Here is a 113,312-nt window from a genome sequence, read left to right as displayed (position 1 = left end):
GTCTATTTCTTCATCCAGACCGCTTTGCTTGAGCCAACGACCCGCAAAAAATTGGTGTCGATCATCCAAAGGAAACTAGGCGCGCTTGCGCCGGTTTTCCACGACGAGATGGCCGGCCACATTTTTGAAGCCGCGGCTCACGTGTCTTCTACTGACTTCTACAAAGCGATGCGCACATTGCGCCCCCTGATCGAATATGAAGAAAAACTGTTCAAAATGATCCGGGAAAAGAACACAGCAACGGCAGCGGAATAGGGTAAACCTATGATCAGCATTTCAGGTTTAGGCAGTTCCACCGCGCTCAAGCTGATTGACGCAACGCGGGACAAACAGCTTGATCTGATGCGTGATTCTGCCGCCAACAAACGCGCGGAAGAAGCGTTTCGCGACAGAATTGGCGACATCTCCAGCCCGGAAGAGCTGATCGCGGATTTCGAAGTCTACAGTTTTGTGATGCGGGCCTTTGACCTGGAAGACCAGATTTTCGGCAAAGGGCTGATCCGCAAAATGCTGGAATCCGATCCGGTCGAACCTTCATCCCTGCTGAACCGACTGACCGACAGCCGCTTCCGCGAAATGCATCTGGCCCTTGGCTTCACGACAGAGGCAGGTCCACAGACCCCTGATTTGACGGACCCTGATTTCCTGAATGATGTGACGACGCGCTTCTATAATCGGCAGTACATCAACGAAAATGACGCCCAGAACGAGACCGTGGGCACGGTATTAGAATTTCGTGACAAGTTTAGCGGTATTAATAACTGGTTCGAGGTGCTTGCCAGCGAGAAGTTGACTAATTTCTTCCAGGTCGCCTTGTCGCTACCCGAACAGATGTCTGCCCTTGATCTCGACAAACAAAAGGCGCTTCTCGCTGATAAATTCGACCTCGAAAAACTGGCGGATCCGGCGGAGCGTGAGAAGTTGATCGCGCGCTATGTTGCCATTTCAGATGCAGTTAACCCACAGGGATTTCGGGCAAATTCAATAGCGCTTGATTTGCTGCAATCCTACAATCTGGGCGGCCAGTTCGTGCCAATCACAATCGATGTGACGGCTGTCACTTTCTCTGCATCGCGCCTGTATCGCTGATCAGCTCGGCATATCCGACATCATATCGTCGTCATTTTCGGGCAAGGATACCTCTCCTTCCGACATCAAACGCAATGCGGCTTCGACCAACTGAGCCTGCGCGCCTTTAACATCTTTGGACCGGACAGGGCCCATTGAAGACATTTCATCCTGCAGCATTCCACGTGATCGCGACGGCAGGGACGCTAGGAAATGTTCACGCACTTCTTTCTTGGCACCCCGCAGCGCCATCGGCAGGGTATTCCCGCTCACTTCGCGCATGATTTTCCCCAACATCATTTCGTTGAATTTAACCAAATCATCGAAAACAAACATTTTTTGCTTGATCGACAGGAGCTTATCAGGCTGGCGCTCTTCCAGGTTGCGGGTGAGATTAACCAACATATCTTCATCGAGTTTGTTGAAAATCGACACCAATTGGCTCTCGATCCGGGCTTCAGCGCTGTTTCCGGCCTTGGCGAGCACATCTTCACGCAATGTGTTTTCGATATTCTGAATCGTATCGATCGGCAGCTTGTCCATGCCCATGATGCGCTCAATCAGATCGGCGGCTCGTTCGGCCCCCAAAAGCGGCAATACCTTCGCTGCGACGTCAGGCCGGATTCGTGTCAGGATAACCGCGATCGTCTGGTTGTGTTCCTTCTGGAGAAAGGCGACCAACTCCTTCTCGTCCAGATCCGACAGGTCTTTCCAAACGTTATCGATCTTTTTGCCGTCAATTTCCTGCAAAATTTCAGCAACACGATCTTCGGGGAGAAATTCTTTCAGCAACCCGCGCGCAGCATCAATCGAGCCGACCACACTGCCGCTGTGATTCACTTTTTCATCAAATTCCGCGATGATTTCTTCGACGATACCAGCGTCGACTTCGCCCATCGTCGAGATAGCCGTGGTGATCTGGCGGATCTCATCAACATCAAGCTGCTGCATGATCGCGCCGCCCCTCTCCTCGCCCAAACACAGGAAAAGGATCGCCGATTTCTGCGCGCCGGACATGTGGCGATGTTTGCGAAGGGGTACAAACTGGTTCATGAGATCGTCGATTCCCGCAGGCTGGATATTATCGCACAAGGATAGCCGAAACTATTCTTGTTTGACATGGCTATTTATGACCGCGGCGGTTTATCCGGAAACGTAGGATTGAATCAGCGATCCAGCCAGCATGTACCACCCATCGATCAGTACGAAAAAGATGACCTTGAAGGGCAGCGAAACCAACACGGGCGGCAGCATCATCATGCCTGCGCTCATCAAAACCGATGCCACAATCAGGTCGATCGCGATAAATGGAAGGTAAATCAGGAAGCCGATGGTAAACGCGCGACGCAGCTCTGAAATCATGAAGGAGGGCACCAGCACCCGCCAGCTTGGCAGCGCAGCAGGCCCGTCCGAGGGCGGTGACGCTTCATCCGCAATATCAGTGAAAAGCTGGAGATCCTTGTCGCGCGTATTCACCAACATGAAGTTGTAAAACGGCTCGGATATATTGCGTACGGCTTGCTCTTCGATGATGGCGTTTTCCATCAAGGGGACCAGCCCGCCCTCCCACGCATCCTCGAACACCGGCTGCATCACAAAGAAGGTCATGAATAGCGCCATAGCGTTCAACACGATGTTCGGCGGCGTTTGATTCAGCCCAAGCGCAAGCCGTAACATCGAGAAAACAATGACAAATCTGGTGAAGCTCGTGACCATCACCAAAAGCCCCGGTGCCACGCTCAGGACCGTAATGATCGCGAACAGCTGGATCAGACGGCCCGACAGGCTGGCCCCCTCGTCCGTGCCCGGCGTTACGTCACCGAAAGCCGAAGAGAGGTCCCGCACCATGCTGCCAAGGTCTGCCTCTTGCGCCCATCCAGTCGATGCGGACGCGACGACACCGGCCAAAACCAAGGCCAGACCACACATCACGCGCGGTGCAAACAGGGGCAGCAAACGGGGGGACATCAGATTTCTGAGACGAAGTCTTTGACGATCTCACGCAGCGCAACTCCAAGGGAATCCCCCTGCACGCGCACCAGATCACCGCGCGCGACCATGCGATCGTTAATCATGATGTCGACGGGTTCACCCACGCGGCGGTCAAGCTCGATCACCGACCCTTTGGTCAGGTTCAGCAACTCCGAGATCGGCATACGGCTGCGCCCCAGAACGACACGGACGTCCAGTTTGACACCAAAGATCGCATCGAGGCTTTTGCCATCCAGACCCGCCGGCGCTTTGGTTTCTGCATCCTGAGCGTTGCTATCGGTCAGGTCTGCTTGGGTTTTATCCTGGTCATTATGTAGCATTATTCAGCAATCCTTGTGGTTGCGGTCAGTTCAACGGCGGCGGTTTGCAAGGCGCTGCGCACGGCCGTGGTTGCCTCTTCGAGATCGTATTCCAGCTTCCCACCCTGCCAGACGACCCGCGCCGCACCACGGGGAAGATCGCTATCCGCGACAATCTTGATCGACGCGGCGTCTGTTGATGCAGGTAGCCAAACCGGCGGCGCGGCCTGCAGCCGTGCGGCGACTTCGGGGCAGGCGGTGATGGACAGAACCGGTGTACTGCGGCTTAGGGCGACGCTTTCACGGATGCGGCCAATGGCCAGATCGACGCCGTAGTTTTGCAGCAACTCTGGTACAAGCCGGTCGCCGATGCCGAGGAAGAGTTCCACGATATCCGTCTCTGTTGCACGGCATTGTCTCGTATCTTGCGCGATCAGCGCGTCAAGCTGCGCACGGATTTCAGCGCTCTCCGCCTCTAGTCGTGCATCCTCTTGCGCGTCAAACTCCGACTTTGCATCTTGCTGCCCGACGGCGCGCCCGGCATCAAAGCCCTGCTTGCGCGCTTCGGCAAGACGCAGGTTCAGCTCTTCCTCGTCGATTGTAGTGACGGGCGCCGCGGGCGCATTGTCGCTGTCAAAATTTCGGGCGAAAAGATCGATCATGCGCCTGCCTCGGCAGGAAGCCATGACCGGATCACGCGCAGAACCTCTTGGGGTTTCTCATCTGCAAGCTGTTGGATCGTCTCGATCTTTTTCTTGTGCAGATTCCCGCGAATGCCTTCCTTGCGCACGTATTCAGCCACTTCAGCAGCTTCGATATCCTCATCCGTGACAGTCAGCGGGTCGTCATCCTCGGCAATATCCGCGACGGCTGGCGTGGTGCCAGGCAGCTTGGGGCGCTGGCCTTCCGCTGTCAGTGCGGCGGGTTCGGCGGCCTTTTCTGCGGTCAGGGCGGGATCTTCGTAACTGTTGAGCTGATCGCCTTCGCTGAACTTGCGCAGCATGGGCCGCACGCCAAAGACGAGGATCAGGCCGACAACCAGCAGGGCCAGAACACCGCGCACAATAGACACGACATTCTCGGTCAACTCATCCCCGATAGATTTGTCGATCGGATCGCCCAGATCCATCGAATAATCCATGAACCGCATACTATCGACAGAGACACTATCCCCGCGGGTAGTGTCGAATCCCACGGCAGTTTTGACCAGTTCCCCAAGCCGCGCGAGCTCTTCCGGCGTGCGTTCGGCGTAGATCACATCGGACCCGTCAACGTTGTAGATCCCATTCACCAGAACCGCGACCGACATGCGCCGCACGTCGCCGGCTTCGCGCACGATCTCGCGGCGGGTGTTGCCGATCTCGTACTGCACGATCTCGTCAGCTTCGGAGCGGCGGGTCGATGTCCCTGCCCCGTTGCCATCAGCCAAAGCCGCAGGGATGTTGTTTTCCACACCAACGTTGCCTGCCTCTTTCGTGCCGGTCTGGTCTTCGGACTTCGTCTCGGTCGACCGCACGACCTGCTGGTCGGGGTCGTATGTCTGCTCGACAATGACTTCGCGCTGCGTGGTCAATTCGACGTTCACATGAACGCGCGCATTCCCCGCGCCGACCCGCGCTGTCAGGATGTTCTGGATCTCTTGCGACAGGCGGTCTTCAATGCCTGCTTTGGCGGATTGGACGCCGCCTTGGCTGCTGCCGTCCGGCCCTTCCGCCAGGATCGTCTCGCCACTGGCCGACAGAACGGTGACGCGCGAAATATCCAGATCAGCAACGGCAGAGGCGACCAGATTGCTGACCGCCACGGCCTGCTTGCGGGTCACCGCACGGCCAGATTCCGGGCGCAGGATGATAGAGGCGCGCGGCGCAGGCGCATCGCGGGAGAAAGGCTCGCGGTCGGGCAGCACCAGATGAACCCGCGCAGACGAGATCCCGTCAAGCGTCTGGATGGAGCGGGCGAGCTCCCCCTCCATCGCGCGCATCTTATTGATCTTCTGCAGGAAGGAGTTCATCGCCAGCCCGCTGCTTTCGTCGAACAGCTCCCATCCCGGATCCCCATCAATGGGCATGCCGGTCTCCGCCAAAACCATACGCGCCCGCACCGCGTCCCCGCGGGGAACCGAGATGCTGGTGCCGTCTTCAGAGACCATCGCGTTGAAGCCGGCGTTTGCCAGCGTCGCCTCGATCGAATTGGCGGAGGTGATCGACAGATTCGAATAGAGCGGCGCGTAGTCCGGACGGGTCACGGCACCAATGCCGAGAATCATCAACAGCACCACACCAATGCCCGCCCCACCAAGCATCATGAGCTTGTTTTTACCGAGCGACTTGAGATTGTCGATTAATCCTTGCATGGGGCCCCTCAGCATCGATTTGTTGTGAATATATTGATCAATTCATGCCTCAAGGCAAGTATTAAACAATTTTTAACCTTGTGTTTTTGCCCTTAAAAGGGGAATGTGGCATTAACACCAAGTTAAGGTTTCCACATGGCCGACAAAGCGAAAAAAAAGCCAGCTGCGGCAAAGCAGGCAGCCTCTGCTGACGCAGCGGACCGGCCACGCGGGTCGCGTAAAATGCTGATCGCGGCCGCGCTCATGTGCGTGGTATCCTTGGGTGGCGGCTTTTTCCTTGCCCGTGCGGCCTACGTCAAAGACACCGAAGCCTTCGAACCCGAGTATAAAAGCGAAGAAGCCGATCAGACGGACACCAAGGATGATCACGCCGACACGGAAGATCATGGTAAAGACGATCATGCCAAGGACGAGGGTGATGCCGAAGACCACGCCGATAACACCAAGGCCGCAAGCACAGGGCTGATTGATCTGGGCGAGATGCTGACAAACATCCAAGGTTTCGATCAGAACGGCACCCCGACATCGGCGTTTCTTAAGGTGAACCTGATGGTCGCCTACCGGCCCGATGCGGGCGCGGACAAGCTAATGGTCGAACGCCAGCCCTTCATGCGCGATCTTTTCAACGGCTACCTGCGGGGGCTGACCGAAAACGACGTGCGCGGCATGGCGGGCATTCTTTATGTCAAGGCCGAACTGCTGAAACGGGCGCGCGCCGCCGTGGGCAGCGATCTGCCGCAGGAAATACTGATCAAAGACCTGATCGTGCAGTAGGAGGCGGCGATGAGCGAGAGCGACACAACAGCACGGCGACCCGACGAAGCAGGCAGCACCCTGATCGACGAAATCATCCGCATGTCGGATTTCACCTTTGATCGCCTGCCCATGCTCGACATCATTGGCGATCGCATGGTCGAAAACCTGTCGGTTGCCCTGCCCGACCTGATGCGCGCCATGTGTGAAGCCTCACTGGCCTCGCTTGACTATATCCCCATGGGCAAAGTGATCGAAGGGCTGCCCAAGCCCACGTTTCTGGCCGTTGGCACAGGTCATCCCTTTGTCGGTGAAATCCTTGTGGTGATGGATCAAGCGGTGCTTATGACCGCGGTTGAACTGATGCTGGGCGGGAACGCCACGAACGTCGATCTCGACAACACCGATCCCTTTACCGCGATCGAGCTTGGCTTTGGCGAACGGCTCGCCTCTGCCGTCTTTGCCGAGCTTGAGCGGTCTTTGTCGGTTGTGGGGGCGGCGAACCTCGAACTCGATCGCATCGAAACCGAGGCCGAAGGTGCCGCGATTGCCAAAAACACGAGCCTTTGCGCGCGGTTACGGCTGTCGTTGACCCTGGCAGGGAATACCGGAAACCTTGATCTTGTTATCCCCTATGACGCACTTGAACAGATCTTGCCCGACTTGGGCAAAGTCTACTTCGGCGACCGTATGGTGTCGCAAGACCAGTGGCGCGGGTTGATCGGGGCGCAGATCGAACGGGCGAACGTCGATCTGGATGTCGTCCTGTCCGAAAACGTCTTCCCGCTCCAAAAAATCATGTCATGGCGGCCCGGCGACACCATTGATTTCGGCATCGAGGAAGGCCGCGATGCCACTGTGACCTGTGCCGACACCCCGATGTTCAACGTGTCGTTGGGCAAACGCAACAACGGCTATGTGGCTGTGCAAATTACCGAAAAGCTGGAAATTCTGGAGGACCACGAAGATGATGGCAACGATAATTGACAGCCTGATCGTCGTATTGCTGATCGGCAGCATCGGCTATGGCTACGTAGTTTCGATGAAATTGCGCAAGTTGACGGCGACGTTGAAACAGCTTGAACCGCTGGTCGAACAATTCTCCTCTGCGGTCGATAAATCCGAACAATCTGTGCACCACATGCGCGAAAGCATCGAAACCGCGCAACGTGCGCCGACCCCCGTCGAAGCGCCTACCCCGCCCGAAGAAACAGCCGCCTCTTTCGCCAGCCGCCGCGCGAGCAAGCAAGCGCCGGCAGAACGCAATGGCGTGCGCGTGGTACGGGATAAAAAAGAGATGGTGCGCGCGTTTTTTGAAAATTCTTCTGCGGCAAAGGGCTGATAGATGTTTGGACCAGGTATGTTGAACGGGAAAATTATCCTTGGGGGGCTGGCCCTGACGCTCTGCGCCAAAGCCGCGCTATCCTTTCCTGAATTGCCCTTGTTCAAGGATAGTGCGCTGCCGCAGCAGCCGATGGTCGTTCTTGCCGCTGAAACCAAAGAGGAAACGGGCCTGCAACCGGTTCAGGATGCCCCGCCGCTGGTGGGCAACCTGCCCGAACTTTCAAACGGTTGCGAAGCGCCCGAAGACGTTTTGATCTCGCTCACAAAAGAGCGCGAATTGGTGCGGTTGCAGCAGGAAGAGCTGGAAAACCAACGTGCTGAATTTGCGCTGGCCCGCGAACGGCTTAACATCGAGAAAGCATCTCTGACCGAGCTCAAGACCTCTATCGAGGATCTGCTGGGCCGCGTTGATGCAGCGCAGACCGAAGACCTTGATCGTCTGATCCAGCTTTACACGAATATGAAGCCGACCGATGCGGCGCGTATCATGGATGATCTGGACATCGAGACTACGATTATGATTCTTGGTACCATGAAGCCAAGAACAGCCGCGCCTATCCTTGCAAAGATCCCGCCTGTACGAGCGCGCGCCGTCTCCAAAATCATTCTGGAACGTTCGCAGCTTCCGGCGGACCAAGATCTTACAGGTATCAAGCTTCGTTAATATGGATCGGTCCGCAGGGTAGACCCCTGCGGTGCCGCCCGCTTTTTATTGTTGCGCAGGTCAAAGACGAAGCTGATGATCTCGGCGACAATTTCCCAGTGGGCGACGGGAATGACCTGATCGACGTCGATCTCGTCATACAGCATTCGCGTTAACGGTTTATTCTCGATCATCGGAATATCGTGCTCCGCAGCCACTTCGCGGATGCGCCGCGCCAGATGATCCGCGCCTTTGGCGATACAGACCGGGGCCATATCCTGCGCCGGGTCGTATTTCAGCGCGATTGAATAATGGGTCGGGTTGGTCAGAATGACATCCGCCAAAGGCACAGCAGTGATTGTACGCTGTTGTGACAGCTCGCGCCGGCGACGCGCCCGTTTCTGCCGGATTTCGGGGGAGCCTTCGGATTCCTTATGTTCGTCCTTGATGTCTTTCTGGCTCATCCTTTGCTTGCGCCGCCAATCAAAACGACGCCACAGGATGTCGGCAATCGCGATTGGCACAAGCAGAATTGCAGCCGCAATCAACAGCTTAACAGCAGCGGCGGTCAGATAGCCGGGCAGATGCTCGGGGATAAAGCCCGACGAGGTCCAGATGCGCCGCACCGCTTCATTCGTGAACCACACGGCAAGCCCACCGATTGCCAAGACTTTTACGATACTTTTCGCGAATTCGACCAGCGCATTGGCCGAAAAAAGACGCTTCAACCCCTCCAGCGGTGACAATTTGGAAAGCTTTGGTTTGATACGCTCTGCCGCGACCACGGTTTCACCCTGAATCACAGCGCCAATCGCGCCGCCCAAAAACAAAACGCCAAAAATAGGAAGGACTGCCCCCACGATCATATAGAAGAATTCGCTCATGATTTGTCCCAGCCGGATCACCCCCGGCTCCCCCGTGGCGACCATTAGATTTGGGGCATGGTCCAGCAGAACCGACAGCGCGACGACGATTTGCGGGGCCTGATAGGGCAAGACCAAGGCGGCGATCCCCAACATCGCCACGACAACGACCATGTTCCCCGTCTCTTTTGAAGACGGGACATCCCCTTTCTTGCGCGCGTCCTTAAGCTTCTTTTCGGTCGGCTCTAGGGTCTTTTCCGTGCTGTCGCTATTCTCGGCCATGATTAGATCCTAAAGCCCATGATCCACTCCTGGAATCGCACTAGAAAGTAATCAAGCATGGCCGGCAGGGCGATAGCAAGGATCAGCAGCCCTGCCCCGATCAACAGCGATGCCGCCACGAAAAACACGGGCAGTTGTGGCATCATCCGGTTTGCCAGCCCCATGCCAAGGTTCAAAATCACACCCATCACAAAGAAAGGGGCCGCAATTGCCGTCCCGATATAAAGGCTCGCACTCGCGACACGGAGTATTTGATCAGCAAGATCGGCGAGCACGAACTGTCCGGGCGGGAACACCTGATAACTGGCAAGCAATGCGCGGATGATCAGATGATGGGTGTCTGTGACAAAGATCATGGTCACCGCGCTCATCAGCAGCAAGGTCGCCACCATCGTCGCGCCTTCAAACGACCCGAACGACGGACCAAAAGCGTTTGCCAAACCAGACACCTGCCCGACCTGGAACCCCGCGAACTGCAATGCTGACAACAGGATACGCGCACAAAGACCAATCCATAGCCCGATCAGCACCTCAGCGCCCAGCAGGAACACCGCGGTCACCGCGCTGTCGGGCAGCGCGCTTGCAATGGGCGTCAGTGGAAGCAGGGAAAGACTGATCAGCACTGCCAGGGACAGCCGCGGGCGCACCGGAATCTGCACCTCCCCAAACCCGGGCATGAACATCAGCGCCGTGCCAATGCGGGCAAACACCACGAAAAAAGAGAAAAATAGCGTCGAAATGAAGGGTTCGATTGCCACGATCGGTTAACCGACGGTGCCAACAGTACGTAGCGACGCTTTGCGGTGGACTTCGTTGTGCGAAATCACTTGGGTCATCGGGCTCACCCGTTCGAGGATCGACCGGACGTAGGGCCGCGCTTGCGGGCTGACCAAAATGGCCGGCCATTCATCTGCGCTCGAAAACTTTTGGATTTCCTTGCGTACTGCAAGAACAAATTCCTGCACCCGCGACGGCGACATCAGGAAGGTTTCTTCCCCGTTCGCTTTAGAGATCGAACTCGCAAGCTCGCGCTCCCAATCTCCACCCAGATTTATGACGGGCACATATCCTTGAGAATCCTTCAAGGATTGGCAAATTTGCTTGGCCAGTTTGCTACGGGCGTGCTCGATCACTGTGCGGATATTCTTGGACGTGGCGCTTGCCTCTGCGACCGCTTCGATGATCATCGACAGATTTCGGATCGACACCCGCTCTGCAAGCAGCGCCTGCAAGACGTGCTGCAACATAACAGCCGAACTGCTGTCAGAGCCGCTTGAAAGCAGTTTCTGATATTCCTTGCCCTGCCCCTCGATCAATTCCTGCGTTGCTGCATATGTCAGGATCTCGGGCATATGCTCTTTGATCACCTCGGTCAGATGCGTGGTGATCACGCTTTCCGGATCAACGACAGTCATCCCCTTGAGCTCTGCTTCGGATGCGCGCGTTTCGTCAACCCAGATCGCTTCCAACCCGAAGGTCGGTTCGCGCGTGCGTTTGCCGGGAAGGCTAATTTCTTGCCCCGACGGGTTGATCACCATCATCATCATCGGGTCCACTTCCCCACGCGCGGCCTCCACCCCTTGCAGGGAAATGGCGTAGGTATAGGCGGGAAGCTCCGCATCGTCCTTGATCCGAACCAACGGCAAGACAAACCCGAAGTCCTTTATAAACAACGACCTCAGGCTTTTTACCTTACCCGGCAGCGCCGCATTGACCGAGGTAATCATCGGCACGAGACCAGAGCCGAGATCCAGCCGGACATCATCAACGCGCAGCATATCCGACAGCTTGTCTTCAGCACTCTCAACAGGTGCCGCGTCGCGCGCGGCGGCGAGTTTCTCGGCCTTGTCCCGCTCTACAAAGGACTTCTGCATGATATAGCCAAAGCCCGCCATCCCGGCAGAGAGCGCGAGAAAGATCATCAATGGAAAGCCGGGCAGCCAACCGATACAGAATGTCAGCCCCGCCGCGACATACAAAGCCTTGGGAAAATTGCTGAGCTGCCCCAAGACGGCTTCATTCGCCGCACCCAGTGTTCCGCCCTTGGTCACCAGCAAACCAGCGGCAAGAGACACGACCAACGCAGGGATTTGCGTGACCAAACCGTCACCGATCGTTAGCACTGTATAGCGGCTCATCGCGTCGCCCACGCTCAGTCCGTGGCTGATCATACCGATCATAATGCCGCCAAAAACGTTGATCAGCGTGATGATCAACCCAGCAACAGCATCCCCGCGGACGAACTTGGACGCACCGTCCATCGCCCCGAAGAACGAGCTTTCTTCCTCGACCGTTTTACGCCGTAGTTTCGCCTCCTCCTCCGTAATGGCACCGGCGCCGAGATCGGCATCGATCGCCATTTGTTTGCCCGGCATCGCATCCAGCGAGAATCGCGCCGCAACCTCCGCGATTCGAGTAGAGCCCTTAGTGATGACGATAAAGTTAATGATCACCAGAATTGTGAAAACAATAATGCCGATGATGAAGTCGCCGCCCAGAATGAACTGCGAGAATCCCTCGATGACATTCCCCGCAGCGCCCGGTCCGTTATGACCTTCACTCAAAATTAATCTGGTGGAGGATACGTTGAGTGCCAGACGCAGCATCGTGACAACCAGCAAAAGCGTCGGAAAAGAGTTAAATTCCAAGGGTGTACCGATCCACAGGGCCACCATGAGAATCAGAACGGACAACGCGAGGGAAATCGCCAAACCCAGATCCAGAAAGAAGGGAGGCAAAGGAATAAACAACATCGCCAGGATGAGAACCATCCCCACGGCGAACCCGATGTCACGATTGGCACCGCTAAGCTTGGCAAAGCTGAAGGGCTGCGGATTTGTGTCTGGTGTCGCCACGCTCAGTTGACCTCTGCGTAATGGGGCAGGATGGGGGCCAACGCCTGCGTAGAATAGATAGACAGCGCGCCGCCCGCTTTGCCGGAGTTTGCACCGCTCAGATCGGCGCTCCAGTTGAAATCGGGCATCTCGCGGGTGACTGCAACCTGCTGCGGGATGCTATTGCCCGAACTAACATCGCTTGCAAAGCGGGTCAGAAATTCCTGAGCGATGCGCTGATTCTGCTGCAACTTCTGCAGATAAACAGCTTTGTAGCTGGGGTTAGACGAATGGTACCGGCCGGCAGCCTGCCACCAATCGCCTGTCTCGTGATATAGCGCGGTCAGAAAACGTGCGGCATAATCGACGTTATGCGCTGGCGTCGTCGCCTCTTCTAGCGAGGAGAACTGGTCGCCATGCCACCGTTGGTTAATCTGCATGCATCCCACATCCGTGGACCGGATGCCGCGGCCCTTCTGTCTCGCGCACATGCGCTTCTAATGCGAGTTTGCTGCCAAAGAACGTGCCGGTACCGTTTGTGTTTGCGGTCCACGGCCATACCACCAGCTTGTTGTTCACTTGACGGCCAGCTTCCTGAATCCCGATCGCCAACAACAGGTTACCGGGAATGTTATAGCGCTGTTCAGCCGAAAGGATCTCGTCCACGCAGACGCGCATCGGGTTTGACGTGGCGTTTTGCCGACCCAACTTCACGGCAGGAGCGGATGACGTGTAAAACCCCGTCCAACCGCCTTTGTCCGCCAAGGCAGAGACGGGCAGCGAGAGAACCATGAACAAGACGGTGAGCCGCACCCTAGAGCCCCCCGTTAGAAACAAGATCGAACACCCGGTCCGAGAGCCCGACAAGTGTCGAAAAAATAAAAGGAATGCTGATGGCGAGCGTCACAAAAATCGCGGCGATCTTGGGCACGAACGTTAGCGTCATTTCCTGAATCTGTGTCAAAGCCTGGAAAAACGCGATGGCAAGCCCGACGCCAAGCGCCACAACAAGCACAGGTGCCGATCCGATCAATGTCACGGTTAACGTCTGCCGGATGATTTCGTAGATAGTGACAGAATCCACAGCGGACCTCCGAAAAACATGGCGCGTGTTAACCTGACGTTAAACCGGCATACGCATAACTTCTTGGTACGCTTCCACCAGTTTGTCACGCAGCGCGACCGAAACCTGAACTGTCTGCTCCATCGCCATGGTGGCCTGAACAACCTCTTGCAGGCTGGCTTGCCCTGTCAGCCCCTTGATCGCCATCTGGTCGCCTTCGCGCACCGAATCCACGGCCTGCGACGCGGCATCGCCGACCATCTGGGCAAAATCTTTTGGGGCGGGGCCAGCGGGCTTTGCACCCCGCGTTTCGCCCTGCACCGTCTTTGCATAGGCGGCTTCAACGTAGGAAGAACGGATGGCGGAAAAATCTGTCATTCTGGCACCTTACTTCAACAGCTCGACCAACTGACGGCGCATGTCACGCGCCTTGTCCAGCATCGAAAGGTTTGCTTCATAGCTGCGCGCGGCTTCACGCATATTGCTCATTTCGATCAGCGGGTTCACGTTCGGCATCTTGATATAGCCGTTCTGATCCGCCGCGGGGTGCGATGGCTCATACCGCAGTGTGAAATCGGCATCATCCCGCAGCACGCCTGCAGATTGCACAATCGCTGCCCCCGTTGACGGATCCGTAGCGCTTTCAAAAGAAATCGTCTTGCGCTGATACGGGTCGCCCCCCGCCGTTTGCGCGGTCGAACTGGCATTGGCAAGGTTTTCCGAGACGATGCGCAACCGGTCACCCTGCGCCCGCATCCCGCTGGCTGCTGTTGCCGAAATTCTGGAAAGGGAATCCATCGCGCGTCTCTCCGTTATTTCCGGCCAGCGACGGCGTAGACCATCTCGTGCGCTTTGCGGTACAGGCTCGCGGCCATTTGGAACTGACCCGAGGCGCTGTTCGCCTCGACCAACTGCTCTTCCAGGTTCACGTTATTCCCGGTTGCCGTAGTGCCACCCAGAACCCGCGCCTCAACCACCTCGGCCTCCTGCAAACGTTGCGACCGACCTGCGTCTTCCAAATAGCTGGCAAAGCTTTGCACATCCTGCGCGCGGTATCCCGCAACGTCAGAATTCGCGATATTCTCTGACACGACATTTTGCCGCGTGGCAAGCCACTGCAAACGCTTGGGTGCAAGACTGAACAAGGATGTGGGATCTGTATTCATACTAGACTCATTATTTATCCTTGTTATATAGCAAGGATAGAATATTTTCGAAAGAGTATATTTTGACTTCTGCCTTCGCAAACCTGCAAAAGTCCATCTATTCATGCGCCAGCGCAAAGATCTCGGGCACCGTCAGGTCCATCACTGGCATGACCCTCACCGTCAGCGGGCTAGAGGCGATGGCAGCGATCGGCAGCCAATGCCGGGTGCACACCCCCGCAGGAGACATCGATGGCGAAGTCGTCAGCGCACAGGGCAGTGATCTATGCGTTCTGCCGTTCGGCACATGGGAGGGCGTGTCCGTCGGGAATACCGTCGAATTGATCGAGCATGACGATATGGTGTCCCCCGACGACAGCTGGATCGGCACGGTGGTTGATGCGCTTGGCCGCCCGCTCACGCAATATACCCGCGCGCGCCGCCCGCGCCGCAAAACCCGCTTTCGCGCCAACCCACCCGGTGCATTCGACCGCAAGAAAGTGGGCGAGAAGCTGGAAACACAGATCAAATGCATCGATATTTTCACACCGATTTGCCGTGGCCAGAGGATGGGTGTTTTCGCGGGTTCCGGTGTCGGCAAATCGACCATGATGGCCATGCTGGCCCGCAATACGGATGCCGATGTGATTGTCATCGGGCTGATCGGCGAACGCGGCCGCGAGGTACAACAGTTCATCCAGGAGGATCTGGGCGAGGAAGGCATGGCGCGCGCCGTCGTCGTCGTCTCTACCGGGGACGAGGCACCGCTGCTGCGCAAACAGGCCGCATTAACCACAACCGCGATTGCCGAATACTTCAAATCGACGGGTAAGCAGGTGCTGCTGCTGCTGGATAGCGTCACCCGTTTTGCGATGGCGCAGCGTGAAATCGGCCTCGCCCGCGGCGAGCCGCCAACCCTTCGGGGCTATCCGCCGTCGGTGTTCAGCGAACTGCCCCATCTGTTGGAACGCGCGGGGCCCGGCATGGCGGCAGAAGGTGATATTACCGGTCTTTATACGGTGCTGGTGGATGGGGACGATATGAACGAACCCATCGCGGATGCTGTGCGCGGGATCGTGGACGGGCATCTGGTGCTCGACCGGCGCATCGCCGAACAGGGGCGTTTCCCCGCGATCGATCTACAAAAATCGCTGTCACGGATGCTGCCGGGCTGCCACTCTCCCGAAGAATACGAGATCACCAAAGTCGCGCGCAAGGCCTTGGGCCGCTACGCCGATATGGAAGATCTGATCCGATTGGGGGCGTATAAAGCCGGGTCCGACCCGGAAACGGACCAAGCCATCACATTTTTCCGCGCGGCCAGCCCATTTCTGTCACAAAGCCGCGGCGACAAGACCCCAGCCGCCGAAGGCTTTGCCGACACCTACCGGATGATCCTTGAATCCGGCATCGATGACCCGCTGAGTAGTTTTTTCGAGGAACGCGCCCGCGCCGAAGCGACGCCAGCGCAATAAAAAACCGGCGGGACGTATGTCCAAGCCGGTGGCCACTTCGTCAGGGCCCCTCCCCACCAGTGGCGGAGAGGGGTTTTTTCATATAACGTTTAAACCGAATTAACGGAACAAGCTCAGGATGTTCTGAGGCGCCTGGTTTGCAATCGACAAGGACTGCGTCGCCAGCTGCTGCTGAACCTGATAGGCCTGCAAACGCGCCGCTTCTTCTTCCATATCCGCATCAACCATCGAGCTCACGCCGGAATCCAGCGTGTCTGTCAAAGCGTCAAGAAACTGCATTTGTCCATCAAGCGTGTTTTCAGTGATACCCAAAGACGTCGCGGCGGTGATTGACTTTGCAAGCTCCACTTCAGCAAACTGAAGTTTCGTAGCTAGAGTCTCGCCATCTGCTGCACCTGTTGTCGTATTGGTGACATCAATCTTAGCAAATTCGTCTTTGATCGCCCCCAAGTTCACTTCTGAAAACTCAAAGGTCGTTGCTGTAATGCCGCCGGATGCACCACGAGTGATGCCGTTTACCACGGTTACCGATGTCTTTGCTGTCGTTCCATCGGCTTCGAAACCGTAGTCTCCATCGACGAGGTTGTCGCCATTGAAGGTAGATTGGTTGATTGCTGATGTCATATTTTCGACAAGCGCATCGATTTCAAGCTGAACGTCCGCACGATTTACGCCTTCAGTTTGAGCAAACGCTACACGCTCAACGATCTGCTGGGCAATATCTGCTACTGTTTCAGCGCCCAGACGAGCTGTTGCGACGGAGTTTTTTGTAGCGGTCATGCCTTCGTTAATGGCTTTGAACATGCCGCTATCACCCTTCATCGTCTCAGAGACGGCAAAATAGGCGGCGTTGTCCTTGCCGGACGCGACTTTCAAACCTGTGGACACTCGGTCTTGCGTTTCGTTCAATCCACGGTTCACGTCACGAAGAGTGGAAAGAGCGTTCATTGCGGAGCTATTGGTGAGAATGGACGACATTTAATGTTCTCCTTGCTTCTCGTATTGATCCAGTCTTCTGACTGAGGTCAGCCGTAAAAGGCTAACCTGAACTACATAGCAGTTCAGGTTAAAGCAGGGTTAACAAATTGAGTGAAATCGGCGGAACGCGCTTTAGAATTTCTGATCGACGTGCATGTTCTTATCCGCAACGCCGCTCACACGTTGGCCCATCTTGCCATAATTTCCGTCTAGCGCGTTACGATTACTGATTTTTTTGACCTCGCGCAGAATGGTGCGGGCGGCGACGGCCATGCGGGATAAAATTGCGCTATCCTCTTCAATCGCCCCCTTTAACTGCTTGAGCTGCGCCTTCACCTCCAGCTCAACCATAATCGGGTGCTCCATAAAGGGTTCGACCAACGGGGTTTGCAGCTCCAGCCACTTCAACGCGCGGGATTTTTCTTCGAAGATCGCGCTAACGACATCCAGATTGCCGGCTTTGATCGCCTGGACCTCGCGGTTCAGCACGTCGATTGTGTCGTGGATCTTCGCGACATAGGCGTGAATGTTTTCCTCGTCCTGCGGGGTCAGCACCAGCTGGTCAGGGGCCTCGCCCTCGGGCGCGGTGCCGCGTTGACCGAAACGGAAGGTGCGCGGGGTCATTCGCCCTGCTCCGCAAATTTGGCCTTGCCCTGCCCGTAGGCGTCCAGCATTTGCGACACGCTACCGGAAAAACCCAAGCCGCCCTGCTCTACCAACTGGCCGGCGACGGCTTCGGACATGAAGGACCGCCACATATCCGCCTGCTGTTCCCCGCCGAAAGCAGAGGCACCGGCGGTTTTCATCATCTCGTCGACGAACTGGGTTAAGAACACCTTTTCGAATTCTTTACCTGTTTGCACCGCGCGGTCGGGTTTGGCGATGTCGAAACTAGGCAGTGACGGGGGGATTGAACCGGTCATCAGATAATCTCCAGATCGGCGTGAAGCGCCCCCGCGGCCTTGATGGCCTGCAAAATCGCAATGGTTTGCCGTGCGCCAACGCCGATGGCGTTCAGCCCGTCAACAAGCTCTTGCAGGCTCACGTCACCGTTCAGAATGGTAAAGCTGCCGTCAGTTTCTTCGATATCAATCTCGGTCTCCGGCACGATCACGGTCGTCCCCCCGATAGAGATAGGTTCCTCGCTGATCACGGCCGTATTCCCGCCAAGGCTGATCGGACCGGGCTGGCTGACGCCGAAATTCTCGCGCACGCGCACGGTCAGGCCACCCTGGCTGATCGCGACCTGCGCGATCCGCACGTCAGAGCCCATGACGATGGTGCCCGATTTTTCGTCAATCACGACCCGCGCCACGGCGTCCGGCGTGACCAGCAGGTTTTCCACCGCCATGATCGTCTCGGGCGCGTTGCGCTTGTCACCGACCCAGACCTCGATCGTGCCGGAATCCAGCACCTCGACCTGACTGGACCCAAGGTGTTTCGCGATGGCTTCGCGCACGCGATCCGCCGTGGTGAAATCGGGGTTGTTCAGCGCAATCCGGATACTGTCGAGCTGAAACAGGCTGAATTCGATCTCGCGTTCGACGATGGCTCCGTTTTCGATCCGCGCGATGGTCGGCACGCCATCCACAACGCTCGCGGCGTTGCCATCCACCCGGTAGCCCGAGGCCGCAACCGCGCCCTGCCCCACGGCATAGACCTCACCATCCGCGCCCGTCAGCGGGGTGATCAACAAGGTGCCGCCCCGCAGACTTGTCGCATCTCCAAGCGAAGAGACCGTGATATCGATGGGCGAGCCGCGCCGCGCAAAAGGGGGTAGCTTGGCCGTCACCATCACGGCGGCGGTGTTCTTGGTTTTCAGCGCCTCGCCATCAAGGTTCGCAACGCCAAGCCGCTCAAGCATCCCACGAATGGATTCACGGGTGAACGGGCTGGAGTTCAGCTTGTCCCCCGTCCCCAGAAGCCCGACAACGAGGCCATATCCGATCAGATGGTTTTCCCGCACACCTTCAAAATGCGCAATATCCTTGATCCGGACCTCGGCCCAGGACGGCATCGCGGGCACAACCAAAAGTGTTGCGGCGGCAAGGGCCTGCAGGCAGCGCAACAGGCGGGTCATGGGGCGTCGCTGGCTGTGCGCCATTGCGAAATCTCCGGTACAAGAACAGTTCAACTATCCTTGGCATAATCACGTAATAACCGGATTTATACAAGTTAAATCATCTATTAATTGTTGCTACCGCAGAATATACTTGCTACCGATAGGAATAGTCAGGGTTTAGGGCACACAAACATGCGCATGTATATTTTCGAACAGCGGAAAGAACGATGCGCCGGCCTTACGGCAGAGCTGCGCAGCGCAGGTATCGAGCTTCAGTTCGTCACCGCCGAGTTTTTCACGACGGGCCTTGGCCCTTTGCTGCAACCGGGCCATCAGACCAATGCCGTTCTGATCGGTGAATGTGACGATACGCGTGAATATATCCGCGCGATGCGTACCGCAGGCTGCGTCAACCCAGTGATCGTGCTCAAGGATTTCCGCAACGCCAAGGATACGTCGGACCTGCTGAACCTTGGCGCGGATGATGTGATCGTCAGCCCGATCCGTGGGGCCGAAGTGCTGTCGCGGACCAATTCGATCATCCGGCGCCACTATGGCCATGCTTCTGAAAGCGTGATCGTCGGAGAACTGACCGCCTATTTCGACGGGCGCGATCCGATTGTATCGGGCAGCCGCATCAAACTGTCGAAACGCGAATATTCGGTGTTCCAGCATCTTGCGCTGAACTCGAACAAAGTCATCTCTAAAGACGCGATTTATGACGCAATCTACGGCAGCAGCATCGATCAGCCCTTCGATAAGGTCATTGACGTCTACATCTGCAAGCTGCGCAAAAAGCTCGCTTCCGCGTCGAAGTCAGGCTGGCAGTATATCGAAACCGTGCATGGCCGCGGCTACAAGCTAAGCTCGCCTGAAGTGACGTCGAAAGCCGGTTGATCAGCGCAGGTAATTCAGGATCGACAGGCTCGAAAGCCGCGAGGAAACCTGATAGCTCGCCTGCAACTGTGTCTCAAGACTATTCATGCGCGTGATCGCCTCGTAGGGATCAACACTTTCGTAGTTCGAGATTTGCGTCCGCTGCACCAGCGATAGATCGGTCAGCTGCGTTTGGGTCTTCTCGACGATCTGCTGGTTGAACCCGATCCGCGCCGAGATATCCAACATACCCTCTTGCGACGCCGACAGGCTGTCGACCACCTTCTGACATCCAAGTGCTATAGGCCGCTTCGTCCATCTGACTCACGTCGGTCACGGCCAGCATCGCCAACCCTTTGTAGGCATCGCGGAAAGACTGGTCATTGGCGCGCACACCGTAGACGACCTCTTGGCCGGTATTCACCCAGGCGCTGATCTGCTTTGTCTCGGCCCCACTGGCATCACGCTCGGGCGAGCCTTGATAGAAGGTGCCCTGAAAATTCCGGCTGGCGTCGGCGTCTTGCGAGTTGAACACGGTCTCTAGCTGATCCGCGATGGCTTGGGCGCTGGCTGGGTCGGTTGGACCGGTGCCAAAAATCTCTTCAACCACCGACTGCGGTGAACGGCCTGTGTCGGCACTGGTTTCAGGCCAGCGGGTCAGCGAGGTCTTGTTGGATTCCAGCCCCGAAAACAGGTTCTCGCCATTATACGACGTGTTCATCGTCGACACGAGGCTTTCCAGCGCGGCGCGGGCTTGCATCTGCAACACCTCGGCCCCGTTGCCATTGCGTGTGGCATTGACTAGCGCGCTTTCCAGCACCGATTGTACCTGCGTGCGTGCCGCATCGACGGACGCAAGCATCGCGTCAAGCTTGCTCGCCAGCACCTCGTTCGATGTCATGAAGGTCTGGGTATTCGCCTCGCGCCCGTGCAGCTTCATCACCGAGGCCGCGCGCGGGCCCAGATCGGCATAGATGTCGGCCTTTTTTCCGGTAGAGACTTCTTCGCTCACCCGTTGCAATTCCAGCGTCGTGCGCTGCACGTTCTGCCGGTTGAAAAGGTTAAACTGGAACGACGAAAAACTGCTGATACCTAGAACCATTGTCCCTGCCTCATACCGCTGCGATCAGCGTGTCGATCATCTCTGACACTGCTGTAAGCACTCTGGAGTTTGCCGCATAGCTTTGTTCGATCAACAGCAGTTGCTGCATCTCGTCGTCAATATTCACACCTTCAGAGTTGCGCCGCGCCGACATCACGACCTCGGCCGCAGAGGCCGCAGCGTTAAAGTCATTCTCTGCCCGCGCGCGCGTGGCCGCTTGGCTGGTGATCATCTCTGCCGAAAAATCACGCAAGGTGACCTCGGCCGGAATACCCGTGCCCGTCGCCGCATTCATCGCCGTGTCGAGCCCTGCCAGAAATGCGTTGATCTGCACCGTTTCAGACCCTGCACCAGGGGACGTGGCCCCCAGACCATCGCGGATACGCCAAACCTCCGCCTCGCCAGTAGAGGAAATCTTGCTGTTTATTTGCAAACGGCTCGCCAGACCTGTGATATTTGCCGGATCAAACGCGATCCCATTATCTGTGAACAGCCCCGCCTCGCCCGGCGCAAGGCTGGCATCGGCCTCTTCAAAGGTCTGGATCAGCCCCCGCGCGTATTCGTCCAACTGTTGACTAAACTGCGGAATAGTCTCTCTCTTCAGCTCGGAAAGCCCCGCAAGACTGCCGTGCTGAATACCACGCACACCGTCTTTGAACGGGGTGATATCCTGATTGCCCGCCATCAATGTGCCGTCACTGGGGTTAAAGGTCACATCCTGTACGACGCGCCCCTCCAGCAATGCGGCCCCGCTGACCGTATAAAGGCTGATCGACCCGTTCGAAGACCGATGTATCCGCGTGTCAACGATCCCGGAAATCTGGTCAAGGATCGTGTCGACCTTTTCATCAAACTGCGCGGCCTCCAGCGAACCGGGGGTAAAGCCGCTGCCCGAGGCATTCAGATCGCGCAACTGGTATAGGGCCGTGTTCAGGTCCGCGACTTCATAGCGGATTTCCATATTCACGTCGTTCAACGTCGTGGACAGCGTTGTCGCCGCCCCTTTGACCGACCGCACCAAATCCTCTGCCGCCAGCGCAACGGATGTCTGCGCCCCGTTCGACGACGGCATATTGACCAGCGTTGTCAGGCTGTTCTGGAAATCGTTAAACCGGTCTGCGGGCGATGTGCCGTCCCCGGGTTGCCCCAGATAGGCGGTATAGGTGGTCAGCCCTTCCTGAATAGACTGATACTGCGTCATCCGACTGTTTTCGAGCCGCGACATCCGTTGCAGCGTCGCATCGACTTCGCGGCGGACCTCGCTAATGACGGCACCGCCCTGCCCGCCGCTGGCGGTGACCAGCACCGCCTCGCGCCGGACATAACCGGGGGTCATCGCATTCGACACGTTATCCGCCGCGATCCGCGACTGACCCTGTGTCGTATGCAAACCGGCTGTGGCCGAATTCAGCGCGCCCGAAAGGCTCATGTCATGCTCCGGTCAGACCGTCTGGCTTATCGTTTCAGACGGGTGGTTTCATCCATCATATCGTCGACGGTGGTGATCACTTTGGCATTGGTCGAAAACGCCCGCTGCGCCTTGATCAGGTCGGTCATCTCTTGCGCAATGTCCACGTTAGATCCTTCAAGCGCCCCGGCGTTGATCGACCCCACGGTCGAAGAATTGGCCTGCAACGCAGAGAACGACCCTGTTTCACCCGACAAGCGATAGGCGTTGCCCTTCACTTCAACCAGCCCGTTGGGGTTGGCGACGACAGCGACGGGAATGTCATAAAGCGCGCGGCGCATGCCATTATCGAAAACGCCGAACAATGTGCCGTCTTCGGTGATCTCGGTGCGCACCAGCTCGCCCGCGCTGGACCCGTCCCGATCAAACGCGAGGCTGAAGTCCCCCGCGAACTGGCTGATCCCGTCAAATGCGCCGGGCTTGCCAAGGGTGATGTCGATCTCTTGCGGGACAACCCCGTTATCAAGGGTGATCTTCGCCACGCCTGTCGCAGGGTCCACGGTAAAGGCGGCCGGTGCCGTCGCGGTGGAATTGATGTTGCTATAGCTCAGCGGAGAGCCCGCCGCTGGTCCGGCGTTGTTGAACTCGATCGTAACACTGCCCAGCCCATTGCCATTCTGATCCGCAATCGCCAGATCCCATGTGTTCGCCGTGGTGCCAGGTGCCCAGGAAAAGCTCACGCGCTGGCTTTCACCCAAGGCGGTGAACACCTCGGACGAGGTGACAAAAGGTGCGCCGGGATCGGCTTGGCCTGTGTCCTGCGATGGCAGGTTGCCAAAGGCGGTGATGGTCGAGGTCACGCCGGCAGAGATGTTCAGATTGCCGATGTTGACCGTTTCCATATCCTTGAAGGACGTCCGGTCGACCGACCCGATGTCCCCTTCCAGCCCGTAGGGGTAGCCCGCAAGATAATATCCCGCCGCGTTCTTCAGGTTGCCCTGCTCATCCGGCAGGAACGATCCCGCGCGGGTCAGCATGTAGTTGGTCTGCACTGTCTCGTTCGGGTTCATCGACACCGCGAAGAAACCGTTCCCGCCAATCGCCAGATCGGTAGAGGAGTTGGTCGAGATCAGGCCGCCTGCTGTCGCGATGTCCAGCTCTTCAACGGCGTTGACCGACAGGACCCCGTCGCCATTCCCGCCCGAGGCAGTGGTCGTGACCATATGCGCGAACCCGCGGCGGTACCCCACCGTGTTCGAGTTTGCGATGTTCTCGGAGATGCTGCCAACCGCCTTGGAGTTGGCGCGCAGCCCGCTGACACCCGTCTGAAGCGCACTTGAAATGCTCATTTTCCTACCTCGTTGTCGTTCTTGGTATTCTTGCCTAACAGGACAAATAATCGAATTGGTTTAAAGAAGGTTAAATTTTCGCGATTTATTTTTGTCTAACCTTGGTTTAGCCGAAATTTGCAGCCGAGTTCATGGAGATATCCCTGAATTCGCGATGCTTTCAAACGCATTCTCTAGCTGCTCCAGCCGCTTCGCCGCCCCGCCCGCGCTCAGCGGCAGCACGTTATCGCGCACCTCGGATATGCTATTCGCCAAAGAAATCAGGTCTTTAGACGGCGTGAGACTGGGGAAGGAACGCGTCACCTGCTGTAACGTCTCTTGGTCTTCGGACCGATAGGCCGCGATCAACAGGCGTGTGGCATCCTGCAAGGAAAAATCCTGCGGATATGCCCGCCAAAGCTGCGAAAGAACGTCCGCCGCCTGCGGCCAGCGCTCCTCCTCCGACAGCGCGAGGCCCACATCTCGCAAATGCTGCGCCGTTGGTGCATCGACGGACGCCTTGAGCAACGCAGGCTTATCCCCCAGTTTAGAGAGGGTTTGCGCCAGCAAACTCTGATGCGCCTCCTCCATCTCGGGGGCGACGCTGACGTCCATCAGTTCCAACGTCAGCCGCGCATCGGCGAATTGCCCGCCCTGCACCTGCGCTTGCGCAAGCTTCATGTTCAGGCGAAAAATCTCGGCCGCGCGGGAGGTGCCTTGTTCTTCCTGCTTTTCTTGCAAGATACGCACGGCACGACGGTATTCCTTGGCCGCCAGATCGGTCGACCCCAGTTTCAGGACGTAGTCACCCAGTGTTTCAATCTGCGCCGTGAACCCTTCGGTATAGCGAAAATAGGGCAGCAAACGCAGATGCAGCGCGACCCAAGCCGACAGCGGATACTGCCCCTCGCCCCCTGCCTTATAGATATCTGCCAGCAATTCTTGCGCCTGCGCCTCGATCGGGGCGGCTTCGGCACGTTCGGGGAACCGCAGCAGAATACGGCCAAGGGTCAACACGGCTTCGGGATGATTGCCCAATGCGTGGTACACCCGCTCAAGCCGGCGCAATACTTCCAGCTCGTACCGCCCGCCGCGCCAAGCCTCTGATCCGCCCTCTAGGGTCGATTGTGCCGCCAACAGCGCCCCTCTTCCGCCATCGGCAAGCGCCATATCCGCAACCGCCAAACGGGCGCGCACGGCGTATTGGTCCCAGCCCTCTGCCGCTTCCAGATAGATCTTGAGCGCGGTCGCCGCGTCCCCCCGCTTTTGCGCGGCGCGTGCGCGCAGGAATGTACCGGATTCGGCCCCGGCCAGCTCTGGCATTTCGTCCAGCAGGCGCAGGGTCGCATCGACATATTCGCGCTTGTCCAGCTCAATCGCCGCTTCAAGCAGCACAGGCAGAACGGCCCGCACGACGGATTCCGGCTGTGTGCTCAGCCCGCCAAAGCTTGGCTCGATATTATCCGACAAGCGCCGAACGTCGGAGGTGGCAATCGCGTCCAGACTAGCCCAAAAGGCGCGATCCGGTCGGTTGCCGGCCAGCGGAGACGTGTTGAATGGGGGCGTTACCGCGGTCGGTGCCTCCCCCGCCAGCAGACGCACCGCGTCGGACAGTGCACGGTGACGGCGCTTATGAATCGGCGTATCAGGGGTCACTTCGGCAAGGATAGAGCCCGCCTCGAACAGCAGCATATGGGCCATATAGAGTTCGGCCACATCCATCATCACCCGCGTCTGGTCGCTGCCCCGCTGGCTGCCGAGCTTGGCGATGCTGTGTCGCAAATCATCGCGCAACCCGTCCGGAGACCAGCGCCGCAAATCCAGATCCCGCCGCCATGTCTGCCCTGCGTCCAACGCGCTGTGATCCAGCGTATCAACCACATCAGAGGGCGCGGCCACAAGCACACCCGCCGGAACCGCAAGAACCAGCAACGCTTTAACCACCGATATGCAAATATACTGGCGCACACCTATCCTTGAGAGTGTAAATAGAACTTGCCTTATCCTTGTATTCATGAAAATTTGTATTTGCAATGACATGTACAATGCGTTTTTTCGTGATGCTTCAGCACCGCCGGAGGATGAGATGAGCAATATCAGTTATGTGGCGCTTTCTCAGGCAACCGCGCTGACCCGCAGCATGGACACGACGGCGCATAACCTCGCCAACGCCACGACCTCGGGTTACAAGGCGATCCATCCCGTGCTTGAATCCGTGCCCGATGGCAGCGGCGACAACGCGATCAACTATGTGCGCGAAAGCGGGACGTACCTTGAGCTTGCCAACGGCCCGTTAATGCAGACCGGCAACCCGATGGACATCGCCGTGGCCGGTGACGGCTGGCTCAGCTTCCAGCTGCCCGGCGGCGAAACCGGTTACAGCCGTCACGGGCGTCTTGTTGTGGATGTCGACGGCCAATTGAAAACCGCAGGCGGTATGCCCCTGCTTGGCGTGGGCGGCGGGCCTGTCGTGCTTCCCGATGATGTGGGGGACGAGGTGGTAATCACCACCAGCGGCACCGTGACCAACCCCCAAGGCGCGGTGCTTGGCGCGGTCAGCGTTGTCGCGATCAACGAGGCGGCGCAGATGCTGCCCATGGGCGCGGGCATGTACCAGTTGCCCCCGAACGCAGGCCAGCCGCAGCAGATGGAGAACCCGCAGGTCAAGCAGGGCTTTATCGAAGGCAGCAACGTGAACGCCGTCCTTGAAATGACCCGTCTGATCGACATCCAACGGGCCTATGAGAATTCGGTCAAACTGATGGGGTCGGACGATGATCTGACCCGCACGGCCATCCAGAAACTTGGGCGCGTATAACGCCGCCGGAAGGAGCATAAGATGAAAGCACTCGGGATCGCGGCCACGGGCATGTTGGCGCAACAGACCAACGTTGACGTCATCGCCAACAACATCGCCAACGCCAACACCACCGGCTTTAAAAGCGGGCGCGCCGCGTTTCAGGATCTGGTCTATCAAAGCTTTGCGAGCGCCGGATCTCTGACCTCCGAAGAAGGCACTGCGCGGCCTGTAGGTACTGATATCGGCTTGGGCGTGCAAGCGGCGGGCGTGATCCGTCACAACATCCAGGGCGGCTTGGTGCAAACCGAAAACCAGTTGGACCTCGCGATCGAGGGGCGCGGCTATTTCACTGTAAACCGTCCCGATGGCACACAGGCCTTTACCCGCGACGGGAACTTCCAACTGAGCGCCGAAGGCCAGCTGGTCACCCTGAACGGCTATGAGGTAGAGCCCGCGATCATCGTGCCCGAACTGACCCGTCAGGTCGAAATCAACCAGGAAGGCGTGGTCATGGCCTATGTTGAAAACGACCCTGAACCGGTGGAACTGGGCCAGTTGAACTTTGCGACCTTCCTGAACGAAGCGGGCCTGAAACCTGTCGGTGACAACTTGATGGAGCAGACCGCCGCGTCGGGTGAGCCTGTGCAGAACGTCCCCGGCACCCCCGGCGTCGGCATCACACGGCAGGGATATCTTGAACAGTCGAACGTCAACATCATCCAGCAGATCACCGACCTGATTTCGGCACAGCGCGCCTACGAGATGAACTCCAAGGCGATCGAGACCGCCGATCAGATCATGACCACGACGAACCAGATCAAGTAACGGGTTGAACCGATGAAACGTGTTGCCATTGCCCTTTTCGTGTTGTTCCAGCTTGCCGCCGCTCTTGTGGTGGCGGGCCCTGTGCTTGCACAAGCCGTGCCCGTGACCGACCTGATCGAGGAACGCGCCGTCGCCGAACTGGGGGCTACTTTGCCCGCGAAAGCCAAGCTGGATATCCGCATGGCCGAGGGGATGATCAAGAAGGGCAACTTCGTGCAGGAGTTCTGGATCGACCCTGACTCGGGCCAATTCATCGCAAATGTGGTAACCGACAGCGGTGTCCCGCAACGCGTATGGGGTCTGGCGATGGTGACATTGACCGTGCCTGTTCCCAACCGGCGCATCGTGCCCGATGAAATCGTCCGCGCCCAGGACGTGTCACTGGTCGAAATGCCGATGCAGCGGGTCGGCAGCTATGCGATAAATGAATATGATCAACTCGTCGGCCAGCAGGTGCGTCGTATGCTGGTCACCGGCCGCCCCGTCCCGCGCAATTCGGTCATGCCGCCCCGTATCATCAGCCGCGGTGAAAAGGTCAAAATCCGCCTGACCCACGGCGGGCTGCAGCTAACGGCCAAAGGACGTGCCCTGGATGATGCCCATAAGGGTCAGGAATTGCGCGTCGTCAATCTTTCCAGCAACAAGGCCCTGTCGACCATCGCGATGGCAGCAGGCGTCGTCGAGGTCGTACAATGACATCCCTTCGTTTTCCCGCTCGGCTCGGCTGCCTGCTAGCAGCTTCGGCGCTTTTTCTGGCGGCCTGTGGTGATTTTCAGGAAACCCACAACCCCACGGTCAGCGATCTGACGCTGAGCCCCGACCACATGGGCGAGGTCAACCGCGTGAGCATTCCGATGCCTCTGCCCAAAGCGCCCGAACAGCCCAAACGCGCGGATCAGGCCAGCCTCTGGAGCAATTCAACACCGCGTCTGTTCCAGGACCGTCGCGCCGGCGACGTGGGCGATCTGGTCACCGTTCTGATCGATATCGATGACCGCGCGCAGTTGCAAAATGCCACAGGGCGCAGCCGGTCCTCCTCCACCGGGGTGGACGACCCCGATATCCTGAACTTCGACACCTCGACCGACAGCGGGCAGCTGATTGGCCTGTCGAGCAGTTCGTCCAGCGAAGGCGAAGGGTCGATCCGCCGGAACGAGACCATACGTCTGCGCGTGGCCGCCCTTGTGATCCAGACCCTACCCAACGGGAATTTCGTGATCGCCGGACGGCAAGAGGTCAAAGTGAACAACGAACTGCGCGAGCTGCGCATCGCTGGCATCATCCGCCAGTCCGATATCAACGTCGGGAACACCATCGACTATGACAAAATCGCCGAGGCGCGGATCACCTATGGTGGGCGCGGGCAGATTTCGACGGTGCAAACCGCGCGCTACGGTCAGGACGCGCTTGAAGTGTTCCTGCCCTACTAAGGCGGGACGCGGGTGTGATCAAATACATCATCATCGCCGTTTGCGTGATTGGTGCGGGGGCCATGGGCTATGTCGGGGAACGCTTTATGCGGCCAACGACATCGGCCCCCTCGGATCAGGCGGCGTCGCAAGAGCTGATGTTCAAGATGCCCTTGGGCAAATTTACCATGCAGATCATCCAGAGCCGCAAGATCCTGCATCTGGTGTTTGACATGGATGTCTATGTCATGGGGGCTTCGTCGTTTCACGAGATCAACGGTGCCGTCGGGCGCGCCCGTTTGCGTGACGCCACCGTGTCAGCGATCGCCGAGCTTGCGGAAACCGACCTGAGCCTCGCCCAACCGATCGAAGAAGAAGCCCGCAAAGCAGAGCTTGCCGCGCAAATCGTGCGCAAGCTCTACGTTAATTTCCCGGCGGTCCGCACTGCGCGGCTGAACAGCTTTTACGCCAATACCAGCCTGCGGAACTGACGGATCCGATCAGCTCGCCGATTTCACGGTGATCGACGACGCCGTTTCGCCGCCGTCCAGTCCAAAGATGATCTCTCCCTCGCGGAAACGTACATCTTCGACGCGGGCACTGCGCGACGGCTGGATCGCGATATTGTTGCCAGCGGCATCTTTCGCCGTCAGCACCACGGTGTATTTCCCCGCCAATTGCGCGTTGCCGTAATCGTCCTTGCCATCCCACCCCAGCGGGTTCGCGGTGCCCGATACCGTGGACAGACCGTTGATCGTACGCACATTGCGCCCCAGCGGATCATAGATTTTCGCGCTGACCTCGGCTGCGCCGGCCCCCACCTCGTAGGAGGTCGAACTCGTGCCATCTTCCAGCATTACCACATCGGATTGCACCGTGACATCGCGCCCCAAAAGATCGGTGCCCCCCAGATTCAGCAAGCCGCTGATCTGGCTGGTCAACGTCTCAAGCTGGGTATTGGTCTGCACCGCTTGTTCCACCTGCGACAACTGCGCAAGCTGTGCAACGAACTGCGTGCTATCGACCGGCTCAAGCGGATCCTGGTTCTGGATCTGCGCGGTCAGCAGCGTCAGGAACTTGGTATAATCCTCGCCCAACTGGCCCAGTGAATCCTGCGCCGAGCTTTGGTTTGAGCTTGTGAAATTGTTCAACAGTGTCTGGCTTGTCAGCATGGATCACACCCCCTTAGGTGAGAATATCAAGTTGTCCGTCATCCACCACATTTTTGTGCTGAACGCCAGCGGTCACGGGGCCTACGCCGTCATCAATGCCCCCACCGAACCCCGCGGTAGAGCGTTGTTGATCGCGCGCACCCTCGTCCGAGAACCCCTGCTGGAATTCAAAGCTGCCCGCGTCGGTAAACCCGAGCCCCTGCGCCAAAAGCTGGCGTTCATCGCGCAGCGTTTGCAGCACGGCAGGGTTCTCGACACGGACCACAACGCGGGTACCGCTGTCCTTGTCGGTGACGACCTCGATCTCGATTTGCCCCAACCCGCGCGGATGCAAGCTGACCGAGGTGCGGCCCTCTTTCGCCTCGACGGCCTTCACTTGCGAGATCAGCGCATCGGCAAAGGGTTTCGGCGCAGGTTTGGCCTGCGTCTCGGCACTTGGCGCGGCGGCTTTCAGATCGCTTGCTTGGTCGGCGAGGATCAGCGCGTTGCTTTCCACGGGCTGCGCCTGAACCACCTCGGCGGGCCGGAAGGTCGCGGTGACATCAACGGGCGCTTTGCCCGGTGCGGCTGCGCCATTCTGACCTGCGTTCAAGAAGGTCGGCTGCTCCGCCCCGAAAGCGGCCTGTCGCAAGGGCGCGACGGGCGTATCCGCGTCGATTGATGGTTCTGGCGGGGCGGTTCCCTCAACAGCGGCCGCGGCTTGGGGTGTTGCACGCGGCGGGGTCGAAACCTTGTCACTAACCTGCGGCTTAGGGACAGGTTGTACCCCCGCCGCCCCCTGCGTTTGCGCAACGGTTTGAACCTCTGCCGTGGCAGCGATCGGTTGCTGTGCCGCTACTGCTGTCGCGGTGGCAGCAACGGGCTGCGGCACAGCAGAGGTTTGCGGTGCGGGCGCCGCGATTTTGACATCGGCTTTCGCCTCGACAGGGGATCGCGCCGCAGGTGCAGCCGTTTCGGGCGCGACCTTAACAGCGGCCTGCGTCACGTTGGCCGCTACAGCGTCAGCGGCCAATGGCAACTGGGGGTCTGCGTCGCCCGCGACACCTTGCACGAACGTCTGTGGCACAGCGACTGCGGGGGCGCTGACCGTGGTTGCGGTGGTTACTTGCCCAGTTCCTTGAGCGGTAGCCCCCTCGCCCGTCGGTTGGGCGGCCGACATCAGACCGGTGAAGGATGCCTCCATCGACAGGGCCGTCGGATCGCCCGCTTGCTCTGTGGTCAGGGAAAGCCCCAGCACATCTGCCATCCCTTCGGAGGTGGTATCGTCACTACCTAGCAGAATAGGCTCACCATCGGGGTCGAGGGTGAAGGGCGGCACCGCAGCACCTGCCTCGCCAATTGCGACGGTCCCCATCAGCGCGGCGAACCCTTCGGGCACGGCGCTGGAGCCCTTGCCGGTTTTCACGCCAGCCTGCCCCGTCATCAATGCGGATAGAGCGACATTCATCTCAATGCATCTTGCTTGTCATGACGCCACGCGCCGCGAGCTCATACTTTAACCGTGACATCGCGCGGCGTTCGATCTGGCGCAGCTTGGCGGGGGTGACCTCCATCCGCGTGGCAAGATCCTGAATGCTTTCGGGGGGCTGCTGCAAGGTCCGCGCCCGCAGCACCTCGCGGTCCATCGGTTGAAGCCGTTCCATCGCCTCAAGCAATCGCGCGCGGATCAGGGTTTGCGACGACTGCGCGATCACGGCCTCTTCGGGGTTGGGGTCTTCCGACGCCAGCAGCGCAAAGCTATCATCATCGTCAATGGAATGCTGCACCGTTTTCTGCACGCCCGCCGGAGTCTCGACAATGGCGCGCAGGTGGTTGCGGGCGGTCATCGTAGCGTTCTTGACCCACCATTTCGCATAGGTCGAAAACCGCACGTCTCGATCCAGATCAAACAGATCGGCGGCGTGGATCAGCCCCAGTATCCCTTCGGAAATCAGGTCTTCGCGTTCGGCCTGATCATCGCTGAGCTTGCGCGCCCAGTAGAACACGATACGCGCATGGGACAGCACCAAGGATTCAAGCGCGAACTTATCTTTGCTGACCTGCCAATCCTTTAACAGGACACGTTCATCTTCCAACGCCAACATCGGCGCATTGCGCGCTGCTGCATAAGTTATTGTCATTGCCTGCCCAACTTTTTCCCCAACATGACCACACTTCACGAATCTGGGAAAGTTTATTTTGCTTAAGGCACGGTTAAATTGGGTTTTATCCTTGGCAAACAACCCGATATCAAAGGACAGTTTCCCCTAGAACCCGCTGAGCGTCGGCAACCACGTGGACAGCGCAGGGATAAAGGTGATCAACAGCAACGCCCCCATCAGTGCGATAAAGAACGGTGGCATTTCCTTGATCAGGGCCGATGGCTTGATGTTCACCGCCGACGAGACGACAAAAATCAGGCTTCCCACCGGCGGTGTGGTCAGACCAAGGGTCAGGTTCACAATCACGATAATCGCGAAATGATCCGGGTCGATCCCAAGCGCAAAGCTGATCGGCGCAAGGATCGGCACAAGGATCATCACCCCGGGCAGCGGGTCCATGAACAGGCCAAAGACCAGCAAAAGCGCATTCACCGCCAGCAAAAAGACAATCGGCGACAGATCCCAGGCAATGATCGTCTCTGCCAGAAACTGCGGCACGCCTTCGATGATCAACACCCAGGCAAAGGCCCGCGCCGCGCCAAGGATCAACAGCACCGCCCCCGACACCAAGGCCGCGCGCAGGATGATCGCGGGCAGATCCGCGACCCGCAGCGACCGGTAAATGAACATGCCGACGAACAGCGCATAGAAGACCGCGATCACCGACGCCTCGGTCGGGGTGAACACACCAAAACGGATACCGCCGACGATCAGCACCACCAGCATCAGCGCGGGCAGCGCGTAAAGCGCGATCCGCGCGATCTCGGCCAAGGGGGGCATCGGCGCGCCGCTGGCATAGCCGCGTTTGTGGCTGACCCGCGCATTGGCCAGCAGCACCGCTGCGGTGATCAGGATACCCGGCAGCACACCCGCCATGAACAGCGACCCGACCGATACCTGCTGGTCCTGCATGGCATAAATAATCATCGTGATCGACGGCGGGATAATCGGCCCCACGACCGAGCTCGAGATGGTGAGCGCTCCGGCATAGGCACGGCCATAGCCGCCCTTCTCCATCATGCGGATCATCATCGTCCCCGGCCCCGCAGCATCGGCCAGCGCCGAGCCGGAGATCCCCGCGAACATGGCAGAGCTGACGACATTCGCATGACCCAACCCGCCTTTCAGATGTCCCACCAGCGATTGTGCCAAGCGCAGCATCGCAAGGGTCACCGCCCCGCCGGTCATGATCTCCGCCGCGAGGATAAAGAACGGCACCGCCAGCAGCGGGAAACTATCAAGGCCCGAGAACATCTCTTTCACCACAACGAGGTTGGGGTAGGACGACCCGAAGCTCAGCGCGACAAAGACGGATATCGCCATGGCAAAGGCCACGGGCAGACCAAGGGCGAGCAGGACGAAAAGCGCGGGAAAAAGGATCTCAGCCATTTGCGCCTCCGGGCAGTGGGTCGGCGGTGGCACCATCCATACGTTTATAATCCCCCGCCATGATGAAGGGGCGCGCAATCAGCAGCAGGTGGGCGATCAGCAGCGCAAACCCGACCGGCATCGCGGCGTAGACATACAGGAAGGGCATCCGCAGTGCGGGTGTGACCTGATACTGCATGCGCTGCGCATATTGGATGCCGACGTAGACCATGAAACCGAAAAAGACCAAAAGCCCCAAGGCAATCCCCGCCCGCAGCAGCTTTTGCCCCATGCTGGGCAGTGCATCCTGTAGGTTGGTGATCGCGACATGCCCGCCGGTGCGCAGCACAAGACCCGCGCCGCCAAAGGTCATCCAGATCATCAGATAGCGCGCCGCCTCATCCGCCCAAGGCAGCGAATGGGCGGTCACATAGCGCAGGGTGATATTGGCACCGACGACCAGCGTCATTGCCGAAAGCATGAGGATCAGCGCCCAACCGTTCAACGCCACGAAAATGGTTTCCAGTCTTTTCACGGCTTCCCCTCGCCCGATGTCGCCGGCACCCCTTGGATGCCGGCGGTATTGCTCACTCGAAGTTTACGATCGAGTCGACCAGCTCTTGGCCGTAGGTGTCATAGTAGCCTTCATAGGCCGATTTGATCGACGCCTGAAACGCGGCTTTCTCTTCGGCGGACAGGGCGTTCACTTCCATGCCACGCTCTTTCAGCGTTTCCACACCCGAGGTTTCCACATTGTCGACATAGCCCCGCATCGCGGCAGCCGCTTCAGTTGCGGCTTTTTCCATCGCGGCTTTCTGATCATCGTCAAGCCCATCCCAGAAAGGTTTGGACACCAGCAGCATCGCGGGCGAATAGACGTGGCCCGACAGGGTCAGATATTTCTGAACTTCGTTCAGCTTGACCGAAACGATCACCGACAGCGGGTTTTCCTGACCGTCGATCACACCTTGCTGCAACGACGAAATCACCTCGGGCCAAGCCATCGGCGTGGGGGCGGCTCCCATGGCGTCGAATGCCGCGAGGTGCACGGGGTTTTCCATCGTGCGGATCTTCAGCCCTTCGACATCGGCAGGCGTGTGGATCGCATTGCGGTTGTTGGTGATGTGGCGAAAGCCCTGTTCGCCCCAGGCCAGACCGTGCAGGCCGACAGTGTCGAACTCGCCCAGAATTTCCTGACCGATGGGCCCGTCCAGCACTGCGCGGGCGTGGTCCAACCCGCTGAACAGGAACGGAATGTCAAAAACACCGGTGGAGGGGACGAAGTTCGCCAGCGTACCCGAGGATACGATTGTTGCCTCGATGGTGCCCAGTTGCAGCCCCTCGATCACTTCGCGTTCGCCGCCCAGACCCGAAGACGGGAAATGCTTGAAGCTGAACTGGTCGCCCGTTTCCGCCAGCACGACCTCTTCGAATTTCTGCGCCGCGACGCCGTAGTGGCTGTCGGGGGCCAGAGCATAGCCGATCTTGATCTCGGTCTGCGCGGCGGCAGCACCCGCCAGCGCGACAAAGGCGCTTGCGGCCGCAAAATGTGTCAGATTGAATTTCATGGTAACCTCCCAGTAACCTTGTGGATGTGCTATCTAAACCCACCAAAGCTGACAAGATGCAGCCCTCGTGGCACCGCGCAACGCTGGTTTAGCCCTGCGCGGATTTCCGGAACAACTTTACCAGCTCGGGCACATAGGCCTGACCATGCCCCGCCTCGACCGTTCGGGCGAGCGCGGCAGAGACGTTATCGGCGACGGTCTGTTGCGCCCCCGATGCGGTCGACATGGCACGGTAATAGTCGATGTCTTTTTGTGCATTGCTGACGAAAAAGGGCAGCCCTTCGCGGTCACCTTGCGTGATATAGGGGGCAAGGCGGTCCAGCGCGACACTGGCCCCGCCGCCACCGGCCAGAACATCCACAAAGACCTGCGGATCGATCTTTGCATCGGCGGCCTGCGCTGCGGCCTCGGCCAGCAGGGTCATGAACCCGACCGACACATAGTTATGCAGCAGCTTTAACCGGTGCCCGTGGCCAAGCGCACCGACGTGGTCGACCGTATCGGTAAAGCTTGCCAGCACGGGCCGGACCTTTTCCAGCACCGCCGCGTCACCCCCCACCAACAGGTTCAACGCCCCGTCATGGGCGTGTTTCGCCGTGCGCGTCATCGGCGCATCCAGATAGGCCCCGCCCGCGGCCTGCACCGCGTCGCCCATACGCAGGGTGCTGTCGGGCAGCGCGGTCGAACAATCGACAACCACCGCACCGGGTTTCAACGCCGACACCAGCCCGTGATCGCCGGTGACAATCGCCTCCACCTGAGGCGATCCGGTGACGCAGAGTATGATCACATCACTCACCGCCGCCAGCGCGGCAGGCGTGTCATAGGCCACCGCGCCAAGGCCAGTAATCTCGTCTACCGGCTGGTTGCCGGGGTGATCCAGAAAGCCCAGTTCGAACTTGCCCTTGCGTAAGACGTTCCGCGCAATGCCGTGGCCCATCAGACCGACACCGATAATGCCAACTTTCATCGCGTTCCTCCCTTTGTCCCGCAGCGCGGTTTAATCCGCGTTGATCCAGATCGCTTTGGTGTCCAGATATTCTTCCAGATGCTCGGTCCCGCCTTCGCGGCCATAACCCGACATCTTGACCCCGCCAAATGGCACCGCTGGATCAATGGCGTGATACATATTCACCCAGACGGACCCTGCTTTCAGCCGATGTGCCAGCTTGTGCGCCGTCCCCAGATTGGTCGAGAATACACCAGCAGCCAGCCCATAGGGCGTGTCATTGGCGCGGGTCACGACCTCGTCCAGATCATCGAACGGCAGCGCGGAAATCACGGGGCCGAAGATCTCTTCGCGGGCGATGCGCATGTCGTCGGTGACGCCGCCAAAAACGGTGGGCTGGATGAAATGCCCGCCCTCCAGCGCCGCCCCTTCGGCGCGTTGCCCGCCGGTCAGAACCGTTGCGCCCTCGGCCGGACCATCCGACAGGAAGCCGGCGATCCGTTCGGCCTGACGGGCCGAGATGATGGGCCCGATGTCCGTGCCCTCGTCAATCCCCTGCCCGATCTTCAGCCCTGCGGCAAACTCCGCCACACGACGGGTGAATTCATCATGGATCTCGCGCGCCACAAACAACCGCGATCCGGCGATGCAAATCTGACCCGAATTGGCAAAGACCGACATGGCCGCGACCGGCACCGCCTTGTCGATATCCGCATCCTTACAAACGATGACCGGCGATTTACCCCCCAGCTCAAGCGAGACGCGTTTCAACGTGCCCGTTGCCGCGCGGGCAATCGCCTGACCGGTGGCGGTTGAGCCGGTGAACACGATCTTGTCCACATCCGGATGCGCCGCCAGCGCGGCACCGGCATCGGCCCCCATTCCGGTCACCACATTCAACACCCCGTCGGGCAGCCCCGCTTCTTGCATCAACCGCGCGATCATCAGCACGGTCAGCGACGCCTCCTCGGACGGTTTCAACACCACGGTGCAGCCGGTCGCCAGCGCGGGCGCGATCTTCCAGACGGAACCGGCGATTGGCGCGTTCCACGGGATGATCGCCCCGACCACGCCCACGGGTTCACGCACGGTGGATGAATAAATCTCGCCGGGGAAGGAGTTCGGGATCGTCTGGCCATGGATCATCACCGCCTGCCCCGCATAGAACCGCAACATCCCCAACACGCGACGGCTATTGGCCAGCGTGCGCTGGATCGGCATCCCCATATCCAACGTGTCCGACAGACACAGGCGTTCCCATTCTGCCTCGAACTTGTCGGCGATGCGCAGCAGCAACGCCTGACGCTCGAACGGGGTGAACTTGGCCCAAGGTCCCTCGAACGCCGCGCGAGCTGCTTTCACTGCGGCATCAATATCCGCCGCGCCCCCCTGCGGTACGGTCGCCAGCAAAGACCCGTTCGCCGGATTGCGCGCATCCATCTCTGCGCCCGATTGGGCCGGACACCATTTACCGTTGATGAACATGGGCCGAAAGCTGCCGTCATACAGCGCGCTCGCCAAAGCGTTCCAGTCTTTCATACGTGTCTCCCTTGCTTTGCAGACCACCGCGTAGATGGCGTCTTTCTGCACCTCGGATCGAGGCGCCGCAAGGTAAGGCAGGCGAATTAATCCAAATTTATGAAAGTTTTACGGCAAGGGCATGCCCGAATGGCCCGCAAACCTGTGTTTTGTCGGGATATTCGGGCCGTCTCTTTGGTGTTTGCAGGAACGGGCACCCCATCAGGCTGCCCGCCCCACGTCAGAACTTGAGCGAGAGACTCACCCCGATGTCGTGGCTGTCATAGTCGAACAACGCCACATTCGATTTCGCCCGCGTGTAGGTATAGGTGATGCGCGGCACATATTTCCCGATCTGCACCTTGTTGTGCTGCACGGTGAAGGTGAGGCTGGTGGTGTCATCCTCGCGCGGGGTCGTGGTGCCGGGGAAGATGCCGTCGTATCTGTCCTGTTCGTATGCCAGTATCACGCCGGTCGAGAGGCCCGATTTCCACTGTTTGTCGATCCCCATCGACACGCCGGTTTCATGGTGATCCAGATGCGCGCGCTGTGTCGTTTCGCGTAGCTGCGACAGGCCAAAGGATAGCCCGAGCGTCGGCGTCAGCCGATGTTGGTACGAGACAGAGGCCCGCATCCGGTGCCCGTCCCGAAACGGGCTTTGGTCATAGGTCTGCCGATCAAACCGCAGCGCACCCGACACCAGATCACGCGGACGCAGCTGATAGGTGCCGCGCAGCTCCGCCCCCCACCGTCGTCGCACGATGTCTGAATCAGAAAAGCTCAGCTCGGCAATCGGCCCGAATGAGAACCGCCCCCGCTGCCCGCCACGAATGACATCGAACCGTGCGACGGCCGTGGTTTCCGTGTTCAGCGCGGAATCGTAGAATTTCGCATCCAGACTGGCCGTGCCCACGCCGGACCATCTTTCATTCCACTGCCAGCGCCGCCACGCGGTGCCGCCAATCGCCAGCCCCACCCCGGAAGACGCGCGCGACGCAGGGTTCAGCGTGAACGGCACCCCGCCAATCAGGATCTCCTGCTCGGCACTGCCGCGGGTCTGGTTCGACGACGGCAACAGCGCGAACCGCAGGGCAAAGCCGCCGGGCTTGCGCGAGCTATTGTTCAGGATAAAGGTCTGCAATCCGGCGCGCAGCTGTTCGTCGGCGGTTTCCGCGACCAACCGTTCCGCATGATAGCGCGCAGCGGTCACGTCACCGCGATAGGCCAGCAGCAGGGTCAGCTCTCGTCTTGCCGGTTCATAATCGGGCGCGATGCGCACCAGATCGCGAAACAGATCAACCGCCGCCGCAGGCTGGTTCTGGCGCATCAGGATTTGACCTTCCAGATAGGCCTGATGCAAGGGCCCGTTCGGATCCCCCTTGACCAACTGCGCCAGACTGGCCCGCGCGGCGTCATAGTTTCCCTGTTCCAGATAGTCCTGTGGCGTCGCGGCCTGCGCCTGTCCGGGCGATTGGCACGCCAAAAGAACGCCCATCAGGGCGGCAAAAAGCAAATGTTTCATGGATTAACCCTCAAGCAGTTAAATCGGCGTGAAACCTGAACTCTGCACTGCGTCTCCCACATGAAATAATGGGGAGACGCAGGCATGGCTTGAGGTCATGCCCACGCCCAGAGAAGCGGGACCCGTAATTTGATCGACGCTTCTCTATCCCGTTGTCGTCGACCTTAGTCGACTTTGTCGGCCGAGAAGTAGCCGTTCCCGTTCAGCGACCCGTCGTCAGCGCCGATACCAAATGTCAGCGCACCGGCAACCTGTTCGGCATTTGGCCCATAGAACGCACCGGAGTACGTCCCCTCGGCACTATTGACGTCGATATCGCTGATGAAGTCCGCATCTGCCGTCAACGTCCCGGCAAAACCATTGTTGTCGAACGTGGTTTTATCCATCGCGATGGTCCCTTCAACGGCGTCACGTTCACCGTCTTCGGGGTCTTCGATGGTGGTGTTCCCGATGGTGCCCCAGATCTCGCCGGCGCCAAAGTCTGCCGTCATCGCGATCTCGCTACGCACCTTGTACCGGCTTTCGCTGTTCGATTCGAAGCCGCTGTTTGGCACAACATTGATCCGCGACCGGCCCGTATATTCGGCCTTTGGCAGATCTTTCAAATCTTCATCCGCCGTCTCGGTGCCAAAGATCGCAAAGGTACTGTCGCCGGAGACGTGACCTTCGGCGTTCTCGGACGACCGGAAAATCTGCACCACCTGGGCAAAGCCGTTGCCCGCCGTCAGCAGATCTTCAACCGGACCATTATAGTTGTAGACGCCCGCGAATTTCCCATCCACCTCGACCTCGTAGCCGTCACCTTCGCCATTCACGTCGGCAGGGGTGAACGCCAGCTCTTCGCCGTCGATGGTCACGGTCAGCGCGCCATCATCATTGCGCTTGATCGACGCGGTGACATCAGTCGTCGTGCTGGTTTCCCCGGTGTGATAGTTCAGGTTCTGCAAGGCGACGCCCACGGCGCGCGCGGTCAGTGTCTTGCCTGACGCAATGGCCGCACCGGCATCGACCGGATCACCGTCCTCGTCTGTCGCAAAGGTCCGTTTGGCCTGCGCCTCTTCGGTGATGTCTGTCACATCAATCACCTTGTCGACCCCGTTCGATGACCCGCAGGCCGCGACGCTCAGCGCCAGCGCGGTCGTTGTCATCAATTGCATGTAAAGTTTCATTTCAATGCCCTTTCTAAATAGCCCCAAGCGGGCGGGTGCCTGCCGAAATCGCAGCAGGTTAAGAAAGGTTAAAAATCGACCGTAAACGTACCGTAAATTTTTGCGCAGCGCTCCGTGAAAAAATCGTGAAAAAAGAATGCATCAGGCGGTTTTTCGTCGCTAAACGCTCAGGGGCCTAACCTATAGTTGCGACAGATATGCCAGCGCCTGTTTGCTTGGCATAAAGAAGTACCCCCCCGCCACCGTTCGGGTGAAATCCACCGGCGCAGGCTGTGCGACCCCCTCCCCTTCCGCGCGGGACATCGGGCACATATCCAGCGCCAGCGACTCCTCCGACCCCGGAATAATGAACGTATCACCCTTCTGTTTCGGCGTGATCAAAGGGTCCGGCCCATGCCGCCCGCCGTGGAACCCGTCTGCGTTGATCCAGGTCTGCTGCACGAACTCGAACTGCCGTTCGATATTGGCGTTAAAGCACATAAAGAAGGTGCCTTCCTCTTGCTCAACCGGCGGTACAGTTTCGGTATCGCGCCGCACCCAGCCCGCGTCGACCAAGCCTGCGTCCTGCGGCGTGTCAAACGCGCTGCTATAGGTCCGGCCCCGCCGCAACAGCCGATGGCGGTTGTTGATCTGCAAAGTGATCTCGTGACCGGGGCGGAAACTGTCGCGCGGATTGGCACGGCGGATATGCGACCCGATCGGGCAATACAGCCCCAAGGGGTCGTCCTCGCCATGGCGGAAATCATTGTCGGGGATCACCGGCCGCAGCAGATCGCGCGGTATGTCAAGCGGGCCGACCTCATGCTCCAGCTCTGACAAGGCATCGTTGAACGCGGCCCAGCCCTGCGCCGTCCAGATCGTCTCATCCATGCTCAGCCCGCCATGCACGCCCAAACGGCCGCTTCCCCTTGGCGTGCGTGTCCGGTCAAGGAACTGCTGCAGCGCAACAAGATGGCCGTCGGTTGCAGGGCGCTGGTCCGTGGCGGCCTGCAATGCCTTGAGGCGCAGCCCGACATAGCGACGCACGACCGCGTGATAGCGCGCACGGTTGCGCAGGCTGCGCGACACCGACGGGTTGCGCGCCAGTGAACTGCCGTCGGCCCACCGACCGATGATCTTGGCGGTGATCCATTGCTCCATCCAGATCTGCCGTGCATCCGGCCCCATAGGCACATCGCCATAGGGCGACTGATCCATCTGCCCGCGCTGCATATCCCCCAGCACGATATCCTTGTCGCCGGGCATGCGGTCGCCCTGCCGGATCCTGATGTCGGCCTGCATATCCTCGCGGATCGCATCCGCGATGCCCTTTTGCGGCAGATGTCGCGCCTCAAGCCCGCGCGCCTTGGCCGCCACAAAATCCTTCAAAGCCTTGTCATTGTGCAAGATCTGCCGCACCGCCAGAAAGCTCCCGCCGCGGCCAAAATCACGCTGGTCCCCCAGATGCAGCCGCCCAAAGCGCGGCACCAGATCCGTCACCGGCCGCTCGACCGCCGACAGACCCTGCGCCGCCGGCGTATCGGCGGGCACGGTGATCGCCAGCGGCAGGTAGCCCCGGGAATCGGGATACCCCAAGATGAACTCCCCCGCGCCGACCACATCATCCGGCGCGGCCTTGCCTTTGGCAAAGGCCTGGGTGTGGCGCATGATCGGCTGCGAGATACCGTCACGCGTGCCGAACCCGTCGCTATGGGCCAAGCCGCGGCGTTGTAGATCCGCCCGCACGATACTGTCCACCGCGATGCCATATTGTTCGAACATCACGGTCAGCGTGTCGTCGGTCGCCGCCTGCTCCGAAGGATCGCGGGCATAGGACAGCAGCAAAGCGTGCGCGGCGCCGTCGCTCCACCGCCAGCGGGCGGGATCGGCGGGCGTGCCCGCATCGCCCAACACCCGCGCCCGTGCCGCCATGCCGCTGGCAAAGGCATGGGGCAACGTCGCGCGCCCGTCGTGGGGCGTGTCGGGAAACCCCAGCAGCGACAGCCCGCCAGAGGACAGGGCAATGAAATGCGCCGGATAATCGGGATAGGCGTCGCCAAAGCTCAGCCGCGCATCCCAGGGCGCACCGGGGGTCTCGGCATTGCGCGCCTCTTGCAGCAATTGCGCGATCAGGCGTTTGCCCCCCTGCCCCGTGTCAAAGCGCAGCACCCGCGCCGTCATCAACGGATGCCGCCCCAGCCCGTTGAACAACAAGGTCTGCACCTGGTCCGTCTCGATCGCATCGGCGGGGCGCGGCGCGGTGTAGAACAAGGTGGCCCATGCGCGATATTCGTCATGGGTCAGCGCCCGCGCCAGCCCGTCGCGCACCAGCGCATTGGTGCGCATCATCCCTGTGGTCAGCTGCGGAAAGCGGCTGTACCAGACCTGCGTCTGCACCTGCTGGCGCCGCACCCAGCGTTTGAACCTGTCGCCGTCCTGTGCCCCATCCAGAAAAAACCACCGGCTGCGCGGAAACCCCACGCAGTTGTTCCACGCCATCGTCTGCCCACGGTGCACCTTGGTGATGAAATCCTCTAGGTAGCTTTCCCAGCTGCCGTCGTAATTGCCCTGAAAGATCAGCTTTTGACTGCCTTTGGGGCAATACCAGCGCGCATAATGGATCGTGGCGAAATCGGTGACAAAGCCGGGGCGGAACCACAGGATTTTCATATATTTGATGATGTGGAACGCCAGCGCCGTGGTCAGCCGCCGCAGCAGGCCGGGCTTCAAGGCACTGACCGAGGTGATGTGGTTCTGCGCATAGCCGGGCAGATCCTCCATCGCTTGCACGGCGGCGACGTGATCATGGGGCGCATAGCGGTCATCCGGCGTCTCGCGCGTCTCGACCCGCCGCAACCATGCCAGCACCCCGCCCGCCACCGTGAGCGCAAGCAACAGCGGCACCATCCACAGCGAGACATAGACATCCGCCGCCTGCAACAGACTGACAAGACCAAAGGCGACCAGCCCCACAGGCAGCACCAACGCCAGCAGCGCAAAGACCGCCAAGGGCTTCAGCCCCAGCCCCGCATATTTCGCGATAAACCCTGAGAAGGGGAAATCCTTGTGCCGCGAGAATCGCGGATAGCGATGGGATGGACGGTACAGCAGCGCCGCTTTCGCAGGGTCCTCCTGCATCTGTCTGCGGATATCGGCGACCAGATCGGCAGGGTCCGTAGTGCCCTCGGCTGCGCGCTGTCGCACCTGCGCCTCGGCCCAGTCATAGAGGTTTTTCTCCTCCTCGATCTGGCGCACGGGCATATGTTCGGTGCCGTTGAAGTTCACCCCGATGGTGCCCCAGGGCTTGGTATCGGGGTGCAGCAGATGCGCGCGCACTGCCGCGATAAACCCGCCCTGCGCATCTTTCAGAAACGGCAACACTGTCGAACAGGGCGCGTCGATCCGTTGCGCCAGCCGCGCCAGCGCGTCCCGCGGCATGCCATCGGTGTTGAACTCTGCCAGCAGATGGGTGGGCCGCGCATCAAGCCGCGTCTCGGCCCCCAGATTGACCAGATTGAGGCTTGCAAGATGCACGATCCCCGTGCCCTCAAGCCCCTGCTTCAAATCCGATGTCTCCTCCTGCAACCCCGCCAAGACCGCGCGGAGCGCCTCTATATCCACCCCCTCTTTCAAGGGCACAGGCGCCACGATCGTCGACTGTGCCGCGTGGCCTTCCACCATGTCGAACCGCATCCGCAAGCGGCCCAGATAGGGGCCATAGAACTTTGGCCGCTCGGGCAGAAAGGCGATGCCGGGGCGCGACAGGATGATCTGGAATGCCTCGGTGATGATCTCATGCGCCATCTCGTGCCCCAGACAGTGATGCATCCCCAACCCAAAGGACAGATCCGGCAGCGCGGTGCCGTCCTTGGCCAGGAACCCTTCGCCGGGCATGAAGCGGTTGGGGTGTTTCACCACCCGCGGATCATGCAGGGCTTGCGCTGTTGCCAGAATGACCACGGCACCGGGTTTGATCCGCCGCAGCGCCTCGGGCAGGCCGTGGGTATCGCCGGCCTCTTTGCGCAGGCGGAACTGGCCGGGAAAAAGCGACGGGTTAAAGCGGGCGATCTCGAACAATATGTCGCGCAGGGCCAAGCGGGCCTGCGGGTCATCGGGGGTGGCTTCGGCCCGCGCGGCACAGCGCAGCGCCTGATGGAACTGGTCCGGCTTGCGGCGCATCTGGTCGAGTATCTTGCCCGCCGCAAGCGCGGTGGTAGGCACAAAGCCGGTGATCACCCCGAACAAGATCACCCGCACGGTGTCTTTGTCCGACTGCTCCCAAACCGGTCCGCCATCGCCCTGCCGCGCGACCTGATCCATCAACCCTTGCAAGAACCCAGCCTGTGCGGGGTCCGCCCGTTCGTCGGCGGACAGATTGGCATAGGCGTCGATACTGGCATCCAGCAGATCGCAGATGCGCTTGGCCCCGATCATCGCCTGCCGACGCACCGCAGGCGTGCCCGAGGGGTCGGCAAAGATCAGCGAGGAACAGGCCGCTGAAAACGCGGCAAAGTTTTCCGCGCTCGGGGCCGCGATGCCAAAGGTCTTCAGACAGGCCTCTGCCGTGACGCGCATAAAGACATCGCGCGCCATGTCGATCTGCCCGCCGCTATCCTCCAGCAAGGCTTCGGTTACGCGGCGCACCACAGGGCGCACATGGGTCACCGGATCAATCGCCGCCCAAGGGTCGCGCAAAATCGCCATCTGCGCGGCATGGGTCTGTGCATCATCGCCCAAAGCAAAAACCGGCGGGCCTGCCATCTCTTCCATCTCGGGGCCAAAGGGCACGCCGAAAACATCGGGCCGATGCAATGCCGCCACGATATCGGCATGGCGCGTGACAAAGTGATACGGCCCCAACCGCACCACCGGCGCAATCCGCTGCATCAGGCGCAGCCCGCCATGTTTCATCAGCCCTTGCGTGATCCGGCTTTGCAGCTGTGCGACCCAACTGCCGTTCAGCGCATCAAGCGTGAAATGCCGCGTTCCCAGATCAGAGGGATGCGCCCGCTCCTCCGCCTGCGCTTGCCGGATACCAGCGTAGTTGTCTGCATATTTCGTCATGCGTCGGATGCCTTCTGCAAAGGCCCCCCCGGGGGTCACCAGCCGGCGCGCCGTACCTAGAACATCTCTTCAATCATACGCGCGTTCAGCGACCGGTCCGAAAAGGGAAGCCAGTTGATATAGCTGCGGTTGAAACGGGGCTCGAACTCGTACAACTCGCGCTTGGCACGCGCCACGGCGTCGGGGCGGCCCATGCGGTGCAGCGCCAGGACCTTGATCATATGGGCGTACCAATAGGCAGGGCGCAGCAACAAGGCGTGATCCGCGTGCTGCAATGCGACCGACAGATCCCCGGCCAGCAGCGCGGCAAGGGCTGTCTCCCCCTCGAAACAAAAGCGCTGCGGGTGGTGGGGCGACAGGCGGATCGCATGTTCCAGCGCCTCCAGCGCCGCCAAGGGGTTGCCATCATAGGCCAGATTCGTACCGCGCTGGTCATGGGCAAAGGCCAGCGAGGGGCACAGCCGGATCGCCTCGTCCGTGTAATGCACAGCGGCCGTCTTGTTGCCCAGCCAACATTCCGCACAGCCCGCGATCCAATAGCCCCGCCCGTCCGACACATCCAGCTTGATCGCCTTTTGCGCCTGTCGCCGCGCCAGCTTGATGTCACGTGGATCGGCGCGGCAGGTCCAGACTCGCCACAGCGTGGTCAGCGCAAGATAGACATGGGCCTCTATATGACCGGGGTTGCGCGCGATGATATCCTCGAAGATCGCCTGCGCCTTCTCGAAATCCTCGGCCGTGAGACGGTTGATATGCCAACGCCCCTGCCACACCAGCGCCTCGTCACTTTGTGCCGGCCGCGACTGGGACCGCTGTTCGTAGGATTGCGCCAAGGCACAGCTGAAATTCCCCGCCACCTCAATCGCCATATCCCGCGCGACGGCGGCAAACCCCGCCCCGATATCGGCAGCATCGGCCAGCGGCGCGGTAAATTGCGCGCGTTTCACCGATTGCCCCGTGGTCAGATGCGTCAGCTCCACCATCAAAACCAACCGCCCGCCGCTCTGGCGCAACTGGCCGGTCACCACATAATTCGCCGTCGCAGGCCGCGCGGCACCGGCGGCGCTGCGGCCACTGTGCACGGCCCAATCCATAAAGCTGATCCAACGATGCCGCGCCAGCTGGTCCAACACCTGCTCTGCCAGCTCTTGCGCCTGAGGGGTCAGCGGCTCGGCACTGGCAAAGGGCATGAGTGTCACACAAGGCACATCCAGCGGCGGGGCGAAGTCAACCTCTGACGGGTCGGGACCGCCCTGCGAGGTCTCTAGCTGGCGGGACCAGAAAGCGCGTTGCTCGCGCAGCCAGTTGTCGAATTCAGGGTCCCTGATATCAAGCCCTTCAAGAAACTCCGCCTGCCCCGGCAACCGCTGCGCCACCGACGAAAGCTCAAGCGCATCTACCGCGACCTCGCTCAGCGACAGCGTGACCGTGGTGCGATCCGCCTCCAGCACATCGCCCATCGGGGCAAGCGCACGGCGCAGGGCAGACAGCGTCTGGCGCAGACTGGCCGCACCCTCACGCTCTCCGCGTTCGCTCCATAGCTTGTATTGCAACCAACGTCTTTCGCGCCTGCCACCGGGGGCGACGGCCAACATCGCCAGCACAGCGCGCGCCTTCTTCGAGGTGATGGTGACACGTGACCCATCGGTGCGCCGCAAATCGAACGGCCCGATGACATTTAGCTGCAATCCTAGAGTTTTATGAGAACCATCCGCCAAAACTACCCACCACTTTCGTCATGGTTGAGTGTGCGGGATACGTTTCCATCCGTCAATTTTTTTTCACCGCCAATGTTTCCCTAACGGCATTGCAAAACCCGCCCCGGCGTGCTGCATCTTCGGCAATCGAAAATACCAGATGACATGGACGGAGCCCGACCAATGACCCAGAACGCCCCCCTCAAACGCCGGACCGGCGGACAGGTCCTTGTGGACCAGCTTTTGATCCACGGGGCCGACACCGCCTATTGCGTGCCCGGTGAAAGCTACCTCGAGGTGCTGGACGCGCTGCATGACGTGCAAGACCGGTTCACGCTGATCAACGCCCGCCACGAAGCCGGTGCGGCGAATATGGCCGAAACCTACGGCAAGCTGCACGGCACCCCCGGCATCTGCATGGTCACCCGCGGCCCCGGTGCCTGCCACGCCGCCATTGGCGTGCATATCGCGCAACAGGATAGCACGCCGATGATCCTGCTGGTGGGCCAGATCGCCCGCGACACCACCGACCGCGAAGCTTTTCAGGAAGTCGACTACCGCGCCATGTTCGGCCCCATCGCCAAATGGGCGACCCAGATCGATGATGCGTCGCGCGTGCCTGAGTATATGGCCCGCGCCTTCCGCGTCGCCACCTCTGGCCGGCCCGGTCCCGTGGTCATCGCCCTGCCCGAGGACATGCTGACCGATATCGTCGAAGTCGCCGATGCGCGGCCCTATACCGCCACGCAGGCTCAGCTTTCCACGGCAAATGTAGACGCGCTGAAGGACGAGATCGCACAGGCCAAACGCCCGCTGATGCTGCTTGGCGGCTCCGGCTGGACCGAGGATGCCGCCGCCGCGATCACCCGCTTTGCCGAGACCAACAACATCCCTGTCGCCACCTCCTTCCGGCGACAGGATATCGTGCACAACCTGTCGCCCGTCTTTGCGGGCGATTTCGGCACCTCCACCGCGCCGACGCTTTTTGCCCACCAGAAAGAGGCCGACCTGCTGGTCGTCATCGGGGCCCGCTTGGGCGAGATGACGACCAAGACCTACACCACGCTGCAATCGCCCAACCCCGATACCCGTCTGGTGCACCTGCACCCTGACGCGGACGAGATCGGCCGCGTCTATTCCCCCGACCTCGGCCTTGCCGCCTCCCCCGCCGCTGCGGCATCGGCGCTTGGTGACGTTGATCTGGGCCGCGCTGACGATTGGCAGGATTGGTGCGCAAAGCTGCATGGCGATTACCTGACCGACACCGACAGCCCCAATGGCGCGGAATGGGAGCTCGACATGGGCGTCGCCCTTTGCCAGATCCGCGACAGCCTGCCGCAAGATACAATCGTGACGCTGGACGCTGGCAACCACACCGGCTGGGCGCAACGCTATCTGCGTTTTGGCCGCCCGGGGCGCATCGTAGGGTCGACCTGTGGCGCGATGGGGTATTCCGTTCCGGCGGGCGTCTCTGCGGCGCTGGCGCATAAGGATCAGCTGGTGCTGTCTTTCGTCGGCGATGGCGGCTTCATGATGAGCGGGCAAGAGCTCGCCACCGCCGCGCAATACGGGGCAACGCCGATCGTGCTGCTGTTCAACAACGGCATCTATGGCACCATCCGCATGCATCAGGAACGCGACCACCCCGAACGCATTTCGGGCACCACGCTGATCAATCAGGACTTCTGCAAAATGGCCGAGGGCTACGGCGCGCATGCGGAGCGCGTGACCAAAACCGCCGACTTCGCCGCCGCCTTTGAGCGTGCCCGCGCCAGCGGTCGCCCGGCCTTGATCGAACTGGTCACCAACCCCGAACAGATCTCTACCCGCACCACGATTACGAAACTGCGCGATGCGGCAAAGAAGTAGACTCTGAACCGCCGATTAGAGACACATACCGACACCCCGCCCGCTAATTTCTCGCGGGCGGGGCCCCTCCCCTAGCCGCGCCCGATAAAGGGCATCTTGGTCGCCATCACCGTCACGAACATGGCGTTTGAGCCGGGTGGCAGGCTTGCCATATAGACCAGCGTGCGGCCCACATCCTCTACATCCATGCGCGGCTCTGCCCGACGTGACCCGTCCGGTTGCAGCACACCTTGGGCCATCTGCTCTGTCATCTCGCTGGCGGCATTGCCGATGTCGATCTGACCACAAGCGATGTCATGCGCCCGCCCGTCCAGCGACAGCGACCGCGTCAGCCCTGTCACCGCATGTTTCGTCGCCGTGTAGGGTGCCGAGAACGGGCGCGGCACATGGGCAGAGATCGACCCGTTGTTGATGATCCGCCCACCCTTGGGCGACTGCCGTTTCATCAACCCGAAGGCCGCGCGCGCGCATAGAAACGACCCTGTGAGGTTCGCGGCCACAATGGCGTTCCAGTCGTCCAGCGACAGGTCGTCAATCTCGACCGCGGGGGCGTTGACGCCCGCATTGTTGAACAGCAGGTCCAACCGCCCGAACTGCGCCTCGATCTGGTCAAACAGCGCCAGCACATCTGCCTCAACCCCGACATCGGCGGTGATCGTCAGATGCCCCTCCCCCGCCAACGCGGCGCGGGCCTCCTCTAGCGGGGCCATCCGGCGCCCCGTCAGCACCAGCGTAAACCCCGCCTCTGCCAGCGCTGCGGCGCAGGCGCGCCCGACGCCGCTGCCCCCGCCGGTAACCAGTGCAATCTTCCTCTCCATCATCCCCCCGATCTGCGCCTTTGTGATCCGCGCAAGCTGATTTATACCAAGGGTATAGCAACCCGTTTTCCCCCCTGACGCAAGCCGAAGGACGCCGCAATGATCGACCTCTATACCTGGACCACCCCGAACGGCCGCAAGGTCTCTATCCTGCTGGAGGAGTTGGGCGTGCCCTATACCACCCACCCCATCGACATCACCAAGGACGACCAATTCGCGCCCGACTTCCTGAAAATCAGCCCCAATAACAAGATCCCCGCGATCAAGGACCACGACAATGGCCTCTGCCTGATGGAATCCGGCGCGATCATGTGGTATCTCGCTGATAAATATGGGAAATTCCTGCCGAGCGATGCGATCGGACGTGCCAAGGTGCATGAATGGTTGATGTGGCAGATGGGCGGCTTGGGTCCGATGGCCGGACAGGCGCATCACTTCTTGCAGTTCAACCCGGGCAAAGCCCCCTACGCCGAAACCCGCTATGCGACAGAGGTCCAGCGGCTTTATGGCGTGCTCGACAAACAGCTCAAGGGGCAGGACTTCATCTGCGGTGACTATTCGATTGCGGATATGGCCTGTTGGCCCTGGGTCGCGCGCTATGAATGGCAGCGGGTGGACCTGACGCAATTCCCCAATGTGTTGCGCTGGTACAAAGCACTGCGCGCCCGCGACGCGGTGATCAAAGGGTATCAGGTGCCGAAAGATGTGGGCGAGGTTCCCCGCGGGGAACCGTAAGCCGCGGGCACAATCACAGCCCGTCGATCAGGATATCCAAGGCCCGCTTCAACGCATCGCGCTCTGCCTCAAGCGAGGTCACCTTGTCGCGCAGCGCGGTGCCGGGCACGGCGGCCAGCTCTTGCACCCGCACGATCCATGCGGTGCCGTCGACCTCTACCTGCGGCGTCAGACCGGGAAAGGCAGCGTACCGCCCCGCCTCGCGCAGCGGTGCCGTCACGCGCGAGGCGTCGATGCCAATCAGGTCGGTTTGCAGATCCACCACAAGCTGCCCGCCCGCAAGCCGGTACACATCAAACTGCGCCATAACGCGACCTAGAAACTGCGGAAGCGTTCAAGCGGCAGGCCCTCGGCCTCTACCTCTTGCGCATAGGCATCCAGCGCCTGCTGGTTCTCGATCCGCCAGCGGCGGTTGCGTTCTGCCTTGGCGGCGTCCGAAATCGCGGCCTCGGCCAACCGCGACATGTTCAGCCCAAGCGCGCGCGCCGTTTCGGCGACGCTGGCATCCAATGTAAGATTCACTTTGACACGGCCCATGGCACCCTCTCGCACTATGCGTATAGGGCAGGAGTATAGGAGAGGTTGAGGATTCGGGCAAGGCGGCGATGGTTGGCGCGTATATGTGGGCCTATCTCGCCCATTAGGCCCGACCCGGCGCAAAGAAGAAGGGGCAAGGCGATCCGCCCTGCCCCCTTCGAGTTTCAGTCTTTCTGATCCAGCGCTGCAAGGAACGCCTCGATCCCGCGCTGTAATCGCGCCTTGCTGACGGCCGAGAAATCGCGCGGCAAGCGCATCTCTACCTTCCCGTCCGACGCGATCACCCGCATCTCCCCCTGTGGCAACCCAAGCCGCAAGGAGGTTTTGGCAGAGCTTCGCCCCGCAGGTTTTGGTGCGGCTTTCTTTGCCGTGATCCCTGCCCGCAGAATTGCAAGTTCGGCATCGGCATCCCGTTCAGGCTGTTTGATCAACGCCTTTTTCAGCGCCATCGCATTGCCCGCCTGCGCATCAAGGAACCGATAGACATCCAGCCCAAGCGCCCGCGGGATCGCCTCGGGGTAGCGCAGCGCGCCGTCCAGATCGGCAAGGACACGAGCGAACTGCCGGATATAGGTCTTCTTCTGTTTCAGCGCAGAGGCATAAAGCGTGCCAACCGCGTCACTCACCTCGACGCCCGAATCCTGCGCATAGGACAGGGCCAGCCGCGCCATCTCGCCAAAGGACAGATCTTTGCGCACAAGGTTCTCGTCCACCATCTTGCGGTATAGATCCGCAAGGGGTTCCCCGCGGGGAACCAGCGCGGCGGGGATGCGGGAATAGCGCGGGTCGCCAGTTTCGGCCGCAAGCTCGCGGAAGGCGGTGAGCCGGCGGAAGCCTTGAATAAGCTCATACCCGTTATCCGTCTGCTCCACCCGAATGGGGTTGGAAAGGCCGACGGACTGGATCGACTGTTTCAGCTCGGCCAGTTCGGGGTCGACATTGGCCGACCGGTCGCGGGTGAGCTTGTCGGTATGCACGTCCGATGTCTGGATCAGGTCTGTGATCAACCCCAGCCGTTTCAGCCGCACATGCTCATGCGCCAGCGCGTCGTTTTCCGCGCGAATGGCGGCCTCTGCGCTGGCGCGCTCGGAAGTGGCTTCAAGCGTTTCCGAGATCGCGCTCGCCATCGGGCCGCGTCGCGACGGGGCAGGGGGGTTGGGCACAGGATCAGAGTTCTGCAACGGATGGCCCTGAATGTTGTACTCTTTCACAACGGGCGATTCGGCAGGTGCGTTCCCCGCGGGGAACCCCGCGTCTTCCTCTTCATCCAGATCGAAGTTGATATCGAAAACAGAGCGTTTCTTAACCATTATTCATCCTCCAGTTTATCCCACGCATCGACAAGCGTGGCACGGAATTCATCATAGGCCCGATCAAAGGAGGCCCGCGCGCGGCGCCAGGTCTCGCGGGTCATCTGGCGGTAGTCCATCTCGTAGATCGACGACAGGAACCGGCCTGACTGTTCAACCGCGCGGGTCATTTCAATCGGGTGCTCTGCTACATGTGGCTTAAAGACCTGATTAAATGCTGACTGCATCGCACGGTGCAGATCGTTATTAGGCTCGAAACGGGTCAATAGAAACTTGATGTCAGCAAAGGCCTTGACGGGATCGGTGCCCGACGGCAGCCGCCCGCGGAAGCGGCCCAGGTCCTCAAGCGCTTCCGAGAGCTGGCCGATGAAGCTGGTGGTGCTGTCATACTCCCAATAGCCGGGGCCGGACGGAATATACAAAACATCCGCCGCAAAGACCGCGTTCATCGACTGGTAGCCAATGGCGGGAGGGCAGTCGAAGATGATCAGGTCGTAGGCGTCCGGCGGGATCGTATCAAGATAACGGGACACGGCGGCAAAGAACGACCATTCGGGGTTCAGGTGCCGGTACTGCGCGCTGGCAAATTCAACGAAGGCGGCATTGGCACAGCTGGGGATCAGGTCGATCGTGGGCCAGCTGGTCGGCTTGATGAAATCGGTGGCGCGCAATTCGCTGAGCCCCATGCCGGTGACAGAGGCAGGCAGTTTGCGTTGGGGCAGGGTGGCCCCGCTTTCCGCGCCGCCTTGCACCGCGTTCATCCGCTCTGTCTCGCGGATCAGGTCGCGGGCCATGATGCCCCAGACGGTGACCTCTTCCGAGACATCCGACAGCCCCATCGAATGGCTGAGCGTGGCCTGCGGATCGAAATCCACGGCCAGCACGCGGTAGCCGTCAAGCGCGGCCGCATGGGCGAAATGCAGTGCGACGGTGGACTTGCCCGCGCCGCCCTTGAAATTGGCAATCGCGGCACGCACCGCCCGCTTGCCCGCAGGGCGCGGCGGCATCAGCGACCGGTTCTTGATCTTCAGCTTGCGCCGCAGCTCGTTGATCTCTTCCAGCGAATACCAGCGCTGGCGGCCTTCCTCTTCCACTTGCCCCTCGGGCAGGGACGGATCAGCGGCCAGCCGGCCGCGCAGGGTCGACGGGTTGGTCTTGAAGATCAGCTCCGCCACTTCCCAGCTCGAGAACCGGCGCAGGGTCTTTTCCATCTCGGGCGAATAGGTCTGATGCCGGATGTGCCCCTGCATCTTGAGCGACTGCGCCTGAAGCTTTGCCAGGTCCGCATAGGTAAACATAAGCTGTCCTTTTCCCTACCCGTTCCCCGCGGGGAACCGCCGCCCCGCACGCTGTGGCGGCACCGGAAAACCCGAAAGAGAACGCTAATTACTACTCAATTTGGATTTACGCTGAATTTGCATCTTATGGAAAGACATTTATTCTATAAACAGGTTTTCAATATCCCTTATACCACAGGGCCTCGGCGCGATTCGGTCGATAGGCGCGGCGCTATAGCTCCGGGGCGGAAATATAGGGGGACAGCAGGATCGGCCCCGCGACATATTGGGGGACAAAAACGCTGTAATAGGGGACGCTCTGGATGACCCCCTATACCAATGATACCTCAACTTTCAAATTTGAATGGGGAAGAAAGAGGGTCGGTGCAAAACCAATCCTTGACAGAATTGGGTTTCCGGACGCAAATCAGGGAAGAGGCGGAAAAGACGTTGTCTACGCCCCGAGGATCCATCAAGAGATCGAACTGAGGCTGCACATTCACACCGTGCCAGATCGGAGCAGCTATGCTTTCACCGAAACCCGTGGGGCGTGACGCCGCCGCGCGCAAGTATGATATCATCACCGCCTTGGGGGCCTATGCCCTTGCCGGCGGGAAACATGATCACCGTCTGGTGCTGCGCTTCATTACACTTGTAACGGCGCGCTACAACTGGGCGCGCAATGAACTGGCCGTGGGTCAGCGCGAGATCGCGCAGCTTTGGTCCGTCGATGAACGCACCGTCAAACGCGAGATGGCAAAGCTGCGCGGCTGTGGCTGGCTGGTGGTCAAACGTCAGGGCGCGCGCGGACGGGTGACGGAATACGGGCTCGATCTTGATGCGATCCTTGAAAAGACGCGCCCGCAATGGCCGCAGGTCGGCCCGGACTTTGATCTGCGCATGCAGGGCGCGCCGGAGCCGACGCGGGTGGTGCCTTTGCCCGTGCGTGGCACCGCCCCGACACCGCCTGTCGAAGGGGGCAGCGAATGGGCGTTGGCGCAGGCCGTGCTCCATGCCGAAGATGCCGGTGTCTATGGCAGTTGGCTGCATAATCTGACGCGGCAGGATCGGGCAGGGGGGCGTGTCACGCTTCAGGCCCCCAGCCGTTTTCACGGGGCCTATGTACAGACCCATCTGATCCCCCGCGTTCTGGCCGCATTGCAGGCCGTAGATAGTGACGTGTCCGAGGTCGTGATCACCGCCTGAACCGGATCGGCTGAACGGGGGGGCCCACGCTTTGCCATTGTAATCCGCGAAACCGCAGGCGACATTCCCCGTAATTAAACTGTTGCCCCTGCGTCAGCAGGGAAGGGGAGGATACCATGCAATTGAACGGACAGGCCGCCATCGTCACCGGTGGCGCTTCGGGATTGGGCGGGGCCACGGCAGCGTTTCTGGCGCAGGCCGGGGCCAAGGTCACCATCTTTGATATGAACGCTGAACTGGGCGAGGAAAAAGCCACCGCCATCGGGGGCAAGTTCCTGCGCGTTGATGTCACCGACGAAAGCGCGGTAGAGGCCGCGATCGCAGAGGCCGAAGGGCTGCACGGCAAGGCGCGTATTCTGGTAAACTGCGCGGGCATCGGCCCACCTGCCAAGGTCGTGGATCGTGACGGCGCGGCGCTGCCCTTGGCAAGCTTTACCAATGTCGTGAATGTGAACCTGCTGGGGTCGTTCAACGTGTTGTCGAAATTCGCCGCCGCCTTGCACAAGGCAGAGCCCGTGGGCGAAGAACGCGGCGTGATTATCAACACGGCATCGGTCGCGGCGTTTGATGGCCAGATCGGGCAGGCGGCCTATGCGGCGTCGAAGGGCGGGATCGTAGGCATGACCTTGCCCGTCGCCCGCGAGCTGGCGCGCTATGGCATCCGGGTGATGACGATTGCACCGGGGCTGTTCCTCACACCGCTGCTGGAGGGGCTGCCGCAGGAGGCACAGGATTTGCTCGGCGCGCAGGTGCCTTTCCCCAGCCGTTTGGGCGATCCGTCGGAATACGCCAAGATGGTCGGGGCGATTATCGACAACCCGATGCTGAACGGTGAAACGATCCGCCTTGATGGCGCGATCCGCATGGCACCGAAATAGAGACTGAATAGAGGGGAAAGCGTTATGGCACATGCCTATATCGTAGAGACAGCCCGCACCGCAGGGGGGCGCCGTGGCGGCGCGCTGCGCGACTGGCACCCTGCCAATCTGGGGGCCGAGGTGTTGAATGCGCTGGTGGCGCGGTCCGGGATCGAGGGCGCGGTGATTGATGACGTGATCGTCGGTTGCGTCAGCCAGGGCGGAGAGCAATCCTTTGCCTTCGGGCGCAACTGTGTGCTGGCGTCGAACCTGCCGCAATCGGTGCCTGCGGTCACCATCGACCGGCAATGCGGCAGCTCGCAACAGGCGGTGCAATTCGCGGCACAGGCCGTGATGTCGGGCACGCAGGATGTGGTTGTCGCGATGGGTGTCGAAAGCATGACACGGGTGCCGATGGGGTCGAATGTATCGCTTTATGCCAAGGCGGGGTTGGGCGAGGGCCCGTTCAGCGACCGGATCGAGGCGCGCTACGGCACCAAGAATTTCAGCCAGTTCATCGGCGCGGAAATGGTCGCACAAAAGCACGGGTTCACCCGCGCCGAACTGGACGCCTATGCGCTGGAAAGCCACCGCCGCGCCACCGCTGCGCGGGATGGTGGGGCCTTTGACGCAGAGATCATTCCGCTGGCCATCGACGGCGGGATGCACACCCGCGACGAAGGCATCCGCGATGATGCGACGCTTGACGGGATTTCCTCTGTTAAACTGCTTGATCCGGACGGCATGATCTCTGCCGCGAACGCGTCGCAGATTTGCGATGGGGCGGCGGGCGTATTGGTCGTGTCCGAAGCCGCGCTCAAGAAATACAAGCTGACCCCGAAGGCGCGGATCGTGAACCTGACGGTGACCGCAGGCGATCCGGTGATCATGCTGGAGGAACCGCTGCCCGCCACCGACCGCGCGCTGGAGCGGGCCGGTATGAAGATCGACGACATCGATCTGTTCGAGGTCAACGAAGCCTTTGCGCCGATCCCGATGGCCTGGGCGAAACACACCGGGGCCGATCCGGCCAAGTTGAATGTGAATGGCGGCGCGATAGCACTTGGGCATCCTCTGGGGGCCTCTGGTGCGCGGCTGATGACGACGCTGGTGCACAGCCTGCATGCGCGCGGCCAAAGATACGGGTTGCAAACCATGTGCGAAGGCGGCGGCATCGCCAATGTCACCATCATCGAGGCGCTGTAGTCCCGATCACAAGAAGGGAGTGACGGACGCAACGTTCGTCATTTCCAAAGCGCGCACATCCTGACAAGTTGCAGGAAAATAATACGTCCCGGAGGAACAAGATGACGCTACCCGCCCTTTTCGACAATTTGCGTATCCCGCTGATTGGCAGCCCGCTGTTCATTATCTCGAACCCTGATCTGGTGATTGCACAGTGCAAGGCCGGTATCGTGGGCAGCTTTCCAGCGCTGAACGCACGCGAAGCGGAAGGGGAGCCGATTGAGCTGGACCGCTGGTTGACGCGCATCAAGGAAGAGCTGGACCGTCACAACCAAGCGAACCCCGACAATCCCGCCGCCCCCTATGCGGTGAACCAGATCGTGCATAAATCCAATGCGCGGCTTGAACGGGACGTAGAGATTTGCGTCAAGCACGAGGTGCCGCTGTGGATCACGTCGCTTGGGGCGCAGGAATGGCTGAACGATGCGGCGCATGGCGCGGGCGGTGTTGTCTTGCACGACATCATCAACAACCGCTTTGCCCATAAGGCGATTGAAAAAGGTGCCGATGGTCTGATCGCCGTGGCCGCAGGGGCAGGGGGGCACGCCGGTGCCTTGTCGCCGCTGGCGCTGATCCAGGAAATCCGCGAATGGTTCAACGGGCCGCTGTTCCTGTCGGGGGCGATTGCCAAGGGCGACAGCATTCTTGCGGCGCAGGCCATGGGCGCGGATGGCGGCTATGCCGGGTCGGCGTTTATCGCCACGCAAGAGGCGAATGCCGACGCACGCTACAAGCAGATGATCGCGGATTCGGGGGCTTCGGATATTGTGTATTCCGACTTGTTCACCGGCGTTTGGGGCAACTATCTGAAAGCCTCGATCGAGGCGCAGGGCATGGACCCGAACAACCTTGAACGGTCCGATCCGTCGAACATGAACTTCGGTGCCGATCGCGAGAAGCCCAAAAGCTGGAAAGAGATCTGGGGAGCCGGTCAGGGCATCGGCGCGGTCAAGGATGTGCGCCCCGCCGCCGAGGTGGTCGAGCGGATGGCGACAGAATACGCCGCGGCACGCAAAAGGCTGTTCGATCAGACCGCGTGAGTGTAAAACAGGCCGTCCCTTCGGGGGCGGCTTTTTTGATGACGGGATAGGGATCGCCATGCACACCGCGCCGGAGACGACTTTACGCCGCTTGTTCGACCGCGCGGTCGCCGTGGCCGATCCGATGCAATCGCTGGCCGCGCATCTGCCGCCGAAACCGGCGGGGCGTGTGGTGGTGATCGGTGCAGGCAAGGCCAGCGCGCGCATGGCCGAGGCGGTCGAGGCGGCTTGGGGCCCCTGCGACGGTTTGGTGATCACCCGCTATGGATACGCCCGCCCCTGTCAGGGGATCGAGATTGTCGAGGCCGCCCACCCCGTGCCCGATGCCGCCGGACAGGCCGCAACCGCGCGGATGCTAGAGCTGGTGCAGGGCTTGGGCGAGGAGGACTTTGTGCTGGCGCTGATCTCGGGCGGGGCGTCGGCGCTGCTGACCGCCCCCTTGGGGGAGATTACGCTGGCCGAGAAACAGGCGGTGAACGCGGGGCTGCTGGCCTCTGGCGCGCCGATCACGCAGATGAATGTGGTGCGCAAGCATCTGTCGCAGGTCAAGGGCGGGCAGTTGGCGGCGGCGGCCTATCCGGCGGCGATGCACACGTTGATGATCTCGGATGTGCCGGGGGATGATATGGCGATGATCGGGTCGGGCCCCACGGTGGGCGATGCCTCCACCTCGCGCGATGCGCAGGCGATCTTGACGCAGTGGGGCGTGGCGGTTCCGGCCTCGGTCACGCGGGCGCTCGCTGCGGGGTCGCAGGTCGTGCCGCCGGATGATGCGCGGCTGTCGCGTGTGATGAACCGGATTTATGCGGCCCCCAAGCAATCGCTGGATGCGGCACAGGCTTTGGCCGAGGCAGAGGGGTTTCGTGTGATCCGTCTGGGCAATGACCTAGAGGGCGAGGCCCGCGAGGTCGCCCGCGCCCATGCCGCCTTGGCCCTGCAAGAACAGGCGCGTCTACATTCCGGCGATGCGCCGATTGTAATCCTGTCGGGCGGCGAGCTGACGGTCACGCGGCGCGGGAATGGCGTTGGCGGACCGAATGCGGAATATGCCTTGGCGCTGATGCTGGCGCTGAACGGGGCGGCCGGTATCTGGGGGTTGGCCTGCGATACCGACGGCGTCGACGGCGCGGCAGAAGTGGCGGGGGCGATCATCGGACCCGACACTTTGGCGCGGGCGGGGGCCGCGCGCGCCGACGCAGAATCGGCGTTAGCGGTAAATGACGCCCACGGTTTCTTTGGTCGGATCGGCTGTCAGGTGGTGACGGGACCGACGCTGACGAACGTCAACGACTTCCGTGCTATGATTGTGCATCCCGTATGATCAGCAACCCTGAGTTGGGGCGCCTTTAGATTCTGTTGAGGTTTCTGTCTTAATCCTGTGCGCAAGTAATAATTAACGTTGGCAGGGAAACCGGTGCTACTTATAAGTGAGGGATGCCGGTAACATGATCAGCGGGTGGCTTTCATCGATTAGGCGCTTTTCAGTTTTGCGAAATGTGAGAGTATAGTTTTGTTCAAGCGCTTAGATTTGATTTTGGTCGTTGTCTGCCTTCTCGTGACCTTCGGGATCTACGCTGAAGGCGCGCGAATGAACCGCGCCGCGGCCAAGGCCGAATTCACCCGCATCACCGAAGACGGGCTTCAGGCGCTGGATCGTCGGATGAACATCTATCTGCAAAGTCTGAACGGCGCCGCAGGGATGATGCAATCGTCGGAGAATATCGAATACGACGATTTCGAGACCTTTGTCGAAAGTCTGGATTTCGAAAACTATCTGCCCGGCATCAACGGCATCGGGTTTGTCGAACCCGTGGCCAAGGTGGACGAAGATGCTTTCGTCGCCGATATGCGTGCCAATGGGACGCCGGGGTTCGAGATCAGGCCGGAAACGAACCATGACCAGAAATATGTGATCAAATATATCGCGCCGGTGCTGCCCAACAAGGAAGCCGTCGGGCTGGATATCAGCTTTGAAAAAGGGCGGCGCGAGGCGGCGGATCGGGCGCGCGAAACCAACACCCCGCAGCTGACACCGCGCATCCTGCTGGTGCAGGACGCGATGAAGGAACCGGGGTTCTTGCTGCTGCGCCCGCTGTTCTATGCCTCCGGCCCGCGCGAGGGGACGTTTCGCGGCTGGGTCTATGCGCCGTTCATCGGCCGCAACCTGTTGCAGGATCTGACGCCGAACCAGAACAATGTGTATGATTTCCACGTCTATGACGGCGACACGACCGACCCCGAGGCTCTGATCTATGCTAGTCAGGATCACGAACATGCGGCGGGTAAGTATAGTGTGGCCTATGCCACCGAATTCTTCGGGCGGACCTGGACCGTCCAATATGAAAGCACCCCTTTGTTCGAGGCGTTGTTCCCCGGTGGCACGCCGCTGCTTGCGCTGATCGCAGGGATTGCTCTGACCGCGATGCTGATCGTGGTGCTGCGCGCTATTCGCCAACGCGGGGATTCTCTGGCCGAGGTGGCCGCGCTGCGCGAACAGCAGATCAGCGCCCGCGAAGAGGAAAACCGGTCGATCATCGAGAACAGTGTCGTGGGCATCTTCATTCTGGATGAACGCCGCGAGATCCTGTTTGCCAACCACGCCGCGCTCGAGATTTTCGACAAGCAGGAAGACGGGATGGGCGGGTTGCCCCTGAAGAAATTCGTGAAAGAGGCGGGGTGGCTGCCCGCAGAGGCAGGCTATAACGCCACGGGCACCAAACATGACGGATCCACGCTGCATCTCGATCTACATTATAACGAATGGGAGACGCTGAATGGCGTCAAACGCATCACCGCCATTGTGCGGGATGTGTCGGTCGAGGTCGGGGCCGTCGGGGAACTGGCCGGGATCAAGGAGCGCTATGACCATGCCCTCGCGGGGTCAGAGATTGGCGTGTTCGAGATCGACCTGATGTCGGGCACATCGGTGGTCTCGCCGACGTGGCGCAAGATCATGGAGGTCGGTCCGGAGGTCGAGGATACGCAGGAAGAGTTCCTGAGCCGTATCCACCCCGACGATCTGCCCCGTCTGATCGAGGCGGATCAGCACTGTATCACCGGCAAGGCAGAACGGTCGCGGACCGAATACCGGATGCAGTTCGGCGAAAGCTGGCGCTGGATGCGGTCGGATGCCGTGGTCGTGGACCGCGCCGACGACGGGTCGGCGATACGGATGGTCGGGACGCAAAGCGACATCACCGGGCTGCGTCACGCCCGCAACGCGCTTGAGGCAAGCGAGAAGCGTTTCCGCACCGTGCTGGATGCGGCCCCCGTTGGCATGGCGACCCTGAACAGCAACGGACAGTTCACCAGCGTGAACAACGCCATGTGCGAGCTGACGGGATATTCGCAAAAGGTAATGACCGACCGGTTCAACCTTGCGCAGATCATCCCCGAGGAAGATGTGAAGCTGATGCGTGATATCGTGACCAAGTTCACCGAAAGCGGGTCGAACGAGGTTTACCGCGGCGAACATCCGATCCTGCACAAGGACGGCGGCCAGCGGTGGGGGCTGTTCAACATCACCTGGACCTTCGACAAAAACGAAGGAGCTTATGTCTTTATCGCGCAGGTCAACGATATCACCGACCAAAAGAAGATCGACGAGATCAAGAATGAATTTGTCTCCACGGTCAGCCATGAATTGCGCACGCCGCTGACCTCTATCAAGGGGGCGCTTGGCCTGATCGAGATGTCGGCGCGTGACACCATGCCTGCCTCGGCGCTGCGCCTGATCGAGATCGCGCGCAACAACGCCGACCGTCTGACCACCATCGTGAACGATATTCTCGACCTCGAAAAGATATCGTCGGGCAAGATCGAGTTTGACCTCAGCCCGATGAGCCTGAACGAGGTCATCTCTTCGGCCGTGCAAGAGATGATGCCCTTTGCCGTCACCCATAACACCAAACTGGTGATGGATCTGCCCGACACCGACATCAATGTGACCGCCGATTGGTCACGGATGATGCAGGTGCTGGCGAACCTGATGTCGAATGCGTGCAAATATTCGTCCGAAGGCACCGACGTCACGATCAAGGCCGAGACCATTGGCGACATGGCGATTGTTTACGTTCAGAACTTTGGCCCCGGTGTGCCCGAGAATTTCAAGAACCGGATTTTTCAGGCGTTCTCTCAGGCCGATGGATCGGACACGCGGGCCAAGGGCGGGACGGGCCTTGGGCTGAATATCACGCGACAGATCGTTTGGCGTCAGGGCGGCAACATCGGCTTTGAAAGCAAGCCGAGCGGGACCACGATTTTCTGGTTCACCTGCCCGCTGGCCACCGATGCCGAAGGGTATGACGTGCTGCCCGATGCCCGCACGTTCGAAGTGATCGACGGCACGAAGGACAATCTTAGGGTGTTGCACCTTGAGGATGACGAAGAATTTGCAGAGGTGCTGCGCGAAGGGTTGAGACCCTTTGCCGATGTGCATAACGTCACGCGGCTGAACGAGGTCCACGATGCGCTGAGCGCGGGGCCGCTGGACGTGATCATCCTTGACTGGACCGTGCCAGATGGCGACGCCGCTGCCGTCCTGGACGATATCGCTGAGCTTCAGCCAACGGCGCGGGTGGTCGGGCTGACCTTCTGACGCTGCGCGCGAGAAGGATAGTCGGGTGGGCACCCATCTGGTGAAGTCTCAGACCGACCTGAACCACATTATCGAAAGTATTGTAGGTCCGACACAAAGAGCGAGTTGATCTCCTTATGGTTGTTTATAAAGTTACTAAAAATCGCCTTAAAAATGTCTAGATACTTTTGTCTATGATGGCGCAAGGGATGGAGAGGGTGCTTGGCTAGGGATGGTGCCTTCTTTTTGTAAGTAAGGACGCGATATGTCTTGGAACGGAAAGAAGCGCCATATTGCCACCGGTTTCGTCGCCGGATCGGCCTTGGCTGGGGGGTGGTACGCCGCGACCTCGGCGCTGCTGTCGGGCGCACCGGCGCAAACCGTTCCGGTTATCGGGGCCATCGCCATTGCCAGTCTGGTGCCGCTGATCGCCGCGAACGTGCGGGCCACGCCGGCGCGTGCGACGGTTGATGACAGCGTTGCCCAACAGCTGCGTGTTCTAAAGATGCACACGATGGTAAACGTGGTCGACACCGATAACCTGCTGGTCGAGGTGAACGATCTGTTGCTCGAGGCAACCGGCTATACCCGCAAAGAGCTGATCGGCAAACCGGTCGCGATGCTGTATTCCAAGGACAATAGAACCACCGCCACTGAAATCCGCGATCTGCTGCGGCAGGGCAAAAGCTGGCAGGGTGAAACGACGCTGCGCAATCGTGACGGGTCAAACTGCGTGACACAGACGACAGTGACCCCGTTGCTGGATGCGAATGGCCGCTGGATCGGGTCGATCTCGGCGCGGACGGACATCACCTCTACCACCAAGCTGATCGCGCGGCGCGACACGGCGATGACCTTGCACGAGCTGCGCGACGACATTTGGATCGTGTCCGAAGACAACCTTGAACTGCGCTATATGAACCTTGCTGCCAAGGCGCGGTTCGGCTGGTCGACGCGGCCCAAGAACGGGCAAACGGTGCGCGATATGGCGGCCGAGCGCGGCTGCGAGGATGTGCTCGACGCCTGTCTACGGATGATGGATATCGGCGACACCTATATGACGTTCAGCGCAACGATATCGGGCACGAACTTTGAAGGGTCGATCAAGTGGCTCAACAAGGGGACAGTCGACGGGCGTCTGCTGATCATGCTGCACGACGTCACCGAACGGCTTGAACAAGAACGTTTGCAGGCGGATTTTATCTCTATGGTCAGCCACGAACTTCGGTCGCCCTTGACCTCGATCAAAGGGTCGATGGGGCTGCTGTTGTCGAAAGCCGCGGGCCAGCTGCCGCCCAAGGCCGAAGGCCTGCTGGAGATCGCGCATCGCAATGCCGATCGTCTGGTGCTGATCATCAACGATATTCTGGATATGGAGAAGATCTCCTCCGGGCGTCTGGATTTCGAAGTGGAAACCGCCGACCTGTCAGAACTGGTGGCCGAATCCCTGCGCGCCAATGCGACCGCGCATCAGCGGTTCGGCTTGCAGATCAAATGCCACGGGGTGGATACGCCCACCTATATCGAGACTGACGCCAACCGTATCATTCAAGTTTTAACCAACTTGATGTCGAATGCTGCGAAGTTTTCCAAACCGGGCGGCACGGTGGAGATCTGCGTCGATAAAACCCCTGAAAACGTATGTGTGTCTGTACGCGATGAGGGTATGGGCATTGCGCCCGAAGACCAGCATAAGATCTTTCAACGGTTTGCTGATATGGCGAATTCCGATCGGGCGACCAAAGGCGGTACCGGTTTGGGGCTGAGCATCTGTAAAGCAATTGTTGAAGGTTTGGGTGGTACGATCGATTTTGTCAGTAAAGAAGGGCGGGGGACAACTTTCACCTTCACTTTACCTGTCAAAACGCGCCATTCTGGGCCAGAGAATGATTTTGAAAGACTAGAGAACGTTGGATAAGAGTCCCGTATGATTAAATTGCTTCACGTAGAAGACGACGCCGATATTCGCGAAATCGCCAAAATGTCACTCGAACTGTCGGGTGATTTCGTGGTGGAGCAATGCGACTGCGGCGAACAGGCGCTTGAAAAGACGCTGGACTATATCCCCGACGTGTTTTTGCTGGATATGATGATGCCCGGCATGACCGGCCGTCAAACGCTTGAGAAACTGCGCGAGAATCCGGATTTCGCAAATGTGCCCGCGATCTTCATGACCGCCCGTGCCCAACCGAACGAGCTGGAAGAACTGCGCGGCATCGGCGCGACAGAGGTGATCAGCAAACCCTTTGATCCCATGTCGCTCGCCGACCAGATCAAGGCAGCCATCGCCTGAATAGGGCCAGATGTTAGATGAAGAAACCGCGGCGGAAATGCTGCGGTTTTTTTTGCTTTGTGGGTTTCGATGCTTGTCAGGTTGATACGGGTGGGACGTTTGTTTGGGAGTTAGAAATTTTTAATCAACGTTATGTTAAATAATGGCGAACGCTTAAACCCTGCCGGTGAAGCCACCTGAATACCGTTTCAGATTCAGCCGCGTGCGCCGCGATTTTTCCGGCAAGCATCACGGATATTCTCGACGCAATCCCTACGCCAGACACTGCACGAAGAAATCCGACAGCGGTCTGTGTTGGCTTTGATCCGGCCTGAAAACGCGGTACGGATTGATATGGCGCAGCGTACCCTTATCGAGATTCTTTTGCCTGAGTTGAGGGCCTATGCCACGGCCATCTGTCAGTCGCGCGACGCGGCAGAGGATCTGGTGCAGGACGCGGTGGAGCGGGGGTTGCGGTCTGATCGCAGACCCGAGCTGCTGGAGGAATTGCGCCCGTGGATGTTCCGCGTCATTCGCAACCTGCATTATGACGAGCTGAGAAAAAGGCGCGTGCGCCGTGAATATTCGGCGGAGGAGAAACGTCTATCTGATGAAGCAGGCGGACCAGATACCGCGCGGGATGTATTGATCCGGCTGGCGTTCGAGAAGCTGCCGCCCGAGACCCGCGAGGTGCTGTGCCTCGTGGACATTATGGGCCTGAAATACGCCGAGGCGGCGAAAGTGATGGATGTGCCAAACGGCACAGTGATGAGCCGGATCAGCCGCGCGCGTCGGGCGTTGCTGGACATGGTCGATGGGGCTGGAACGGCAAAACAGGAAGTGACGCGGAAGACATGAGCGAGCTGAACGACAAAGACTGGGAACAGGTCAACGCCTACCATGATGGCGCGCTGAACGCGTCGGAAATGCGTGCCTTGGAGACGCGGTTGGCAGCCGAACCCGCGCTGGCTGCGGCGCTTGAGGATGTGCGGCGCGTTTCGCGCGGTTTGGCGTTGATGCGTCCGGTGTTGGACGATCCAGACGCTACGCCGCGAACGAGGGCCGCAAACAGCAACCGGCACCCGCGCCGTTGGCTTTGGGGCGGCGCTGTCGCCGCAGCGGTGGCTTCGGCGATGGTGTTCGGGTCTGGCTTCGTCGCCTCCCCTACGGCTTTCGACATTCACACCGAACTTGCAGCACAGACCTATGATCTAGGCTCTGGCGATCTGCGCCCCGTGGCGGGGGGTGGTTTGGCAGGTGTGCCGGATCTTGAGGGCGCGAACCTGACAGCCGTCGCGTCCCGCGTGGCAGAAAAGGGCGATATCATGCATTATGCGGGCCAGAATGGATGTCGTCTGACCTACCTTCGCGGCGGGTTTGCACTGCCAGAGGGTAAGAGCACGTCAGAAAAGCAGATCGCGAGCTGGGGCTCACGGGACCAACAGCACCATATTATCGTCGCGACAGGGATGGACCGCACCCGGTTCGATGCCATTGCCCGCTATCTCAAGCTCGAAACGCGCGAACGCGCCTCTGAAAGCGTGATGGCAGCACTTTCAAAGACGGTTCGTTCGGCGCGGCCTTGCGTCGGTTAGGTCAGTCGGCGTCTGACAAACTGGCGAGATAGGCGATCACATCGGCTTGATCTTCCGGCTTGCGCAGCCCGGCAAAGCTCATCTTGGTGCCGGGCACGGCCTTGCGGGGGTTGGCAAGGAAAGTCGCAAGCCGGTCGGGTGTCCAGTCGCCGCCATGGTCGGTCAGCGCGCCGGAATAGCGGAACCCGTCCACCGCCGCGACAGAGGCCCCGACGATCCCGTACAGATTTGGCCCGACGCGGCTTGGGCCATCTTCTTCGACCGTGTGACAGGCTTTGCACTTCCTGAATACTTTCTCGCCCGCGGCGGGGTCGCCTTGTGCCAGAATCTCGGCACCGGGCATTTCGGGCTCTGCTGCGGCGGCGTCCTCGGTCGGCGCGCTGGCGTCGCTGTTGGCCGCGGCGTCAGATCCGCCCGCGACCGTCGCCACATAGGTCGATAGCGTTTCGATCTCTGCGTCGGTCAGCGTTTCGGCAAAGCCGGGCATAATGCCGATCCCGCTTGTCACGGCGGCGCGGACCTGTTCGACGGTGGGCTTGAAGTCATCAAGGTTCGGGCCGATCTCGCCTTCGGCACCTGCGTCTTTCAAGCTGTGACAAAGGGCACATTGCGGCTGCGCTGTCTCGTTGAAAAGGGCGCGCCCGGCGTCAAGAGAGGCGTCGGCTGCTGCTGCGCTGCCGATCAGCGCAAGGAAAAGGGCACCGCCAAGGCGCGGCGTCAGGGATGGGGTCATTTCAATGTCTCCGGGTAAGGGTCGGACCGACGGCCAAGGCCGCCGGTCTATGGTATCAGCTGACAGTCACGTCGACGGCATGTGCCCGCCATCCGTTGTTGCCATAACCGCGTTCGTTTGGCGGAAAGTTCTCTGGTTGGGCGTCGCCTGCGGCATTGGTTGCCCGGCTGGCCAGCATATGAGTGCCTTCCGTCAGATCGGTGATCAGCACAAAGGGTCGCCACGCGTAGGGGCCAAGGTCAGGGCCCAGAAACTGCGCATCGGCCCAATTCTGCCCGCCGTCTGTGGACACTTCGACTTTCTCCAGCCCGCTGACACCGCCCATTGCGACGCCGTGGATCTGCACCTTGCCCGTCGCGGCATCCACCAGCGGCCCGGTGATCCACGATTTCACCGACATCTCGTACATGGAGGGTTGCGAGGGATCACCTTTTTCGCCGACAGGGCGGACGCGGTAGCCGGTCTGCTGGATCTTATTGGGCGATTCCTCGACCGTCAGGGCCAACCGTTTGAGATACTTGATATTGTTGACGCCGTAGTAGCCCGGGATAATCAGCCGCAGGGGGCCACCGTGCGCGAGCGGCACGGGTTCGCCGTTCATCTCCCACGCGAGGATCGCGCGATCCATCGCAGCCTTCGGGACAGAGCGTTCAACCTGGATCGATTCAGGCGGCAGCCCTTGGGGAATATCCTCTCCGCCGGTGCCGGTCAGGTAGACGGCATCGGCATCGGCGCCGCCCATTGCGTCAATAACGGCGCGCACGGGGACGCCTGTCCACACAACATTGCCCGCCGCCCCGACAGACCACTGCGACCCGCTCGTCTCGTGATCGAAGAAAGCGCGCCCGTTGCCCGAGCATTGCAGCACGCACACGACCGTTTCGACGCCAAGCGTTTTCAACGCACCGACGGTCATCTTGCCGGGGTTTGCAACACCGTCGATCTCGACCTCCCAGGCATCGCGGTCGGCAACGATCTTGTCCGAGGGGGCGGGCAAGTTGTTGCGGATGTAAAGTTCGGTTGTGGGGGTGATCAGCTCTGACCCCTGTGCGGCGCGTTTCGTCTCGAGCGTCTGCTTGGAATGGACGATCATGTCCTCGGCGTCTTTCCAGGCGACGTAATCCGGCAACGGCTCTCCGCCTGATTGTGCCAAAGCCGGTGCCCCGACCGCGACGGCTGCCATCGTGCCGGCCGATCCGATCAAAAAATGCCGACGCTTAACGTTTTCAATGACTTTCATGTCTTCCTCCCGTGGTTCCGGGCCTTTGCTCTGCATCGTGGGCAAAGGCTCTATGACCAAGTGACGTCCGGGGGGTGCGGTTTATTCCCGCGTGACAAAATAACTTTCGATAAAGTTTGGGGGCCCCGCTGGATCGGTGCCCGTTCGCGTAGGCCCGCTGTATCCAGCGGTTTGGCAGAACTCGGGTCTGTCGCCTAGCGGGAGCCGTTGTGTTGTATTGGGGGTGCTCCTCTTGGCTGTCTTGCGGTTGGTAGGCTCAGGTCGGGTTTAGGCGTTCCCGCGGACAGGTTTGTCGTTGTTGATCGTGAATATCATCCCGTCGAGAAGTTCATCCAGATCGGGGCGCGCCGCCGGACCGTTAGAAATGGCTATGATCTGCGTCGTGCCGTCGGGGCGCAGGCAGAAAATACCGGGCTCTGCAAAGCGACGGTCGGTTTCCTGCGAAGACAGAGGGTCGCTGACGTAAAGCCCCATGGCGCGAATGTCACTCTCTTGCAGGTCGTAGCCGATGTCGAAGGTCCACCCGAAGCGCGCGACATCATCGCTGACTTTCTCCAGCGGGTCGGCCGAGACGCATTTCACTGCAAAACCCGCGTCTTCCCACTTTGCATAGTTGTGTTCCAGCTTGCCCAGGTAGGTCTTGCAGCGTCCGCAATGCTTGCCACGGTATACGATGAGCAGCGTCCAGCCGTCGGTCGCGCCGCCCACCGTCATGGTGCCGCCACCGAATTTAGGCACCTCGAACAGGGGGAAGGCGGTGCCCGCCTGCAGTTTGGTTATCTGGTTGGAATGCGAATTTGTCATGTATCTATCTCTTCCTATGTGTTGGCCCGCCCGTGCAGCAGGGGCGAAATTTCCGTCGCCTTACTTGTCTCTTCGCAGACCTTAAGCCCTTTTAAATTCTAAATTTTCGGGTCGGTGCAATGAAGATCAAAACGACAGGGTCAGGCGCGTCCCCATTAAAACTCGAAAAATAGTACTTGTAAATATTTGTAAGTCATGTGATCACTTTTGCAATAATTTGTCTTTGGGAGGAAACAAATATGAAACTGAATAAAATTATCACCCGTGGTGCCTTCGCGATTGCCGCGGCATCGACGCTGGCTGTCATGCCGGTAACGGCGCAGGCAAAAGACTGGCGCGGCTGGAATATCCACGTCGAGGATTACCCTGTATCGCACGGTATGGAAGCCTTCATGGAAGAGGTTACCGAAAAGACAGGGGGCGAGATCAAGGGCAAGGTGTTCCACGCTGGCGTTCTGGGCTCGCAGCCCGATGCGATTGAACAGCTGCGTCTCGGGATCATGGATTTTGGCGTCTTCAGCCTTGGGCCGATGGGGCAGGCCGTGCCTGCGACCAACGTCGTGTCCTTGCCCTTCGTCTTCAAAAGCGTGCCCCAGATGTATGAGCTGATGGACGGCGAACCGGGGGCCGCATTGGGCGAAGCGCTAGAGGAAAAGGGGATCGTCCCGCTTGGCTACTATGACGCCGGCGCGCGGTCTTTCTATAACTCGGTCAAGCCGATCAATACGCCCGAAGACGTCCAAGGCATGAAAGTGCGCGTGATGAACAACGACCTGTTCGTCGGCATGATCGAATCCATGGGCGGCAACGCCACCCCGATGGCCTTTGCGGAAGTCTACCAGTCGATCAAGACCGGCGTTGTGGACGGGGCAGAGAACAACCCGCCCTCTTATGAATCCACCAGCCACTTCGAGGTTGCGAAATACTATTCGTTGACCCAGCACCTGATCATTCCCGAATGTCTGTGCATGAGCAAAAAGACCTTTGACGGTCTGACACCAGAACAGCAGGAAATCGTGAAAACCGCCGGTAAAAACTCCACCGATCTGCAGCGCAAACTCTGGGGCGAACGCGAGGCGGCGTCGATGAAGATCATCATGGACGGTGGCGTCGAAGTGAACGAGATCGCCGACAAATCGGCGTTCCAGGAAGCGATGGTGCCCGTCTACGAAAAGTATCTGGCGGCCAATCCAGAGATGACGGATCTCGTCAATCTGTTCCGCAACGCTGACTGATCAGCGCGGCTGGACAATCGTGCGCCCTGTTGTAACGGGGCGCACCCTTTCTCTCACAAAGGAATAGGGCCGTGGAACACGCACCCCTCTGGATGAAGCATACCGAGCGTGCGCTCGACGGGCTGAGTTTTCTTTGCATGCTCGCGGCCTCTATCGCCATCGTCGTGCTGATCGCGACCTTTGGCTGGCTGGTGTTCGGGCGCTATGTCTTGAACGTCACGCCGACATGGGTCGAACAGCTGGCGCTTTTGCTGATCTGCTATGTGACCTATCTGGGCGCGGCGGTCGGGATCCATGAGAACACACATCTCGGGGTGACGCTGTTCCGCGACATGATGGGCTGGCGGGTCAGTAATTTCCTGAAACTCGTCATTGATATCGTCCTTGCCGGTTTTGGCCTGATCATGCTGGTCGCAAGTATTGAACTGGTGAAATTCGGGTGGAGCACAATGCTCCCCATGCTGAACATCCCTGAAAGCTTCCGGTCCTTGTCGGCTGCGATGTGCGGCGGGCTTGTCTTTCTATTTGCCGGACTGCGCGCGGTGTTTCGGATCGCCTGTTTTCTGCGCGGTATACCCTATCATGAAAAAGGTCTGTTTTAATCATGGGTCTGACAATCCTTCTTGGCATTTTCGGTGTCTCCGTCGTGATCGGTATCCCCGTCGCCTTTGCAATGGGTATCGCAGCCCTGACCGCCTTTTGGTACGAAGGTTTTCCGCTGCTGATCACCTTTCAACGGTCGGTTTCCGGCATCTCTGTCTTCTCGCTGCTGGCGATCCCGTTCTTCGTTTTCGCAGGCGAGCTGATGCTGCACGGCGGTATCGCCATGCGTCTGGTCAAGTTCGCCTCGGCCCTTGTGGGTCACGTGCGCGGCGGTCTGGCATCGGTGAACATCTTTTCCAGCATGTTGTTCGGCGGAATTTCGGGATCGGCTGTGGCTGATATCTCGGCGCTCGGGTCTATTCTGATCCCTGTCATGAAGGAACGTGGCTATCATTCCGATTACGCGGTGAACGTGACCGTTACATCATCGATTGCAGGCATCGTTATTCCGCCCAGCCACAATATGATTATCTTTGCGGTGGCCGCAGGCGGGGGGATCTCGATCTCGAAGCTGTTCCTCGCGGGGGTGGTGCCCGGCATGCTGATGTGTCTGTGCCTTGCGGTGGCGGCCTATGTCATTGCGATCAAACGCAACTATCCGGCGGAACCCTTCCCCGGCTGGCGTGCGGTCGGCGTTGCATCGCTGCATGCGCTGCCGGGTCTGGTGACGGCTGTAATTATCGTAGGCGGGGTGCTGTCGGGTATTTTCACCGTGACTGAATCTGGTGCCTTCGGTGCGATCTATGCGCTGCTGCTGACCTATTTCGTCTATCGCAGCCTTGACTGGAACGGGTTCAAGACCGCCGTCGTCTCTGCCGTGCGCACAACTGCGATGGTCATGGTGCTGATCGGCTTTGCCAGTTCATTTGCCTATCTTCTGGCGCTGTATCAGGTGCCCGAAAAGCTGAGCAGCTTCATGCTTGGCATCTCGGAAGAAAAGATCGCCGTTCTGCTGATGATCAACATCATGCTGCTGGTGCTGGGGATGATCATGGATATGGCCGCGCTGATCCTGATCTGCACCCCGATCTTCCTGCCCATTGTGCGCGATCTTGGCATGGACCCCACCCAGTTCGGGATCATGCTGCTGGTCAACCTCGGGCTTGGTCTGTGCACGCCCCCTGTCGGCACCTGCCTGTTCGTGGGCTGTGCCGTTGGCAGGGTCAAGATCGAGGAAACGCTCAGGACCATATGGCCCTTCTACCTGGCCATTCTGATGGCGCTCTTGCTGGTCACATATGTCCCCGCGGTGTCGCTGTTCCTGCCCTCATTGCTTGAATGAGCCGACCTTATTCACGCCTTTCAAAACGCCCGAAATACCATAGTAGAAAGTATTCACCATGACTGAACCGACGCCAGAACTCCTTGAAAAGCTCATGCATGTCAGCACGGCAACGCTGACCACCGCATTGTTCAAGCGCGGCTTTCGTAACGTCTTTATTCAGGGGCCGTACCGTATGAACCCCGGGCCGAATATGGTCGGGCCGGCCTATACCCTGCGCTATATTCCCGCGCGCGAGGATCTGGACGGGCTAAAGTCTTTTGCGGACCGTGCCAACCCGCAGCGCAAGGGCGTAGAGGAATGCCCCCCCGGGTCCGTCTTCATGATCAACTCGCGGCGCAATTCAACGGCGGCCTCGGCGGGGTGTATTCTGGCCACCCGATTGATGAAGCGCGGCTGCAAGGGGATCGTCACCGACGGGGGGTTCCGCGACACGCCCGAGATTTCGGCGCTTGAGATGCCCGCCTATCACACGCGCCCCAGTGCGCCGACAAACCTGACCAAACACCACGCCGTCGCGATCAATGATCCTATCGCATGTGGCGGTGTTTCCGTCTTTCCAGGTGATATTATCGTGGGCGACAATGAAGGCGTCGTTTGCATCCCCAAGCATCTGGTGGCAGAAATAGCGTCAGAAACCGAAGAGATGACCGTTTTCGAAGACTTCGTTCTGGAAATGGTGCAAAATGGTGCTTCGATTTTTGGGCTTTACCCACCGACAGATCCGGCAACGAAGGACGAATTTAAAGCATGGCGGGAACAAAACAACCGGTAGCAGGCGCAGAAGCGAGCCGTTCCGCCATGGGCAAGCCCGCCAAGGAACGCACGCTCGCGGATCACGCCTACGAGAAAATCCTCGCGATGATTTCCAGCGGGGAGACCGCGGTCGGGGATAAGCTGCCGACGGAACACGCCATGAGCGAGATGCTGGAGGTGTCCCGGCCGGTGCTGCGTCAGGCGCTCAAGCAGCTGCGCGAAGACGGGGTGGTCGTGTCGCGGCAGGGGTCCGGGTCATTCGTGCAGCGCCGCCCCGATACGGCGGTGCTGACCTTTGCGCCCGTGGGGTCCATCGCTGATATCCAGCGCACCTTCGAATTCCGCGCCGCGATCGAGGGGGAGGCGGCGTTCCTCGCCGCCGTGCGCCATACAGAAGCGGATCTGGCCAAGCTGCGCGCGCATTTCAAGGAGCTGGACCGCTGCATTCGCGAAGGGGAGTTGGGCGTCGAAGCGGACGAGGCCTTTCATCAGGCGATCTGCGAGGCGTCCGGCAACCAGTATTTCGCAACTGCGCGCACCTCGATGAAGTCGAACATCCTGACTGGCCTTAACCTGACGCGGAACCTGTCGCTCAGCAAACCGCGCGAGCGGATGGAGCTTGTCCAGCAAGAACACCGCCGCATCCTCGCCGCGATCATCGCGCGGGATCAGGCCGAAGCCCGCGCCGCCATGCGCGCCCATGTCGAGAATGCAAAGAACCGTGTGTTCGAAGGCTAACCGCTTACTCTAGCGGCAGCCCGTGGGCCGCCATGAAATCATCCCGCCGCGGTGCAAAACTGTCGAGCAGTTTCCCCGCCTGCAAGCACAGGCAGGAGTGTTCGACGTTCGACGGGATAATCAACGCATCGCCGGGGTTCAGGATCTGCGTGTCGCCCCCAACGGTGAATTCGAACTGGCCAGAGGACACGAAGGTCGTCTGCACATGGGGGTGCGAATGGGGCACGCCGACGCCGTCCTTTTCGAACATGAACTCTACCATCATCAGCGCTTTGTCCTGACACAAGATGCGCCGCTGCGCGCCGGGGCCCGATGTCATCCAGCCCTGTGATGCGTCTGCTGTGGTGTCCATTGGTATGCCTCCCCCCGGCTTTAATCAGATGTAATAATTTGTAACTATTATTGGATGTTGTCAACAGATTTGGGTGAGAGGCGTGCCGTAGGCCGCAGCGATTCTCATCGGGCTTTGTGCTTGATATGACGCATATTCTACTGTTTTCTCGGGCTTTTCCGCTGGGGCCAAAGGCCTTCTCGACTTACCAATCTCTACATTTGTAATAATTTGTATTGTCGCGCCCTGAGGTTTGCCCTAAGCAAGGGGACGGATAATGCAGTTGTTGGGCGTGCATCGCCGCCCTTGAACCCCATTGTGCATCGAAGGGAGACGCGGAGAGCACTGCTCGGTCAGGTTCCTCCGCAGAATTTTATATTCAGGAGACGATCATGGACCTCAAAGGGAAAACCGCAATTGTAACCGGCGGTGGCCGCGATATCGGCCGCGCCTGCGTGCTTGAGCTCGCGGCGCGGGGCGCGAATGTGGCGATCAACTATATGGCAAGCTCTGAAGGGGCCGACAGCGCCGTCGCCGAGATCAAGGCGGCGGGCGGCAATGCCTTCGCGCTGCAGGGCGATATGACCAAAGAGGCCGATGTTGCCGCGTTGGTAGAAAAGACCGTCAAGGAATTCGGACAGGTCGATACGCTTGTCCACGTCACGGGCGGGCTGGTCGCGCGGGTCACCATGTCGGAGATGACGCTGGATCACTGGCAGTCGGTCATGGACGTGAACCTGACATCCTTTGTGCTGATGGTGCGTGAATGTCTGCCCCATATGACCGAAGGGTCGTCGATTGTCGGGCTCGCGTCGCAGGCCGGTCGCGATGGCGGCGGGCCCGGTGCCTCGGCTTACGGCGCATCAAAGGGGGCGCTGATGACGCTGACGCGGGGTCTGGCGAAAGAGCTTGGTCCGAAAATCCGCGTGAATTCGCTTTGCCCGGGGATGATCGATACCGATTTCCACAACATCTTTACCAAACCCGAAGTGCGCACCCATGTGGCCAATGTCTCGCCCGTGAAACGCGAGGGAACTTCGGAAGATGTGGCCAAGCTGGCGGTGTTCCTTGCGTCGGATGATGCGGCGTTCATCACAGGTGCCAACGTCGATATCAACGGCGGCATGCTGTTTTCCTGACAACGACACGACCGGCGGCTGCGGATGCACGCGGCCGCCGGATTTTTGACAGAAGCTAAAGGAAACGCAGCATGGAACTGATGGGCAAACACCTGATCGCAGGCGAATGGACCGGCGCGGCAGAGCAATTTTCATCCGACCCCGCCGAAGGGGAGCCACGGATTTTCGCCGCCGGCACCGTTGATCTGGTAGACCGCGCCGCGCAGGCTGCCGAGGATGCGTTTGACGCCTACAGCGCCACCACAGCGCAGGATCGCGCGGCCTTCCTGAATGCGATCGCGGATGAGGTTGACGCCCGTATCGACACATTGGCCCTGATCGGCACCCAGGAAACCGGCCTGCCAGACGCACGTTTGCGCGGTGAAACAGGGCGCACATCAGGTCAGCTGCGCATGTTCGCGACGCATATCCTTGAAGGCAAGTTTCTGGACGCGCGCCATGATGCGGCCTTGCTGGATCGCACGCCTTTGCCGCGATCCGATTTGCGGATGTTCCAGCGTCCGATTGGCCCTGTTGCGGTCTTCGGGGCGTCGAACTTCCCGCTCGCTTTTTCGACGGCAGGCGGGGATACGGCATCGGCCTTGGCGGCGGGCTGTCCGGTGGTTGTCAGGGGGCACCACGCGCACCCCGGCACGGCAGAGGTCGTGGCCGCAGCGATTGCCGCCGCCATTACAGCTTGCGACATGCCCGCGGGCGTATTCTCGTTGATCCAGGGGGGCGGGCTAGAGGTCGGGCAAGCGCTGGTGCAGCATCCGTTGATCAAGGCCGTCGGCTTTACCGGATCACTGCGCGGCGGACGGGCGCTGTTTGATCTATGCGCGCAGCGGCCCGAACCCATTCCGTTTTTTGGCGAGCTTGGGTCGATCAACCCGGTCTTTATACTGCCCGCCGCAGCCTCCGCCCGTGGCGCAGAGATCGGCGCGGGGTGGGCCGCGTCGTTGACGATGGGGGCAGGGCAGTTCTGCACGAACCCGGGCGTGGTGGTGGTCACCGACGGCCCCGGTGCCGATGCCTTCCGCGATGCCGCGGTTGCCGCGTTGTACGAAAGCCCTGCCCAAACAACGCTGACGGCGGGGATCGCCGATGCCTATTTCGACGGGCGTGATCGTATCGCGCGCGCGGGGTGTACGCGCGCGCTCGTCTCTTCCGATCGGGGCGAGGCGCGTCGTGTCACCCCCGCTGTCTTCGAGGTCTCTGGCACCGATTGGCTGAACAGCGACGCGCTGGCGCATGAGGTCTTCGGGCCGCTTGGCATTATTGTGCGCGTGGCCGATGCGGATGAGATGGCCGCGGTTGCTAAAGGGCTGGACGGGCAGTTGACCTGCACGTTGCAAATGGACGCGGGCGATACCGCTGCCGCCAAGGCCTTGATGCCGGTGTTAGAGCGCAAGGCGGGGCGGATATTGGCCAACGGCTTTCCCACGGGCGTGGAGGTCAGCGGGGCGATGGTCCACGGCGGGCCCTATCCCGCGTCGACCAACTTTGGCGCGACCTCGGTCGGGACGCTGGCGATCCGCCGTTTCCTGCGTCCTGTCTGCTACCAAGACCTGCCGGCAGAGCTGCTGCCGGTCGTTTGACCCTCTGCGGGGCAGCGGCGCGGGGGGGTAAGCCGCTGATAAACTTGAGATATACAAATAATTACAAATAAACTTGACGCATTACAAATACTAACGACATATTTCACGTCAGGGAGAATCTGGTCAGGCACGTATCTGGTCAGACAACAATCAGGGAGGACTAACATGTCACTTTTTCACCAAGACAGCACAGCTTGTTTCGGGTGCCGCCGTTGCTGCGACGCTCTTTACCGCGACCGCGCAGGCCGAGACGGTTCTGCGGGGGGCCAGCATGTTCGACGAAGAACACGCCTTTACCAAAACACTGCGCAAATTCGAGGAACTGGTCGGCGAGAAATACGACGGCGATGTAACGTTTGACTTGCGTCTGAACGGCGAGCTTGGCGTCGAAAGCGATTACGTCACCTTCCTGAACCAGGGGGTGGCGATTGATTACACGATCCTTGCGCCGTCCAACATGGCCAAGTTCGCCCCGTCCATCCCGCTGATGGACATGCCGTTCCTGTTCCGCGATCTGGACCACTGGAATGCGGTCCTGTCCAGCGATGTGCTTGCGCCGCTGGAGGACGAGCTGCTGGAGAAAGCGGATATCAAGATCGTGGGCTACACCGGCGGGGGCACGCGCAATCTGCTGTCCAAAAACCCTGTTGTGACCTTTGATGATCTGAAGGGCCACAAGATGCGGGTCATGGGCGCGCCGATCCAGGCGCAGATCTTCCAGGCGTTGACGGCGGCCCCGTCGGCGATTGCCTATAACGAGGTTTACAACGCCATCCAGACCGGCGTCATCGCAGGATTCGAGAACGAGGCCGCAAGCATTCAGAACCTCAAGTTCTACGAGGTGGCCCCGAACCTGACGCTGACGCGCCATTCGATCACCGTGCGCCCCATCGTGATGAGCGGCAAGACCTTCAACAGCCTGCCCGGAGACCTGCAGGCCGCCGTGCTTGAAGCGGGCGAAGAGGCAGGGGCCTATGGCCGCGAGCTGGAATCGCGCGAGGACGGCGTAAAGCTGCAAGAGATGGTCGATGCGGGCCAGCTGACCGTGTCCGAATTCGAAAACCGCGACAAGATGCTGGAAATGGTCAAGCCGGTGCAGGATGCCTATGCCGCCGAGATCGGTGCATCGGACCTGCTTGAAGCGGTCCGCGCCAAGTAATCCCCGCGGATGCCCCCCTTGGGTTCTTGTGACCCGAGGGGGATTTTATTTTCACTCAAGCTGATCGGTAAGCACATGATCCTGCGTGGTCTGGAACTGCTCGCATCCTTGCTCCGCTTCGTTGTGGGGGTGCTGATGTTTTCACTGGCGATCCCCGTCGGCCTGCAGGTCATTGCGCGCTACACTGGGGTGATCCCCGTCTATTTATGGACCGAAGAGCTGGCCACGTTCATCTTTGTATGGGTTGTGATGCTCGGGTCTGCCCTGGCGGTTTGGGAGGGGACGCATTTCGACGTTCAGGTCATCCCTGGTGCCAAACATCCGCTGCTGGCGTTCTTGCAACAAGCGCTGGTGCTTGGGTTGGTCGCGGGCTTTGCGCTGTTGTTCGCATGGTACGGCATTGATTACGCCAAGTTCGGGGGCAACCAGACGTCGGTCATGATGCGTGCAAATCTGATGTTCACGCATATCTCTGTCCCGATCGCCGGTGTGCTTTGGGCGGTCTTTGCCCTTTACCGTTTGTATCAAGCATTTGCGGTCTACCGCACAGAGGGGCGGGCCGTATCATGATCGTTTCAACGGGCCTTGCCTGTCTTATTCTTGTGGGCGGTTTCATCCTGCTTGTGGCGCTGCGGGTGCCGGTCGCCTTTGCCTTGGGGATCGCGACAATTCCGATTGTGATGCTGGATATCCGGCTGACGCCCTTCATTGTCATCGACCGGATGTTCCAGTCGTATAACTCGTTCATCCTGCTTGCCGTGCCGTTCTTTCTGTTGGCGGCGAACCTGATGAATTCGGGGTTGATCACGCAAAAGCTGATTGATTTTGCCCGCGTGCTGACTGGCTGGATGCCCGGAGGGTTGGGGCATGTGAATGTCGCCGTATCGATGCTGTTTGCCGGTATCTCGGGGTCGTCCACGGCGGATGCGGCGGGCTGCGGCAAGATCCTGATCCCCGCGATGGTCAAAGAAGACTATGACACCCGTTTTGCCATCGCGATCACGGCCTGTTCGTCCGTGATGGGGGTGATCATTCCGCCCAGCATCCTCATGGTAGTCTGGGGCGGGGTCATGCAGATTTCGGTCGGTGCGCTGTTTCTGGCGGGGGCCATTCCCGGCTTGCTGATTGGTTTTGCCCTGATGGCGACGGTCTATGGCTATGCCAAAAAATACGACTATCCCGTCACCCTGCGGCCCACATTCGGGCAGTTCTGGTCGGCGTTCAAAGGCGCGGCGCTGGCGATGCTGACCCCGGTTCTGGTGATCGGCGGCATCGTGGGGGGCATTGTGACCCCCACCGAAAGCGCGATCATCGCGGCGGGCTATGCTTTGATCCTTGGGGTTTTCGTCTATCGTACCGTGTCGGTGCGGGATCTTGGCGGGATCTTCTATGACACGGGCCGTTTTGCGTCGATCTCGCTATTTGCGATCGGGACGGCTTCGGCTTTTGGCTGGATGCTGGCGTTCTACAACGTGCCGCGTTTGATCGTGGACGTGCTGACCGCGCACGAGCTTGGCGTCATTGGCACGTCGCTGATCATTGCGGCGCTGTTCCTGTTTTTCGGTCTGTTCATCGATGCCATCCCGACCATTATCATTCTGGGTACGGTGCTTTTGCCCGTAGCGCGGGCGGCGGGGATTGATCCGGTGGCCTTTGCGATCATCGGGATCATCTCGCTGGCCTTTGGTCTGGTGACGCCGCCTTACGGCTTGTGTCTGCTGATCTCTGCGTCGATCGGGGGGATGAATGTGGTCAAGGTGCTGCGGGATGTCTGCATCATTCTGGCCCCGATGCTGGTGATCTTGTTGCTGGTCATTCTCTTCCCGCAGATCGCCCTATGGCTGCCGCGCACGCTCATGCCGATGTCATTCCAATGACCTTTCGGCGCAGACATCTGATCGAATAGGATATCCCATGAAAGAAACATGGCGCTGGTTTGGCCCCACTGATCCGGTCACGCTTACCCATATCAAGCAGGCCGGCGCGTCGGGCATTGTGACCGCTTTGCACGACTACGCCCCCGGCGAGGTCTGGCCGCTGAGGGATATCACGGCCCTTCAGGCGCGGATCGAGGAGGCGGGCCTGAGCTGGGATGTGTGCGAGTTGATCTGGATGCCGGATGCGATCAAGCTGAAGGGTGCCGGTGCCACGGCAGAGATCGCGGCATGGATCGAGACGATGCGCAATCTGGCGCGCGCGGGCGTCCAGACGATCTGCTACAACTTCATGCCGCTGCTGGACTGGACCCGCACCGATCTGAGCTTCGAGATCGACGGGCAGGGGCAGGCCTTGCGTTTTGACATGGTGGATTTCGTGGTGTTCGACGTGCATATTCTTGCGCGCCCGAACGCCCAGGCCGACCACGCCCCCGATCTGCTGGCCGCAGCGCAGATGCGGTGGGGACATATGACAAAGCCCGAGATCGCCGCGTTAGAGGCGAATATCATCGCAGGGCTCCCCGGTAGCGCGAAAGGGTTTACGCGGGCGGATCTGCTGGCGGGCATCGAAAGTTTCGCATCCCTGTCGCACCGCGACCTTCAGGCCAATCTGGCCGCGTTCCTGAGCGTCGTCGTGCCAGAGGCAGAGGCCTTGGGAGTGCGGCTTGCCATCCATCCCGATGATCCGCCGTTCCCGCTTTTCGGTTTGCCGCGCTGCGTTTCGACCACGCAGGATTTGGCGTTTGTTTTTGATGCGGTGCCGAGCGCTGCGAACGGGCTGACCTTCTGTACCGGATCACTGGGGGCCCGTGCGGATAATGATCTGCCCGACATGGCTCGCCGCTTTGGCGCGCATATCCACTTTGCCCATTTGCGCAATGTGCAGCGCGAGGGGGATGGTAGCTTTCATGAAGCCGCAGCGCTTGGGGGGAGCACCGATATGATTGCGGTCCTCGCGGCCCTGCGCGCGGCAGAACAGGGGCAGCCCGCCCGCGCTATCCCCATGCGGCCGGATCACGGTCACCTGCTGGCGTTCGAACAGCAGCAGAAAACAAATCCGGGCTATTCCTATCTGGGGCGGCTCAAAGGATTGGCGGAGCTCAGAGGCGCCTTGGCCGCGCTGGACCATTCAGACATCGGATCAACACACGCAAGGCATGTGCAATGACCTCACTTCTTGGCATCGGCGAATGTATGATCGAACTGTCGTCGGCGGGCGACGACCTTTGGCGGCAACGATTTTCCGGCGATGTATTCAACGCCCTGTGGTACGCACGGGCGCATTCCGCCGATGATGCGGATGTCGCCTTTCACACCGCTGTTGGCACGGACCCTATGTCGGACCAGATGCTGGCCTTTATTCGGTCGGGCGGGATCCGCTGCGCGCAGACGCCACGCATCGCCGATCGGCGCCCCGGTCTGTATACGATCCAGCTGAACGGGGCCGAGCGCAGCTTTACCTATTGGCGCGATACATCGGCGGCGCAGATGATGGTGCGCCACCCCGGCCCGCTTTGGCGCGATGTGGCAGGGGCGGATGTGGTCTATTTCTCGGGCATCACACTGGCGATCCTGCCGCCCGACGACCTAGAGACACTCCTGGCCGGTTTGGTAGAGCATAAAAAGCAAGGCGGGCTTTTGGCCTTTGATCCGAATATCCGGCCTCACCTCTGGGCGGATAAAGACCGGATGCTTGATGTCATATCGCGGGCCGCGGGGCTGAGCGATCTTGTACTGCCAAGTTTCGACGATGAAACAACGGCCTTTGGCGATCGGACACCGCAGGACAGCGCGAAACGTTATGCCGATCTTGGCGCCGGGCATGTTGTGGTCAAGAACGGGCCTGCGGATACGATCCACCTAGAGGGTGGCCAGCTGACGGCCTTCCCCGTGGCCCCGGTCAGGGACATTATCGATACGACCGCCGCCGGAGATTCCTTTAACGGCGCCTATATTGCGTGCCTTCTGTGCGGCTTGCCGACCGAGGACGCTATATCGGCCGCGCAGAGATGTGCGGGGCAGGTGATCAGGCATAAGGGTGCCATTATCTCGCGCAATGATCTGGGGCTGGTCTGACATAGCGCGCGCACCCGCCGATAGATTCACCCCTGGAATTCCTGCCAAGTCCGTGCTGCATTTGATCTAGATCAAGGCACCGCTCCTGCCGCCATGAGAACCCTGTCCCGAAATAAAGGGGATTCGGGATATGTTCGATACGCTCAAGTTGGTCGTGCTTGCGCTCATTGTGTTTTTCGCAGCTTTGGCGGCCGATTGGGCGCGGGATCCGGCCTATATGGTCCATGCGCTGCTGATCATGGTGATCGCCGCCGGCCTGTTCTTCTGGCAACTGAGCAATATGCCGGTCGACGGTGTCGCCGCGCCCCACGCGCCAGCGCCGCAGGGCTATATGGACGGGCCGATCCGCTATGGCGTGATTGCCACGGCGTTCTGGGGTGTTGTCGGGTTCCTTGCGGGGACATACATCGCCTTTCAACTCGCGTTTCCCGCGCTGAATATCGAATGGGCGCAGCCCTATGCCAACTTTGGCCGTCTGCGTCCGCTGCACACCAGCGCGGTGATCTTCGCCTTTGGCGGCAATGCCCTGATCGCCTCTTCTTTTTACATCGTGCAACGCACGTCGGCGGCACGGCTTTGGGGCGGCAACGCTGCTTGGTTTGTTTTCTGGGGCTATCAGTTGTTCATCGTGCTGGCAGCGACGGGCTATCTGCTGGGGGCGACCCAATCGAAGGAATATGCCGAGCCGGAATGGTACGTCGACATCTGGCTGACCATCGTCTGGCTGACCTACCTCGCCGTGTTCTTCGGTACGATCCTGAACCGGCGCGAGCGTCATATCTATGTGGCGAACTGGTTCTTTCTGGCCTTCATCATCACCGTGGCCATGCTGCATGTGGTCAACAACCTCGCCATTCCGGTGTCGATCTGGGGCTCCAAATCGGTGCAGGTCTTTGCGGGCGTGCAGGATGCCATGACGCAGTGGTGGTACGGGCATAACGCCGTGGGCTTCTTCCTGACGGCCGGCTTTCTGGGCATGATGTACTACTTTGTGCCGAAACAGACGGGCCGTCCGGTCTATAGCTACAAGCTGTCGATCATCCACTTCTGGGCGTTGATCTTTCTGTATATCTGGGCGGGTCCGCACCACCTGCATTACACCGCCTTGCCCGATTGGGCGGCGACGCTGGGGATGGTGTTTTCAATCATCCTGTGGATGCCCAGTTGGGGCGGCATGATCAACGGCCTGATGACGCTCGAAGGCGCATGGGACAAGATCCGCACCGATCCGATCATCCGCATGTTTGTCGCCTCGCTCGCCTTCTATGGGATGTCGACCTTTGAGGGGCCGATGATGTCGATCCGCGCGGTGAACAGCCTTAGCCACTACACCGACTGGACCATTGGGCACGTGCATTCCGGTGCGCTTGGCTGGAACGGGCTCATCACCTTCGGCGCGCTGTATTTCCTGACACCGCGGCTTTGGGGGCGGGCGCAGATGCATTCGCTGTCGGCGATCAACCTGCACTTCTGGCTCGCGACCGTGGGCATCGTTCTTTACGCGGCGTCGATGTGGGTCTCGGGCATTATGGAAGGGCTGATGTGGCGCGAGGTCGATGCCAACGGCTTCCTCGTTAACAGCTTTGCCGACACCGTCGAAGCCAAATTCCTGATGTATGTGGTCCGTGGTCTGGGCGGGGTGCTCTACCTCGCGGGGGGTGCGGTGATGGTCTGGAACATGTGGATGACCATCCGCGCCCCGCAAGCCCGCCCCGTCACCGTCGCCCTGCCAGCGGAGTAAGATCAATGGCCAAGAACCCCCACAGCCCTAATTATGACCCCGCTGACGATCCCAAGGTGGTGACCGCCAGCGAAGGGATGAAAAAGGGCAAAATCCCCAACGAGCTGCCGCCCGAGACGCAGACGATCACCTTTCACCAGCGGTTTGAACGCAATGCGACGCTGCTGCTGATCGCCTCTCTCGGGGTGGTCAGTATCGGCGGCATCATTGAAATCGCTCCGCTGTTCTGGCTGGAAAACACGATCGAGAAGGTCGAGGGCATGCGCCCCTATTCGCCGCTGGAACTGGCGGGGCGCGAGATCTATGTGCGCGAGGGCTGCTATGTCTGCCACAGCCAGATGATCCGCCCCATGCGCGACGAGACGGAGCGTTACGGCCATTACAGCCTCGCCGCCGAATCCATGTATGACCACCCGTTTCAGTGGGGCTCGAAACGCACCGGGCCGGATCTGGCGCGGGTCGGTGGGCGCTATTCGGACGAGTGGCATGTGGACCATCTGATGGACCCGCAGTCGGTCGTGCCGGAAAGCGTCATGCCGAAATACGCCTTTCTGATGGAGGCCAAGCTGGAAAGCGAGGATGTGACCGATCTGCTGGCGACCCACCGCATGGTTGGCGTGCCCTACACCGACGAGATGATCGCCAGCGCGAGCGGAGATTTCCGCATGCAGGTTGACCCGATGGGGGATTATGACGCGCTGCTTGACCGCTACCCCGGTGCGCAGGTGCGCGACTTTGACGGGCAGCCCGGTGTCAGCGAGATGGATGCCCTGATCGCCTATCTGCAAATGCTCGGGACGTTGGTCGATTTCTCGACTTTTGTGCCCGATGCCACCCGCTGAGGAGCCCGCCATGGACACCTATTCCTTCCTGCGTGAACTGGCCGACAGTTGGGCCTTGCTGATCCTGACGCTGATCTTTCTGGGGGTCATTGCTTGGGCCTATCGCCCCGGCTCGCGCGCGCTGCATGATGACGCGGCGGATGTGCCGTTTCGCAACGACGACCCCGACCAAGCCCGCCAAGACGGAGCCCGCCAATGACCGACAACCGCAAGATCGACCCCACCACCGGCACCGAAACCACGGGCCACAGCTGGGATGGCATCGAAGAGCTGAACACACCCCTGCCGCGGTGGTGGCTTTGGACCTTCTACGCCACCATCGTCTGGGGCGTGATCTATACCATCCTCTATCCCGCGTGGCCGATGGTTTCGGGCGCGACCGCGGGGTTGCTGGGCTATTCCACCCGTGGCGAGGTCGCGGCGGAAATCGCGCGTGTCGATCTGTCGAATGCCGATCTGACAGAAAGCCTGATCAACGTCGATATGGGGGTTCTGAAAGACAACGAAGAACTGCACCGTTTCGCCGTGCAGGCGGGGCGTTCGGTCTTTGCGGCGAATTGTTCGCAATGTCATGGCGCGGGGGCAGGGGGTGTGGTGGCCTCGGGCTATCCGAACCTTCTGGATGACGATTGGCTTTGGGGCGGTACGATGGCCGAGATCGCCTATACCGTGCGCCACGGCATCCGCAACGAGGATGACGCCGACGCGCGTCTTTCGCAGATGCCGTCCTTTGACTGGCTGGGCGCTGCGGAACTGGACGCCACGGCCCATTTCGTACGCAGCCTTTCGGGGCTCGCGCATGACGAGGCAGCGGCCCAAGCGGGTGCGGATATCTTCGCCACGAATTGCAGCGCGTGCCACGGTGAAAAAGGCCTTGGGGATCGCGAGATCGGCGCGCCAAACCTTGCCGATGCGATCTGGCTGCGCGGCGGCAGTCACGAGGCGATCATCCAACAGCTGAAAACGCCGCGCATGGGGGTCATGCCGCCGTGGCAGGCGCGTTTGGGCGAAGCCGATGTGCGCGCTGTGACGGCCTATGTTCACGGTCTGGGCGGGGGCGAGGCCGCGATGGACACGGCCCAAGATACGCCTGCCGACTGAGCCGCAGCACAGAAACACCTGTTGTTTGATGCAGATCAAAGCGGCCTGCGCCCCACGGGTGTAGGCCGCAAGACGTAACCCCGGAGCCCCCCGCCCATGTCCAACGCCGCCCCCCCGCTTTTCGCCGCGCGCGAGCCGATCTTTCCCCGCCGGGTCAACGGGTTCTTTCGCCGGCTCAAGTGGGTGATCCTGATCCTCACGCTGGGGGTCTATTACGTCACCCCGTGGCTCCGTTGGGACCGCGGGCCGAACCTGCCGGATCAGGCGGTTCTGGTCGATCTTGCCAACCGGCGTTTCCATTTCTTCTGGATCGAGATTTGGCCGCATGAATTCTATTTCGTCGCAGGGCTGCTGATCATGGCGGGGCTGGGGCTGTTCCTGTTTACCTCTGCCATGGGTCGGGTCTGGTGTGGCTATGCCTGCCCGCAAACCGTCTGGTCTGACCTCTTCATGACCGTGGAGCGCTGGATCGAGGGCGACCGCAACGCGCGTATCCGCCTGCACAATGCGCCGTGGAGCCTGCGCAAGGCGCGCTTGCGGGGGGTGAAATGGGCGGTCTGGTTGCTGATCGCGGTGGCGACGGGCGGGGCTTGGGTCTTTTACTTTGCCGATGCGCCCCGTCTCGCGCGCGACCTCGTGACCCTGCAAGCCGCCCCCGTGGCCTATGCCACCATCGCCGTGCTCACCGCCACGACCTTTATCTTTGGCGGCTTCATGCGCGAACAGATCTGCATCTACATGTGCCCCTGGCCCCGCATCCAGGGCGCGATGATGGATCCGGGCACGCTGACGGTCGGCTACCGCAAATGGCGGGGGGAGCCGCGCGGGAAGGGCGGGGTGAAGCGCCAGCAAGCCGCCGCCGCCGCGATTGGGAGCGGCGATGCCGTGGCGCGCTATGGTGCCGCACTGGATATAAACTCCGCCGGAGACCGCCAGTCGCGCAGCGGCGACGTGCTGGGGGATTGTATCGATTGCAACGCCTGTGTCGCCGTCTGCCCGATGGGGATCGATATCCGCGAGGGTCAACAGATGGAGTGTATTACCTGCGCCCTCTGCATCGACGCTTGTGACGATGTGATGGCCAAGATCGGGCGGCCACGGGGGTTGATTGACTATCTCGCGCTGGATGACGAACCGCCAACCGCCCCGCAACAAAGCGCCGCAGTCGCGGGGTATGCCGACGCCCCCGCCGGTGACGTTGCCGGTGCCACGCTGCCCCCGTGGCAGCCCAAGCCGCTTTGGCAGCATATCTTTCGACCCCGCACGATTGTGTACACGACGGCATGGGCCGCCATCGGTGTGGCGCTGGTCGTAGCGCTTTTTATACGGCCCGAGATCGACATGACCATTGCGCCGGTGCGCAACCCGACCTTTGTCACCCTGTCGGACGGGTCCATCCGCAACGCCTATGACATCCGCCTGCGCAACAAACACACCGAAGCGCGGGATTTCAGAGTGTCGCTGGTGGCCGACAGTCCTTTGGAACTGGCGGTAGAGGGCGCAAGTAACGCCGTGGTCAACGTGCCCGCTGACACCAGCCGGTTGCAACGCGTCTATGTGATTGCCCCGCCGCTGACCGCCGCCGCCCGCGCGCAGCGCAGTGACCTGCGCCTTTGGGTCGAAGATGTCACCTCGGGCGAGCGGGCCTATGGCAATACAATTTTCAACGGAAAGGAAGGATCTGATGAGCGCAGTACAGACTGAACGCCGGCTGACCGGCTGGCATGTGCTGGCGATGTTTATCGGCGGCTTTTCGATCATCATCTCGGTGAACCTCGCGCTGGCGTTCAACGCGGTGCGGACTTTCCCCGGCAAAGAGACCGAGTCGAGCTATGTCGCCTCGCAGAACTTCGACACCGACCGCGCTGCACAGGAAGCTTTGGGCTGGACCGTGCGGACGGCGCTGACCGACACGATGCTTACGCTCTCTGTGACAGATCGGGGCAATCGCGTGGTAAGGCCCGAGATCATCTTTGCCACATTGGGGCGTGCGACGACGGTGGCGGATGACATCTCGCCGGCGTTCAGCTGGGACGGCACCGCATGGGTTGCCCCCGTCACGTCGGGCCCCGGCAACTGGAACCTGCGGATAGAGATGCGGGCCGCTGACGGCACGCTCTTTCGGCGCCGCATCCCGCTGCGGGGCCTGCGATGACCGTCGCTGCCTGTCCGGGCTGTATCGCGCTGGCCCCATCTGTCGACACCGCGCGCAGGGGCGTGGCCGACACCGAGGCGGCGGTCTACCTTGCGCTGCCGCAGATCCGCTGTGCCGCTTGTATTGCGGGGGTCGAAGGAGTTTTGGCCAAGCTGCCGTCTGTAAAAGCGGCCAGAGTAAACCTGAGCGCCAAGCGGGTTCGCCTTGTGCTCGCCCCCGGGTGTGACGCCAGCACCGCCCTTCAGGCCTTGAACGACGCAGGCTTTGACGCGCATGAGTTGGACGCGACCGCCCTGCGCCCCGCCAATGACGACGCGGGGCGGCACCTTCTGGCCCGTGCTGCGGTGGCGGGCTTTGCGATGATGAATGTGATGGCGATCTCTGTCGCGGTCTGGTCGGGGGCCGGGGATGTGACACGGGTGATGTTTCACTGGGTCTCGGCCGCCATAGCACTGCCCGCCCTGGCGTTTTCTGCGGTGCCTTTCTTTGCTTCGGCATGGGGGGCCTTGCGGGCGGGGCGGGTGAACATGGATGTCCCCATTGCGCTGGCGATCCTGCTGGCCGCTGCGACATCGCTTTATGAGACCTTTGCGGCCCGCGGGGCGCATACATGGTTTGATGCCGCGCTGTCCTTGACGTTTTTCTTGCTGGTGGGGCGGTATCTTGAACACCGCGCGCGGGCGACGGCGCGTTCTGCCGCAGCAGAGCTGACGGCGCTGGAACTGCCGCGCGCCACCCGACTGACCGCGACAGGGCGCGAAACCGTGGATGTCGCCGTGCTGATGCCGGACGACCGGATCGCATTGGCCGCAGGGGCCCGTGCGCCTGTGGATGGCATAGCTGAAACCGCCGCAATGGTGGACCGCTCTGCCCTGACCGGAGAGGCGGACCCCGTCGCTTTGGCGGCAGGGGATCTGGTCTGCGCGGGCGAAGTGATCCTTGGTGCACCGCTGACACTGCGGGCCACGCATCGCGCCGAAGACAGCACCCTGCGCCGTTTGGCGGCCCTCGTCGAGGTCGCAGAGACCGGCAAGCACCGCTACAGCGGCATCGCGGACCGCGCCGCACGGCTTTATGCGCCGGTGGTGCATGGTTTGGCCGCGGTGGCTTTCGCGATCTGGTGGGCGTTGACGGGGGATCTGCATCACGCCATTGCCGTGGCCACCGCGACGTTGATCATTACCTGCCCCTGCGCCCTGGCGCTTGCAATTCCGGCAGTGACGGCGGCAATGACGGGGCGCTTGTTCCGCGCGGGCGTGCTGCTGAAATCGCCCACGGCGCTGGAACGGTTGGCTGACATCGACACGGTCGTTTTTGACAAAACCGGCACGTTGACCGAAGGGGTGGCTGTTCTTCCCGCGCTTGACCCCGACGCCGCGTCAGTTGCCTTGAGCCTGGCCCAAGCGTCGCACCACCCCGCGTCCCGTGCGCTGGCGACGTCCCTTGCGGGGCGGGCTCCTGCCGATTTGCGCGACGTGGTCGAGGTCGCAGGGAAGGGGGTCACCGCCCTTTGGAATGGTGTGCCCGTGGGGCTGGTGCGCGGAGAGGACGGGCCCGAGCTTCATCTGCCCGATCGGTGCATCCCCCTGCCGCTGACCGAGACCCCGCGCCCCGGCACCGCCGCGTTGATCGCCGCGCTTCGCGCCGGCGGGTGGCAGGTCGCGATGATCACCGGAGACACATCGGCCCGCGCCGCCGCCCTTGCCGCAAAGCTTGGGATTGATCAGATACATGCCGGCGTCTTGCCGCACGAGAAGGTCGATCTGGTGCGTGGCATGGCCGAACAGGGCAGGCGGGTGCTGATGGTGGGCGACGGGCTGAATGACACCGCAGCGCTTGCCGCCGCACATGCATCGCTCGCCCCCGGTTCTGCGCTGGACGCGGCGAGGGTCGCTTCGGACGGTGTCCTTCTGGGGGGCACTCTAGGTACCATCGCACAGACCCTGAGCCTGGCACATCGGGCGCGCAGCCGCATCAGGCAGAACCTCGCCCTCGCCGCCGCCTATAACTGCGTGGCGATCCCGGTCGCGGTCATGGGCTTTGCCACACCGCTGATGGCGGCGGTGGTCATGTCTTCGTCCTCCATCCTTGTCGTCCTGAATGCGCTGCGTCGATGAATATTCTGGTTGTCCTCATCCCCGTTTCCATATGCCTCGGCGCAGCAGGGCTGATCGCCTGCCTGTGGACATTACGCAGTGGTCAGTACGAAGACCTGGAGGGCGATGCCGCGCGTATCTTGCTGGAGGATGACATGTGTGTTGAAGGTGAAGAGGGGTAGAGCTGGGCTTAGGACGCGTGTCACAGCCTGCCACGCAGCAGCGGATCTGATGGCCGCTCCCGCCCTCGGCCCCATTAGGATCACTGGGGGGCGAGAATAATCATCTTAGATTGCCGTGTGAGGTGACTGTTGATAGAAGCCGGTAGTCGCACGCCATCTGTCCGGAGGGGCTCCTCATACTGTCGATCATCATCAACGTCGCTTCGGCTCGGGACCGTATGGCCTTTATGGCGCAACAGATGGATGCGCTAGGTCTACCTTATCAACGGCTCGAAGCCGTTACCCCCGATGCGCAGAGCGGATCGCATAACGCGGCCTATTGGGCCAGTTGGCAACGCCCGCTTAAGGAAACCGAGAAGGCTTGTTTTCTGAGCCACGTAGCAGCATGGGAGCGTGTTGCGGCTTTGGGGGAACCTGCGTTGATCCTTGAGGACGATGTCGTGCTTTCTCGTGCGACGCAGGTATTGCTCAAGTCCTGTCGCGGGCTGGTGGATGTCGACCATCTGACGCTTGAGGTACGCCAGCGTCGGAAGATTGTCGCCAAAGACGCACAACCGCTGACAGACGACCACGTTATGCGCCGTCTCTATCAGGATCGCAGCGGTGCCGCCGCATATGTGCTATGGCCGTCAGGGGCGGCAAAACTGTTGCAGCGCGCAAAGACAGGGGCAGCACTTGCCGATGCGATGATCTGTGGTGCTTACGAGCTTAAGAGCTATCAGGTCGAACCGGCCTGCGCGATCCAGATCGACCAAGCGGAGGCTTACGGCGTTGCTGTCGGGCTTAAGACACATTCGCTGATCGGGGCCGGTGTGCCGACACGGCAGCCAACCACCGCGAGGTTCAAGCTGCGCCGCATCGCCGCCCAACTTCGCATGGGCATGCAGGCCTTGCTGCATGCCGTGGATGCCGAACGCCGCGAGATATCATTGTCACCCGCCGAGTTTTATACGCCCCCTCAAGAGCCGCGGCGCTAAGCCTCGTCCCACCAGCTTGTTTTATCCCGTTTGTGCTGTGCCTTGAAGCGCGCAAATGCGGTGTCATTGATCTGCAGCCGTGCCCAGATCTCCTGGAAAATGGGCCCGACGGGATCAAGCGCCATAAACGGTTCCATCCTCCAGACCATATTGCGCAGGGTGTCATCCGTTCCGACGGTAAAGCAGGACATGCCTTCGAAAAGCGGAATGAGCCGGTGTTGAACATCCTCGACATGGGTAGGAGTCATCGTGGTGTCCAAGGTATCCGTCAGATACCGTTCACTTTCGTACATTTTAACTGTGTTGACGACCGCGCTTGTCATCATGGCGACCGCGCGCACCGCCATGTCGCTATCATGGGCCGCAAATGTGTCGGTGGCTGAGACAAGCCAGCGGATATTCAGTTTCTCCCGCAGGAAGTCCCCCTCGGCCATCCACAGGGTGCGGAATTTTTGATAGGTTTCAGCCAGGTTGTGGTCGCGCCGGATCAGCACGATCAACTCTGCATGATAAAGCAGCAGCGCAGACTGCCCCGAAAATTCCGTCCGTAGATTTTGCAGATGCAGGTCGATGGATTTCGCTGACCCTCGCGTCTGAACCGGATCGCCCGCGTCAATCATCGTCGCTTTGAGCTTGGCTAGATTATGTTCCGCCGCCGCATGTCTGCGCGCCCCCCAGCGTTTGCGATGCTGGTTGAGGGATAAAAACCGTCTAAGCCGTCCGGGTTTCTTTCGCATTGGTCTCGCTTTTCCTATCGGGTTAGTGGCGCAACACTCCGTAAAGACGCAGTACATCAAACCGCCGGCGTAGTCTTCGGCTTTTTAGGAAGGGTCTGAGAAGCCGGTATTTCAGTGCCATCTTCCCTTGGTCAAAGCGCCCCGGAATATCGGAGTCCTTGTCAGTTTGCGTCACAATAGGTCGGGCTAAAAAGCCCTGCCGCAGCATGCCCGGGGCATGCCGCCAAACGAGATCGATCGGAAAGAAGAGGTGCTCGGTGGTCTGCAGAAACGCCTCTGCCGCACGACGCGAAACGATGTACCCGCTTCCCAGTAGCGGAGCCGGATCACATTCACACGCCACATGGCCATTGGGGAGCGGATGAAGGTGAAAAATCCGCCAACGTCTACGCCATTCAAGCCTGCGCCATAGGCGACGCCGTGACCGTTCAAACACCGTTGGGCGTGTTCTAACTGCGTCGTTCGCAAGTTGACTGAGTGTCTCTTCATCCAGCGTGTAGGTGTAAGGCGCGTTAGAGGAGAGATTCAAGAAATCCAGGCCAAGGCCGGGCATTTGCTTCTGAACCATCTCCAAATCCGGTGCGATATCAATATCATCTTCAAGGATCAGTGCATATTCTTCGTCTGTTTCAAGAAACTGCCGCCAAACGGCGATGTGCGAGGCTGCGCAAGCAATTTCACCGCGAACAGGCTGCTTTTTTTGATTGATCACAAATAGATGTCTATTAAAATCTGGGAGCTTAGCATCATCGTCATGGCCATCGACGGCGCGGAAGATTTTGAATGGCAACCCTAGTTCAGCCATCTTTCGCGAAACCTCCGACAGTCGGTCAGGGCGCCGCTTTAGGTTGATCAGGTAAGTATCCACAGAGTTCCTCGTTATTTACAACTGGACAGTATCCAGTACCTTTATTTTTCCAGCTAGAGCTTGTGTGGCCAAAACCTTGATCGGACCAGATATTGTTAGGTACCCCTTAGGATACGACTTCAGGTTGTTGGTCAAGATCACTCATAGACGCCACATATCTGGTATTCACGAGGCATTCCCCACTTTCAGGCGCAACAACCCGTGACCGGACTACGAAAGCTATGTATCGCGTGGGCATATTGAGTGCGGAGTATTAAGCCCCAAGGACGTCACACCGTCTTGTCGTCAAATGTTTCCGGACACATCCATCAAGCGCTGAGGCTCATATAAGCGCGGGTCACGGCCTTGGCATCGAACTTTTCGGGGAAGTCGATCCTGAAGCGCTCCGGGTTGTCTGAGGCTTGCGTCATTCGGGCTGAAAGCGCTTCGATGTTATCGGGTGGTGACACGAGATTTTGTGTGGGCAGTATTTCAGCCGGCCCCGAGGGGCAATCCGTGCTGATGACGGGGACACCAAGGGCAATCGCTTCGAGGATCGTCATGTTCAGCCCTTCATATTCCGACGATACAACCATGAATTTTGCCGCTTTGATCAACGGGAACGGGTTTTTCTGGAAGCCCACAAAATGCACGCGGTCCGCGATGCCCAAAGACTGCGCCAATGCTTTGGTTTCCTCCAGCAAGGGTCCGGTCCCGACGAGCAGCAGGTCATACGGGGTCTTTGCCTGCGCATATGCATGTAGCAGACGATCGTGGCGCTTGGCTTTTTTGAACTTGCCTACGTTGACGATATAGTCCTTCCGGGGTGGCACCGGTTCATCAGCCTGTCGTTGGATCAAAGCCGGTTCGACCGGGTTATAGATTGTGCGGGTCTCTAGCGATTTCCCAAACAGCGCCTGCATGTCCTCTTCGACGCCCTTGCTAACGCAGATACATTTTTTTCCGCTGTAGATCTGCTTCAGTCGATTGAGGCGAGGGTCTGCGGCACCATCAAGAGCATACTCCTGCGACGTATTATTATGCATGATAAAATGAATATTCGGGAGCCGGCTCTTTGAAAGAATAAAATCGACGGGATGAAGGTTGGAAAGCACCAGATCAGGCGTCCCGATGTTCTTCCTGATAAATCGGTCAAAAAATTTCGCCGCAATCTTGGGGCGGAGTTTTCGAGGTAGCGATCGAAAAGCACGGTACGGAAATTTATGGATATGAACTCCGTTATCTAGCGGCAGATCAATAGTGTCTTTAAATATAACGATATGCGCCGTGCCACCCAATGCGTTTATATTTCGCGCCAGTGTTTGAACAACGCGCTCTGCACCATTCCCCTGCAGGCTGAAAACAGCGAGAACTATCGTTTTCATATATTCTTCTCCAATATGCGCTTTGGGCGTTGCATAGACCAAACGGTAGATAATGCGCACAGGCGTTGTGAAGTCCAGAACGGTTTTTGCAAGGATGCCGTGCTAGGGTGCCGTTATCTGTTCGGGACGTGTCCGGCGGCTGTAGTGGGGCCGACATTGGCGCGGCGGAAATGACGCCAGATGTTTTTCCGATCCCTTGCACCCCTTCTTGTCGCAGCGCTAAAAAACCAGTTGTTAGTTACAAATGCAACCTTTAGGCAATCGCTAGTGGAACGCGAGGAGCCGAGTATGACTGTCGAAAAACATCCGACCCGTATGACCCAAGCCCCGTCTCTTCCCGGGGCCAACGCCGGTTATATGCCGGGCTTCGGGAATGATTTCGAGACAGAGGCGCTGCCGGATGCCTTGCCGCAAGGGATGAACAGCCCGCAAAAATGCAACTACGGGCTTTATGGTGAGCAGCTTAGCGGGACTGCCTTTACGGCGCCAAGCCATCAGAACGAACGTACCTGGTGCTACCGCATTCGCCCGTCGGTCAAACACTCGCACCGGTATCACAAGATCGATCTGCCCCTTTGGAAATCCGCGCCCAACATCGTCGCGGACGTCACGAGCCTTGGGCAATATCGCTGGGATCCGCTGCCGCACACAGACACGCCGCTGACATGGCTGACGGGGATGCGCACGATGACGACGGCGGGGGATGTCCATACGCAGGTCGGCATGGCGACCCATGTGTATCTTGTGAATGCCTCCATGGTTGATGCGTATTTCTATTCTGCCGACAGCGAGATGCTGATCGTCCCGCAGGAAGGTCGCCTTCGGTTTTCGACTGAACTGGGGATCATTGATCTCGCGCCGCAGGAAATCGCGATCATCCCGCGGGGGCTGGTCTACCGTGTCGAAGTGCTTGAAGGGCCGTGCCGCGGGTTCGTCTGCGAGAACTACTGCCAAAAGTTCGAGCTGCCAAATCGTGGGCCGATCGGGGCCAACTGCATGGCCAACCCGCGCGATTTCAAAGCACCCGTTGCCGCGTTTGAAGACCGCGAAGTCCCCTCTACCGTGACGGTGAAATGGTGCGGGGAGTTCCATGAAACCAAGATCGGGCAGTCACCGCTTGATGTGGTGGCATGGCACGGGAACTACGCGCCGGTGAAATATGACTTGCGCACCTATTGTCCCGTGGGGGCGGTGCTGTTCGACCATCCTGACCCGTCGATCTTTACCGTTCTCACCGCGCCGTCCGGTGTCGAAGGTACGGCGAATATCGACTTTGTCTTGTTCCGGGAACGCTGGATGGTGGCGGAAGATACGTTCCGCCCGCCGTGGTATCACAAGAATATCATGTCCGAATTGATGGGTAATATCTACGGCCAGTATGACGCCAAGCCCAAAGGCTTTATTCCCGGCGGGATCAGCTTGCACAACATGATGCTGCCGCACGGGCCTGATCGCAATGCCTTCGAGGGGGCCTCCAACGCAGAGCTGACGGCCCAAAAGCTCGACAACACGATGTCGTTCATGTTCGAGACCCGCTTCCCGCAGCAACTCACGAAATTCGCCGGACAGGAGGCCCCCTTGCAGGATGATTACATCGATTGCTGGGCAGACATCGAAAAGAAGTTCGACGGGACACCGAGCAAGAAATGAAGCGGACTCCGGCCGGTAAAAGCACAACGTTGACCCGGCGCGGTACCGCAGGGCGTGACGGGTATCAGGTGGGGTCGGGCAGGTGCCAAAGCACCGTTCGATCCGCAACAAATTCCCCTAAATAGAAGGACCAGAACCATGGCAAAAGCATTCGCATCCCAAGGGGATATGACAGAAAAGAAAGTCACCTTCGACGAAGTCGGCGAGGGCCTGTGGGCCTTCACCGCGGAAGGCGACCCGAATTCGGGCGTGATCATCGGCGATGACAGCGTCATGATTGTAGAGGCACAGGCGACGCCGCGTCTGGCCAATAAGGTCATCGAGAAGGTGCGCGAAGTCACCGACAAGCCGATCAGCCACGTGGTGCTGACCCATTATCACGCGGTGCGCGTGTTGGGGGCCTCTGCCTATGGGGCACAGCAGATCATCATGTCCGACGTTGCCCGCGCGATGGTCGAGGAACGCGGACAGGAAGATTGGGACAGCGAGTTCCAACGCTTTCCCCGATTGTTCGAGGGGCATGAATCAATCCCCGGGCTGACCTACCCGACCACCACATTCAGCGACAGCATGACCGTCTATCTGGGCAAACGTCGCGTTGATATCAAACACATCGGCCGCGCCCATACGGCGGGTGATGCGGTGATCCATGTGCCGGATCAGAACGTTATGTTCACGGGCGATATCGTGGAGGATCATTCGGCCTGCTATTGCGGCGACGGATACTTCGGCGACTGGGGGCAAACGCTCGATAACATCAAGGCCTATGACGTGGATGCGATCGCACCGGGACGGGGGGGTGCCTTGATCGGCAAGGACGCCGTTGAACGTGCGATTGAAAGCACGCGTGATTTCGTCGAAAGCACCTTCAAGCCAGCGCAGCGGGTCGCCATGAAAGGCGGCACGTTGAAAGAGGCATGGGATGCGGTGCGCGCGGAATGCGACCCGAAGTTCAAGGATTACGCGATCTACGAGCACTGCCTGCCGTTCAACGTCAGCCGCGCCTTCGACGAGGCCCGCGGCATCTGGCATCCGCGTATCTGGACAGACAAGCGCGATCTGGAAATGTGGGCGCAGTTGCAGGGCTAAGGCCGGGTCTGGGAGGGCAAACCATGGTCGACGTCCGGTATGATATCGCGTTCAAACTATACCCTTACCTAAAGGGAGCGGATCAGGATCTTGCCCCCCGGCGTCACCCTGTGGTGATCGTCGGGGGCGGGCCCATCGGTATGGCGCTGGCGCTTGATCTTGGGCGCAAGGGCACGCCAGTTGTGGTATTGGATGATCACGAAGGTGTCGGACAGGGCAGTCGCGCCATCTGTTTTGCGAAACGCACGCTCGAGATCTGCGACCGCCTTGGCGCGGGCAAAGCGATGATCGACAAGGGCGTTCAGTGGAACGTCGGCAAGGTGTTTCATGGCGATGAAAGGGTGTTCGAATTCAACCTGCAACCCGAAGACGGCCATAAGGCTCCGGCGTTTATCAACCTGCAACAGCCCTATTTCGAGAAATACCTCGTGGATGAAATCCGTGTGGCGCAATCTGACGGCGCGCCCATTGAAATCCGCGGGCGCAACGGGGTCACGGGGGTGACACCGCAGGGCGATCACGTGGTGCTGGATATCAACACACCCGACGGCCCCTACCAGCTTGAGGCCGACTGGCTGGTCGCTTGCGATGGCGCACGGTCTCCCACGCGCGAGATGCTGGGCCTGAGCTTTGAGGGCCGCGTGTTCGAGGATAATTTCCTGATCGCTGACGTAAAGATGAAAGCCGATTTCCCGACCGAACGCTGGTTCTGGTTCGAGCCGCCCTTCAAAGACAGCGGCGCGTCGGCGCTTCTCCACAAGCAGCCCGATGACATTTGGCGGATCGATTTCCAACTGGGGTGGGACATTGACCGCGCCAAGGAACTGAACCCCGAGAATATCCGCGCCCGCGTGGATGCCATGTTGGGCGAGGGGGCGGAATACGAGCTCGAATGGACCTCCATCTACACGTTCCAATGTCGGCGAATGGAAAAGTTTCGGCACGGCAGGGTGCTCTTTGCGGGCGACAGCGCGCATCAGGTCTCTCCCTTCGGGGCGCGGGGGGCCAACTCCGGCGTGCAGGACGCGGACAATCTGGCGTGGAAACTTGATCTGGTGATCAAGGGCTTGGCACCCGACCGCCTGCTCGACAGCTATTCGCAAGAGCGGGTCCACGGCGCTGACGAGAATATCCTGAATTCCACCCGCGCAACGGATTTCCTTACCCCCAAAACAGAGATGAGCAAGATTTTCCGCAATGCGGTGTTGAACCTCGCACACCGTCACCCCTTTGCGCGGCCCTTGGTGAATTCCGGTCGTTTGTCCGTGCCATGTGTCTATGACGGGCTGTCACTGAACGGCCCCGATGCGCTGAATGGACCCGCGACAAGCCGTGTTGGCGCCACCTGCAGCGACGCGCCCTTGAGGGACGGCTTCTTGCTGGATGTAGTGGGCGGCGTGTTCACCGTTCTGGCGATCAATACCGACCCGCCCGCGCTGGCCGAGGTGGGCGGGGTCACGGTAAACACCGTCACGCTGAACACGCAAACCGACGATCCCAGCGGTGCCATTGCGGCACGCTACCTCGGCGACGCGCCCTGCGGCATCTACCTGATCCGCCCGGACCAACATGTCGCCGCACGGTGGGCCCGCGCAAGCGCCGCAGACATCCGGTCAGCAGTAAGCATCGCAACAGGAAAGGGGCAGTAACGATGGGGCTCAACCTTCAACCGAACATCAAGGATCCGGACGGGTTCTATGATGAATTGCTTTGCGCACATGAAGGGCGAAGCAAGGACGAAAGCGACGCATTCAACGCCCGCCTGATCCTCATCCTCGCGAACCATATCGGTGACAGAGAAACCCTGCGCGCAGCATTGGCCGCCGCCAGATAGGGGCGTCCGGCGTCTGAAGCCGCATCGAGACGTGGGATGCTATCGCTGATGTTCGTTGTCGCCGGCGAAAGAGGAAACAGTTCTCGTCTAATGAGGCGCGTTCCCTGTCGCGCCTTTGTGCGGAATCTGTAACTGATAATTAGGATTATGTAAAATCGTGCTCAGCCAAGCGGCCAGCCCGCACACATATCCCAGCTCATATATGCGGTGCAGTAACGCTTGGATGTCGCTGTCGGGTGGCGCGTTTGAGCTGTTTCGGATTGGCGATGCCGTGTCGGCCCGCGGCACCCACGCCGCGATTTATGACGCGCTGCGCTTGGTGAAAGGCGTGTAGGCCGCCTTGATCAAGAAGAGCCATCTCTAGCCCCCGCGCAGGCAGTCCGCTTTACCGCAGATCGCCTGCGCGGGTGTCGGGGCGGCTGCGGCTGCCCACCTCAACACGCATCGGGCTTAGGAGGTCAGTCGCGATGACGAGAGCACGGTGAAGCGCCCTGCCGCGAAGAACAATACCGTTGCCAGTCCCGCGGGGACCACAAGCCCAAGGGACATGGGGAGCGCCGTACCCGCCCCGCCAATCGCGACAGAGGTAGAGACGGCAAAGGCAAGGGCGAACTGGATCGCCCCCAGCAACGCCGATCCCATGCCGGCACCTTTCTCTGTCAGCGACATCGCGATAGACATCGCGTTCGCCGACAGCAGCCCGACGCAGCCAATCGATATCCACAGCGGGATGGCGAATACCAGAAGCGAGCTTGTCTGCGACAGCAGCGCCAGCACCAAAGTAGCGGCGAAGAACAGCGGCAAGACGGCGGTGAGGATCTGTTCGGGGCTATAGTGGTTCAACAGCATGCCATTGATGCGGCCAAAGATGATAAGTGCGGTCGCAATAGCCGCGAACATGAGGCCAAAGCCGACTGAACTCAGCCCGAAGATCCCTTGGAAGACCCCAGAAGGATCCCGTGATAAACGCGAACATGCCGCTTTGAATAAGCCCCGCAACCAGCGCCATGATGAGGAATCCGCGCTCGGACAGGAGCCGCTTGGCGGTTTTTGCACCCGTGCGGAAGGGCCGAGGCTGGCGGCCTTCGGCGGGCAATGTCTCGGGCAAGGTAATCACGGACAAGACCAGCGCGACAAGGCTGATAAGGGCCATCGTCGCAAAGATGGAGCGCCAGCCAAACGCTTCAAGCAACAGGCTGCCCAACGTCGGCGAGGCGATGGGGCCAAGCGTCAGCAACATGACAAGAACCGTCATGACTTTCGCCGCCTTCCGCCCTTCGTACAGGTCTTTGACCATGGCGCGCCCCACGACCATGCCCGCGCTCGCCCCGATGGCCTGAATGAAACGAAGTGCGTTGAACCACGCGATGTCGCTGAGCAACGGCAGAACAAGAGAGGTCACGGTGAAAAGGACGGTGCCGATCAAAAGCGGCCCCTTGCGCCCGTAGGTATCGGTCAACGGGCCGATCAGGATTTGCCCGAAACAGAGCCCCAGAAAAAAGAGAGAGAGCGACAGCTCGGCCGCCGTATGGGTGGCGTCCATCGACGTCGCAAGATCGCCGAGGGCGGCCAGATACATGTCGGTTGCCAAGGGCGGAAAAAGGGAGAGCAGGCCGAGGGTCGCGGTCACAGCGAACGCGCGGCTTGGGGATAGGGAAATTTGAGACATCTTCGCTCCAACGAGATAATAGACTGCGGTCTACTTGCATTTAGTAGATCGCAGTCTAACAATCAACGTCATACCACGCTGCATCGATGAACAGGAGCTGTGCATGTCGGTAAAGAAGTCGGGCGGACGCCCCGCGAATGAGGAAGCCAGCGCCGCTTTGAAGGCCGCCGCGCTGCGGCTTGTGCGGGAAACGGGGTACGAAAAAGTCTCTATCGCGGCGATTATTGCCGAGGCGGGCGTCGCGCGCCAAACGCTATACAATCGCTGGGACACAAAGGCGGACCTCATCCTCGACGCGATTTTCGAGGCGACGAATTCTTATGCCGCTGAACCGCCTTTGGATAGCGCGCAAGACTATAGGGCGCAGCTTGAAGACTTCCTGATCAAGGTTTTCGAACACCTGAAGCTGGACGGCGCAACGATCCGGTCGCTGATTGCATCGTCACAGCAAGACGCGAAGTTTCACGCGTCGTTCCATGCCAAATTCGTTCTGCCGCGCGAGCAGATGATGACGCTGATGCTGCGTCGGGCGCAGGACGACGGGGCGCTTTCACCCGCGCGCAACGTCGAGGTATTGTCGACCATGATCCACGGTGCATTCTGGTATCGCCTGCTGAACCGCGGCGTCTTGGATCCGACTTTCGCGAAAGAGCTCGTGGCAGAGACCTTTGCCTGAACCAGCCTTGTGATCGCGGGCACCACCCCTAAACCGACAGATACTGATCCCGGATTTCCGGCTGCGATTGCAGCGCGGCGAGCGTGCCGACGAATTTCTGTGTGCCGTGTTCGATGATCACCACGCCATCGGCGACCGCTTGCGCGAAATGCAGGTTCTGTTCGGACAGCAGCACCGTCAGCCCCTCTGCCTTGAGTTGTAGGATCACGCGGGCCATCTGTTCGACGATCACCGGCGCGATGCCTTCGGAGGGTTCGTCCAGCAGGATGAACGCGGGGTTGCCCATCAGGGTGCGGGCGATGGTCAGCATCTGCTGCTCGCCCCCCGATAGCGCCTTGCCGCGGTTGTGACGGCGTTCGGCGAGGTTGGGGAACAGATCGAACACCATATCCTCGGTCCAGATGGTGCAGCCGTCGCGGGGGGGCTGGCGGCCGACCTCCAGGTTTTCCAGCACGGTAAGCTGGGTGAAAATCCGGCGTTCCTCGGGGACATAGCCCAGACCGTTGCGCGCGACCTTGTGGCTGGGCCAGCCGGTGATGTCCTGGCCCTGATAGATGATCTTGCCCTGCCGTGGCCGCACCAGCTGCATGATGGATTTCATCGTCGTGGTCTTGCCCGCACCATTGCGCCCCAGCAGGGCGACGACAGTGCCGCGATCCACGGTAAAGTTCAGGTCATTCAGCACCTGCGCCTTGCCGTAGAATGAATTGACGCCGTTCACCTCAAGCATGGGCATCCTCCTGCGCTTTGAACAGGGTGCCGCCGCCCAGATAGACCTCTTGCACCTGCGGGTTGTTGCGGATCTCGTCAACGGTGCCGTCGGCGATCAGCTGGCCACGGTTCAGCACCATGATGCGGTGCGAATGGGCAAAGACCACGTCCATGTCATGTTCGGTAAACAACACGCTGATGCCCCGTTGCTCTAGTATATCGGCGGTCAGCTGCATCAGCGCGATCCGTTCGCGCGGTGCCATGCCAGCGGTGGGTTCATCCATCAGCAGCAGGATCGGGTCATTGGCGAGGGCAACCGCCAGTTCGAGCCGTTTGAGGTCGCCATAGGCCAGCACCGCGCAGTGGCGTTCGGACTGGTCGGCCATGCCCACGGTATCAAGCAGCGCCAGCGCCTCTTCGCGGTAGAGTTTATGGGCGAAAGTGGTCAGGGAATAGAGCCGCTTGTGATGCGACATCAGCGCCATCTGCACGTTCTCGACCACGGTCATCGAGGCATAGGTCGCGGTGATCTGGAACGTCCGCCCCACCCCCATGCGCCAGATCTTGCGCGGTTGCATGCCGGCGATGTTCTTGCCCATCAGCTGCACGGTGCCCGACGACGGCTTGAGCTGCCCCATCAGCATATTGAAACAGGTGCTTTTGCCCGCGCCATTGGGGCCGATCAGCGCCAGCAGCTCGCCCTTGGCAAGATCAAAGCTCACGTCATCCACCGCCTTGATGGCGCCGAAATTGCGGGACAGGTTGCGCACAGACAGGATCGGGCTCATTTCGCGTCCTCCGGTGTTTTCAGCAGGCCAATGCGTTCGCCCGCTTTGCGCAGCGATCCGACGATGCCTTCGGGGCCAAGGATCACGACAAAGATGATCAGCAGGCCCAAGGCGAGGCGCCAGTATTCGAAACGGGTCAGATAGTCTTTGACGCCCTCAAAGAAGGCTCCGCCGACCCAGCCGCCCGACAGGGTCTTCACCCCGCCCAGAAACACCACGATCAGCGCGTCGAAACTGCGGGCGGTTTCAAGCTCGTTCGGGAAGATGCTGCCCTTGGAGAAGACGAACAGCCCGCCCGCGAGCCCCGCCATGATGCCCGCAAAGGTAAAGGCGACCCATTGAATGCGTTTGGTGTTGATCCCCATCGCCTCGGCTTGGCGCGCACTGTCGCGGGCCGCGCGCATGGCATAGCCAAAGGGCGCATGCGCAGCTTGGCGCAGCAGCAGGATGCCCCCGATGCAGAAGACAAAAGCGAGGTAGTAATAGACATCATTGTCCGACGCCCAATCGGACGGCCAGATGTTGACCAGCCCGTCATCGCCCCCCGTCACATCGCCCCACTGGAACGCAAGGCTCCAGAGTAGTTGCCCGAAGGCAAGCGTGAGCATGGCGAAGTAGACACCGGTGGACCGCAGGCAGACCCAGCCGATCACCACGGCGGCCAGCCCCGCGCAGATCGGGGCCAGCACCAGCGCCAGCTCCATCGGGGTGTCGGCATAGGTCACAAACAGCGCCGCGGCATAGGCCCCCCCGCCAAAGAAGGCCGCATGGCCAAAGCTGACCAGCCCGCCCTGCCCCAGCATGAAATGCAGCGAGGCGGCGAAGAGGCAGAAGATCATGATGTCGGTCACCAGCACCACGGCGAAATTCCCGCCGTAGAACGGCAGCAGCGCAAGGATGAACAGCCCCGCCATCACCAGCAAGCGCATCCGATTGCCCGCGGGCTTGATCGGGCGCTCCGGCTCTCCGGTCTGGCCATGCTCGCCCGCGATCTCCTCTTTCCCGAGCAGGCCGAAGGGGCGGAACATCAGGACGATCACCATGACGACAAACATCAGCACAAGCGTCGATTGCGGCGCATAGGTCACGCCAAACACATTCAGGACCGAGATGATCACCGCCGCCAGATAGGCCCCCGGCAGCGACCCCATGCCGCCGATGACCACGACCACAAAGACCGCACCGATAATGCTGAAATCCATCAACAGATCGGCACCACCCTTGGGCAGTTGCAACGCGCCGCCAAGCCCTGCAAGCGCACAGCCCAGAAAGAAGACGCCCGTGAACAGCCACGCCTGATTGACCCCAAGGGCACCGACCATCTCGCGGTCCTGGGTGGCGGCGCGCACCAAGGTGCCGACACGGGTTTTTGTGATCAGATACCACAGGGCGATGGCGACGAAGGGCGTGATGATGATCAGCGCGATGTCATATTGCGGCACGGGTTCCCCCATGATGCGGATCACCCCTTTCAGCCCCGGCGCGCGCGGGCCCAGCAGATCTTGCGGGCCCCAGATCATCAGCGCCAGATCCTGAATGACAAGGATCACGCCAAAGGTCGCGACCAGTTGGAACAGTTCAGGCGCGCTATAGACAGGGCGCAGCACGCAGATCTCGACGATCACCCCGATCAGCCCGACGATCAGCCCCGCCAGCAGGATCGCACCCCAGAAGCCGACCATGCCCGGCAGCACCTGCATCAGCGAATAGCCGACATAAGCCCCCAGCATATAAAACGACCCATGGGCAAAATTCACCACCCGCGTGACGCCAAAGATCAGCGACAGCCCAGAGGCAACCATGAAGAGCGCACCCGCATTGGCAAGCCCAGTCAGAATCTGTGCGATGAAAAGGCCCATGGGCACCTCTTGATGTTGGGGAGGGGGTCAGTGCTGCCAAGGGAGCCTCCCCCCTTGGCAGCGGGTCCGGATTATTCTGCCGGACGCAGTTTCGACACCTCTTCGTCAGACGGCAGGTAGTCTGCGCCGTCCAGATAGGTCCAGTCGGTCATGACGCCCGCACCGTCCTTGAGCATGGTCTTCCCGACAAAGGCGCCCATGGTGGCCTGATTGTCGATCTCGCGGAAAGTGATGTCGCCCACGGGCGTCGCTACATCCAGCCCTTCGAAAGCCATACGGATCGCGTCGCCTTCGGTCGATCCCGCCTTGCTGATCGCGGCGGCGATGCTTTGCGCGGTCATATAGCCGACGAGAGAGCCGAGCTTTGGCGTTTCGTCGAATTTCGCCTGATAGGCATCAACGAAAGGCTTGTTCGCGCCGTCCTCGTCCGAGAAGTCATACCAGGGATAACCGGTCACCACCCAGCCTTCGGGGGCTTCGTCGGCCAGTGGTTCAAGGTATTCCGGCTCGCCCGAAAGCAGGCCATAGATCGTGCGCCCGTCGAACAGACCACGGGTGGTGCCTTCGCGGACGAATTTGGCAAGGTCGGGGCCGAAGGTCACGTTATAGATCGCGTCCGGCTTGGACCGCTCCAGCGCCTGAACCTCGGCACCGGCGTCGATCTTGAACAGGGCGGGCCATTGCTCTCCGACGAATTCGACCTCGGGCTTCAGTTCGGTCAGCACTTCCTTAAAGGCGGCCACCGCGTCTTTGCCGTAGGCGTAGTTGGGTGCGATGGTCGCGTATTTCACGGCATCGGTCTTGGCGGCCTGTTCCGCCAGCATCGCGGCTTGCATATAGGTCGAGGTCCGCAGGCGGAAGGTCCAGGGGTTGCCTTGGCTCCAGGTCAGGGCATCGGCCAGCGGTTCGGCGGCGAGGTACACCCAGCCCTTTTCCGCCGCGACCGAGGAGATCGCCAGACCGACGTTCGATAGGATCGAACCGGTGATCATCACGGTGCCTTCGCTGGTCATCAGCTCTTCGGCGATTTTGATCGCTTCACCGGGGTCGCCCTGATCGTCGCGGAAGATGAATTCGAGCGGGCGATCCAGCACACCGCCATCGGCGTTGATTTCCTCAAGCGCTAGTTCGATGCCCTGTTTATACGGCTCGGCAAAGGCGGCGAGACGTTTGTAGTGGTTGATCTCTCCGACTTTGATCGGGTCGCCCGACTGCGCCGCTGCGGCAAAGCCGGTGACGCCAAGGGCAAAGGCCCCTATGACGCTGTTCAGGAATGTCTTTCTGTTCATGTGATGGTCCTCTCGTGTTGGGGTGTGCCGTCTGCTGCGGCTTTGCTTTTTATGGATCAGTCATGCTGGACAAAGACCGGTGCGACGGGGTCGCCCAGATCGTCCGTCGCCTCTGCCTCGATCCGGTCGCGGATGCGTTTGCGGTAGACGTTGGGCGCTTTGTCGATAGCGATGCGGATGGGTTTGCGTTTTTGGGGGCGCTGTTCTTCTTGGTGGACGGCTTCCAAAATCGCCTTGTCCTCGGCAAATGCAACGCGGAACATCGCGTCCATTTGGTCCGACGCGGCGTCATCGCCAAGGGCGGTGTTGCGCAGGTGCATCCAGTGGTCGATCGTATAGTCCTCTGTCACGGGTGTGACGAAATGGAGCGCAAAGATACGCACGCCTTTGTTGCGCTGATCTTCGGGAAGTTCAAGCTTTGCATCAGACGACCCAAAGTCAATCACGGCGGTCGAGGGCATGTGCAGATAGTAATAATGCCAGCGGTCCACATTGCCGCTAAAGCCGCCGAATGCCTTGAAAAAGCCGATGGGTTCCGCGTCTCTGATCCAGCGCCATGCCACGATCACCTCATCTGCGGTTTTGACGTGCACGGGTACGTTTTCGGAGGCCGCATTTCCCAATGTCGTCGGATGGACAAAGCTGACATGCGCCGGATCCACAAGGTTTTCGGCAACGTTGAGGTAATTTGCGCGGATATGCAGCTTGTCCCCATGGTGGACGTGCCACCCCTCTTGCCCCAATTCCGGCATATCGAAAGCAAGCGCGGGGTCAGCCTTGTCGGCGTCGCCCATCCAGATGAACACAATGCCGTAGCGTTCCAGCACCGGATAGCTGTCAACATAGGCGGATTTGGGCAGGTTCGATTGCCCCGGCACCCGCACGCAGGCCCCGTCCGCGCCAAAGGTCATACCGTGATAGCCGCATTGAATGGTGTCGCCGATACGCTTGCCCTTGGACAGCGGCAGCAGCCGGTGCGGGCAGCGATCTTCGAGCACGGCGATCTGGCCATCGCTGGTGCGGTAGGCTACTAGGTTCTGCGCAAGCAATGTCAGCGGCACCAGCTCATCGCCAAAGTCGGTAGACCAACCCGCAACGTACCAAGCGTTTCTGACAAAGGACATCGGTTCACTCCTTGCTCTGCACAGCTTCATGAAGGACCAAAAAATTGTTAGCTGTCAAACAATTTCTTACACCCCATCTGATATAGACCCCAGATGGAAACCGTGGGATGATAGTGCCTAATCTATACGCATTGACCCAAGAGCACTGGATAAGAACCTTGGTTGAAACCACACAAGACCTGACCCTGACCGCAGACTATGCGTTGGAACAACAGATCGGGTTCAAGCTGCGCCTCGCGAACCAGCGCCACCTTGAGATCTTTAACCGGCGGATGCCGGATATCACGCCGACACAATTCGCCGTGCTGGCCAAGCTGCGCGACGAGGCGCGGATCAGCCAGAACCATCTGGGGCGTCTGGTCGGGATGGACGCGGCGACCACCAAAGGCGTGATCGACCGGTTGCGCAAAAAGGGGCTGGTCCATTCCACCCCGTCAAAGACCGACATGCGGCGGCTGGAGATTTCGCTGACCGACGAAGGCATCGCGGTGACCGCCAAGGCGATTGCCACCGCGCAGGAAATCTCGGCCGAGACGGTCGGCAACCTCACCCCGCGCGAAGTGGACCGGCTGCTGGCCCTGCTCGAGAAACTATAGGCTCTAACGCAGGCCGTCTTTGCCTTCGGCCTCGGCATGGGTCAGCCCGCCGACACGGGGCAAGGGGCGCCCGGAATTTGTGACAGCCACGGCCACCAGTATCTCGCCCGCGCGCGGCGCATCGTTCAACCGCACCTCGATCCCGTCGAAATGGCTGCGCACATAGGCGGCGTCCTTGTGTCCTAAAGGCACGTCAAGTACCTGCCCCGGCCCGCCCATCTTTTTCGACGACGGCACCAGTGCGGTCCCCTTTTCAACCGCGACCCGCAGCGGTGCGCCCAGTTTCGGGTGCAGGATCGCGGCGGCGTGTTCCAACTCTCCTCCCTCGCCCACCATCGCGGCCTTGCCATAGCTTTCGGCCTGCGCGCGGGTGATCCCAAGGGCCGCAACACATTTATCGCCCAGCAATCCCCCCAGCTCTGCGCCGATGTCCATCAGCGGGGTCAGGTCCTCGGTATAAGAGCCTGCAAAGGGGTTTTTGATCACGGCCACAGCAACGGCCTTGCGCGTGGGGGGCGATATCTGCTGCCCGATCTCGCGGTGAGTTTCTTCGACCCAAGTGGCGATTTTGCGGATTTCGGCGCTCATCTCAGGCCATCCTTTCCTTCGATTTCCTTTGCATCCAAGCCGCCCGCGCGGTTGTGGATACGTGCCCCTGTGGTCATCACAAGGATCACTGCCATTTCATCGGCACGGGGGCTGTCATTCAGGCCGACCTCGATTGAATCGAAATGGCTGCGGACATAGGACGCGTCAACATGGGTCACAGGCACATCCAGCCGCACCCCCGCCGCGCCGACCTTTTTCGTCGATGGCACAATCGCCTTCGACCCCCCAAGCACGTCGCGCATGGCATAGCCGCCGGGGGCGTGCCAGAGCGCACCGTGCTCCAACTCTCCGCCCGTGCCGACGATGCTGCCTTTGCCGTAGCCTTCGATCTGTGCCGCCTCGACCCCGAGCGCCGCCAGCAGCTTTTGCGCCATCGCGACTCCCAGCGGTTTGAGGTCTTCCATAAAGGGCTGGATGTCCTCGATATAAGAGCCTGCATAGGGGTTTTGGATCACAGCCATGACCGACCCGCGTTTCAGCGGCGTATTGGCGCGGGGGCCGCCTTCGTGGAAAATCTCTTCGACGCTGGTGACGATTTTGCGGGTCATAACCTCAGGCATATTCGGGGGCTTTCACTAGGGATTTCAGGGTTTCGGGCAAGCCGATGACAGTATGTTGGTCGCGCAGAAAAAGCGCCGTGCCAGAGATGAGGCCACGGTCGCGCAGACCCTGCGCCGCTGTCGCGCCTGCATTGAGCGCTTGGTTAACATCGGCAGGGGAGAGCGGCCCGACATGGGTCACCACCAGGGCCGCCCCAAGGTCACTGTCGTCGTGCAACTGGTTGGCGGGGCTGCGCCGGATCGCAGGATGTGCGGGCAGATCAACGGCATTTCCCAACCTTGTCGCCGCGGCATCGGCCATCGCGGCGGATCGGGCCAGCACGGTGACACTGTCGGCAATGCCCAAGGACTGGCTGCGCCCGCCCTGCCCGCTGGTGGCGATGCCGCGAATGGGGTCATTGCTGCGGATCGTGACGGTGCCAAGCGACTGCCCGTCCAGCCCCGCGATGCCCACGACAAAACGCGCGCCCTCGGTCAGATGCAGCGCGATATCGCCACCGTTGTTTACATAGGCGCGGGTCAGATCGGCGGCATCCACCATGGCCGACAAGACCTCTGCCGCGACGGCACCGGCGACGCAGATCATTGGCGTGGTCAGCCCGTCGGCATGGGGCAAGGCGGCGCGGTACATGGCGCGGGCGATCTTGCCTTTCGGTTTGGTGCCCACAGGGCGGCGCAGCAGGGGCAGCTCTGCCGTCAGTTCGGACAGGATCGTGCCAAAGCGATCAAAACCCGCGCGAAACGCCAGATCACGTGCGCCATCCGCCCCGATGACCAGATCAATCGGACCGTGGGACAGGTGCAGCCTGCCACCGGGGAGAAGAGCCGCCTGTGCCGTCATGTCTCGTCCTTCGACCAGCCGTAGTTTTCCCGCGCGTTCGGGTCTGGTTGCAGCAGTTGCTGCGCCACCCGTCGCACATCATCGGTGACCACATCGCGCACGGGCTGGATATGCTCCATATGCCCGCCAAGCGTGCCGTAATCCTCGCGCCGCAGGGTGAATTCGATCGGGGCCACCAGCGCGGGTGTGGGTACATAACCGAAAGAGTTCGTGGGCATATCCATGACATCCACCATGACGGTAATCCCGCCCCCCGGCCAGACATAGGCCTCGGCCCCGCCGCAGGACACATGGGTCAGCGATTCCTTGACCGACCGCGTCAGCCGCACGGGGTTCTCTGTCACGCCAGCGCGCAGACTGCCGCCCGCGCCCCCCATGAACAGCACCGAACAAAGCGAGGGTTCGCAATTCTCGGCGATGCGGTCCGCGACGACCAGCAGCTCGGGCGTGATCTTGGCGGGTTGCGGGATCAGATCGTCATCCAGCGTGAAATAGGCCCATTGCTCTCCGGTGGTAGAGATCATCAGCAGCCGCAGCCCCGGCCAGGCACGCTTCGGGTCGGCGTCACGCAGGATGGTCAGCGGGTCTTCGACATCGGTGCCGCCCCATCCGGTGCCGGGGTCCGCCACCTGAAAATACCGTCCCGGCGTTGACCGTCGCCCGTTCACGCGGATGCCAGAGGGGGTCATATCCAGCCCCTTGCCCGCCTCGTGTTCTGTCAGCACGCCGGTGATGTGATCATCGACAACGACGACCTCGTCCACATGCCCGTGCCATTGTTTGGCGAACATCCCGATGGTCGCTGACCCACAGCCCACGCGCATCAGCTTTTCCGGAACGCCGTTGATGATCGGCGCTTTGCCCGCCTCGACCACCATGGTGACACCGCCGTCGATGGCGACCTCGACCGGTTCACGGTTACATAGGCGCAGCAGCGCGTCACAGGTCACGCGACCCTCTTTCTTGGAGCCGCCCGTCAGGTGTTCGACCCCGCCCAAAGACAGCATCTTGGACCCGTATTCAGAGGTCATCACATGGCCGATCGCCTCTCCGTCAACGCGCACCACGGCGCGCTCGTCGCCGATGTGGCGGTCGGTGTCGATCTTCACCTTGACCCCGCAATACGAAAAAATGCCCTCGGTCACGACGGTGATCATATCCACGCCCTCGACCTCTTGGCTGACGATGAAGGGCGCGGGTTTGTAGTCGGGATAGGTGGTCCCCGCCCCTACGGCGGTGACGAAATCGCGCCCGCCCTGAATGACGTCGCCGTCCCAATCTTGCGCGTTGTCGCCCTGATCCAGAAAAGCGACGGCCTTGGCCCCCGACTGGATCACGGTCAGCGGATCCAGCCGCACCAGCTCGCCCGCGTGGTTGGCATAGCGGTCGCAGGCGCCGGATTTGCCGTCGGCGATGAAACACATCACCGGGCAGGCATCGCAGCGGATTTTCACAGGCTTGGGGTCGCGCAGGTCGTCAGGCATGTCCGGCCTCCTTCAGGGCGGCGCGCAGGCGCGTCGGCGTGGCCGGTGTCTGCGTCAAGCGCGCACCGGTGGCATGGTAGATCGCGTTGAGGATCGCGGGGGCGGTGGGGATCAGCACGTGTTCGCCCAGACCTTTCGCGCCGTAGGGGCCGTGGGCGTCGGCCACCTCCAGGATCAGCGTCTCGATCGGGGGAACGTCGCCGATGGTCGGCACCAGATAGTCATGCAGGTTCTCGGTGCGCCCGGGGATATATTCCTCCATCAGCGCCATACCGAGCCCTTGGGCAATGCCGCCCTGTACCTGCCCCTCGACCAGCAACGGGTTGATCGCGCGGCCCACATCATGGGCGGCGACAAAGCGCAGCGGGCGGCACAGGCCAAGGGCGATATCCACCTCGACCACCACCAGATGCGCGGCATAGCCAAACTGCGCATAGGGCATGCCCTGCCCGTTTTCATCCAGCGGTTTGACCGGCGGATCATAGCTTTCTTGCGCCTGCAGCACATAGCCCTGCGCATCGACCGGCAGCCGCGTCAGATCAAGGCGCTGCGTGCGCCCGCCGTCGGTCACCGTGAGCTGCCCGTCTTGGCAGCCGATCTGTGCGGCGGGGCCCGCATTGACCTGCCGCAGGATCTGCGCCCGCAGCGCCTCTCCGGTCCTCACCGCGGCGTTGCCCGATACAAAGGTCTGCCGCGAGGCAGAGGTTTTGCCCGCGTCCGGCGTGATATCGGTGTCACCGCCCAGGATCTTGATCCCCTCGACAGACAGCCCAAGCGCTTGGGCAAAGATTTGCGGGATCACCGTATTGGCCCCCTGCCCGATGTCCATTGCACCTTGGTGCAGCACAACCGTGCCATCCGCCCGCACGCCCGCCAGAATGGACGACGGGTTCGGCAGCGAGGTATTGCCGCAACCGTACCACGCCCCCGCGATCCCGACACCGCGTTTCACCGTGTCATTCTTTGCATTGAACCGGGCGCATTCGGCTTTCGCCTCCTCCCACGCGGGGCGCAGCGCCTCTAGGCAGGGGGCGATGCCGACGCCCTGATCGAACACCTGCCCGCAGACCGTGGGCACCCCGTCCGCCAGCGCATTCTTCAAACGGAACTCAAGCGGATCAAGCCCCAGCTTTTCGGCCAGCAGGTCAAAGGCGGTTTCCTGTGCGATGGCCGATTGCGGCACGCCGAAGCCGCGAAAGGCGCCGGCGGGGGGGCAATGGGTATGCACGGCACGGCTGCGTGCGCGATAATCAGGGATGTGGTAGGGGCCAGAGGCATGTACCGGCACGCGATTGGCGACCGTCGGGCCCCAGCTTGCATAGGCACCGGTGTTGAAATCCCCGTCGAACCGCAGCCCCGACAGCGTCCCATCCGCCTTGGCCCCGACCTTGATCGTGATCTGCGCGGGGTGGCGTTTGGTGGTCGATTGCATCGTCTCGGCGCGCGCGTAGGTCATGCGCACGGGCCGAGCCGTCTTGAGCGCGGCAAGCGCGATGAAGGGCTGCAACGACAGGTCAATCTTTGATCCGAAACCGCCCCCGACCGCCGTCGGCACAATGCGGATGTCGGCCATGGGACGGTCAAGGATCGCGGCCAGTGCTTCGCGGTCCATACCCGGTGCCTGGGTGCAGGCATGCACATGGATGCGCCCGTCGATCACTTGGGCAAAGCCTGCCTCTGGCTCGATATAGCCATGTTCGACAAAGCTGGTGGTATATTGCGCCTCGACTGTGACGTCGGCGGCGTCGAGCGCGGCTTCCACATCGCCGCATTGCACGAAGCCGCCGCACATGATGTTCCCTTTGCGATCCTCGAACAGCTGTGGCGCGTCGGGGGCGGTCGCGGCATCGGTATCGGCAAGCGCAGTTTGTGGCGACCAACGGACAGGGAAGCTTTCCAGATCAAGGGCGATCATCGCCTCCGCCTCTCCTACAACGCAAGCCACCGCCTCCCCCCGGAACCGGATGTGGTTCACAGCGAAAACCGGCTGGTCGATGAAGCCGGGGATCACGCCAAAGGCGTTGAGGCCGGGCACGTCATCTGCGGTCAGGATGCAATGGATCCCGGGCTGCGCGCTGCGCCATGCCTCAAGATCGCCGAAGGTAAATCCGGCCGAGGCATGGGGCGAGCGGATGACCCGCGCGACCAAAGCACCGGCCGGGGCAACGTCATCGCCAAACGCCTCTGACCCGTCGACCTTGGCCTGCCCGTCCAGCCGCCGCGCAGGCTGGCCAAGCGCGGTAGAGGCGACAGGCAGCCCGTCGGCAGCATGGGCCCCGACCACCGCGTCGATGATCTTGCGATAGCCGGTACAGCGACACAGCACGCCGCCAAGGGCGTCCTGCACCTGCGCCGCGCTCGGCTGCGGCTCCTCGCGCAACAGCGCCACGGCAGAGATCATCATCCCCGGTGTGCAAATCCCGCATTGCGCGGCTTGATGGTGCTGGAAGCTTTGCATCAACGCCTGCGCGTCG

At 60.3% G+C, this 113,312-nt stretch carries 112 protein-coding genes (1 of these 112 running past the window's edge); 53 read left to right on the top strand and 59 right to left on the bottom strand.

Going from position 1 to position 113,312, the window contains the following annotated elements:
- Positions 1 to 255 carry the 3' portion of a flagellar biosynthesis repressor FlbT gene (locus SJY36_RS18640; protein WP_386176839.1) on the top strand. The gene continues 165 nt to the left of window position 1, outside the view, so the window shows 255 of its 420 coding nt (coding positions 166-420); its start codon lies beyond the left edge, outside the window; the stop codon is at positions 253 to 255.
- A 9-nt stretch (positions 256 to 264) separates the two neighbouring features.
- Complete coding sequence (locus tag SJY36_RS18635) at positions 265 to 1,089, top strand: DUF1217 domain-containing protein (RefSeq protein WP_386176838.1); 825 nt, start codon at positions 265 to 267, stop codon at positions 1,087 to 1,089.
- Here the strand turns inward: SJY36_RS18635 and SJY36_RS18630 are convergent, their stop codons facing one another.
- The 5 genes from SJY36_RS18630 to fliF all read right to left on the bottom strand — a co-directional run bounded on the left by SJY36_RS18630 (position 1,090) and on the right by fliF (position 5,712).
- Positions 1,090 to 2,085, bottom strand: a complete 996-nt coding sequence (locus tag SJY36_RS18630; protein ID WP_114865666.1) for a flagellar motor switch protein FliG — start codon at positions 2,083 to 2,085, stop codon at positions 1,090 to 1,092. It lies immediately after the preceding gene.
- A gap of 126 nt (positions 2,086 to 2,211) precedes the next feature.
- Positions 2,212 to 3,036, bottom strand: a complete 825-nt coding sequence (fliP, locus tag SJY36_RS18625; RefSeq protein ID WP_005849053.1) for a flagellar type III secretion system pore protein FliP — start codon at positions 3,034 to 3,036, stop codon at positions 2,212 to 2,214.
- Entirely contained in the window at positions 3,036 to 3,380 is a 345-nt protein-coding gene (gene fliN, locus SJY36_RS18620) for a flagellar motor switch protein FliN (RefSeq protein ID WP_064216629.1), read from the bottom strand. The genes fliP and fliN overlap by 1 nt, the downstream gene beginning before the upstream one ends.
- Positions 3,380 to 4,021, bottom strand: coding sequence for a flagellar motor switch protein FliH (locus tag SJY36_RS18615; protein WP_386176837.1), 642 nt, complete (start codon positions 4,019 to 4,021; stop codon positions 3,380 to 3,382). Before SJY36_RS18615 ends, fliN begins: the two co-directional genes overlap by 1 nt.
- Positions 4,018 to 5,712, bottom strand: a complete 1,695-nt coding sequence (gene fliF / locus SJY36_RS18610; protein ID WP_386176836.1) for a flagellar basal-body MS-ring/collar protein FliF — start codon at positions 5,710 to 5,712, stop codon at positions 4,018 to 4,020. The genes SJY36_RS18615 and fliF overlap by 4 nt, the downstream gene beginning before the upstream one ends.
- Positions 5,713 to 5,847: 135 nt before the next feature.
- Between fliF and fliL the strand changes: the two genes are divergently transcribed.
- Genes fliL through SJY36_RS18590 form a run of 4 tightly spaced genes read left to right on the top strand, consistent with a single transcriptional unit; the run spans position 5,848 to position 8,473 of the window.
- Positions 5,848 to 6,486, top strand: coding sequence for a flagellar basal body-associated protein FliL (gene fliL, locus SJY36_RS18605; protein ID WP_386176835.1), 639 nt, complete (start codon positions 5,848 to 5,850; stop codon positions 6,484 to 6,486).
- A gap of 9 nt (positions 6,487 to 6,495) precedes the next feature.
- A complete protein-coding gene (locus SJY36_RS18600) occupies positions 6,496 to 7,452 on the top strand; it encodes a flagellar motor switch protein FliM (protein ID WP_386176834.1) in 957 nt (318 codons plus the stop codon).
- On the top strand, positions 7,436 to 7,807 hold the full coding sequence (locus tag SJY36_RS18595; RefSeq protein WP_386176833.1) for a flagellar motor switch protein: 372 nt from the start codon (positions 7,436 to 7,438) through the stop codon (positions 7,805 to 7,807). Before SJY36_RS18600 ends, SJY36_RS18595 begins: the two co-directional genes overlap by 17 nt.
- Before the next feature lie 3 nt (positions 7,808 to 7,810).
- On the top strand, positions 7,811 to 8,473 hold the full coding sequence (locus SJY36_RS18590) for a MotE family protein (RefSeq protein WP_005849044.1): 663 nt from the start codon (positions 7,811 to 7,813) through the stop codon (positions 8,471 to 8,473).
- Here the strand turns inward: SJY36_RS18590 and SJY36_RS18585 are convergent.
- From SJY36_RS18585 to SJY36_RS18545, 9 genes are read right to left on the bottom strand one after another with little or no spacing between them, the layout of a single operon-like run.
- On the bottom strand, positions 8,470 to 9,597 hold the full coding sequence (locus SJY36_RS18585; RefSeq protein ID WP_386176832.1) for a flagellar biosynthesis protein FlhB: 1,128 nt from the start codon (positions 9,595 to 9,597) through the stop codon (positions 8,470 to 8,472). The genes SJY36_RS18590 and SJY36_RS18585 overlap by 4 nt on opposite strands.
- 2 nt (positions 9,598 to 9,599) lie before the next feature.
- Positions 9,600 to 10,355 carry a flagellar biosynthetic protein FliR gene (locus SJY36_RS18580; protein ID WP_005849041.1) on the bottom strand — a complete coding sequence of 252 codons (756 nt, stop codon included), beginning with the start codon at positions 10,353 to 10,355 and terminating at the stop codon, positions 9,600 to 9,602.
- Positions 10,356 to 10,361: 6 nt separating this feature from the next.
- Complete coding sequence (gene flhA, locus SJY36_RS18575) at positions 10,362 to 12,452, bottom strand: flagellar biosynthesis protein FlhA (RefSeq protein WP_386176831.1); 2,091 nt, start codon at positions 12,450 to 12,452, stop codon at positions 10,362 to 10,364.
- A 2-nt stretch (positions 12,453 to 12,454) separates the two neighbouring features.
- A complete protein-coding gene (locus tag SJY36_RS18570; protein WP_386176830.1) occupies positions 12,455 to 12,871 on the bottom strand; it encodes a hypothetical protein in 417 nt (138 codons plus the stop codon).
- Entirely contained in the window at positions 12,861 to 13,244 is a 384-nt protein-coding gene (locus SJY36_RS18565; RefSeq protein WP_386176829.1) for a hypothetical protein, read from the bottom strand. The genes SJY36_RS18570 and SJY36_RS18565 overlap by 11 nt, the downstream gene beginning before the upstream one ends.
- A 1-nt stretch (position 13,245) precedes the next feature.
- On the bottom strand, positions 13,246 to 13,515 hold the full coding sequence (locus SJY36_RS18560) for a flagellar biosynthetic protein FliQ (RefSeq protein ID WP_005849035.1): 270 nt from the start codon (positions 13,513 to 13,515) through the stop codon (positions 13,246 to 13,248).
- Between the two features lie 39 nt (positions 13,516 to 13,554).
- Positions 13,555 to 13,872 (bottom strand): flagellar hook-basal body complex protein FliE, encoded by a 318-nt coding sequence (locus SJY36_RS18555; RefSeq protein WP_005849033.1) that lies wholly within the window; start codon positions 13,870 to 13,872, stop codon positions 13,555 to 13,557.
- Between the two features lie 9 nt (positions 13,873 to 13,881).
- Complete coding sequence (gene flgC / locus SJY36_RS18550) at positions 13,882 to 14,292, bottom strand: flagellar basal body rod protein FlgC (protein WP_074636865.1); 411 nt, start codon at positions 14,290 to 14,292, stop codon at positions 13,882 to 13,884.
- Positions 14,293 to 14,306: 14 nt separating this feature from the next.
- On the bottom strand, positions 14,307 to 14,660 hold the full coding sequence (locus SJY36_RS18545; RefSeq protein ID WP_037942041.1) for a flagellar basal body protein: 354 nt from the start codon (positions 14,658 to 14,660) through the stop codon (positions 14,307 to 14,309).
- Between the two features lie 62 nt (positions 14,661 to 14,722).
- On the opposite strand from SJY36_RS18545, the gene SJY36_RS18540 reads away from it, so the two are divergent.
- Complete coding sequence (locus SJY36_RS18540; protein ID WP_386176828.1) at positions 14,723 to 16,114, top strand: FliI/YscN family ATPase; 1,392 nt, start codon at positions 14,723 to 14,725, stop codon at positions 16,112 to 16,114.
- A gap of 99 nt (positions 16,115 to 16,213) precedes the next feature.
- On the opposite strand, the gene SJY36_RS18535 is transcribed toward SJY36_RS18540, so the two are convergent.
- The 4 genes from SJY36_RS18535 to SJY36_RS18520 form a co-directional block, all read right to left on the bottom strand.
- Positions 16,214 to 17,092 carry a flagellin gene (locus SJY36_RS18535; RefSeq protein WP_037953467.1) on the bottom strand — a complete coding sequence of 293 codons (879 nt, stop codon included), beginning with the start codon at positions 17,090 to 17,092 and terminating at the stop codon, positions 16,214 to 16,216.
- Positions 17,093 to 17,224: 132 nt separating this feature from the next.
- Positions 17,225 to 17,716 carry a flagellar biosynthesis protein FlgI gene (locus tag SJY36_RS18530; RefSeq protein WP_386176827.1) on the bottom strand — a complete coding sequence of 164 codons (492 nt, stop codon included), beginning with the start codon at positions 17,714 to 17,716 and terminating at the stop codon, positions 17,225 to 17,227.
- Positions 17,713 to 18,015, bottom strand: coding sequence for a hypothetical protein (locus SJY36_RS18525; protein WP_064216621.1), 303 nt, complete (start codon positions 18,013 to 18,015; stop codon positions 17,713 to 17,715). Before SJY36_RS18525 ends, SJY36_RS18530 begins: the two co-directional genes overlap by 4 nt.
- Entirely contained in the window at positions 18,015 to 19,172 is a 1,158-nt protein-coding gene (locus tag SJY36_RS18520) for a flagellar basal body P-ring protein FlgI (protein ID WP_039911415.1), read from the bottom strand. Before SJY36_RS18520 ends, SJY36_RS18525 begins: the two co-directional genes overlap by 1 nt.
- Before the next feature lie 174 nt (positions 19,173 to 19,346).
- On the opposite strand from SJY36_RS18520, the gene SJY36_RS18515 reads away from it, so the two are divergent.
- On the top strand, positions 19,347 to 20,051 hold the full coding sequence (locus SJY36_RS18515) for a response regulator transcription factor (protein ID WP_005849021.1): 705 nt from the start codon (positions 19,347 to 19,349) through the stop codon (positions 20,049 to 20,051).
- Here the strand turns inward: SJY36_RS18515 and SJY36_RS18510 are convergent, their stop codons facing one another.
- From SJY36_RS18510 to SJY36_RS18490, 5 genes are all read right to left on the bottom strand, one after another.
- Complete coding sequence (locus SJY36_RS18510) at positions 20,052 to 20,240, bottom strand: flagellin (RefSeq protein ID WP_386176875.1); 189 nt, start codon at positions 20,238 to 20,240, stop codon at positions 20,052 to 20,054.
- Positions 20,161 to 21,132, bottom strand: a complete 972-nt coding sequence (locus SJY36_RS18505; protein WP_386176826.1) for a flagellar hook protein — start codon at positions 21,130 to 21,132, stop codon at positions 20,161 to 20,163. The genes SJY36_RS18510 and SJY36_RS18505 overlap by 80 nt, the downstream gene beginning before the upstream one ends.
- Before the next feature lie 10 nt (positions 21,133 to 21,142).
- Entirely contained in the window at positions 21,143 to 22,561 is a 1,419-nt protein-coding gene (gene flgK / locus SJY36_RS18500; RefSeq protein ID WP_064216619.1) for a flagellar hook-associated protein FlgK, read from the bottom strand.
- Between the two features lie 26 nt (positions 22,562 to 22,587).
- On the bottom strand, positions 22,588 to 23,889 hold the full coding sequence (locus SJY36_RS18495) for a flagellar hook-basal body complex protein (protein ID WP_340245428.1): 1,302 nt from the start codon (positions 23,887 to 23,889) through the stop codon (positions 22,588 to 22,590).
- A gap of 129 nt (positions 23,890 to 24,018) precedes the next feature.
- A complete protein-coding gene (locus SJY36_RS18490) occupies positions 24,019 to 25,836 on the bottom strand; it encodes a tetratricopeptide repeat protein (protein WP_386176825.1) in 1,818 nt (605 codons plus the stop codon).
- Positions 25,837 to 25,954: 118 nt separating this feature from the next.
- On the opposite strand from SJY36_RS18490, the gene SJY36_RS18485 reads away from it, so the two are divergent.
- From SJY36_RS18485 to SJY36_RS18465, 5 genes are read left to right on the top strand one after another with little or no spacing between them, the layout of a single operon-like run.
- A complete protein-coding gene (locus SJY36_RS18485) occupies positions 25,955 to 26,686 on the top strand; it encodes a flagellar hook-basal body complex protein (RefSeq protein WP_386176824.1) in 732 nt (243 codons plus the stop codon).
- A 21-nt stretch (positions 26,687 to 26,707) separates the two neighbouring features.
- The gene (gene flgG, locus SJY36_RS18480) at positions 26,708 to 27,493 is read left to right on the top strand and encodes a flagellar basal-body rod protein FlgG (RefSeq protein ID WP_074636879.1); all 786 of its coding nucleotides are present in this window, start codon (positions 26,708 to 26,710) and stop codon (positions 27,491 to 27,493) included.
- A gap of 12 nt (positions 27,494 to 27,505) precedes the next feature.
- On the top strand, positions 27,506 to 28,189 hold the full coding sequence (flgA, locus tag SJY36_RS18475; RefSeq protein ID WP_064216618.1) for a flagellar basal body P-ring formation chaperone FlgA: 684 nt from the start codon (positions 27,506 to 27,508) through the stop codon (positions 28,187 to 28,189).
- Positions 28,186 to 28,923: a flagellar basal body L-ring protein FlgH gene (locus tag SJY36_RS18470; protein ID WP_005849010.1), complete on the top strand. Its 738-nt coding sequence runs from the start codon at positions 28,186 to 28,188 to the stop codon at positions 28,921 to 28,923. Before flgA ends, SJY36_RS18470 begins: the two co-directional genes overlap by 4 nt.
- Positions 28,924 to 28,937: 14 nt before the next feature.
- Positions 28,938 to 29,393: a hypothetical protein gene (locus SJY36_RS18465; protein WP_037942022.1), complete on the top strand. Its 456-nt coding sequence runs from the start codon at positions 28,938 to 28,940 to the stop codon at positions 29,391 to 29,393.
- A 9-nt stretch (positions 29,394 to 29,402) separates the two neighbouring features.
- Here SJY36_RS18465 and SJY36_RS18460 read toward each other — a convergent pair whose 3' ends face one another.
- The 12 genes from SJY36_RS18460 to SJY36_RS18405 form a co-directional block, all read right to left on the bottom strand.
- Positions 29,403 to 30,074, bottom strand: coding sequence for a flagellar hook assembly protein FlgD (locus tag SJY36_RS18460; protein ID WP_386176823.1), 672 nt, complete (start codon positions 30,072 to 30,074; stop codon positions 29,403 to 29,405).
- Positions 30,075 to 30,087: 13 nt separating this feature from the next.
- Positions 30,088 to 31,521, bottom strand: a complete 1,434-nt coding sequence (locus SJY36_RS18455; protein WP_386176822.1) for a flagellar hook-length control protein FliK — start codon at positions 31,519 to 31,521, stop codon at positions 30,088 to 30,090.
- 1 nt (position 31,522) lies between these two features.
- Positions 31,523 to 32,194, bottom strand: coding sequence for a sigma-70 family RNA polymerase sigma factor (locus SJY36_RS18450; protein ID WP_005849004.1), 672 nt, complete (start codon positions 32,192 to 32,194; stop codon positions 31,523 to 31,525).
- Between the two features lie 126 nt (positions 32,195 to 32,320).
- Positions 32,321 to 33,604, bottom strand: a complete 1,284-nt coding sequence (locus SJY36_RS18445) for a TRAP transporter large permease (protein WP_005849002.1) — start codon at positions 33,602 to 33,604, stop codon at positions 32,321 to 32,323.
- The gene (locus SJY36_RS18440; RefSeq protein ID WP_037942018.1) at positions 33,597 to 34,118 is read right to left on the bottom strand and encodes a TRAP transporter small permease; all 522 of its coding nucleotides are present in this window, start codon (positions 34,116 to 34,118) and stop codon (positions 33,597 to 33,599) included. Before SJY36_RS18440 ends, SJY36_RS18445 begins: the two co-directional genes overlap by 8 nt.
- Positions 34,119 to 34,170: 52 nt before the next feature.
- A complete protein-coding gene (locus tag SJY36_RS18435) occupies positions 34,171 to 35,151 on the bottom strand; it encodes a TRAP transporter substrate-binding protein (protein WP_005849000.1) in 981 nt (326 codons plus the stop codon).
- A gap of 88 nt (positions 35,152 to 35,239) precedes the next feature.
- Complete coding sequence (locus SJY36_RS18430) at positions 35,240 to 36,121, bottom strand: NAD(P)-dependent oxidoreductase (RefSeq protein ID WP_386176821.1); 882 nt, start codon at positions 36,119 to 36,121, stop codon at positions 35,240 to 35,242.
- A gap of 30 nt (positions 36,122 to 36,151) precedes the next feature.
- Complete coding sequence (locus SJY36_RS18425) at positions 36,152 to 37,639, bottom strand: aldehyde dehydrogenase family protein (protein WP_386176820.1); 1,488 nt, start codon at positions 37,637 to 37,639, stop codon at positions 36,152 to 36,154.
- A gap of 220 nt (positions 37,640 to 37,859) precedes the next feature.
- Positions 37,860 to 39,140, bottom strand: a complete 1,281-nt coding sequence (locus SJY36_RS18420; RefSeq protein ID WP_386176819.1) for a surface lipoprotein assembly modifier — start codon at positions 39,138 to 39,140, stop codon at positions 37,860 to 37,862.
- 164 nt (positions 39,141 to 39,304) lie between these two features.
- Positions 39,305 to 40,297: a transferrin-binding protein-like solute binding protein gene (locus tag SJY36_RS18415; protein ID WP_254655533.1), complete on the bottom strand. Its 993-nt coding sequence runs from the start codon at positions 40,295 to 40,297 to the stop codon at positions 39,305 to 39,307.
- 192 nt (positions 40,298 to 40,489) lie between these two features.
- Positions 40,490 to 45,352, bottom strand: a complete 4,863-nt coding sequence (locus SJY36_RS18410) for a cytochrome P450 (protein WP_386176818.1) — start codon at positions 45,350 to 45,352, stop codon at positions 40,490 to 40,492.
- Positions 45,353 to 45,408: 56 nt separating this feature from the next.
- A complete protein-coding gene (locus SJY36_RS18405; RefSeq protein ID WP_386176817.1) occupies positions 45,409 to 47,040 on the bottom strand; it encodes a hypothetical protein in 1,632 nt (543 codons plus the stop codon).
- Between the two features lie 192 nt (positions 47,041 to 47,232).
- Here SJY36_RS18405 and SJY36_RS18400 point away from each other — a divergent pair, with 192 nt between their 5' ends.
- Positions 47,233 to 48,918: a thiamine pyrophosphate-binding protein gene (locus tag SJY36_RS18400; RefSeq protein WP_386176816.1), complete on the top strand. Its 1,686-nt coding sequence runs from the start codon at positions 47,233 to 47,235 to the stop codon at positions 48,916 to 48,918.
- A gap of 71 nt (positions 48,919 to 48,989) precedes the next feature.
- Here SJY36_RS18400 and SJY36_RS18395 read toward each other — a convergent pair whose 3' ends face one another.
- Positions 48,990 to 49,739 carry an SDR family oxidoreductase gene (locus SJY36_RS18395; RefSeq protein ID WP_386176815.1) on the bottom strand — a complete coding sequence of 250 codons (750 nt, stop codon included), beginning with the start codon at positions 49,737 to 49,739 and terminating at the stop codon, positions 48,990 to 48,992.
- Between the two features lie 96 nt (positions 49,740 to 49,835).
- Between SJY36_RS18395 and SJY36_RS18390 the strand changes: the two genes are divergently transcribed.
- On the top strand, positions 49,836 to 50,471 hold the full coding sequence (locus tag SJY36_RS18390) for a glutathione S-transferase family protein (protein ID WP_386176814.1): 636 nt from the start codon (positions 49,836 to 49,838) through the stop codon (positions 50,469 to 50,471).
- A 13-nt stretch (positions 50,472 to 50,484) separates the two neighbouring features.
- On the opposite strand, the gene SJY36_RS18385 is transcribed toward SJY36_RS18390, so the two are convergent.
- The 4 genes from SJY36_RS18385 to SJY36_RS18370 form a co-directional block, all read right to left on the bottom strand.
- Entirely contained in the window at positions 50,485 to 50,778 is a 294-nt protein-coding gene (locus SJY36_RS18385; protein WP_386176813.1) for a CcdB family protein, read from the bottom strand.
- Between the two features lie 8 nt (positions 50,779 to 50,786).
- Positions 50,787 to 51,008 carry a type II toxin-antitoxin system CcdA family antitoxin gene (locus tag SJY36_RS18380; RefSeq protein ID WP_039911359.1) on the bottom strand — a complete coding sequence of 74 codons (222 nt, stop codon included), beginning with the start codon at positions 51,006 to 51,008 and terminating at the stop codon, positions 50,787 to 50,789.
- A gap of 164 nt (positions 51,009 to 51,172) precedes the next feature.
- A complete protein-coding gene (locus SJY36_RS18375; RefSeq protein ID WP_386176812.1) occupies positions 51,173 to 52,318 on the bottom strand; it encodes a ParB/RepB/Spo0J family partition protein in 1,146 nt (381 codons plus the stop codon).
- The gene (locus tag SJY36_RS18370) at positions 52,318 to 53,616 is read right to left on the bottom strand and encodes an AAA family ATPase (protein ID WP_005848979.1); all 1,299 of its coding nucleotides are present in this window, start codon (positions 53,614 to 53,616) and stop codon (positions 52,318 to 52,320) included. Before SJY36_RS18370 ends, SJY36_RS18375 begins: the two co-directional genes overlap by 1 nt.
- 504 nt (positions 53,617 to 54,120) lie before the next feature.
- Between SJY36_RS18370 and SJY36_RS18365 the strand changes: the two genes are divergently transcribed.
- The 10 genes from SJY36_RS18365 (at position 54,121) to SJY36_RS18320 (ending at position 66,386) form a co-directional block, all read left to right on the top strand.
- A complete protein-coding gene (locus SJY36_RS18365; protein WP_005848978.1) occupies positions 54,121 to 54,801 on the top strand; it encodes a DnaA N-terminal domain-containing protein in 681 nt (226 codons plus the stop codon).
- 116 nt (positions 54,802 to 54,917) lie between these two features.
- Entirely contained in the window at positions 54,918 to 55,679 is a 762-nt protein-coding gene (locus SJY36_RS18360) for an SDR family NAD(P)-dependent oxidoreductase (protein ID WP_386176811.1), read from the top strand.
- A 24-nt stretch (positions 55,680 to 55,703) separates the two neighbouring features.
- Positions 55,704 to 56,864: an acetyl-CoA C-acetyltransferase gene (locus tag SJY36_RS18355; RefSeq protein ID WP_386176810.1), complete on the top strand. Its 1,161-nt coding sequence runs from the start codon at positions 55,704 to 55,706 to the stop codon at positions 56,862 to 56,864.
- A gap of 101 nt (positions 56,865 to 56,965) precedes the next feature.
- Positions 56,966 to 57,943, top strand: coding sequence for a nitronate monooxygenase family protein (locus tag SJY36_RS18350; RefSeq protein ID WP_005848974.1), 978 nt, complete (start codon positions 56,966 to 56,968; stop codon positions 57,941 to 57,943).
- Between the two features lie 58 nt (positions 57,944 to 58,001).
- The gene (locus SJY36_RS18345) at positions 58,002 to 59,264 is read left to right on the top strand and encodes a glycerate kinase (RefSeq protein WP_386176809.1); all 1,263 of its coding nucleotides are present in this window, start codon (positions 58,002 to 58,004) and stop codon (positions 59,262 to 59,264) included.
- Between the two features lie 267 nt (positions 59,265 to 59,531).
- The gene (locus SJY36_RS18340; RefSeq protein ID WP_386176808.1) at positions 59,532 to 62,540 is read left to right on the top strand and encodes a CHASE domain-containing protein; all 3,009 of its coding nucleotides are present in this window, start codon (positions 59,532 to 59,534) and stop codon (positions 62,538 to 62,540) included.
- Positions 62,541 to 62,784: 244 nt separating this feature from the next.
- Positions 62,785 to 64,437 carry an ATP-binding protein gene (locus SJY36_RS18335; RefSeq protein WP_386176807.1) on the top strand — a complete coding sequence of 551 codons (1,653 nt, stop codon included), beginning with the start codon at positions 62,785 to 62,787 and terminating at the stop codon, positions 64,435 to 64,437.
- A 9-nt stretch (positions 64,438 to 64,446) separates the two neighbouring features.
- Entirely contained in the window at positions 64,447 to 64,812 is a 366-nt protein-coding gene (locus SJY36_RS18330; RefSeq protein ID WP_005848967.1) for a response regulator, read from the top strand.
- Positions 64,813 to 65,112: 300 nt separating this feature from the next.
- Positions 65,113 to 65,649, top strand: coding sequence for an RNA polymerase sigma factor (locus tag SJY36_RS18325; protein WP_386176806.1), 537 nt, complete (start codon positions 65,113 to 65,115; stop codon positions 65,647 to 65,649).
- Positions 65,646 to 66,386 carry a hypothetical protein gene (locus SJY36_RS18320; RefSeq protein ID WP_386176805.1) on the top strand — a complete coding sequence of 247 codons (741 nt, stop codon included), beginning with the start codon at positions 65,646 to 65,648 and terminating at the stop codon, positions 66,384 to 66,386. The genes SJY36_RS18325 and SJY36_RS18320 overlap by 4 nt, the downstream gene beginning before the upstream one ends.
- A gap of 1 nt (position 66,387) precedes the next feature.
- On the opposite strand, the gene SJY36_RS18315 is transcribed toward SJY36_RS18320, so the two are convergent.
- The 3 genes from SJY36_RS18315 to SJY36_RS18305 all read right to left on the bottom strand — a co-directional run bounded on the left by SJY36_RS18315 (position 66,388) and on the right by SJY36_RS18305 (position 69,163).
- Positions 66,388 to 67,119 carry a c-type cytochrome gene (locus SJY36_RS18315; protein ID WP_386176804.1) on the bottom strand — a complete coding sequence of 244 codons (732 nt, stop codon included), beginning with the start codon at positions 67,117 to 67,119 and terminating at the stop codon, positions 66,388 to 66,390.
- A gap of 55 nt (positions 67,120 to 67,174) precedes the next feature.
- On the bottom strand, positions 67,175 to 68,359 hold the full coding sequence (locus tag SJY36_RS18310; RefSeq protein WP_005848960.1) for a sulfite oxidase: 1,185 nt from the start codon (positions 68,357 to 68,359) through the stop codon (positions 67,175 to 67,177).
- Positions 68,360 to 68,626: 267 nt separating this feature from the next.
- A complete protein-coding gene (locus SJY36_RS18305; RefSeq protein ID WP_386176803.1) occupies positions 68,627 to 69,163 on the bottom strand; it encodes a peroxiredoxin family protein in 537 nt (178 codons plus the stop codon).
- 239 nt (positions 69,164 to 69,402) lie between these two features.
- On the opposite strand from SJY36_RS18305, the gene SJY36_RS18300 reads away from it, so the two are divergent.
- The 5 genes from SJY36_RS18300 to SJY36_RS18280 all read left to right on the top strand — a co-directional run bounded on the left by SJY36_RS18300 (position 69,403) and on the right by SJY36_RS18280 (position 73,777).
- Positions 69,403 to 70,398 (top strand): TRAP transporter substrate-binding protein, encoded by a 996-nt coding sequence (locus SJY36_RS18300; protein WP_005848957.1) that lies wholly within the window; start codon positions 69,403 to 69,405, stop codon positions 70,396 to 70,398.
- Between the two features lie 71 nt (positions 70,399 to 70,469).
- Complete coding sequence (locus SJY36_RS18295) at positions 70,470 to 71,000, top strand: TRAP transporter small permease (protein ID WP_288960115.1); 531 nt, start codon at positions 70,470 to 70,472, stop codon at positions 70,998 to 71,000.
- A 2-nt stretch (positions 71,001 to 71,002) separates the two neighbouring features.
- Positions 71,003 to 72,283, top strand: coding sequence for a TRAP transporter large permease (locus SJY36_RS18290; protein ID WP_005848953.1), 1,281 nt, complete (start codon positions 71,003 to 71,005; stop codon positions 72,281 to 72,283).
- A 58-nt stretch (positions 72,284 to 72,341) separates the two neighbouring features.
- The gene (locus tag SJY36_RS18285; protein WP_386176802.1) at positions 72,342 to 73,058 is read left to right on the top strand and encodes a ribonuclease activity regulator RraA; all 717 of its coding nucleotides are present in this window, start codon (positions 72,342 to 72,344) and stop codon (positions 73,056 to 73,058) included.
- Complete coding sequence (locus SJY36_RS18280) at positions 73,034 to 73,777, top strand: FadR/GntR family transcriptional regulator (protein WP_386176801.1); 744 nt, start codon at positions 73,034 to 73,036, stop codon at positions 73,775 to 73,777. The genes SJY36_RS18285 and SJY36_RS18280 overlap by 25 nt, the downstream gene beginning before the upstream one ends.
- Positions 73,778 to 73,781: 4 nt before the next feature.
- Here SJY36_RS18280 and SJY36_RS18275 read toward each other — a convergent pair whose 3' ends face one another.
- Positions 73,782 to 74,129, bottom strand: a complete 348-nt coding sequence (locus tag SJY36_RS18275) for a cupin domain-containing protein (RefSeq protein WP_005848947.1) — start codon at positions 74,127 to 74,129, stop codon at positions 73,782 to 73,784.
- A gap of 371 nt (positions 74,130 to 74,500) precedes the next feature.
- Here SJY36_RS18275 and SJY36_RS18270 point away from each other — a divergent pair, with 371 nt between their 5' ends.
- The 16 genes from SJY36_RS18270 (at position 74,501) to SJY36_RS18195 (ending at position 91,090) form a co-directional block, all read left to right on the top strand.
- On the top strand, positions 74,501 to 75,247 hold the full coding sequence (locus tag SJY36_RS18270; protein WP_005848946.1) for an SDR family NAD(P)-dependent oxidoreductase: 747 nt from the start codon (positions 74,501 to 74,503) through the stop codon (positions 75,245 to 75,247).
- Between the two features lie 71 nt (positions 75,248 to 75,318).
- Positions 75,319 to 76,824, top strand: coding sequence for an aldehyde dehydrogenase (NADP(+)) (locus tag SJY36_RS18265; protein ID WP_386176800.1), 1,506 nt, complete (start codon positions 75,319 to 75,321; stop codon positions 76,822 to 76,824).
- Between the two features lie 271 nt (positions 76,825 to 77,095).
- Positions 77,096 to 77,983, top strand: coding sequence for a TRAP transporter substrate-binding protein (locus SJY36_RS18260; protein ID WP_386176799.1), 888 nt, complete (start codon positions 77,096 to 77,098; stop codon positions 77,981 to 77,983).
- A 75-nt stretch (positions 77,984 to 78,058) separates the two neighbouring features.
- On the top strand, positions 78,059 to 78,553 hold the full coding sequence (locus tag SJY36_RS18255) for a TRAP transporter small permease (protein ID WP_005848940.1): 495 nt from the start codon (positions 78,059 to 78,061) through the stop codon (positions 78,551 to 78,553).
- Positions 78,550 to 79,860, top strand: a complete 1,311-nt coding sequence (locus SJY36_RS18250; protein ID WP_386176798.1) for a TRAP transporter large permease — start codon at positions 78,550 to 78,552, stop codon at positions 79,858 to 79,860. The genes SJY36_RS18255 and SJY36_RS18250 overlap by 4 nt, the downstream gene beginning before the upstream one ends.
- Before the next feature lie 37 nt (positions 79,861 to 79,897).
- Complete coding sequence (gene uxuA, locus SJY36_RS18245) at positions 79,898 to 81,088, top strand: mannonate dehydratase (protein ID WP_386176797.1); 1,191 nt, start codon at positions 79,898 to 79,900, stop codon at positions 81,086 to 81,088.
- A complete protein-coding gene (locus tag SJY36_RS18240) occupies positions 81,085 to 81,996 on the top strand; it encodes a sugar kinase (RefSeq protein WP_386176796.1) in 912 nt (303 codons plus the stop codon). The genes uxuA and SJY36_RS18240 overlap by 4 nt, the downstream gene beginning before the upstream one ends.
- A gap of 130 nt (positions 81,997 to 82,126) precedes the next feature.
- On the top strand, positions 82,127 to 83,737 hold the full coding sequence (ccoN, locus tag SJY36_RS18235; RefSeq protein WP_386176795.1) for a cytochrome-c oxidase, cbb3-type subunit I: 1,611 nt from the start codon (positions 82,127 to 82,129) through the stop codon (positions 83,735 to 83,737).
- Between the two features lie 5 nt (positions 83,738 to 83,742).
- Complete coding sequence (ccoO, locus tag SJY36_RS18230) at positions 83,743 to 84,579, top strand: cytochrome-c oxidase, cbb3-type subunit II (protein ID WP_386176794.1); 837 nt, start codon at positions 83,743 to 83,745, stop codon at positions 84,577 to 84,579.
- A 10-nt stretch (positions 84,580 to 84,589) separates the two neighbouring features.
- Complete coding sequence (locus SJY36_RS18225) at positions 84,590 to 84,778, top strand: CcoQ/FixQ family Cbb3-type cytochrome c oxidase assembly chaperone (protein WP_005848929.1); 189 nt, start codon at positions 84,590 to 84,592, stop codon at positions 84,776 to 84,778.
- A complete protein-coding gene (gene ccoP / locus SJY36_RS18220; RefSeq protein ID WP_386176793.1) occupies positions 84,775 to 85,680 on the top strand; it encodes a cytochrome-c oxidase, cbb3-type subunit III in 906 nt (301 codons plus the stop codon). Before SJY36_RS18225 ends, ccoP begins: the two co-directional genes overlap by 4 nt.
- Positions 85,681 to 85,776: 96 nt before the next feature.
- On the top strand, positions 85,777 to 87,384 hold the full coding sequence (gene ccoG / locus SJY36_RS18215) for a cytochrome c oxidase accessory protein CcoG (RefSeq protein WP_386176792.1): 1,608 nt from the start codon (positions 85,777 to 85,779) through the stop codon (positions 87,382 to 87,384).
- Positions 87,365 to 87,835: a FixH family protein gene (locus SJY36_RS18210; protein WP_386176791.1), complete on the top strand. Its 471-nt coding sequence runs from the start codon at positions 87,365 to 87,367 to the stop codon at positions 87,833 to 87,835. Before ccoG ends, SJY36_RS18210 begins: the two co-directional genes overlap by 20 nt.
- A complete protein-coding gene (locus SJY36_RS18205; RefSeq protein ID WP_386176790.1) occupies positions 87,832 to 89,952 on the top strand; it encodes a heavy metal translocating P-type ATPase in 2,121 nt (706 codons plus the stop codon). Before SJY36_RS18210 ends, SJY36_RS18205 begins: the two co-directional genes overlap by 4 nt.
- The gene (ccoS, locus tag SJY36_RS18200; RefSeq protein WP_386176789.1) at positions 89,949 to 90,113 is read left to right on the top strand and encodes a cbb3-type cytochrome oxidase assembly protein CcoS; all 165 of its coding nucleotides are present in this window, start codon (positions 89,949 to 89,951) and stop codon (positions 90,111 to 90,113) included. The genes SJY36_RS18205 and ccoS overlap by 4 nt, the downstream gene beginning before the upstream one ends.
- Before the next feature lie 155 nt (positions 90,114 to 90,268).
- Positions 90,269 to 91,090, top strand: coding sequence for a glycosyltransferase family 25 protein (locus SJY36_RS18195; RefSeq protein ID WP_386176874.1), 822 nt, complete (start codon positions 90,269 to 90,271; stop codon positions 91,088 to 91,090).
- On the opposite strand, the gene SJY36_RS18190 is transcribed toward SJY36_RS18195, so the two are convergent.
- From SJY36_RS18190 to SJY36_RS18180, 3 genes are all read right to left on the bottom strand, one after another.
- Positions 91,087 to 91,827 carry a hypothetical protein gene (locus tag SJY36_RS18190; RefSeq protein ID WP_386176788.1) on the bottom strand — a complete coding sequence of 247 codons (741 nt, stop codon included), beginning with the start codon at positions 91,825 to 91,827 and terminating at the stop codon, positions 91,087 to 91,089. The two genes, SJY36_RS18195 and SJY36_RS18190, sit on opposite strands and share 4 nt — an antisense overlap.
- 22 nt (positions 91,828 to 91,849) lie before the next feature.
- Positions 91,850 to 92,695 carry a glycosyltransferase family 25 protein gene (locus SJY36_RS18185; protein WP_037966532.1) on the bottom strand — a complete coding sequence of 282 codons (846 nt, stop codon included), beginning with the start codon at positions 92,693 to 92,695 and terminating at the stop codon, positions 91,850 to 91,852.
- A 308-nt stretch (positions 92,696 to 93,003) separates the two neighbouring features.
- Positions 93,004 to 94,119, bottom strand: coding sequence for a glycosyltransferase (locus SJY36_RS18180; protein ID WP_386176787.1), 1,116 nt, complete (start codon positions 94,117 to 94,119; stop codon positions 93,004 to 93,006).
- A 228-nt stretch (positions 94,120 to 94,347) separates the two neighbouring features.
- Here SJY36_RS18180 and hmgA point away from each other — a divergent pair, with 228 nt between their 5' ends.
- The 5 genes from hmgA to SJY36_RS18155 all read left to right on the top strand — a co-directional run bounded on the left by hmgA (position 94,348) and on the right by SJY36_RS18155 (position 98,966).
- Positions 94,348 to 95,709 (top strand): homogentisate 1,2-dioxygenase, encoded by a 1,362-nt coding sequence (gene hmgA, locus SJY36_RS18175; RefSeq protein ID WP_386176786.1) that lies wholly within the window; start codon positions 94,348 to 94,350, stop codon positions 95,707 to 95,709.
- Positions 95,710 to 95,847: 138 nt separating this feature from the next.
- Complete coding sequence (locus SJY36_RS18170) at positions 95,848 to 96,798, top strand: MBL fold metallo-hydrolase (protein WP_005848911.1); 951 nt, start codon at positions 95,848 to 95,850, stop codon at positions 96,796 to 96,798.
- Positions 96,799 to 96,821: 23 nt separating this feature from the next.
- The gene (locus SJY36_RS18165; protein ID WP_386176785.1) at positions 96,822 to 98,447 is read left to right on the top strand and encodes an FAD-dependent oxidoreductase; all 1,626 of its coding nucleotides are present in this window, start codon (positions 96,822 to 96,824) and stop codon (positions 98,445 to 98,447) included.
- Positions 98,448 to 98,449: 2 nt separating this feature from the next.
- A complete protein-coding gene (locus SJY36_RS18160; protein WP_074636951.1) occupies positions 98,450 to 98,632 on the top strand; it encodes a DUF2783 domain-containing protein in 183 nt (60 codons plus the stop codon).
- Positions 98,633 to 98,834: 202 nt separating this feature from the next.
- Positions 98,835 to 98,966 (top strand): hypothetical protein, encoded by a 132-nt coding sequence (locus SJY36_RS18155; protein ID WP_386176876.1) that lies wholly within the window; start codon positions 98,835 to 98,837, stop codon positions 98,964 to 98,966.
- Between the two features lie 116 nt (positions 98,967 to 99,082).
- On the opposite strand, the gene SJY36_RS18150 is transcribed toward SJY36_RS18155, so the two are convergent.
- Together SJY36_RS18150 and SJY36_RS18145 are read right to left on the bottom strand one after the other, a co-directional pair.
- Positions 99,083 to 99,481, bottom strand: a complete 399-nt coding sequence (locus SJY36_RS18150) for a hypothetical protein (RefSeq protein ID WP_386176784.1) — start codon at positions 99,479 to 99,481, stop codon at positions 99,083 to 99,085.
- On the bottom strand, positions 99,462 to 100,301 hold the full coding sequence (locus tag SJY36_RS18145; protein ID WP_386176783.1) for a Bcr/CflA family efflux MFS transporter: 840 nt from the start codon (positions 100,299 to 100,301) through the stop codon (positions 99,462 to 99,464). Before SJY36_RS18145 ends, SJY36_RS18150 begins: the two co-directional genes overlap by 20 nt.
- A 103-nt stretch (positions 100,302 to 100,404) precedes the next feature.
- Between SJY36_RS18145 and SJY36_RS18140 the strand changes: the two genes are divergently transcribed.
- Positions 100,405 to 100,977, top strand: a complete 573-nt coding sequence (locus SJY36_RS18140; RefSeq protein ID WP_386176782.1) for a TetR/AcrR family transcriptional regulator — start codon at positions 100,405 to 100,407, stop codon at positions 100,975 to 100,977.
- A gap of 28 nt (positions 100,978 to 101,005) precedes the next feature.
- Here the strand turns inward: SJY36_RS18140 and SJY36_RS18135 are convergent, their stop codons facing one another.
- The 5 genes from SJY36_RS18135 to SJY36_RS18115 form a co-directional block, all read right to left on the bottom strand.
- Positions 101,006 to 101,707 (bottom strand): ABC transporter ATP-binding protein, encoded by a 702-nt coding sequence (locus SJY36_RS18135; protein WP_386176781.1) that lies wholly within the window; start codon positions 101,705 to 101,707, stop codon positions 101,006 to 101,008.
- Entirely contained in the window at positions 101,700 to 102,476 is a 777-nt protein-coding gene (locus SJY36_RS18130) for an ABC transporter ATP-binding protein (RefSeq protein WP_074636781.1), read from the bottom strand. The genes SJY36_RS18135 and SJY36_RS18130 overlap by 8 nt, the downstream gene beginning before the upstream one ends.
- Positions 102,473 to 104,335 (bottom strand): ABC transporter permease, encoded by a 1,863-nt coding sequence (locus SJY36_RS18125; RefSeq protein ID WP_005848902.1) that lies wholly within the window; start codon positions 104,333 to 104,335, stop codon positions 102,473 to 102,475. Before SJY36_RS18125 ends, SJY36_RS18130 begins: the two co-directional genes overlap by 4 nt.
- 71 nt (positions 104,336 to 104,406) lie before the next feature.
- Positions 104,407 to 105,624, bottom strand: a complete 1,218-nt coding sequence (locus SJY36_RS18120; RefSeq protein ID WP_386176780.1) for an ABC transporter substrate-binding protein — start codon at positions 105,622 to 105,624, stop codon at positions 104,407 to 104,409.
- Positions 105,625 to 105,680: 56 nt separating this feature from the next.
- Positions 105,681 to 106,748, bottom strand: coding sequence for an aromatic ring-hydroxylating dioxygenase subunit alpha (locus SJY36_RS18115; protein WP_132997984.1), 1,068 nt, complete (start codon positions 106,746 to 106,748; stop codon positions 105,681 to 105,683).
- Positions 106,749 to 106,906: 158 nt separating this feature from the next.
- Between SJY36_RS18115 and SJY36_RS18110 the strand changes: the two genes are divergently transcribed.
- Positions 106,907 to 107,344, top strand: coding sequence for a MarR family winged helix-turn-helix transcriptional regulator (locus tag SJY36_RS18110; RefSeq protein ID WP_005848896.1), 438 nt, complete (start codon positions 106,907 to 106,909; stop codon positions 107,342 to 107,344).
- Positions 107,345 to 107,347: 3 nt separating this feature from the next.
- On the opposite strand, the gene SJY36_RS18105 is transcribed toward SJY36_RS18110, so the two are convergent.
- The 5 genes from SJY36_RS18105 to SJY36_RS18085 all read right to left on the bottom strand — a co-directional run.
- Positions 107,348 to 107,932 carry an amino acid synthesis family protein gene (locus SJY36_RS18105; RefSeq protein WP_386176779.1) on the bottom strand — a complete coding sequence of 195 codons (585 nt, stop codon included), beginning with the start codon at positions 107,930 to 107,932 and terminating at the stop codon, positions 107,348 to 107,350.
- Positions 107,929 to 108,513, bottom strand: coding sequence for an amino acid synthesis family protein (locus tag SJY36_RS18100; protein ID WP_037941918.1), 585 nt, complete (start codon positions 108,511 to 108,513; stop codon positions 107,929 to 107,931). The genes SJY36_RS18105 and SJY36_RS18100 overlap by 4 nt, the downstream gene beginning before the upstream one ends.
- Positions 108,506 to 109,354, bottom strand: a complete 849-nt coding sequence (locus SJY36_RS18095; RefSeq protein WP_386176778.1) for a UPF0280 family protein — start codon at positions 109,352 to 109,354, stop codon at positions 108,506 to 108,508. Before SJY36_RS18095 ends, SJY36_RS18100 begins: the two co-directional genes overlap by 8 nt.
- A complete protein-coding gene (locus tag SJY36_RS18090) occupies positions 109,351 to 110,838 on the bottom strand; it encodes a 6-hydroxynicotinate reductase (RefSeq protein WP_386176777.1) in 1,488 nt (495 codons plus the stop codon). The genes SJY36_RS18095 and SJY36_RS18090 overlap by 4 nt, the downstream gene beginning before the upstream one ends.
- Positions 110,831 to 113,312 (bottom strand): molybdopterin-dependent oxidoreductase (locus tag SJY36_RS18085; RefSeq protein ID WP_386176776.1); only part of this gene is annotated, 2,482 nt, incomplete at its 5' end. The genes SJY36_RS18090 and SJY36_RS18085, both read right to left, overlap by 8 nt.

Origin of the sequence: Sulfitobacter sp. R86518, from assembly GCF_042466275.1 — a bacterium.
GTDB classification, from domain to species: Bacteria; Pseudomonadota; Alphaproteobacteria; order Rhodobacterales; family Rhodobacteraceae; genus Sulfitobacter; species Sulfitobacter pontiacus.
This window is presented reverse-complemented; position numbering and strand designations above follow the sequence as displayed.

Excerpts from the sequence above, each read along its gene's own strand:
- SJY36_RS18635 (WP_386176838.1), top strand. The coding sequence starts at position 265 with ATGATCAGCATTTCAGGTTTAGGCAGTTCCACCGCGCTCAAGCTGATT.
- SJY36_RS18630 (WP_114865666.1), bottom strand. The coding sequence starts at position 2,085 with ATGTCCGGCGCGCAGAAATCGGCGATCCTTTTCCTGTGTTTGGGCGAG.
- fliP (WP_005849053.1), bottom strand. The coding sequence starts at position 3,036 with ATGTCCCCCCGTTTGCTGCCCCTGTTTGCACCGCGCGTGATGTGTGGT.
- fliN (WP_064216629.1), bottom strand. The coding sequence starts at position 3,380 with ATGCTACATAATGACCAGGATAAAACCCAAGCAGACCTGACCGATAGC.
- SJY36_RS18615 (WP_386176837.1), bottom strand. The coding sequence starts at position 4,021 with ATGATCGATCTTTTCGCCCGAAATTTTGACAGCGACAATGCGCCCGCG.
- fliF (WP_386176836.1), bottom strand. The coding sequence starts at position 5,712 with ATGCAAGGATTAATCGACAATCTCAAGTCGCTCGGTAAAAACAAGCTC.
- fliL (WP_386176835.1), top strand. The coding sequence starts at position 5,848 with ATGGCCGACAAAGCGAAAAAAAAGCCAGCTGCGGCAAAGCAGGCAGCC.
- SJY36_RS18600 (WP_386176834.1), top strand. The coding sequence starts at position 6,496 with ATGAGCGAGAGCGACACAACAGCACGGCGACCCGACGAAGCAGGCAGC.
- SJY36_RS18595 (WP_386176833.1), top strand. The coding sequence starts at position 7,436 with ATGGCAACGATAATTGACAGCCTGATCGTCGTATTGCTGATCGGCAGC.
- SJY36_RS18590 (WP_005849044.1), top strand. The coding sequence starts at position 7,811 with ATGTTTGGACCAGGTATGTTGAACGGGAAAATTATCCTTGGGGGGCTG.
- SJY36_RS18585 (WP_386176832.1), bottom strand. The coding sequence starts at position 9,597 with ATGGCCGAGAATAGCGACAGCACGGAAAAGACCCTAGAGCCGACCGAA.
- SJY36_RS18570 (WP_386176830.1), bottom strand. The coding sequence starts at position 12,871 with ATGCAGATTAACCAACGGTGGCATGGCGACCAGTTCTCCTCGCTAGAA.
- SJY36_RS18555 (WP_005849033.1), bottom strand. The coding sequence starts at position 13,872 with ATGACAGATTTTTCCGCCATCCGTTCTTCCTACGTTGAAGCCGCCTAT.
- flgC (WP_074636865.1), bottom strand. The coding sequence starts at position 14,292 with ATGGATTCCCTTTCCAGAATTTCGGCAACAGCAGCCAGCGGGATGCGG.
- SJY36_RS18545 (WP_037942041.1), bottom strand. The coding sequence starts at position 14,660 with ATGAATACAGATCCCACATCCTTGTTCAGTCTTGCACCCAAGCGTTTG.
- SJY36_RS18535 (WP_037953467.1), bottom strand. The coding sequence starts at position 17,092 with ATGTCGTCCATTCTCACCAATAGCTCCGCAATGAACGCTCTTTCCACT.
- SJY36_RS18530 (WP_386176827.1), bottom strand. The coding sequence starts at position 17,716 with ATGACCCCGCGCACCTTCCGTTTCGGTCAACGCGGCACCGCGCCCGAG.
- SJY36_RS18525 (WP_064216621.1), bottom strand. The coding sequence starts at position 18,015 with ATGACCGGTTCAATCCCCCCGTCACTGCCTAGTTTCGACATCGCCAAA.
- SJY36_RS18520 (WP_039911415.1), bottom strand. The coding sequence starts at position 19,172 with ATGACCCGCCTGTTGCGCTGCCTGCAGGCCCTTGCCGCCGCAACACTT.
- SJY36_RS18515 (WP_005849021.1), top strand. The coding sequence starts at position 19,347 with ATGCGCATGTATATTTTCGAACAGCGGAAAGAACGATGCGCCGGCCTT.
- SJY36_RS18505 (WP_386176826.1), bottom strand. The coding sequence starts at position 21,132 with ATGGTTCTAGGTATCAGCAGTTTTTCGTCGTTCCAGTTTAACCTTTTC.
- flgK (WP_064216619.1), bottom strand. The coding sequence starts at position 22,561 with ATGAGCCTTTCGGGCGCGCTGAATTCGGCCACAGCCGGTTTGCATACG.
- SJY36_RS18495 (WP_340245428.1), bottom strand. The coding sequence starts at position 23,889 with ATGAGCATTTCAAGTGCGCTTCAGACGGGTGTCAGCGGGCTGCGCGCC.
- SJY36_RS18485 (WP_386176824.1), top strand. The coding sequence starts at position 25,955 with ATGAGCAATATCAGTTATGTGGCGCTTTCTCAGGCAACCGCGCTGACC.
- flgG (WP_074636879.1), top strand. The coding sequence starts at position 26,708 with ATGAAAGCACTCGGGATCGCGGCCACGGGCATGTTGGCGCAACAGACC.
- flgA (WP_064216618.1), top strand. The coding sequence starts at position 27,506 with ATGAAACGTGTTGCCATTGCCCTTTTCGTGTTGTTCCAGCTTGCCGCC.
- SJY36_RS18470 (WP_005849010.1), top strand. The coding sequence starts at position 28,186 with ATGACATCCCTTCGTTTTCCCGCTCGGCTCGGCTGCCTGCTAGCAGCT.
- SJY36_RS18460 (WP_386176823.1), bottom strand. The coding sequence starts at position 30,074 with ATGCTGACAAGCCAGACACTGTTGAACAATTTCACAAGCTCAAACCAA.
- SJY36_RS18455 (WP_386176822.1), bottom strand. The coding sequence starts at position 31,521 with ATGAATGTCGCTCTATCCGCATTGATGACGGGGCAGGCTGGCGTGAAA.
- SJY36_RS18450 (WP_005849004.1), bottom strand. The coding sequence starts at position 32,194 with ATGACAATAACTTATGCAGCAGCGCGCAATGCGCCGATGTTGGCGTTG.
- SJY36_RS18445 (WP_005849002.1), bottom strand. The coding sequence starts at position 33,604 with ATGGCTGAGATCCTTTTTCCCGCGCTTTTCGTCCTGCTCGCCCTTGGT.
- SJY36_RS18435 (WP_005849000.1), bottom strand. The coding sequence starts at position 35,151 with ATGAAATTCAATCTGACACATTTTGCGGCCGCAAGCGCCTTTGTCGCG.
- SJY36_RS18430 (WP_386176821.1), bottom strand. The coding sequence starts at position 36,121 with ATGAAAGTTGGCATTATCGGTGTCGGTCTGATGGGCCACGGCATTGCG.
- SJY36_RS18425 (WP_386176820.1), bottom strand. The coding sequence starts at position 37,639 with ATGAAAGACTGGAACGCTTTGGCGAGCGCGCTGTATGACGGCAGCTTT.
- SJY36_RS18420 (WP_386176819.1), bottom strand. The coding sequence starts at position 39,140 with ATGAAACATTTGCTTTTTGCCGCCCTGATGGGCGTTCTTTTGGCGTGC.
- SJY36_RS18415 (WP_254655533.1), bottom strand. The coding sequence starts at position 40,297 with ATGCAATTGATGACAACGACCGCGCTGGCGCTGAGCGTCGCGGCCTGC.
- SJY36_RS18410 (WP_386176818.1), bottom strand. The coding sequence starts at position 45,352 with ATGACGAAATATGCAGACAACTACGCTGGTATCCGGCAAGCGCAGGCG.
- SJY36_RS18400 (WP_386176816.1), top strand. The coding sequence starts at position 47,233 with ATGACCCAGAACGCCCCCCTCAAACGCCGGACCGGCGGACAGGTCCTT.
- SJY36_RS18395 (WP_386176815.1), bottom strand. The coding sequence starts at position 49,739 with ATGATGGAGAGGAAGATTGCACTGGTTACCGGCGGGGGCAGCGGCGTC.
- SJY36_RS18390 (WP_386176814.1), top strand. The coding sequence starts at position 49,836 with ATGATCGACCTCTATACCTGGACCACCCCGAACGGCCGCAAGGTCTCT.
- SJY36_RS18385 (WP_386176813.1), bottom strand. The coding sequence starts at position 50,778 with ATGGCGCAGTTTGATGTGTACCGGCTTGCGGGCGGGCAGCTTGTGGTG.
- SJY36_RS18380 (WP_039911359.1), bottom strand. The coding sequence starts at position 51,008 with ATGGGCCGTGTCAAAGTGAATCTTACATTGGATGCCAGCGTCGCCGAA.
- SJY36_RS18375 (WP_386176812.1), bottom strand. The coding sequence starts at position 52,318 with ATGGTTAAGAAACGCTCTGTTTTCGATATCAACTTCGATCTGGATGAA.
- SJY36_RS18370 (WP_005848979.1), bottom strand. The coding sequence starts at position 53,616 with ATGTTTACCTATGCGGACCTGGCAAAGCTTCAGGCGCAGTCGCTCAAG.
- SJY36_RS18365 (WP_005848978.1), top strand. The coding sequence starts at position 54,121 with ATGCTTTCACCGAAACCCGTGGGGCGTGACGCCGCCGCGCGCAAGTAT.
- SJY36_RS18360 (WP_386176811.1), top strand. The coding sequence starts at position 54,918 with ATGCAATTGAACGGACAGGCCGCCATCGTCACCGGTGGCGCTTCGGGA.
- SJY36_RS18355 (WP_386176810.1), top strand. The coding sequence starts at position 55,704 with ATGGCACATGCCTATATCGTAGAGACAGCCCGCACCGCAGGGGGGCGC.
- SJY36_RS18350 (WP_005848974.1), top strand. The coding sequence starts at position 56,966 with ATGACGCTACCCGCCCTTTTCGACAATTTGCGTATCCCGCTGATTGGC.
- SJY36_RS18345 (WP_386176809.1), top strand. The coding sequence starts at position 58,002 with ATGCACACCGCGCCGGAGACGACTTTACGCCGCTTGTTCGACCGCGCG.
- SJY36_RS18340 (WP_386176808.1), top strand. The coding sequence starts at position 59,532 with ATGAACCGCGCCGCGGCCAAGGCCGAATTCACCCGCATCACCGAAGAC.
- SJY36_RS18335 (WP_386176807.1), top strand. The coding sequence starts at position 62,785 with ATGTCTTGGAACGGAAAGAAGCGCCATATTGCCACCGGTTTCGTCGCC.
- SJY36_RS18330 (WP_005848967.1), top strand. The coding sequence starts at position 64,447 with ATGATTAAATTGCTTCACGTAGAAGACGACGCCGATATTCGCGAAATC.
- SJY36_RS18320 (WP_386176805.1), top strand. The coding sequence starts at position 65,646 with ATGAGCGAGCTGAACGACAAAGACTGGGAACAGGTCAACGCCTACCAT.
- SJY36_RS18315 (WP_386176804.1), bottom strand. The coding sequence starts at position 67,119 with ATGACCCCATCCCTGACGCCGCGCCTTGGCGGTGCCCTTTTCCTTGCG.
- SJY36_RS18310 (WP_005848960.1), bottom strand. The coding sequence starts at position 68,359 with ATGAAAGTCATTGAAAACGTTAAGCGTCGGCATTTTTTGATCGGATCG.
- SJY36_RS18305 (WP_386176803.1), bottom strand. The coding sequence starts at position 69,163 with ATGACAAATTCGCATTCCAACCAGATAACCAAACTGCAGGCGGGCACC.
- SJY36_RS18300 (WP_005848957.1), top strand. The coding sequence starts at position 69,403 with ATGAAACTGAATAAAATTATCACCCGTGGTGCCTTCGCGATTGCCGCG.
- SJY36_RS18290 (WP_005848953.1), top strand. The coding sequence starts at position 71,003 with ATGGGTCTGACAATCCTTCTTGGCATTTTCGGTGTCTCCGTCGTGATC.
- SJY36_RS18285 (WP_386176802.1), top strand. The coding sequence starts at position 72,342 with ATGACTGAACCGACGCCAGAACTCCTTGAAAAGCTCATGCATGTCAGC.
- SJY36_RS18280 (WP_386176801.1), top strand. The coding sequence starts at position 73,034 with ATGGCGGGAACAAAACAACCGGTAGCAGGCGCAGAAGCGAGCCGTTCC.
- SJY36_RS18275 (WP_005848947.1), bottom strand. The coding sequence starts at position 74,129 with ATGGACACCACAGCAGACGCATCACAGGGCTGGATGACATCGGGCCCC.
- SJY36_RS18270 (WP_005848946.1), top strand. The coding sequence starts at position 74,501 with ATGGACCTCAAAGGGAAAACCGCAATTGTAACCGGCGGTGGCCGCGAT.
- SJY36_RS18265 (WP_386176800.1), top strand. The coding sequence starts at position 75,319 with ATGGAACTGATGGGCAAACACCTGATCGCAGGCGAATGGACCGGCGCG.
- SJY36_RS18260 (WP_386176799.1), top strand. The coding sequence starts at position 77,096 with ATGTTCGACGAAGAACACGCCTTTACCAAAACACTGCGCAAATTCGAG.
- SJY36_RS18255 (WP_005848940.1), top strand. The coding sequence starts at position 78,059 with ATGATCCTGCGTGGTCTGGAACTGCTCGCATCCTTGCTCCGCTTCGTT.
- SJY36_RS18250 (WP_386176798.1), top strand. The coding sequence starts at position 78,550 with ATGATCGTTTCAACGGGCCTTGCCTGTCTTATTCTTGTGGGCGGTTTC.
- uxuA (WP_386176797.1), top strand. The coding sequence starts at position 79,898 with ATGAAAGAAACATGGCGCTGGTTTGGCCCCACTGATCCGGTCACGCTT.
- SJY36_RS18240 (WP_386176796.1), top strand. The coding sequence starts at position 81,085 with ATGACCTCACTTCTTGGCATCGGCGAATGTATGATCGAACTGTCGTCG.
- ccoN (WP_386176795.1), top strand. The coding sequence starts at position 82,127 with ATGTTCGATACGCTCAAGTTGGTCGTGCTTGCGCTCATTGTGTTTTTC.
- ccoO (WP_386176794.1), top strand. The coding sequence starts at position 83,743 with ATGGCCAAGAACCCCCACAGCCCTAATTATGACCCCGCTGACGATCCC.
- SJY36_RS18225 (WP_005848929.1), top strand. The coding sequence starts at position 84,590 with ATGGACACCTATTCCTTCCTGCGTGAACTGGCCGACAGTTGGGCCTTG.
- ccoP (WP_386176793.1), top strand. The coding sequence starts at position 84,775 with ATGACCGACAACCGCAAGATCGACCCCACCACCGGCACCGAAACCACG.
- ccoG (WP_386176792.1), top strand. The coding sequence starts at position 85,777 with ATGTCCAACGCCGCCCCCCCGCTTTTCGCCGCGCGCGAGCCGATCTTT.
- SJY36_RS18210 (WP_386176791.1), top strand. The coding sequence starts at position 87,365 with ATGAGCGCAGTACAGACTGAACGCCGGCTGACCGGCTGGCATGTGCTG.
- SJY36_RS18205 (WP_386176790.1), top strand. The coding sequence starts at position 87,832 with ATGACCGTCGCTGCCTGTCCGGGCTGTATCGCGCTGGCCCCATCTGTC.
- ccoS (WP_386176789.1), top strand. The coding sequence starts at position 89,949 with ATGAATATTCTGGTTGTCCTCATCCCCGTTTCCATATGCCTCGGCGCA.
- SJY36_RS18190 (WP_386176788.1), bottom strand. The coding sequence starts at position 91,827 with ATGCGAAAGAAACCCGGACGGCTTAGACGGTTTTTATCCCTCAACCAG.
- hmgA (WP_386176786.1), top strand. The coding sequence starts at position 94,348 with ATGACTGTCGAAAAACATCCGACCCGTATGACCCAAGCCCCGTCTCTT.
- SJY36_RS18170 (WP_005848911.1), top strand. The coding sequence starts at position 95,848 with ATGGCAAAAGCATTCGCATCCCAAGGGGATATGACAGAAAAGAAAGTC.
- SJY36_RS18165 (WP_386176785.1), top strand. The coding sequence starts at position 96,822 with ATGGTCGACGTCCGGTATGATATCGCGTTCAAACTATACCCTTACCTA.
- SJY36_RS18160 (WP_074636951.1), top strand. The coding sequence starts at position 98,450 with ATGGGGCTCAACCTTCAACCGAACATCAAGGATCCGGACGGGTTCTAT.
- SJY36_RS18155 (WP_386176876.1), top strand. The coding sequence starts at position 98,835 with ATGCGGTGCAGTAACGCTTGGATGTCGCTGTCGGGTGGCGCGTTTGAG.
- SJY36_RS18150 (WP_386176784.1), bottom strand. The coding sequence starts at position 99,481 with ATGCTGTTGAACCACTATAGCCCCGAACAGATCCTCACCGCCGTCTTG.
- SJY36_RS18145 (WP_386176783.1), bottom strand. The coding sequence starts at position 100,301 with ATGTCTCAAATTTCCCTATCCCCAAGCCGCGCGTTCGCTGTGACCGCG.
- SJY36_RS18140 (WP_386176782.1), top strand. The coding sequence starts at position 100,405 with ATGTCGGTAAAGAAGTCGGGCGGACGCCCCGCGAATGAGGAAGCCAGC.
- SJY36_RS18135 (WP_386176781.1), bottom strand. The coding sequence starts at position 101,707 with ATGCTTGAGGTGAACGGCGTCAATTCATTCTACGGCAAGGCGCAGGTG.
- SJY36_RS18130 (WP_074636781.1), bottom strand. The coding sequence starts at position 102,476 with ATGAGCCCGATCCTGTCTGTGCGCAACCTGTCCCGCAATTTCGGCGCC.
- SJY36_RS18125 (WP_005848902.1), bottom strand. The coding sequence starts at position 104,335 with ATGGGCCTTTTCATCGCACAGATTCTGACTGGGCTTGCCAATGCGGGT.
- SJY36_RS18120 (WP_386176780.1), bottom strand. The coding sequence starts at position 105,624 with ATGAACAGAAAGACATTCCTGAACAGCGTCATAGGGGCCTTTGCCCTT.
- SJY36_RS18115 (WP_132997984.1), bottom strand. The coding sequence starts at position 106,748 with ATGTCCTTTGTCAGAAACGCTTGGTACGTTGCGGGTTGGTCTACCGAC.
- SJY36_RS18105 (WP_386176779.1), bottom strand. The coding sequence starts at position 107,932 with ATGAGCGCCGAAATCCGCAAAATCGCCACTTGGGTCGAAGAAACTCAC.
- SJY36_RS18100 (WP_037941918.1), bottom strand. The coding sequence starts at position 108,513 with ATGCCTGAGGTTATGACCCGCAAAATCGTCACCAGCGTCGAAGAGATT.
- SJY36_RS18095 (WP_386176778.1), bottom strand. The coding sequence starts at position 109,354 with ATGACGGCACAGGCGGCTCTTCTCCCCGGTGGCAGGCTGCACCTGTCC.
- SJY36_RS18090 (WP_386176777.1), bottom strand. The coding sequence starts at position 110,838 with ATGCCTGACGACCTGCGCGACCCCAAGCCTGTGAAAATCCGCTGCGAT.